The sequence below is a fragment of the Tropicimonas isoalkanivorans genome, from assembly GCF_900112335.1.
Lineage (GTDB): Bacteria > Pseudomonadota > Alphaproteobacteria > Rhodobacterales > Rhodobacteraceae > Tropicimonas > Tropicimonas isoalkanivorans.
Genome location: NZ_FOLG01000009.1, coordinates 55,151 through 168,047 on the forward strand (window position 1 = coordinate 55,151; position 112,897 = coordinate 168,047).

The window sequence follows — 112,897 nt, forward strand, 5'->3', positions numbered from 1 at the left end:
AGGCGTCGGCCTCTATCGTTCCACCTGCGAACTCACCGGCAAGGCGGCGCATCTCCATGGCGCTCGCCGACAGGGTTTGAGCCACATCCGCATAGCCCCACGCGCGGGCGAGGTTGGCGGATTGCTCCAGCGCCGCTGCCGTCTGGTTCGCCTCGTCTCCAAGGCCGGCAAACTGCTTGCGAAGCTCCGAGATGTCCGTCGCGGCCCCATCCACAACGTCGCGGTTGGCGTTGAGGGAATCATACAGGTCATCGCCCAACACGGCCCGCCCCTGCGCCTCGGACGGGAACAGTCGGTCCAGCTTTGCGCGCAAATCGGTGGCCTCGGTTGCGATACCCGCGAAGGCGACGGCCGCTCTCTTGCCGAAGTTCCCGACCGTCACGGAAAGCTCGTTGAACTTGCGGTCGAGTTCGGCGGCACGAGCGATCATCTCGTCATCCATTACCGCGCCGACCTCATGCGCGCGCTTAAGGGTCCGTCTCAAACCCTCGTTGCTCCGGTCCATCAACTCAACGAAGCGTTCGCCGGCACTGCCACCGAACACCTCGTCGGCAATTCTAATCCGCGCGGCCCGGTCCATCTCTGACATGCGGTTAATAATTTCAAGCATCAGTTCGGAGGGATCTTCCAGCCCCCGCTTGAGCCTGTCCGCTCCAAGGCTCAGACGCTTGAACGCCTCCGCCGCCGGACCGCCGCCGGTCACGATGAATTCGTCCGCCCGGAGGTTCAATTCCTTGAATCCGTCGATAAGCTGGTCAACGCCAATCCGGTTTTGCTCGGCGACAAATCTCCATTCCTGAAACGCCTGCGCCGAAAGCCCGGATCGTTCGGCTTCGTCCCCGATCGATGCAATGGACTTGACGGTCGCGGCAACGTCCGTGGAGATCTTCGCCAGCGCCGCGGTCGCCGCCCCTGCGATGAACCCGCCGGCCATGGACTTCCCGACAGCCGAAATGCTGGCATACATGCTCTGCAATTGGCTATTGACGCTTTGCAAACCTCCGGTTGCCGACCGCGACATGCCGTCAAACGAGCGGGCGATACCCTTGTTCGACCTGGCAAATGCCTCTTGAGCCTTCTTGGAGGCCTTCAGGGTCCTGGCCTCAATGAGTGCGAGTTGCTTCAGGTAACGTCGCTCGCTTAGCGAGACTTCAACCTCTAGGTCGTCCATTTTTCGCGTGTCTCCAACTCTGCTGAGCCAACCCGAACCCACACCCCCCTTTTCCCCGAACTAATATTGCGAATGAAGGGGGGCGGCGGGTTAGGTACTATGGCGCCCCATCCCTTTTTATCGGGGGGGGCAACGAGGCTGCGTCTTCCCCGTTGCCCCGGCCGGGCCGCCCATACCCCTTGGAGCACCCGGCCTTCGTGGTCATTATTCCACGATTTCCATCAGGCGCATGGCCTTGGTATCGGTCACGTGGCCAGCGAGGCGGCGGAACATGTAGAGCTTGATCCAGCCCGGCTTGGTGATCTCGTCCCGTACCACGTACAACCCTTGCAGGTCCGCAATGATGTAGGCGCGCTTGATGTCGCCGAACGCAATGGGGGTCTGTCCGTTCACAGTGTCGGGCATCTCCTCCACGATAGCGACAGGGTAGCCAAGCAGTGTAGCAGGCTGCCCCTGCACGAGGCTATCGGTCCACAGGTAGCGCCCGTCAGAGTCCTTCATCTTCCTAATTGTGCCGGCGGTTGCCGAGTTCATCAACCATGTGCCGTTGCGCCGGTAGCTGGCGGCGAGGTCATAGACCATATTCACCAGATTATCCGCCATGGAGATCGCGGGGCCGGACGCAAGCGCCTTGAAGGTGCCGAATGCGCGGGTGTCATCGTCGTCGTAGGCGAACGGCGCGTTCAAAAGCCCGTAGGGTTCTTTCGTGCCGGTACCGTTGATGAACTTCTCGCCTTCGGAGCGGGCAAATTCTTCGATGATGTTCTGCTGCAACCACTGCTCCGAACGCCCGTCGAAAAGGTCGCGGGCCGCCCATTGGGTGATCTCCGCGTAGGCGTAATGCTCGAACATTGTGGGTTCGATCTTCGCCAACTCCGGCGTCTCGGTCTGGTTGCGCGTGTCGATTTCCTCGCCCCATGCGCTTGTGGCGCCTTTGATGTTCACCAAGTGCCGAAACTGGGGGCTGGATACCGTGACCCGCTGCGCCAGGGAGCGCAGAGGGTTGATCTCCACCAACTGGTCCTGAACCCACGAGCCGATTTCCAACGGCAGCGCGTGACGGCCCTCGTTGCCGGGGAGCTGCTCGTTGATGCCCTTCGTCTCCATAGGGGTCCCCTTGGACACGAAGGCGGCGAACTGCTTGAATTCCTCCCGCGGCGCGCTGTGGGCGGTCGGTTGGCCCCCCAAGCGTTCGGTCTTCTTCTGAATCAGGTCCAGGCCCTTGCCGAGGTTCTCCACGTCAGTAGCCCCCTTGTCGGTTTTCTGCTCGATGCCGGCGAGGCGCTCGGAAAGGCCCTCCACGGTCGTTTTCAGTTCGGTGACAACGCCAGCCGCTTGCTTCATTTCGGTAACGGCTGCGCCAAGTTCCGCGGCGTATTCGGTTTCGGTGGTCATGCTCATGCCTCGATGATTGCCCTTGCCGCGGCTCTCAGGCCGCGAAGGTGAGTTGTGATTGAGTTCTCTTGGGATTCCCCCGCCAAGGCCGGCCAACCGCCCCTGGTGACGCGCTCCGCGGCTGTCTTGGACAATCCAAGGCTGCGAAGGGCAGATTTGAGTTCACCCGCGCTGGTGAAGCTCTTTACTTCGGTGACACGAGCAACGGGTGACGCGGGAACGGCCACAAAGCTGATTTCCATCAACTCGACGGATTTCAGGAGCCGCCCGCCCTTGGGGAGCCGCTGGTAGCCGCCGTTCGGTACGCGATAGCCTATAGACAAGCCTGTGACGTCACCGGCTTTAAGGTGCTCGAACGCCTCCCGGCCGCTGGCCGTGCTGAGGTTCAGGCGGCCCTCGACCTCAAGACCGGCGTCTGTCTCCTGCAAGCTCGTCCACTTGCCGACAGGGGCGGACTGGTCGTGCGCCCATAGCATGACGATATGCTCCGGGGCCTTGAGGCTCTTGGTGAAGGCGCCCGGCTGAACTATGTCGCCCTGCCGGTCGGGCTCGCCGTAGAAGGGCGATGCGAGCCCTTTGACGGTTCCCTGTTCCCGCTGCTCGAGGAACTTCACTTCGATGCGTTGATGGAGAAGGTCAGTCATGACACCCCCGATGGATTGCAAAACGCTGGCCAGGCACTCGCCTGTTCCGTTCGACATCCGCCCCGGCAATCGCCGGTAGAGGTGTTCCGCATCCGGGCAGTCGCCCGTGGTGCGGTACCAGAATACCCCATTGCGAGATCGTGTGCAAGTCAGGAAAGGTGCTTTGCATCGCCCCGTTCCATCTGCGCCCGCAGCAGCGGGATTTGTTTGCTGGCGATGTCCAGAACTGTCGCGTCGTCGTGGTGCTCCAGCAACGCCACGAGGCCCAGCGGGAACAGCGCATGCGCCAGCGTCAGGCTATCGGCTCCTGACTGGACGCCTTCGTTGAACAGCCGGAAGACCAGCCCCTGCATGCGGTCGTAGTCTTTCTGGTTCAGCGGAATGGGTCTCTGCTCGTTCATGTCGGTCTCTCCGTTTTTCATCTCTGTTCGGCGGGCGCACTACCGCCACCCGCTACTGTCCCCCGCTTGCAGGAACAGTTCCTTCGCTTCCCGTCTCGTATCCACGCGATGCCCGGTATCGTGGGCCAGCCGCTGTCCCGCAGGCTTTACTCCTGCCCCGCCCCTGGTGAGCGGTCCCCGATCTGTCACCGCGCTTTCTCTGCACGTCACCAGCCGGTGGGTTCCTTGGTCGCGTATCTGACAGGGCCTAGAAGGAGCCGGTTCCCTGTCGGGTCGGGTGAGTACCCCGAGACGTATCCGCCTTTGGCACGGGAAGGCGGCAAACCGTGGCAGGTCTCTTTGATCCATCGCACGTTGGCGAAGGTGACGGCGAAGACCCGCATAAACCGTGGTTCGCGCCCCGCCCGAAAGCGGGGCAGCGGGTCATTCGATCACCTGGAAGTCGTCCTCCCCTGTGTTGGTGAACAGTTCGGAGACCATGCGCTGCATGAGATCCCGCTGCTTCGGTGAGGGGCGCCAGTTGCGGCGCCGGGACTGCGAAGCGATGCTTCTGGCGAAGTCGGCCGGCCAGCCTTTCGAGGCCGTCCTGACGACTGCGGGCCAGTGGAACAGGAGTTCTTCGACGGGACGGGTCATTGGGCGGCCCTCCCGATGTCAGGAAAAGCCACGACGTGAGCCGGCTCGCCAAATGAATAGCCGCTCTTGTTGCAGAAGCGCGTAGCGTCTTCCAAGGCTTCGTCGAAGGTCTCCGCCAGGGAAACGGTGAATGGCTCCGGGTCATAGCCCGTCACGAGCCACAGGCCGTCGCCATTGGGAAGAACCCGAACTGTGTAGCTCATGCCGCGCCCTCCCCGCAGAAGTGGCGCAGCACGCCGTCGAACTCTCGGTCGGTCAGGCTGTCCAGGATCGCCGTTGCAAGGATCGCCCGGTCCTCAGGGTCCAGCCGGTGCCGGAAGACGAACGCCGCGGCTTGGGCGCCGAAGTCGTTACGGAGAGTCAGGGCATAGCCAACGATCCGAGCCGCCGCCTTGTGGGCCGGATCGGCGCACGTGGACATTGCGGAGCGGCGCCGTTTCGGGCTATTGTGGGCGCGAAGCTGGGAGGCTTCATTTGTGATATCGGCCCCGGTTGCGCCCGCCAGCGCACCGGGGTTCTCGTTTGCCGAGTCGGCGCCCGCTACGATCTTTTTACGATCTTCGCGGACTATGTTGCTGGAAGTAAACGGAACCCGAGTCCTCTCCTGGGCACCATCCCATCATGTATCCCATTGGTTTCGGTCCAGCTTTTTCCAAAACGCTTGGAGCCGTTGACCATGTCGAAGGCCAATTCGCCTACGTTCACCTTCGTGCAGATTGGCGTGCACTAGGGTCGTCGTTTGCCGTTGGATTGCAGGTCGCACTATACCTCATCTCGGATCCCAGACACCCTGCGCACCGGGTCATCCCGTATTGCGGATCCTCGGCCAGCATGGCCGCTGTTCAGCTGGACGAATAGCTGTGCCATCTGCGGTCGAGAAACGTCGATCTTTGGGAGATCTCCGCTAACCATCTCGTAGATCACGTCGGGTATGCCACCGAAGTCTGGCGCATCCTACGTCGTCCGGATGTACGCGTGGAGTCGCATCGGTCACTTAATATGCAAAGCAATACCGCCGTGGCCCCTCCGAAGGGCCACGGCGATCTTTCTACGATACCCGCCGGATCAACCCTCGAACTTGCGGTTGCGAGTGGCGAGCAGTTTCAGGCGCAGGCCGTTGAGCTGGATGAACCCTTGCGCGTCGGACTGGTCGTAAGCTCCCATGTCCTCCTCGAAGGTCACCTGCGCCTCAGAGTAAAGCGAGTGCTCCGACCAGCGGGCGACGGTGCGGGCGGAACCCTTGTAGAGCTTGATCCGAACGGTGCCGGTCACGTGTTGCTGGCTGTGGTCGATGGCGGCCTGCAGCATCTCGCGCTCCGGGCTAAACCAGAAGCCGTTGTAGATGAGTTCCGCATAGCGCGGCATCAACTCGTCCTTCAGGTGCATCGCGCCGCGGTCGAGGGTGATCGATTCGATGCCGCGGTGAGCCTCCAGAAGGATGGTGCCGCCGGGGGTTTCGTAGATTCCGCGGGATTTCATACCCACGAACCGGTTTTCCACCAGGTCGAGCCGGCCGACCCCGTGCTTTCCGCCGAGGTCATTCAGGCGGGCCAACAGGGTCGCGGGGCTCATCGGCTCGCCGTCGATCGCCACCGGGTCGCCCTTCTCGAAGGCGATCTCGATGAACTCCGGCGCATCCGGCGCATCCTCCGGGTTCACCGTGCGCTGGTAGACGTAATCGGGCGCCTCTTCGGCGGGATCCTCGAGAACCCGGCCCTCCGACGAGGTATGGAGCAGGTTCGCATCGACCGAGAACGGCGCCTCGCCTCGCTTGTTCTTGGCAATGGGGATCTGGTGCGCCTCGGCGAACTCCAGCAGCCGAGTCCGGCTGCCCAGGTCCCACTTCCGCCAAGGCGCGATCACCGTGATTTCGGGGTTCAGCGCATAGGCCGATAGCTCGAACCGCACTTGGTCGTTACCCTTGCCGGTTGCCCCATGGGAAATGGCGTCCGCCCCAGTTTCGACGGCAATTTCGACCAGACGCTTGGAGATCAGCGGCCGGGCGATGGAGGTGCCCAGCAGATAGAGGCCCTCGTAAAGCGCATTGGCCCGGAACATGGGAAAGACGAAGTCGCGGACGAATTCCTCGCGAAGATCCTCGATGAAGATGTTCTCGGGCTTGATCCCGAGCATCTCCGCCTTCTTCCGCGCGGGGTCCAGCTCCTCCCCCTGGCCGAGGTCGGCGGTGAAAGTGACGACTTCACAGCCGTATTCGACCTGCAGCCACTTCAGGATGATCGAGGTATCGAGACCCCCGGAATAGGCAAGTACCACTTTCTTCGGCTGGGTCATCGGTTGCTCCGTCCTTGGTCGTACGAGGCAGCCGTTTAGACGGGAAGGGCCAGCGCGACAAGGCGGATTAAGCTAGGCGAGGCTCGGCATCTTTGCTAACGCGCGAGCCATGACCAGCTTTGCCGAAAGAGCCCGCGCCGCCGCCGTCGAGATGCGCAGCCTGTTTGCGCCAACCCCGTTGCAGCGCAACGAACACCTCAGCGCGCGGTATGGCGCCGACATCTACCTAAAGCGCGAGGACCTTTCTCCGGTACGGTCCTACAAGCTGCGCGGCGCATTCAATGCCATGCGCAAGGTGATCGCCGCAAAGCCGGACCAGTCGCTCTTCGTCTGTGCCAGTGCCGGGAACCACGCGCAGGGCGTGGCTTATGTCTGCCGCCATTTCGGCGTGAAAGGCGTGGTCTTCATGCCGGTGACGACGCCGCAGCAGAAGATCCATAAAACGCGCACCTTCGGTGGCGACAGCATCGAGATCCGCCTGATTGGCGACTATTTCGACAACACGCTCGCGGAGGCGCAACGCTGGTGCGTCGAAGCAGGCGGGCATTTCCTCGCACCGTTCGACGATGCCGACGTCATCGAAGGTCAGGCGTCGGTGATGGCCGAGGTGCTGGACGAGATCGGACCGCCGGACATGGTGATCCTGCCGGTGGGTGGCGGGGGTCTCGCGGCGGGGGTGACGCGCTATCTGGAGGATGTCGCGCCCATGGTCGGGCTGCGCTTCGTGGAGCCGGCGGGCGGAGCGAGCCTGACAGCGGCGGTAGCGGCGGGCCATCCGGTCACATTGCCCAAGGTCAACACCTTCGTCGACGGGGCGGCAGTGGCTCGCATCGGTGCCCTGCCCTTCGAGTCGCTCTCCGGCGTTGCGCCGGCCGATGTGCTCCTGGCGCCGGAGGACCGGATCTGCACGACGATCCTAGAGATGCTGAACGTGGAGGGCATCGTGCTGGAACCGGCCGGCGCGATGTCGGTGGACGTACTGCCGGACCTCGCCAACCAGGTGCGGGGGCGCCGGGTCGTTTGCGTGACCTCTGGCGGCAATTTCGATTTCGAGCGCCTGCCGGAAGTGAAGGAGCGCGCCCAGCGGTATTCCGGGGTGAAGAAGTACATCATCCTGCGGCTTCCCCAGCGGCCCGGCGCTCTCAGGGATTTTCTCGACTTGCTTGGACCGGAGGACGACATCGCCCGATTCGAGTACATGAAGAAATCGGCACGCAACTTCGGGTCCGTGCTACTGGGGATCGAGACGGCGCAAGCGGCCAATTTCACAGCCCTCTTTGCGCGGCTGGATGCGCACGGTTTCATCTACAACGACATCACGAATAACGAGACGCTGGCCGAATTCGTCATCTAGGCGCGGCGCACCGTGGAGTCCTCGGCCGCAAGCCCGGCCACGCCATCAAGGAACGCCGTCCGCGAGTTTTCATAGTTTTCGAAAATCGGCTGCAGGTCGACCTCCTCCGCCCGGCCCTCCACGGCCAGCCTCTCGCTTTTCAGACACAGCCTTGCGAGGTCTCGAAAACCGAGGTTCGCGGCGCACCCCTTGAGGAAATGAAGATCCTCTTCGTAGAGATCCGGACTCGGCTTCTCTCTCAGCCGTGCGAGCAGCGCTTCGACCTCCTCCAGAAACAGGTCCACCACCGCCTCGAATTCGGACGGGCCGATCTCCGAACGCAATTCCGTCACGCGAGCCCAGTCGATCATGTCGGATCCTTTCCCCAGACTATGGGCGATGACGATCCACCTAACCGGGCACGCTTAAGAAAGCCTTGAGTGGGGAAAGCGATTCAAATACCTCGCTTCATTCGACGTTAATCCAGGTGTGAAAGGGCATGTGGAAACGAGTTTATCGGCCCCAGGGTGTTTCCATTGCCGACTGCCTGCGAGTCCATCAGCGTCATTCCCGAGGGGGGCAGGCTTCTTCCGCGCTGTGTGATGGTCGTGGACGACAGCCGCTTGCAGCGCCGCATCCTGTCCGCCCTGCTCAACCGGTGGGGCTACTGCGTGGAGGAAGCGGAATCCGCACCGCAGGCTCTGGAGAAATGCAGTATCAACCCGCCGGACATCGTCATCAGCGACTGGATGATGCCGCAGATGAACGGCCTGGAATTCTGTCGGGCATTTCGGCGGATGCAGCGGGACACCTACGGGTATTTCATCCTGCTGACCTCGAAGTCGCAGTCGCTTGAAGTCGTTCAGGGGCTGGATGCAGGAGCCGACGATTTTCTGACGAAGCCGGTGAACGGCGACGAATTGCGCGCGCGGCTGAATGCCGGCGAACGCGTTTTGTCGATGGAAAAGGAACTGGTCGATAAGAATGCCCTTCTGACCAGCACTCTTCAGGAGTTGCAGACACTCTACGATTCCCTCGATAGCGACCTGACGGAGGCGCGAAAGCTCCAGCAGTCCCTCGTTCGGGAGCGATTTCGAGATTTCGGAGGCTCGCAGATTTCCCTGCTCCTGCGGCCGAGCGGCCATGTGGGCGGGGATCTCGTCGGGTTTTTCCCGATCAACGCGCACCGGATCGCGGCCTTCGCCATTGACGTTGCCGGCCATGGAGTCGCCTCCGCGCTGATGACCGCGCGCCTTGCCGGGTTCCTCTCAAGCACGTCGCCGGATCAGAATGTGGCGCTCTTCGAAAGCGAGTACGGTATCTATGACGCCCACCCGCCGGAGGAGGTCGCGGCCCAGCTCAACGCGCTCATGCTGACCGAGCTGGAGACGGAAACCTACTTCACACTCCTGCTTGCCGATATCGACCTGGTGAGCGGGGACGTCCGGCTGGTCCAGGCCGGGCACCCCTACCCGGCCGTGCAGCGCGCGGATGGCAGCGTTGAGTTTCTGGGCCGGGGAGGCCATCCCGTCGGGCTGTTCCCGGAAGCGCGGTTCGAGCCGGTTGTGACGCGACTCGCGCCAGGCGACCGCCTTTTCATTTCCTCCGATGGCGTGACGGAGTGCGAGTCTCCCGACGGCAAGATGCTCGACACGGACGGCCTCGTGGATCTGCTGGGCAGAAATCGCAGTCTCCGAGGGCCGGACTTCATGGAATCCCTCGTGTGGGATCTGGCGCGCTTCGGCGGTGAGCAGGAATTCTCGGACGATGTTTCGGCGGTCCTGTTCGAGTTCAATGCGCCGAAATGCAACGTGGACTGACCGCTAGAGCAGCGAGCGCATGAAGCTGCGATCGCCTGCGTTGCCCAGGCTCTCCGCCGCTTCCGCGATGGGCAGCCAGACCGGCATGTGCTCAGGTTCGCTTGGCCATCCAAGCTGGCGGCCCGGGCGGCCAAGGTAGACGGTGCAGAGCTTCTCTGCCCACAGGTCGTAGTCCGGCATGTAGGTGAACCTCCGAAACGCGCCGAGGCGGCGTTGCAGCCGCATCGTCCAACCCGTCTCCTCGTAGACTTCACGATGCAAGGCGGCGACCGGCTGTTCCCCGGGATCGATCCCGCCGCCGGGCAACTGAAGCTCCATGAGCGGCCGCGCCTGATGGGTCAGAAGGACCAACCCACCCCGCCGAAGGATCGCGTAGGCGCCCGGCCTGAGGACGTACCGCCTGCCGCGCTGCACCCGTTCCCCGACCCTCGGGATCATCCGCCGCCCCTTTTCATGATGCGTTGCCGCCCCTACATCGCTGCGGTATGCCAGCGACAGGCGCGCAAGGAAACCCCATGACTCTCGGATCAAGAATCGCGTGGGACGATACCGTCCTGCCCTTCCAACTCGATCGTTCCGACATACGCGGGCGGATCGCCCGGCTCGACTCCGTTCTCGACCGCGTACTGGAACAGCACGACTACCCACCCGCTATCGAGGCACTGGTGGCGGAGATGACGCTGCTGACCGCGCTGATCGGCCAGACGATCAAGCTGCGCTGGAAGCTCTCTCTGCAAGTGCGCGGCGACGGACCGGCGCGGTTGATCGCGACGGATTATTACAGCCCTCCGGAAGAAGGGGCGCCGGCGCGAATCCGGGCCTATGCCAGCTACGACGACAGCCGGCCGCTGGACGGGAACCCATTCGACCTGATCGGCCGCGGATACTTCGCGATCCTGATCGACCAGGGTAAAGGCACGACGCCATACCAGGGGATCACGCCCATCGCGGGCCGGAGCCTGGCGCAGTGTGCTGAAACGTATTTCGCACAGTCCGAACAGCTCCCCACCCGGTTTGCGCTCGGTTTCGGCCATTCCTCGCACCCCGGCCATGGCGGCTGGCGGGGCGGCGGCGTGATGCTTCAGTCCATGCCAAAGGCCTCACCCGGAGCGACACCGGCGCCGGAGGGTGGCGAAAAACGGCTGCTGAGCGCCGAAGATTTCCTGACTGGCGAGGAAGAGGAACACTGGGAACGGGCGAACATCTTGCTCGACACGGTCGAGGACCTGGAACTGGTCGGCCCGCGCGTTCAGCCGACCGATCTGCTGGTGCGACTGTTCCACGAGGAAGGGCCGCGGGTGTTCGACGCCCAACCGGTGGAATTCGGGTGCACCTGTTCGCCGGCCAAGGTGCGGCAGTCGCTGTCAATCTACTCGGCGCGCGACATCTCGCACATGACGACGGAGGACGGCATCGTGACGGCGGACTGCCAGTTCTGCGGGGCGTATTACGAGTTCGACCCGGCGACGCTCGGTTTCGAGGCGGAGGAGGCGCCGGGTGACGACGCGTGACGATCTTCGGGCGCGGCTGAAAGCGGCCATCGCGGCACCGGGGCACCCGTCGTCGGACTACGACCTGAACCCCGACGTGGTGCTGCCCGCAGGCCGGCGCCTCCGGGCGGCGGCGGTGCTGGTTCCGGTGGCGCTGGAGGAACGGGGCGCGCGGCTCTATCTGACCAAGCGCTCGTCGCGGCTCAAGCATCACCCGGGCCAGGTGGCGTTTCCGGGCGGCAAGGTGGACGAGGGCGACGCGAATGCGACCGCGGCCGCTCTACGCGAGGCCCACGAAGAAATCGGATTGCGGCCAGAGAACGTGGAAGTGCTGGGCACCCTTCCGAGCCACGAAACGGTCACCAGCTTTCAGATGACGCCGATCCTGGGCCTTCTGCGGGACGGGTTCGAGCCGGTGCCGGAACCTGGCGAGGTTCAGGAGGTCTTTTCCGTGCCGCTCGATTTGGTCGTCACCCCGTCCCGCTTTTCGGTAGAGCGGCGGCGCTGGCGCGGGAACTGGCGGCGGTATTACACGGTGCCGCACGGACCCTATTACATCTGGGGTGCGACGGCTCGGATCCTGCGGGCGCTGGCAGACAGGATGTCGGGCTGATGCGGATCGCGGCCCCCTGGCTGGAGCTTCCGGCGGTTCAGCAAGTCTGCACATTGCTGGAAGCTGCAGGACATCGGGCGCTCTATGTCGGGGGATGCGTGCGCAACACGCTGCTCGGCTATCCGGTCTCCGACCATGACCTTTCAACTGACGCGCCGCCCGAAGCGGTGATCGCCGTCATGGAAGACGCAGGGCTGAAGGTCATTCCCACAGGCATCGAGCACGGCACGGTGACGGTGTTGGCCGACGGCGAGCCCTTCGAGATCACCACCTTCCGGCATGACATCGAAACCGATGGTCGCCGCGCTGTCGTGCATTTTGCCACGGATGTCGCCGAAGATGCCCGGCGGCGCGATTTTACGATGAATGCGATCTATTGCGACCGGCGGGGGGAGATCGTCGATCCTCTGGACGGCATGCCGGACCTGCGGGCGCGCCGCCTTCGTTTCGTTGGACGCGCATCGGAACGGGTGCAGGAGGACTATCTGCGCATTCTGAGGTTCTTCCGCTTTTCCGCCTGGTATGCCGATCCTGAACAGGGGATGGACCCGGAAGCGCTGGCCGCCTGCGCGGAGCATCTGGACGGGTTGGCGCGGATCTCGGCGGAACGGATCGGAGGCGAGGTGCGCAAGCTGTTGTCGGCCCCCGAGCCGAGCCATGCGGTCTCGGTCATGGAGACGACGGGCGTTCTGGGTGCGATCCTTCCGGGAACCGACGTGACGGCGCTGCCGATCCTCGTGCACCTGGAAGAGCAGCTAAGCCGAGCGCCGGACCCGATCCTGCGCCTTGCCTCACTCGGTGGCGAGAGCGTGGCGGAGCGGCTGCGGCTGAGCAAAACGGAGGCACGCCAGCTCGACTTGCTGGGCGAAGCGGCACGGTCGGGTCAGGGGGCGGCGGAGCTGGGCTATCGCCTTGGCGCGCACGATGGCGTCGCGGCGGTACTGCTCCATTCGGCGCTTCTGGGCGTGGCGCCTGCCCGGACGGCGCTGGACGATCTGCGCCGAGGTGCGAAAGCGGAATGTCCGATTGCTGCGCGGGATCTTATGCCGCGCTTTCGCGGGTCCGAGATCGGTCGGGAGTTGAAGGCGCGAGAGCGGCGCTGGATTGACTCCGGTTTCACGCTCACCCGCGAGGAGTTGTTGGCTTGACGTGCCTTTCCGCGCCCGCGATGGTCCCGCGAGCCGACTCCGAGAGACACGACCATGTCGCCTGACGCCTTCATCACCCTGGTTCCACTCGCCACCGTCGCTGCCTGGACTCCCGGACCCAACAACGCCCTCGTCGCGAGTTCCGGCGCCACCTTCGGCCTGCGCCGGACGTGGCCACACGTGCTCGGCATCGGCCTGGGCTTTCCACTGATGATCTTCCTCGTCGGCTTCTTCTTCGGCGGACTGTTCCAGACCTATCCGATCTTGCGGGAAGGGCTGCGGTGGATCGGAGCGGCCATCCTGCTCTGGCTCGCCTGGAAAATCGCCACGTCCGGCGGCACGAGTTCAGCCGGCGGCACGCCCCGCCCGTTCACTTTCTGGGAGGCGGCAGCCTTTCAGTGGATCAATCCGAAGGGGTGGGCCTTTGCCGTGGCGCTCACCAGCCAGTTCGTCTCGCCCGACGCCCCGTTGCTGTCCGCCCTCGCCGTAAGCTCCGTGTTCCTGATCGTCGGCCTGGGAAGCGCCACGACCTGGGCTGTGCTCGGACAGGCGATCACGCGGTGGGTGAACACAGAGCACCGCCTGCGCTGGTTCAACATGGCGATGGGCGCGATCATTGCGGGCTGTGTCGTGTTGCTCTTTCTGGATTGACGCAAGGTCCTGCCCAGGACGTCAATCGCGCGCCCTTTCGCTTTCCGCTCCCACGGTTTTCCTGTAACAGGAGCGGACTAGGTACAGCCCCGAATGCGCGCCGAGGAAGCCCCGATGTTTCGACATTTCGAGAACATCGTCGACCCTTATACGTCCTATGAGGAGAACGACACGCCGCCGCAGCGGCTGTGGCCCTTTCTGTGGGCCTATGCGCAGCCGTTCCGAAAGTGGTTCGTCGTTGCGGCGCTGCTGTCGATCCTCGTTGCGGCGGTCGAAGTGGGCCTGATCCACTACATGGGCCGCGTTGTCGACATCCTCTCGAACGGCGCGCCGGAGCAGGTCTGGCAGCAACATCGCTGGGAACTGATCGGGATCGCCGCCTTCGTGTTGATCCTCAGGCCGGTCCTGCAGGCGTTGGATGTGCTGATTCTGAACAACGGGCTGATGCCGAACTTCGGAACCCTGATCCGTTGGCGCGCGCACCGGCACGTCCTGCGTCAGTCCGTCGGCTGGTTCGAGAACGATTTCGCCGGCCGCATCGCCAACCGGATCATGCAGACCCCGCCCTCGGCCAACGAGGCGATGTTCCAGGTGTTCGACGCGATCACGTTTTCCCTTGCCTACCTTGCCGGGGCTGCTGTCCTGCTGGCGGAGGCCGACATACGCCTCGTGCTTCCGATGCTGATATGGTTCGTGCTCTATGGCGCACTGCTTCACTGGACGATTTCCCGCGTCGGCCCGGCTTCCAAGGCCGCGTCGGACGCCCGCAGCGAGGTAACGGGCCGGGTGGTGGACAGCTATTCCAACATCCATTCGGTCAAGATGTTCGCACATCACGACCGTGAACTGGACTACGCCAAGGAGGCGATCGAGGAGACGCGGCGCACGTTCCGCAAGGAAATGCGGATCTACAGCGTCATGGACATCGCGCTAACCGCGCTGAACGGGTGGCTGATCGTCGGCGTCGTGGGCTGGGCGGTGGCGCTCTGGATGCAGGGCATGGCCAGTGTGGGCGTGGTGGCGGCAGCAACGGCACTAACGCTTCGGCTCAATGCGATGACCGGCTGGATCATGTGGGCGGTGTCGTCGTTCTTCCGCAACCTCGGGGTGGTCGCGGAAGGGATGGAGACCATTGCCCAACCCATCAGCCTTGTCGATCCGCCGGCCGCGCCGCCGCTTCGGCTGACCGACGGTCGTATCGTATTCGAGAACGTGAGCCACCACTACGGGCGCGGCGCTGGCGGGATCGACAGGCTGTCGATCACCATCCAACCTGGAGAGAAGGTCGGGCTTATCGGCAGGTCCGGGGCGGGAAAGTCCACATTGGTAAAGCTGCTCCTGCGGTTCTACGACGTCGAGGCGGGCCGCATTTTGATTGACGGACAGGACATTCGGAGCGTCAGCCAGGAGAGCCTACGCCGAAACATCGGCATGGTGCAGCAGGACACCGCGCTGCTTCATCGCTCGATCCGGGAGAACATCCTGTATGGGCGGCCGGAGGCGAATGATGCCGAGATGATCGCAGCCGCTGACCGCGCGGCAGCCACGACGTTTATCCGGGATCTTTCCGACCAGGAGGGCAACACGGGCTACGCGGCCCGAGTGGGCGAGCGTGGCGTGAAGCTGTCCGGCGGCCAACGGCAGCGGATCGCCCTGGCGCGAGCCATCCTGAAGGACGCGCCGATCCTGGTGCTGGACGAGGCAACCTCTGCCCTGGATTCGGAGATCGAGGCGGCAATCCAGGACACGCTCTACGGTGTGATGGAAGGCAAGACGGTCATCGCCATCGCGCACCGCCTGTCCACCATCGCGCGGATGGACCGGATCCTGGTGCTCGACGAAGGGCATGTCGTCGAGGAAGGCTCGCATGCGGAGCTTCTGGCGCTCGGCGGGCTCTATGCACGCTTCTGGGAGCGGCAGTCGGGCGGGTTCATCGGCATGGACCCGGGATCGCAGGCCGCCGAATGACCGGATTGATCGATCGCCTTGCAAGTGTGATAGATGCCTTCCGCCCCGCCGACGGCCCACCGCCGTCGCAACTCTGGCCGTTCGGCCGGTGGGCGTTGCGCGGGGCGGAGCCGGCGCTCTTTGCGGCCCTCGTGGTCACCGCGCTGGCGGGAGCGGCGGAAATGATAGCGGCGTGGTTCACCGGGATGGTGATCGACGCCGCTGCGCAGCACGGGCCGGGGGCATTCTGGGGGCCGTATTCGCCGGTGATCGTGGGCGGGCTGGTACTCTTCCTTGTGGTCCGGCCGGTGCTTTTCGCGGCCGACGCGGGTATGACGTCCATCCTGCTGGGGCCGCACCTGTTCCCGCTCGTGCTGAGCCGTCTCAACCGGTACGTTCTGGGCCACTCCCTGCGCTACTTCGAGAACGATTTCGCCGGGCGGATCAGTCAAAAGGCGATGCAGACCGCGCGCTCGCTGACCGAGCTGGTGATCGAGTTTGCCGACGTGGTCGTTTTCGGGCTGTCGATGTTCGTTTCGGCGCTAGTCCTGATGGCCGGGGTGGACGGCCGGCTTCTGTTTATCTTCGTCGTGTGGGGCGCGATCTATGCGACCACCCTGCGCTGGTTCATCCCCCGCGTCCGGCGGCGCGCGGCGGCGCGGGCGGGGGCGCGCACGGTCGTGACCGGGCAGGTCGTCGATACCTTGTCGAACATCGCCACCGTGAAGCTTTTCGCCCACCACGACCACGAGGATAGGGCGACGCTGGAGGCGTTGGAGCGATTCCGCGTCCGGTCCGTCGAGTTCGGGGCGATGACGGCGGGCTTCCGGTTGGCACTCATGACCAATGGCGGGCTGCTGCCGCTCCTGGCGATCCTCGGAAGTCTCTACCTGTTTACCATCGGCGAAGCCTCGCAGGGCGACATCGCCATGACCGCCATGGTCGCCGTCCGCCTGAGCCAGATCACCAACCGGCTGGGTCGGGCGGCGATCTCGATCTTTACCAACATCGGCGAGATCGAGGACGGCATCGGAACGCTGACCCCGGCGCATGAAATCACCGACCATCCACATGCGGCGGGAACGGCGCAGGGCAAGGGCGCGATCCGGTTCGAGAACGTGCGCTTCGCCTATGGCGGGCCGGCGGCGGCGCTGGACGGGTTCGATCTCGACATCCGGCCGGGGGAGAAGGTGGCGCTGGTCGGTGCCTCCGGCGCGGGCAAGTCGACTGTCACCTCGCTGCTGCTCCGGCTCTACGATGTGGAGGACGGGCGGATCCTGCTGGACGGCACGGACATCCGCGACCTGACCCAGACGGCGCTGCGCCAACAGATTGCCACGGTCCGTCAGGAAACGGCGATGTTCAATCGCTCGGCGCGCGACAACATCCGTTACGGTCGGCCGGATGCCGACGACGCGGCGGTGTTCGACGCCGCCCAACGGGCCTCCGCGCACGAGTTCATCCTGGGTCTCAGGGACTATCGCGGGCGGACGGGGTACGACGCCCATCTTGGAGAGCGCGGCGTGAAGCTCTCGGGCGGGCAACGGCAGCGGATCGCTCTGGCGCGCGCCATCCTTAAGGACTCGCCGGTGCTGGTGCTGGACGAAGCGACTTCGGCACTGGATTCGGAGGTCGAGGCGCAGATCCAGGTCGCGCTTGAACATGTGATGGAGGGCAAGACCGTCATCGCCATTGCCCACAGGCTCTCCACCATCGCCCGGATGGACCGGATCGTGGTGCTGGACGGCGGCCGGATCGCCGAGCAGGGCACGCATGAAGAACTGCTGGGGCAGGACGGGCTCTATGCCCGGTACTGGCAACGGCAATCGGGCGGGTTCCTGAACCCGGCAGAGGCGGCCGAATGAGGGACGTCACCATCGAACGGCTGGGGCATCTGGGCGACGGCATCGCGCCCGGCCCGATCTACGCGCCACGGTGCCTGCCCGGAGAAGTCGTGACCGGCACGCCGGAGGGCGACCGGCTCACCGATGTCCGCATCCTCGTGCCCTCGCCGCACCGGGTTGCCCCGCCGTGCCGGCACTACGCGGGCTGTGGGGGCTGCGCGGTGCAGCATGCGGGCGATGCTTTCGTCGCGGGTTGGAAAGAGGGGATCGTGCGGACGGCGCTGGCCGCGCAAGGGCTTGAGACCGAGTTCCGCCCGATGCACGTGTCTCCACCCCGGACGCGCCGACGGGCGGTGTTTGCCGGCCGTCGCACCAAGAAGGGGGTGCTGGTCGGGTTTCACGCCCGGGCGTCCCATACAGTGATTGACGTGCCGGGATGCCAGCTCGTGCTGCCGGCTCTGCTCGACGTCCGCCCTGCCCTGGAGGCGATCACCCGCGCCGGCGCCTCCCGGAAGGGGGAATTGAGCCTGACCGTTACCGCCGCCCCCGAAGGACCGGACGTTGCGGTTTCCGGCGGCAAGCCGTTGGACTTGGTGCTTCGGGCGCAATTGGGAGAAATCGCCGGCACCTATCGCCTGTCGCGCCTGACGTGGGACGGCGAATTGCTGGCGATGGAGGCCGCGCCGACCGTGAAGTTCGACGGCATCGCCGTTTCTCCGCCGCCGGGCGCCTTCCTGCAGGCAACCGAGGACGGGGAACAGGCCCTGCGCGCCGCCGTGACGGAGGCCGTTAAGGACGCTGAGCAGATCGTCGACCTGTTCGCCGGCTGCGGAACCTTCGCCCTTCCGCTGGCCCGCCGCGCGTCGGTGCACGCGGTCGAAGGGTCCCGGGCACTTACCGACGCCCTTACCGCCGGCTGGCGGCAGGCCGGTGGCCTTCGTCCTGTTACGGCAGAAACACGAGACCTTTTCCGCCAACCACTGGGTGACGAAGAACTCGGACGATTCGACGCCATCGTGATCGACCCGCCCCGGGCCGGTGCCGAGGCACAGGTGGAGCAAATCGCGGCATCGGACATATCCTGCGTCGCCGCCGTGTCCTGCAACCCGGCCACATTTGCCCGCGATGCCGCCCGGCTCGTCCGGGGCGGGTTCCGGCTCGACTGGGTGCAGGTCGTGGACCAGTTCCGCTGGTCGCCCCACGTGGAACTTGCGGCCCGTCTTTCGCGCAACCATATGGGCGCCTGAGGCGATCCCAGAGGAGACTTACATGCGCGAGAGGCTGCGCGCCTGGCTCGACCGGCCCGGCACCCGGAACTTCGTGATCGGCGTGATCGTCGTGAACGCCATCCTGCTCGGGTTGGAGACCTATCCCGCGATCATGGACCGCGCGGGCGGGCTCATCGTGGCGCTGGATACCCTGTGTCTCTCCATCTTCGTCCTTGAGATCCTGGCCAAGCTTATCGCCTATCGGTTCGCGTTTTTCCGCAGCGGCTGGAACGTCTTCGATTTCCTTATCGTTGGTATTTCGCTGATCCCCGGTGCACACACGCTCTCCGTCCTGCGGGCGTTGCGGATCTTGCGGGTTCTGCGCGTTATCTCGGTTCTCCCCCGACTGCGCCGCGTCGTGGAGGGATTCATCTCCGCGATACCGGGGATGGGCTCGGTTTTTCTGTTGATGGCGCTCGTTTTCTATATCGGCGCGGTCATGGCGACGAAGCTCTATGGGGCGGATTTTCCGGAGTGGTTCGGCTCGCTCGGCCGCTCAGCGTATTCGCTGTTCCAGATCATGACTCTGGAATCCTGGTCGATGGGAATTGTTCGGCCGGTGATGGAGGTGCATCCGGGCGCCTGGATGTTCTTTGTCCCCTTCATTCTTCTGACGACCTTCGCCGTGGTGAACCTGCTCGTGGGACTGATCGTGAACTCCATGCAGGACGCCCACCACGAGGAGGACACCGCCGAGACCGGCGCCTATCGCGACGAGGTGCTGGCGCGGCTGGAGGGAATCGAACGGCGGTTGGAGGGAATCGCGGTACAGGTTCCGACGGAGGCGTCGGCGCCGGAACGCGAAAAAAGGCGGATGTGAGCGGAAGCGGCGCCATTCACCCGCTTCAAATTCTTGGCGAAGGCGCTATAATCTCGTCCAAAATAATAGATGGGACAAGGCAGGCATGTACGTTCCGAGACGGGCACTCTTGGCTGGTGGCGCGGCACTCGCGCTTTCGGCCTGTTCGAGCAAATTCAGGAAATACGACGGGCCGCAGGTGACGCGGCTCCAGGTGGTGAAGGAGCGCCGCAGGCTCTACCTTTTCAACGGCATGACGCCGCTGAAGGCCTTCGACATCCACCTAGGCAACAACGCCCAGGGGCCAAAACGGTTTCGTGGCGACGGCAGGACGCCGGAAGGTACATACCTGATCGACCGGCGCAATCCGAACAGTTCCTTCCACCTGTCGCTCGGTATCTCCTATCCGAACGAAGAAGACATCGCGTTCGCGCAGGCTCACGGGATGGACCCAGGCGGCGATATCTTCATCCACGGCGGGCGCCGCAAGACGGATCCGCGCGGGAAGGACTGGACGGCCGGCTGCATCGCCGTGAAGGACCGCGAGATGGAAGAGATCTACGCCATGGTCGGCACCGGCACGCCGATCGACCTGTTCGCCTGAGCCTGCGCCATCGGCCGCCGTTTTCAAGCGGCGGCCATCGTCAGGCGCCGGTGATCAGAGTCCACCAGATCTTGCCGTTCCGCTCCTGGAACCACGCAAAGCCAAGGTCACGCGCAGCCGGGTCCATGATGATGGCACGGGCATCCGCCCTGTCCATCCAGGCGCCGAGCGTGTCGATCTCGCTTTCGTAGCTTTCAGCGACGGCTTGGCCGATGAACGTGCCGGGATACCCCGTCCGCGCGACCCGCATCAGCGGTGAAGAGCCGTCCGACCCGAAGTTCCACGGGCGGTTCTGCAGGGACATGTCCTGAGAATGGCTGGAGGCCGCCGCGTTGAGTTGCGGGCTGAGCTTCAACGACGGCAGCCCGGCTGCCGTGCGAAGGCTGTTGATCGAATCGAGCGTGCGGTATTGGATGTCAGCGGTATCGCCCTGCGAAATGCGATACACGCGAACGCCGTCGACGGTACTCGGGGACGGTGCGCAAGCTGACAGAAGAATACCGAGAACGGCAACGAGAGCTATGGAACGGGTCATGTCTGGGGACGCCTGATCGTGAGTCTCTCTCCTCTAGCCGCTCCTTTGCAGCGGTTCAAACATTTCGGCGGCCTGACGCCGCTTTGATTTGCGGGCGGTGTTTCCGCGCAATAAAATACCACGGCCCAGGGTAGGGGCAGGCACCGAGAAGGACATTATGACCGATTCGACCGATTTCAGACTGACCCGGCGCCGCTTCCTGCGCGCCAGTGGTGCGACCGTGCTCGGCGGGCTTGCGGCCCCCGCGCTGGCTCAGAACGGCCCGTTCGATCCGTTGCGTGAGAACGATCCCAACCTCCGTCGCAACATCGCGACCTTCCGCGCCAGATCCTGGCAGCCTTATTTCTCCTCCACCGCGAACGGTGCGATCCTCGTCGATATCGACTCCCGCGCGCTGCATTACTGGTCCGCCGACCAGAGCATCTACCGGGTATATCCGACCAGTGTGCCGATCTCGGAGGACCTGACGCGGCGCGGCCGCACGAGCGTCACCCGCAAGGTGGAAGGCCCCTCATGGGCGCCGACGCCATCCATGAAACGGCGCAATCCGGACTGGCCGGACTTCGTTCCGCCGGGCCCGGACAACCCGCTCGGCACCCATGCGCTGTACCTCGGATGGCAGTACTACCGCATCCATGGAACGCATGACACGCGCAAGATCGGCCGCCCGTCGTCCAACGGTTGCATCGGCCTTTACAACGAACATATCGCTGAGCTTTTTTCGATGGTCAGCCCAGGCGCGCAGGTGTTGCTAATTTGACGACATCGTCGCAGGTGCAGCGAAGCACAATCAGTGAGCAATTGCCAAAGTCGGGCGTCTCTGTAAGGAATTGATTACGAGGTACTACTTTGGGCGTGGGCGTCCTCAATAACCGTGTCCGCGCATTAACTGGAGGTTAACATGAAGAAGCTTGCTCTCGCCGCTGCTCTGTCGCTCGCTGCGACGGCGACCCTTGCTGGTGGCTACGAAGAGCCGGTCATCGAGCCGGTCATCATTGAAGAAGAAACCGGCACGTCCGGTGGTGGCCTGTGGCTGCCGCTTCTGGTCTTCATCGTGATCGGTGCCGCTGCCGCCAGCGCCAGCAACTGATCGCTCGAAGCGTAGAATTTTGGAGAAGGCGGGTCGCAGGGCCCGCCTTTTTCTATTGGACCTGTGCCGCATGAATGCCGACCACGATCGTCCGGCGACTCGGGGCTATTCGATCCAGCCGCGGAGGTTGGTCGCGATGATCTCGGACAAGGCCGCAATATGCGCCGAATCGTCGTTGAGGCAGGGAATGTAGGTGAAGCTTTCGCCGCCGGCCTCCTCGAAGCTCTCCCGGATTTCCTCGTTGATTTCTTCCAGCGTCTCGATGCAATCGGCGGAGAATGCCGGAGCAATCACGGCGATGCGTTTCTTGCCCTCCCGGGCGAGCACCGCAACGTGGTCCACTGTGTAGGGCTTGAGCCACTCCTCGGGGCCGAACTGACTCTGGAAGGTCGTCGTGATGACGTCATCGGAAAAGCCCAGCCGCTCCTTCAACAGGCGCGTCGTCTTTTGGCACTGGCAGTGATAGGGATCGCCCTCCATCAGGTAGCGCTGCGGCAGGCCATGGTAGGAACACACCAGCATGTCGGGCTTCTGCTCCATCCCGTCATAGGCGCGTGAAACCGACTGCGCCAAGGCATCGATGTAGACGGGCTCCGCGAAATACGGCGGCACGATGCGGGCTGTGGGCTGCCATTTCTCTTCCATCAGGGCCCGGAAGAACTGGTCGTTCGCGGTGGCCGAGGTCGCCCCGGCATATTGCGGGTAGAGCGGGAAGAACAGGATACGGCGGCACCCCTGCTCCATCAGCGCTTCGACCTTCGATTTCGTGGACGGGTTGCCGTAGCGCATGCAGAAATCCACCGCCACTTGATCACCGAACCGCGCCTGCATCTGCTCGGCGATCGCCGCAGTCTGGTCCCGAGTGATCGTCATCATCGGGCTTTCGTTCTTTTCCTCGTTCCAGATCGACTTGTAGGCCTCGCCGGAGCTGAATGGACGCTTGGACAGGATGATGAGCTGCAACAGCGGCTGCCACTTCCACTTCGGGTAGTCGATGACCCGCTGGTCAGAGAGAAATTCGCTGAGGTAGCGGCGCATGGACCAGTAGTCCGTGCCGTCCGGGGTGCCGAGGTTGGCCAGAAGCACACCGATCTTTTCGGGCTTTACCGGGGGATGGTCGGCGGGAAGATGGTCGGTCATCGGAAGTTCTGGCTTTCTCTGCGCTGTCTGGAGGCGACGTAAGGGCCTCGTATCATTCTTCAATCGGTTTGTCGCGGCTTGGGGCCCCTTCCTCCACCCCCAACGCATCGGCGAGCCGGGCCGTGGCAGAGCCTGGGCGGAGCGGCAATGGCTGGGAGGCGTCCGGCGCCCAGCCCAACAGGAAGATCAGCTCGAACGTCGCCTCGACACGCGCCCCGTCCGCCGGGAAGTGCATCGCATAGGCCTCCGCTGCGTGCTGGAACAGACGCCGGGAGCCCATGGCACGGTGACGGTCGGCGAGCGCGTTCGTTTCACCCATCGCGCGAAGGTCACGCATCAGGTCGAAGGCCGTTTCATACGTGGCGGTGAGCGGCACGCTGTCCGCCACCGGCAGCGCGAAGCCGGCCCTTTGGAGAAGCGCGCCGATGTCACGGATCTCGCCCATCGGCGCCACGCGCGGCGACAACCCTCCCATGACCTCCATTTCGGCCGTTCCGAGCGCCGACCGCAATTCGGCCAGTGTCTCCCCCCCGAACAGGCAGCCAAGAAACAGGCCGTCGGGTTTCAGCGCGTGGCGGGCCTGCACCATCTGGCCCACGGGATCATCGGCCCAGTGCAGGGCGAGAGCGTGGATAACGAGGTCATGGGCACCCGGTTGAAGGTCCAGGATCTCCTCGTCGGATATCTGCCGGGCCTGCGGCATCAGGTCCGCCCAAAGATCGGGAAAACCTGAGATCACAACAGGCGCCGTAAAGGCCCTGTTAACCACTTCCAGTCTTTCCTGTATCTCGCCGGCGGCCGTCCGGTGAAGAAAATCCGCCATGCCGCCGGGTGTGCGGCGGGCGCGGGTACGGGCGCGGACAAGCGCCGCACGGTCGGTCAGTTGGGGTCGAGTCATGGGTGGGCAGGTTACTTCGCTACAGGCAAATGGGATTGTGCGGACGACGCTGACCGCAGCGCTCCGCACAATCTACCCTCCGCATTGCCTCGCCTGCAACGATGTCGTCGGGACGGAAGACGGGCTTTGCGGGACATGCTGGCGAGACACGTATTTCCTGACAGGGCTGGTCTGCGACGCCTGCGGCGCTCCCTTGCAAGGCGAAGACACCGGGGAGAAGGGGATGTGCGACGACTGTCTATCGATCGCCCGGCCCTGGTCGCGCGGGCGCGCGGCCATGATCTATGCCGGCACCGGGCGGCGGCTGGTCCTCGGGTTCAAGCATGGCGACAGAACGGAGCTCGCCCGTGTCGCCGCGCGGTGGATGGCAACTGCGGGTCGCGACATTCTGGAGCCGGGAATGCTGGCGGTTCCCGTGCCCCTGCACTGGCGGCGGCTGTTTCACAGAAAGTACAATCAGTCCGCCCTCCTGGCCGCCGGCCTGGCGCGGCAGGCGGGCCTCGAGACCTGCCCGGACCTCCTGCGCCGCTCCCGCCACACCGGCACGCAGGAAGGACGCGGGCGGGATCAGCGATTCGAGAACGTTTCCGGTGCGATCGGCGTCCACCCAAAGCGCGCCCACCTTCTGACGGGCCGGAACGTCGTTCTGGTCGACGATGTTCTGACCTCCGGCGCGACGCTCGCGGCCTGCGCGGACGCTTGTCTGGCCCACGGAGCGCGGGATGTGCGGGTCATCGTACTGGCGCGCGTCGTGAAGGACAGATAACCTCCGGCGGAACGTTCCGGAGACATTTATGAAACCTGTCGAGATCTACACAACGCAAACCTGCGGGTTCTGCCGCGCCGCCAAACGCCTGCTCGATGACAAGGGCGTGAGCTACACCGAGATCGATGTTGCGAGAAATCCCCAGCTTCGTCAGGAGATGATGACCAGGGCCAAGGGCGGCTATACGGTGCCGCAGATTTTCATCGGCGGCGAGCATATCGGGGGCTGCAACGAGCTTTACGCGCTCGAGCGGTCGGCGAAACTCGACCCGATCCTCAAGGCCGCATGAGCGGGTCCGGGAAAATGCGCACCGCCCTGCTGCAACTGAATGTGACGGACGATCCGGCGGAAAATCTGCCGGGGACGCTCGAGATGGTGGCCGAGGCGGCGTCCGGCGGGGCCGGCTTCGTACTGACGCCGGAGGTGACGAATTGCCTTTCGTCGAGCCGTGCGTGGCAGGAAAAGGTGCTGAGCACCGAAACCGACGACCCGACGTTGGCCGCGCTGCGGGAAGCAGCGGAGACGCACGGCATCTGGCTGCTGATCGGCTCTCTCGCTCTCACGTCGGAGGATCCTGACGGGCGATTCGCAAATCGCTCGTTCCTCATCGACCCGGCGGGAGACATCGTGGCCCGTTACGACAAGATCCACATGTTCGACGTCGAGGTCTCGGAGACGGAGTCCTACCGCGAATCGGCCGGGTTCCGTCCGGGGCGGGAAGCGATCTGTGCCGAGACACCGTTCGGTTCGATCGGCATGACTGTCTGCTACGACCTCCGTTTCCCCACGCTCTACCGCAAGCTGGCACAGGCCGGGGCGCAGGTTCTCACGATCCCGGCGGCGTTCTCCCCCGTAACCGGAGAGGCGCACTGGCGGCCCCTCCTGCAGGCCCGCGCCATCGAGTGCGGCGCGTATGTGCTGGCCCCGGCCCAATGCGGCACCCACCGGGCCCACGAGGGGAAGGAGCGCAGCACCCACGGCCATTCACTGGCCGTGGCGCCATGGGGGGAAGTGCTGGCCGACGGGGGCGACGCGCCAGGGATCACCTTCGTCGATATCGACATGGCCGACGTGGAGCGCGCCCGCACGCGGGTGCCGTCACTCTGGAACGACCGGGAGTTTGACGGACCCTGATGAGCGCTCAGACCGACAGCCTGGCCGTGGCGCTTTTCAGCGAGATCTTCATGATCGACCAGCTTGCGCACAACCGCCTGACAAAGGCGTTGCCGCGCGGAATGGAGCTGAGCCACTTTTCGGTGCTGAACCACCTGTCGCGTCTGAGCGAGGAACGCACACCGGCGCAGCTTGCGCAAACCTTTCACCTGACCCGGGGCGCAATGACGAACACGCTTGCCAAGCTGGCGCGGGCGGGCCACGTGCACATTCGGCCCGATTGGGACGATGCCCGACGCAAGTTCGTTTCGATCAGCCCTGCCGGGCGCGAGGCCACCGATGCGGCCATTGCCGCGATGACGCCTGTCATCGGCGAAATCGTGAACGGCATCGGCGCGGAGCGCGCGCGGCAGGCCCTTCCGGTCCTGCGGGAATTGCGAGAACGGCTGGGAGAGGGCTGAGGCCGCCGCCGCACCCGATATGCGCTGCTTCATCGCCATACCCCTGCCAGAGCCACTCCGCGATCGGCTGGCCGACATTCAGGACGGCCTGCCCTGCGGGCGGGCCACGCCGCCGGAGAACCTTCATCTGACATTGGCGTTCCTGGGCGAAATCGAGACGGACCAAGCCGTCGCGGTGCACGAGGCGTTGGCAAGCCTGCATGCCGCGCAATTCGAGGTGCAAGTCGCCGGGCTGGACCTCTTCGGTGGCAAGGCCCCCAAGATCCTCGTCGCCGGGGTCCACAGGAGCGAACCGTTGCTTGCGCTGCACGCATCGGTGCGCCGCAAACTGACGCCGGCGCTCACCCTTCCGCGTGAGCGATACCGCCCGCACGTAACCCTCGCCCGCTTCAACCGCCCGCCGGGCCGGGACGAGATCGCGCGGCTCGGCATGTTCCTCCAGGCCAACGCCCTGTTCGAGGCGCCGCCATTCGATGTGGAGGGGTTTTCGCTCTACCAGTCCGAGCTGGGTCACGGACCGGCACGGCACACCGAGCTGGCCTTTTACCCGTTGGCCTGACCCAGATCGGGCTTGGTGGAGGCCGTCACGTAATTGACCGACAGGTCCTTCTTGGAGAGGGACCAACTCCACGTCACCGGGTTGAAGACGAAACCCGTCGCGTCTTCCGGTGTGAGGCTAGCCCGCGAAATCAGGTCCTTCAGCTCGCTCGGCGTGATGAACTTGTTCCAGTCGTGGGTGCCCTTCGGCAGCCAGCGCATGACCCATTCGGCCCCGACGATCGCCATCGCGAAGCTCTTGGCATTGCGGTTGATCGTGGAACAGATCATCAGCCCACCGGGCTTCAGGAGCTGCTGGCAGGCGGTCAGGTAGGCGAGCGGGTCGGCCACGTGCTCGACCACTTCCATGTTCAGGACGACGTCGAACTGTTCCCCGTCTGCGGCCAGCGCTTCGGCGGTGACATGGCGATAGTCGATGTCCAGCCCCGACTGGTCCGCGTGGATCTGGGCGACGGGAATGTTGCGCGGCGCGGCGTCCGCGCCGACGACCTCGGCCCCCAGCCGCGCCATAGGCTCACTCAGCAGTCCGCCCCCGCAGCCGATGTCAAGCAGCCGCAGCCCGGCGAACGGCGCCTCCGCGGCGAGGTCCCGGTCGAACTGCGCGGCGATCTGGCGAGTGATGTAATCCAACCGGGTCGGGTTCAGCATGTGCAGCGGCTTGAAATTGCCGGTCGGGTCCCACCATTCCGCGGCCATCGCCTCGAACTTGGCGATCTCGCTGGGGTCGATGGTGGTCTCGTTCGGTGACATCGGCAACTCCTTCGTCGCGGCTCGTTCATAGGGCGTGGCGCCGCGTTCCGCTCCGCTATATAGCTTCTTTCATGGACCGTCTCGCAGATCACAAAAGCGCACAGGATTTCCTTTACCCGCCGCTGGCCCCCTTTGACCAGCGGATGATGGAGGTCGGTGACGGTCATACGATCTATGTCGAACAATGCGGCAATCCAGAGGGCCTTCCCGTCGTCGTTCTTCATGGGGGGCCAGGCGGCGGATGCAGCCCCGCGATGCGCCGGTTCTTCGACCCCAAGGAATACCGGATCGTACTGTTTGACCAACGCGGGTGCGGCCGGTCGCGCCCACATGCGAGCGTGGAAGCCAACACCACCTGGCACCTGGTGGCCGACATCGAGCGCATCCGCACCACCCTGGGGATCGACCGCTGGGTCGTCTTCGGTGGCAGTTGGGGCGCCACGTTGGCCCTCATCTATGCCCAGACCCATCCGGACCGCGCGGCCTATCTGATCCTTCGCGGAGTCTTCCTGATGACCCGCGCGGAGCTTGACTGGTTCTACGGCGGCGGCGCGGGACGATTCTTCCCCGAGCAGTGGCGCCGCTTCGTCGGGCTTTTGCCGGAGAACGAGCGTGACGACGTGATCGAAGCCTTCGGCCGGCGTCTCTTCGATTCCGAGCGGGCCGTGCAGGTCCGTTTCGCCCGCGCGTGGGCCGCCTGGGAGAACGCTCTGGCCTCCATGGCTCACAGCGGCCACGGCAGTGAGAGCCCACCGGATTACGCGCGCGCCTTCGCCAGGTTGGAGAATCACTACTTCCGCCACCTCGGCTGGCTGGAGCGGGATGGCCGCATCCTAGACGACATGCCGCGTATCTCGCACATCCCCGGCACAGTCGTTCAGGGGCGGTACGACATGATATGCCCCCCGGCCGCAGCCTACAGACTGACCGAGCGGTGGGCGCAGGGCGACCTTCGGATGGTGAGCATGGCCGGCCACGCGCTGACCGAGCCCGGCATTACCCGGGAGCTGATGCGGACCACCGGAGATGTGCTGCGCTCTGCGGGACGGCTGGGGTTCTAGACAGGCCCGCGGCGCGGGCTACCTTGCTGACGGACGCAGCCGAAGGAGCCCGCGATGAGTGACGACAGCCCGCATATCGAAGAGCGCGAGAACGGCCCCCTCGTCGCCAAGGGAATCACGCGAATGTGCCGGACCGACGGCACCGAGCTTGAGGTGAAGCCGTCGATGGCCCTTTGCCGCTGCGGCGGCAGTTCCAACAAGCCCTATTGCGACGGAACCCATGCAAAGAAAGGGTTCGAAAGCAGGAGCGGCACGCCGGAAGGCAAGGATCGCGTCCTGTCCTACGATGGCAGAGAGGTGACCGTCTTCTTCAATCCGCGCATCTGCGGCCATGTATACGAATGCGGCCGCACCGCGCCGGAGGTGTTCGATTCTGAGCAACGGCCTTGGGTCCAGCCGGACAATGGCACGCTTGAGCAGATCGAGGCCGCCGTGCGCGCCTGCCCTTCCGGCGCGCTCCGGATGGCGCGGACGGAGATCCCGGAACACCGCCTGCCCGACCGCGCCCAGATCACGGTGGAGGAGGATGGTCCCTACTGGGTCGAAGGCGTGGCACCCCCCGTGCCGCTCGATGCCGAGGGCGCAACGGCAGCAAAATATGTTCTCTGCCGCTGCGGAATGTCTGGCAACAAGCCCTATTGCGACGGCACCCATCACAACAAAGGGTGGAAGGCCGACGAGTAGGCGGCATTTCCCTTGCAATGCCGGGGTGGGCACCGTATATGCCCACCCAACAGCGGCGCTGTCGAGGCAACTCGAAAGCTCCACCGGGAAAGATCGACGGGCCGCGCGCCCGTTTTTTTGTGCCTGAAAGACCCATGACCGACCTGATCGCCAAGACCAATATGGACCAGCGCCTGGCCGAGATCCTGACCCCTGTCATCGAGGGGATGGGATACGAGTTGGTGCGGATCCGCCTGATGTCCGGCAAGACGAAGACGCTTCAGATCATGGCCGAGAAGCCCGACGGGGGCATCGAGGTCGATGACTGCGCCGAGATCTCCACCGCCGCCTCCGCCGTGCTCGACGTGGAGGACCCGATCGAGGACAACTACACGCTGGAGGTCTCCAGCCCCGGGATCGACCGGCCGCTGACCCGGCTAAAGGATTTCGAGACCTGGGCGGGGTACGAGGCCAAGCTGGAGACGGCTGAGCTGATCGACGGCCGCCGCCGCTTCCGCGGTACGCTTCAGGGCGTCGAGGCTGGAGAGGTTTTGATCGAGATCGACCAGGAGGGCGGGCCGGTGGTGATCGGCCTTCAGTTCGACTGGTTGAGCGACGCAAAGCTGGTGCTGACCGACGAACTGATCCGCGAGGTGCTGAACCAACGCAAGCATGCGGGCGAGATCGACGAGGCCCAGTTCGACGAAGTGCAGACATTCATGGCGTCCGAGGACGGCGCCGACAAGAACTCGTAAAGGGGAAGAACAAGAGATGGCTATCACATCCGCCAACCAGCTCGAACTGCTCCAGACCGCCGAGGCGGTGGCGCGCGAGAAGATGATCGACCCTGGCCTTGTGATCGAGGCGATGGAGGAAAGCCTCGCCCGCGCAGCCAAGTCCCGCTACGGCGCCGAGATGGACATTCGCGTGTCGATCAACCGCAAGACCGGTCGGGCGACGTTCACCCGCGTGCGCACGGTCGTCGCAGACGAGGATCTGGAGAACTACCAGGCGGAGTTCACGGTCGATCAGGCGCGGCAGTATTTCTCCAATCCCAAGCCTGGCCGAGAGGAATACTGGTTGCGCAGCGGTGCGCGCGTAGAGGAATTTGCCGGCGGGCCTGCCGTCGGGGACGAGTTCCACGAGACGGTTCCCCCGGTCGATATGGGCCGGATCGCCGCGCAATCGGCCAAGCAGGTGATCCTGCAGAAGGTGCGCGAAGCCGAACGCGACCGCCAGTTCGAGGAGTTCAAGGACCGCGCCGGGACCATCATCAACGGTGTCGTCAAGCGCGAGGAATACGGCAACGTTATCGTCGATATCGGCCGTGGCGAGGGCATCCTGCGCCGCAACGAGAAGATCGGCCGCGAGAGCTACCGCAACGGCGACCGCATCCGCTGCTACATCAAGGACGTGCGTCGCGAGGCCCGCGGGCCCCAGATCTTCCTCAGCCGCACAGCGCCAGAGTTCATGGCCGAGCTGTTCAAGATGGAAGTGCCGGAGATCTACGACGGCATCATCGAAATCAAGGCCGTCGCTCGCGATCCGGGCAGCCGGGCCAAGATCGCCGTGGTGTCCTATGACGGCTCCATCGACCCGGTGGGCGCCTGTGTCGGTATGCGCGGCTCCCGCGTGCAAGCCGTGGTGAACGAACTTCAGGGCGAGAAGATCGACATCATTCCTTGGAATGAGGACGTGCCGACCTTCCTGGTGAACGCGCTGCAACCGGCGGAAGTCTCCAAGGTCGTTCTCGACGAAGAGGCCGAGCGGATCGAAGTCGTGGTGCCCGACGAGCAACTTTCGCTCGCCATCGGCCGTCGCGGTCAGAACGTGCGGCTGGCCAGCCAGCTCACGGGCCTCGACATCGACATCATGACCGAGGAGGAGGAGAGCCAGCGCCGCCAGAAGGAATTCGAGGAGCGCACGCAGCTCTTCATGGATACGCTGGACCTCGACGAGTTCTTTGCCCAACTTCTGGTGTCGGAGGGCTTCACCAACCTGGAAGAAGTCGCCTACGTGGAGCTCGACGAGCTTCTGGTGATCGACGGGGTGGACGAGGACACGGCCAACGAACTTCAGGCCCGCGCCCGAGACCACATCGACGAGGCCAACCGAAAGGCGCTGGAACGGGCCCGCGAAATGGGTGTCGAGCAGAGTCTGGTTGATTTCGAGGGCCTGACACCCCAAATGATCGAGGCGCTTGCCGAAGACGGCGTGAAGACGCTGGAGGATTTCGCAACCTGTGCCGACTGGGAGTTGGCCGGTGGCTGGACCACGGTGGACGGCGAGCGCGTCAAGGACGACGGTGTGCTCGAGAAGTTCGACGTTTCGCTTGCCGAGGCGCAGGACATGGTGATGACGGCCCGCATTCAACTGGGCTGGGTCGATCCCGCGGAGCTGGAAGCCGAGCAGACCGAAGACGTGGCCGACGAAGCAGAGGAGGCCGGCGCCTGATCGCGGGCGTGGGTGGGACGCGGGCCTTGGGGCGCGGCGGAACGATCGAGACGCGGGACGGAGCCGAGCGGCGATGCATCGCGACCGGCGCCGTCGGGCCGAAGGCCGGGATGATCCGCTTCGTGGTTGGTCCGGCAGACGAGGTCGTGCCGGACCTGGCGGGAAAGCTGCCCGGGCGCGGAATATGGGTCACGGCGGATCGGGATGCGCTCGACCTCGCCATCCGGAAGCGCCTCTTCAGCCGCGGGGCAAAGCGGCAGGTCAGCGTGCCGGAGGGACTGGCGGCGGCTGTCGAAGCGGGGTTGGCCCGGCGGGTGACGGATCTGCTGTCACTGGCCCGGAAGGCGGGGCTGGCGATTGCGGGCTACGAAAAGGTCCGCGCGATGATTCAGGCGGGCGAGGCGGTTGTGTTGCTTCAGGCATCCGACGGTTCGCCCCGGGGAAAGAGCAAATTACGCCTGCCCGAGGGGGAAGGTGTTACTTTCGATTGTCTGACGGCCGATGAAATCGGTTTGTCCTTCGGTCGAGACCATGTAATACACGCGGCGCTGTGTGCCGGCGGACTCACGACTCGTGTCGTGGAGGAAACCACACGGCTATCCGGCCTGCGTGGCGATATCGGGGCAACCGGTCCCGGAAAGGACGATGGAATCGCATGAGCGACAATGACACCAAAAAGACCTTGGGCCTGAAGGGCGGCACACGCTCTGGCTCCGTGAAGCAGAGTTTCAGCCACGGGCGGACGAAGAACGTCGTGGTCGAGACGAAGCGCAAGCGGGTCGTGGTGCCGAAGCCCGGGTCCGCGAAGTCCGGCGGCGGCGGTGCCGCTTCGGCCGATCCGTCGCGCCGTCCGGCCGGGATTTCCGATGCCGAAATGGACCGCCGCCTGAAGGCGCTTCAGGCCGCCAAAGCCCGCGAGGCCGATGAGGCCAAGGAACGGGAAGAGGAAGAAAAGCGTCGCGAAGAAGAACGCGAACGCCGCCGCGCCGAGGTTGAAGCCAAGGAACGCGAGGATCGCGAACGCGAGGAAGCGCTCAAGGCGAAGGCCGAGGAAGACGAGCGCCAGAAGCGCGAGGCCGAGGAATCCGCCAAGCGCGAGCGGGAGGAAAAGGCAGCGCAGAAGGCCGAGGCCTCCAAGCCGACCGCGGCGGCAGCGGCCGAAGAGTCGCCCGCCCCGCAGAAAACCTTCACCAAGCCGGATGCGCCGTCCCGCAAGGGCGACCGCGACGACCGCCAGCGCGACACGCGTGGCAAGGGCCGCGACGACAACCGCCGTTCCGGCAAGCTGACCCTCAACCAGGCTCTCTCTGGCGAGGGTGGAGGCCGGCAGCGGTCGCTTGCCGCGATGAAGCGCAAGCAGGAGCGTGCCCGGCAAAAGGCCATGGGCGGCGGCGAGAACCGCGAGAAGGTCGTGCGCGACGTTCAGGTGCCTGAGACGATCGTGGTCAGCGAACTGGCCAACAGGATGGCCGAACGTGTGGCCGACGTCGTCAAGGCGCTCATGCAGAACGGCATGATGGTTACGCAAAACCAGTCCATCGACGCGGACACGGCGGAGCTGATCGTCGAGGAATTCGGCCACAAGGTCGTCCGTGTGTCGGACGCCGACGTGGAGCAGGTCATCGACACGGTCGAGGACAAGGATGAGGACCTTCAGTCCCGTCCGCCGGTCGTCACCGTCATGGGCCACGTCGACCACGGCAAGACCTCGCTGTTGGACGCCATTCGCCACGCCAAGGTCGTCTCCGGCGAAGCGGGCGGGATTACGCAACACATCGGCGCCTATCAGGTGAAAACCGATGGCGGACAGTTGCTGACGTTCCTCGATACGCCCGGCCACGCGGCCTTTACGTCCATGCGGGCCCGCGGCGCTCAGGTGACGGATATCGTCGTTCTGGTCGTCGCCGCGGATGACGCGGTGATGCCGCAGACGGTCGAGGCGATCAACCATGCCAAGGCCGCCGGCGTGCCGATGATCGTGGCGATCAACAAGGTCGACAAACCCAACGCCGTTCCGGACAAGGTGCGGACCGACCTGCTCCAGCACGAAGTGATCGTGGAGCAGATGTCCGGTGAAGTTCAGGACGTGGAGGTTTCGGCCATCAGCGGCCAGGGCCTGGACGAACTGCTCGACGCGATTGCGCTGCAAGCGGAAATCCTGGAGCTGAAGGCTAACCCCGACCGCGCCGCCGCAGGCGCCGTGATCGAGGCGCAGCTCGATGTGGGCCGCGGCCCGGTCGCGACTGTGCTTGTTCAGAACGGCACGCTGCGTCAGGGCGATATCTTCGTCGTCGGCGAGCAGTGGGGCAAGGTCCGAGCGCTGGTCAACGACCAGGGCGAACGCGTCACCGAAGCCGGTCCGTCAGTTCCTGTAGAGGTGCTCGGCCTGAACGGCACGCCGGAGGCGGGCGACGTTCTTAACGTGGTCGAAACCGAAGCGCAGGCCCGTGAAATCGCGGAATACCGCGAGCAGGCGGCCAAAGAGAAACGCGCCGCCGCTGGCGCCGCGACGTCTCTGGAACAGCTTTTGGCGAAGGCCAAGGAAGACGAAAACGTCAAGGAACTGCCGGTGCTGGTGAAAGCCGACGTGCAGGGCTCTGCCGAGGCAATCGTGCAGGCGCTGGAGAAGGTGGGCAACGACGAGGTGCGGGTGCGCGTATTGCACTCCGCGGTCGGCGCCATCACCGAATCCGATATCGGCCTCGCCGAAGCGAGCGGTGCGCCAGTCATCGGCTTCAACGTCCGTGCGAACGCGCCTGCCCGTGCCGCCGCAAACCAGAAAGGCGTGGAAATCCGCTACTATTCGGTGATCTACGACTTGGTGGACGACGTGAAAGCGGCTGCATCGGGTCTGCTGTCTGCAGAGGTTCGGGAGAACTTCATCGGCTATGCCGAGATCAAGGAGGTCTTCAAGGTCTCCGGCGTCGGCAAGGTGGCGGGCTGCCTCGTCACCGAGGGCATTGCACGCCGCTCGGCCGGGGTGCGCCTGCTGCGGGACGACGTGGTGATCCACGAAGGCACGCTGAAGACGCTGAAGCGCTTCAAGGACGAGGTCAGCGAGGTCCAGTCCGGTCAGGAATGCGGTATGGCGTTCGAGAACTACGACGACATCCGCCAAGGCGACGTGATCGAAATCTTCGAGCGCGAGGAGGTCGAGCGCACGCTCGCCTGACCTCTTCGGACAGTTCGCACATGGAAAAGGGCGGCCTTTACTCGGGCCGCCCTTTTCCATTGTTCGCGCGTTTACGGTATCTGGCGGGTTTGACCCGTCAGGCAGCCTCTTTCTCGTTCACGGGATTACCTTTGAACAGCCGTTCACCGACGCGCACCAGAATGCGGCCGTCGGTCAGGTCCTGGACGAAAATCCCCTGGACTGAGATATGTTTGCTTACGGTGATTGTCCTGAGCATCGAGTGAATCCTCCTCCGCTTTGATTGGTTCCCTCTGCTCAACAGTATTTTCTTTAAATCGATTTTTCACTGTTAAATTTGTCACAGATGGGTGAAAACCGATGAAATATTAGGCATATAGCAAACGTGTCGCAGCGTAATCTACAGCCAGTCCCGTAGATGGGCGACGAGTGGAACGTCGGCGGGCGGCATCGGAAAGTCGCGCAGCCTCTCCGGCCTCACCCACCTGAGCGCCTGCCCCTCCCGCGATTCGGGAGTCCCCTGCCACTTGCGGCACGCGAAGAGCGGCATGAGGAGGTGAAAGTCCTCGTAGACGTGGCTGGCGAAGGTCAGCGGCGCGAGGCAGGAGGCCCAGGTGTCGATTCCCAGTTCCTCCTGAAGCTCCCGGATCAGCGCGGTTTCCGGCGTCTCACCTGGCTCCACCTTTCCGCCGGGAAACTCCCAGAGTCCGGCCATCGACTTGCCGTCGGGTCGTTGCGAGAGGAGGACGCGGCCATCCCTATCGATCAGGGCGACGGCCGACACCAGGACGGACTTCACGAACGATAGTCCGCGTTGATGGAAATGTACCCGTGCGTCAGATCGCAGGTCCAGGCGGTGAAGGCGCCGTGCCCCAGGCCCAGATCGACGCTCAGCACGAGTTCCGGCTGCTTCATGTAGGCCGCACCAGCCGCTTCGGTGTAGCTCTCGGCGACCCATCCGTTCTCGGCGACGAGAATATCGCCGAACCGGATGGTCAGCCGGTCGCGATCAGCCTCCGCACCGGATTTACCAACGGCCATCACGACTCGGCCCCAATTCGGGTCCTCGCCGGCGACGGCCGTCTTGACGAGCGGCGAGTTGGCGATGGACATGGCGATCGTCTTGGCTTGGGTGTCGTCTGCCGCGCCGGTCACCCGGATTTCGAGAAACTTAGAAGCCCCCTCGCCGTCTCGGACGACCTGCTGCGCGAGATCCAGCATGACGCCATGCAACGCGTCGGAAAAGGCGCGGCCCTCGAGGCTGTCGGCATCCTCGACCGTGACACCGCCCTGACCGGTTGCGGCCAGCATCAGCGAATCGGACGTAGAGGTATCGCCATCCACCGTGATGGCGTTGAATGTCACGCCCGTGTGGCCCGCGAGAAGCTTTTGGAGCAAAGGCTGCGGCACGGCAGCGTCGGTGAAGATGTATACCAGCATCGTCGCCATGTCCGGCGCGATCATGCCGGAGCCCTTGGCTATCCCGGCAATGCGGACCGTGCCGGAGGGGGTCTCCAGGACGGCACCGGCGCCCTTGGGGAACGTGTCCGTCGTGCGAATAGCCTGTGCTGCGGACTCCACGGCATCAGCGTCCAGACTGGAAACGAGCGCTTCGACCTTCGCTATGATGCGGTCGTGCGGAAGCCGCTCACCGATCACGCCGGTCGAAGCGGTGAACACACGCGACACGGGCACCCCCGCCGCGGCGGACACCGCATCGCAGATCTCACTGACCGAGCCGTCGCCTGCCTTACCGGTGAAGGCGTTGGAATTGCCGGAGTTGACGAGGATCGCCGCGCCGGCCTCCGGGTCCGCCCCTTCCGCGATCTTCGCCTGACAGTCCAGAACCGGCGCAGAGCGAGTGGCGGACCGGGTAAAGACACCGGCAACCGTGCTGCCCGGCGCGAGCCGGGCCAGCATCACGTCAGTTCGATCGGCGTAGCGGACGCCCGCCTCTGCGGTGGCGAACTCAACACCGGCGATGACCGGCAACTGGGGAAACCGCTCCGGCGCGAGCGGCGAGATGGCAAGCTTTCCGGCCATGGCACCCTCCGGTCGTTGGTATCAGTCGGCCACGAGGTCGAGATTGTTGATGGCCGCCGGATCGAAATCGATCTCAGGCTTCTCGACGTCCACTTCGGCCAGAACTTCGCGGACAGCTTCGTCGACGACCTTGTTCTGAATCTCCGTGGCAAGTTCTCCGCGAACCTCTTCCAGCGGCGGCGCTTCGGCAAGGCGCGTCTCGTTCAGCTTGATGATGTGCCAGCCGAACTGCGTCTGCACCGGGTCGGACACGTCGCCGGGTTCGAGCGTCATCGCGACTTCTTCGAATTCCGGCACCATCATGCCTTCGCTGAACCAGCCGAGGTCGCCCCCGTTGGGTCCGGACGGGCCCGTGGATTTCTCCTTGGCGACTTCCGCGAAATCGGCACCGCCGGCGATCTCTTCCTTGATCGCCTGGGCCTCTTCTTCGGTTTCGACGAGGATATGCGCGGCGTTGTATTCCGTCTTGGGCTCGGCATTGGCAAAACGGGCGTCGTAGGCCTCCTGCAGCGCTTCCTCCGTCACCGCGGCCTGCACCTTCTTGCCCAGGGCCTCACCCGCCAGAAGGCCGGAGGTCTGGTTGTCGATCTGAAGCTGCGTGGCCCGCGTGACCTCGCCGCCCAGCGACTGCGCGAGGGCTGTCTGCTGCACGAGCTGGTCCAGAACGCCTTCGAACAGCACGCTCGGTTCAAGCTGCTGATATTGCGCCGGCAGGGCATTGCGCGCCACGATCATGTGGCCCAACGTGATCTCCTGGCCGCCGACGGTTGCCACGACGGTATCAGCCGTCACCTCCTGCGTTTCCGGCGCGGCGTCCTGCGCCAGCACCGGCACGGCGGCGACGGCGGCAAGGATCAGCCCGGCGGCCCAGGATTTGTTTGTCATACGCATCGTGATTGGCTCCTGTTCAGCCGCGCTCCTCCGCGGCGTTGACACTGTAACGGCGCGCCCTTACATCCCGCGTTGTCCGGGAGGCGGACGGGCTCTTCGTTGGATGCTTGGTAACGATGCGCGGAGGGGCCTACAAGGCATCCTCTCACACGAATGCGTCAAGGCGGAGCACATATGCTGGGTATTGGAACGATCGCGAAAAAGGTCTTCGGCACGCCGAACGACCGAAAGATCAAGGCGACCCGACCCGTCATCGACCAGATCAATGCCCTTGAGCCGGAGTTCGAGAAACTCAGCGACGAGGAACTGATCGGCAAGACCCGGGAGTTTCAGGAACGCGCGCGGGGCGGCGAGGATCTGGACAAGATGCTTCCGGAAGCGTTCGCCAACTGCCGGGAGGCGGCGAAGCGCGCGCTCGGCCTGCGGGCGTTCGACGTGCAGCTCATGGGCGGTGTATTCCTCCACCAGGGCAATATCGCGGAAATGAAGACCGGTGAGGGCAAGACGCTTGTTGCCACCTTCCCGGCGTATCTGAATGCGCTGAGCGGCAAGGGCGTGCACATCGTCACCGTCAACGACTACCTCGCCCGGCGTGACGCGGAGTGGATGGGCAAGGTCTATGCCCAGCTCGGGATGACCACTGGCGTCGTCTACCCGCAGCAGCCCGAAGACGAGAAGCGCGTGGCCTACAAGGCCGACGTGACCTACGCCACGAACAACGAACTGGGCTTCGACTACCTGCGCGACAACATGAGGTCCGAGCTCAAGGACATCAACCAGCGCTACCATAACTTCGCCATCGTGGACGAGGTCGATTCGATTCTGGTCGACGAGGCGCGCACGCCACTCATCATCTCCGGCCCCAGCCAGGACCGCTCCGAGCTCTATCGTACCATCGACCGGATTATCCCCGAGCTTCAGGACGAGCACTACAAGCTCGACGAGAAGACGAAGAACGTCACCTACACCGACGAGGGCAACGAGTTCCTTGAGGAGTGGTTGCGCCGCTATGACATCCTTCCGGAAGGGCAGAACCTCTATGACCCGGAGAGCACGACCATCGTGCACCACGTCAACCAGGGGCTGAAGGCGCACAAGCTGTTCCAGAAGGACAAGGACTATATCGTCCGCAATGGCGAGATCGTCCTGATCGACGAGTTCACCGGGCGTATGATGCACGGGCGCCGGCTGAGCGACGGCCTGCACCAGGCGATCGAGGCCAAGGAAGACTGCGAGATCCAGCCCGAGAACGTGACGCTCGCCAGCGTGACCTTCCAGAACTACTTCCGCCTTTACGACAAGCTTGCCGGGATGACCGGCACGGCGGCGACAGAGGCCGAGGAATTCCAGGAGATCTACGGCCTCGGCGTTGTCGAGGTGCCGACCAACCTGCCGGTGGTGCGGGAGGACGATCACGACCAGGTCTATCGCACCGGGCGCGAGAAATTCGCCGCCGTCATCGAGGCGATCAAGGAAGCCCACGAGAAGGGGCAGCCGGTGCTGGTGGGCACGACCTCCATCGAGAAATCGGAAATTCTGAACCAGATGCTTCAGAAGGAGGGACTCCCTCACAACGTCCTGAACGCCCGCCAGCACGAGCAGGAAGCGCAGATCGTGGCGGACGCCGGCAAGCTGGGCGCGATCACCATCGCCACCAACATGGCCGGTCGCGGGACGGACATCAAACTGGGCGGCAACGTCGAGTTCAAGGTGATGGAGGCCATCGCCGCCAACGGGCACCGCGACCCGGAGGAGATCCGCGCCGAGATCGAAGCCCTTCACAAGGACGAGGAGGAGGCCGTAAAGGCCGCCGGCGGGCTGTTCGTTCTGGCGACCGAACGTCACGAGAGCCGCCGGATCGACAACCAGCTTCGTGGCCGTTCCGGCCGTCAGGGCGACCCTGGCCGGTCCTGCTTCTTCCTGAGCCTCGAGGATGATCTGATGCGCATCTTCGGCTCCGAGCGGCTCGACGCCATGCTCGGCAAGCTGGGCATGAAGGAAGGCGAAGCGATCATCCACCCGTGGGTGAACAAGTCTCTCGAGCGGGCGCAGGCGAAGGTCGAAGGGCGCAACTTCGACATCCGGAAGCAGCTTCTGAAGTTCGACGACGTGATGAACGATCAGCGGAAGGTGATCTTCGGCCAGCGGCGGGAGATCATGGAATCCAAGGATCTGTCCGAGATTGTTCAGGACATGCGCCACCAGGTGATCGACGATCTTGTCGATCAGTACATGCCCAAGAAGAGCTACGCCGACCAGTGGGAGACGGAAAAGCTCTATGCGGCCGCAATCGAGAATCTCGGGATCGATGTGCAGGTGATGGCCTGGGCGGAGGAAGAGGGCGTGGACGATGACGACGTCCGCGAACGCCTTTACAAGGCTTCGGACGAGTTCATGGCGCAGAAGGCGGCGGATTTCGGTGCCGAGAACATGCGCATGATCGAAAAGCAGATCCTGCTTCAGACCATCGACGGCAAGTGGCGCGAGCACCTGCTGACGTTGGAGCACCTGCGGTCCGTTGTCGGCTTCCGAGGCTATGCGCAGCGGGACCCGCTCAACGAGTACAAGAACGAGGCATTCCAGCTCTTCGAGGGTATGCTTGACAGCTTGCGGACCGACGTGAGCAAGAAGCTGTCTCAGGTTCGCCCGCTGAGCCAGGACGAACAGCAGGCCATGATGCAGCAGATGATGGCCCAGCAGAAGGCGGCGGACCAGGCAATCAAGGCGCAGGCCGACGCCGCGCCCGGCGCTACCGTGCCCCCCGCCCCTGCCGAGGTGCAGCCTTCCGAGTCCACCGAAGCGGTGGAGGGATTCGACGAGACCGATCCAACCACCTGGGGCAATCCGGGCCGGAACGATCCCTGCCCGTGCGGCTCCGGCAAGAAGTTCAAACACTGCCACGGGCGCTTCTGACACATCCACAAGATATCGCTGCCGGCGCACCATCTTGGGATGTTCTTAACGGTACCAGGCGACCCATTGATTTGCGGGTCGATCGAAGTGACTGATACAGGACAGGTCTTCGCCACGTCTGTGCCCAACTTCCTACCTAGGTTGTTAACAGACGCTGGAGCGTGGAGGCAGACATGAAGATGAATCGGCGCACGACCATGGCCGGCACGGTGTTCTTTGCGGCACTTGCCACCGGCTACGTGACAATCGACCCCGAAGCGCTGGCTTCGCGGTTCATGATGTCTTCTGCTGACGCCGGAGCGCAGGCCCTGCAGCCAATCCAGGCGGCCTCGGCGGAGACTGTCCCAGTCGCCTATGCCGAGGCGGTTCCTACGATGCCGGCCGAACCGGCAATCGTGACCCTGGAGCTGCCCGCACCTGAGATGTTCGGCGACCGGACACCCGCGGCGGACACCGGCGCAGGATCGGAGGCCGTGGCCGAGACCGATGCCTTCAGCCCCTTCGGCCTGCGGTGCAATACGACACTCAAGGCTGAACCCGGCCCGGCCGCGACCGTGCGGCTGCGGCTTAGCGCGCCGTGTCACGGTGGCGAGGTGGTCACCATCCGGCATGAAGGGCTGCACTTTACTGATGTGACGGGATCGGATGGGATCCTCACCGAGCTGATCCCCGCGCTTGCGAATGATGCGACGTTCGAAATCACGCTGGCCGACGGCACCAAGGTGCAGACCGCGCTGGAGGTTCCGAAGGCGGAATCCTATGAGCGGGTCGCGCTGCAATGGCAGGGAAAGGCCGGGCTGGAGCTTCATGCGTTCGAGTTTGGCGCGGGCTACGGCGACGCCGGACATGTCCATGCGACGGCCCCGTATTCGCCCGAACGCGCTGTGCGCCAGCGGGCCGGGTTCCTGACCCGCCTGGGCAGGGACACGATTCCCGGCGGCTGGGTGAGCGAGATCTATTCCTACCCGTCCGCAGGGGCCCGCGAACGTGGCGCGATCCGAATCTCCATCGAGGCCGAGATCACGGCAGCCAACTGCGGCAAGGCCGTGTCGGCCGAAACGCTTCTGCGCGACGCCGGGAGCCCCTTTGACACCCAGAGCCTGACGCTCTCCATTCCGGGCTGTGACGCGATCGGCCAGTTTCTCGTGCTGTCCGACAGCATGCCCGACCTGGCGTTCGCCGCGAACTGACCCGGCGACCTTCCGTCCGACCCGGGCGGTCGCCATTGAAATCGCGCCGCCGGGCTCGTATCTGGGCGCGTATCCAAGACACGAGGCCCGGCCAATGGCGATCCATCTCCACCAGAATGACCTTCCCGACGGGTTCGACCTTGGACCGCAGGTCGCCATCGACTGCGAGACCATGGGCCTGGACCCGCACCGGGACCGGCTCTGCCTCGTTCAGCTGTCCGGCGGAGACGGAAACGCCCACCTCGTACAGGTGGCGCGTGGGCAGACCGAGGCGCCGAATCTCTCAAGGATGCTGTCCGATCCGGACGTTCTGAAGCTGTTCCACTTCGGCCGCTTCGATATCGCTGCACTTTACAATGCCTTCGGCGCTCTCGCGACGCCGGTCTACTGCACCAAGATCGCCTCCAAGCTGGTGCGGACCTACACGGACCGGCACGGGCTCAAGAACCTGTGTCAGGAGCTGCTGGGGATCGACCTGTCCAAACAGCAACAGTCCAGCGATTGGGGCGCGGCGGAACTGACGCCGTCCCAGAAGGAATACGCGGCCTCTGACGTGCTCTATCTGCACCGCCTGATGGCTGCACTCGATGGTCGCCTGGAACGCGAGGGCCGGACGGACCTGGCGCGTGCCTGTTTCGATTTCCTGCCGACCCGCGCCAAACTCGACCTCGCCGGCTGGCCGGAGATCGACATTTTTGCCCACTGATCTCGTCATGGCCGCGCGCGACAACCTCCATTCTCGAGTCGTCGCCTGGCTCAAGGTCATTCTGCCGCTTGCGGCGCTCGCGCTGCTGTCGACCCTTTTTCTCGTCGCCCGATCCGGCCCCGACGCTAAGCTCCCTTTTTCACAGAAGGACCTTGAGGAGATGGCAAGCGAGCAGCGCGTGGAAGCGCCGGAGTTCGCGGGCCTGACGAAGGAGGGGCGCGCCATGAATATTTCAGCGCGCACCGCCACCCCGCGCGACACTGCGGGCCACGTAGTGGATGCGGTGGGAATCCGCGGTCAACTGGAAACGGGCGATGACAGCTCGATCCAACTCAGCGCCGACGAGGGGACCGTCTATTCCCTTAAGTCCCTCGCCCATCTCCAGGGCAACGTGCGGGTCAATACCTCCACGGGATATACCATCGACGCGGAGGAACTGAACGCCGCGCTGAATCGGACCGACGTGGAAACGCCCGGCCCCGTGACGGCCGAAGGGCCGCTTGGGCGGATCGATGCCGGACGCATGGTCGTGACCCAGATGGGCCAGGAACGAGACGACGTGACTCTGGTTTTCAAGGACGGGGTCAAACTGATATACCTGCCGCAAAATCAGTAAGGTGCTGCATTGTTTCTTCGGTCCCTGCCGTTTGCTACGGCGTTCCTCCTGCTTGCCGGCCCCCTGTTCGCGCAGGGCGCTTCCATCGGCTTCGGCAATTCCGACCACGACAGCTCGCTGCCGGTGGAGATCACCGCCGACCAGCTCGACGTGAACCAGACCGACGGGCGGGCCAAGTTCACCGGGAACGTGGTCGTGGGCCAGGGCGAGATGCGTCTGACCGGCGAGGTGGTCGACGTCGAATACGGGGACGCCGGGACAGGCACGACGGAGATCAAACGGCTTCATGCCACGGGTGGCGTGACGCTGGTGAATGGCTCCGAGGCCGCCGAAGGGCAGGAGGCTGTCTATACCATCGAGTCGGGCGAGGTCGTGATGACGGGCGACGTGCTTCTGACCCAGGGCGACAACGCCATGGCCGGCGAGAAACTGACGGTAAACCTGCAAACCGGCACCGGCGTGATGGAGGGACGCGTGCGCGTGGTGTTCCAGCCGCAGGAGCAGCAGGGAGCGGCGCAATGAGAGCGCGCGAGCGAGGTCTTTCACTGACACCGGGAACATCCGGCTTACAGGTCGTGCAGTTGCGCAAGAGCTATCGCCGCCGCCCAGTGATCCACGACGTCACGATGGAACTGCGCCGCGGTGAGGTCGTGGCGTTGCTCGGGCCGAACGGTTCGGGAAAGACCACGTGCTTTTACTCCATCGCGGGACTGGTGACCCCGGAATCCGGGCTCGTTCAGATAGACGGTCGGGATGTGACGACGCTGCCCATGTATCGGCGTGCACGATACGGCATCGGCTATCTGCCTCAGGAGGTCTCGATCTTCCGGGGAATGTCGGTCGAGGACAACATCATGGCGATTCTCGAGATCGCCGTGCGGGACCGGCACAAACGGCGGGAGCGACTGGAGGATCTGCTGTCCGAGTTCGGCATCGAACACCTGCGCCGCGCCTCTGCCCTGTCACTCTCCGGGGGCGAAAGGCGCCGGGTGGAGATTGCCCGCTGCCTCGCCGCCGAACCCCGCTACCTGCTGCTCGATGAGCCGTTCGCCGGCGTGGACCCGATCTCGGTCGGCGACATTCGGCAGCTCGTGATGGATCTGAAAAACCGGGGCATCGGGGTGCTGGTGACCGATCACAACGTGAGAGAGACGTTGGAAATTGTCGACCGCGCCTACATCCTGCACGACGGAAAGGTCCTGATGAGCGGGTCGGCGGAGGATGTCGTGCGCGACGAGAACGTGCGCCGCGTCTACCTGGGTCAGAACTTCCGAATTAGCTGAACGGAAGGCTGCGTCGCGTTACCACGCGGCAACGAGAGGCCATGGAAAGGGCCTCTTTGATACGGATCAAGGACATTTTGTGCCCTCCTGGGGTGCAATCGAGGGGCCGCATCGTTGCGCTTGATCGCGACGCGGCCGTTGACATCGGGGGTCGAACCGTCGCCAAATAAGAAAAATGCCCCATCATTCCGCCCTGACATTCGCGCTTTCCAAGTCTCGACGCCTCCGGGACGGTCGGCGCCGAGGAAAGCCACGGAGCACGCGCGTTTTCCACTTTTCTTTCGGGTACGCACTCAGCTAGCTGAGCGAACCCTTAACTCCAACCCAGGGAGGCGAAATGCGCTACCAGATCAGTGGTCACCAGATCGACGTCGGAGAATCCCTCACCAACCATGTCAAGACCGAGCTCGCCGACGCCGTAGCCAAGTATGCGGAGCGTCCGACGGACGCTCAGGTGATCTTTTCAAAGCGCGGCCACGAGTATCAGTGCGAGACGGTTGTTCACCTCTCTACGGGACTCAATGCCAAGGCGAGTGGCCGGGCGTCGGAGATCTACACCGCCTTCGATGACTGCTGCGAGAAACTGCAAAAGCAACTCCGCCGTTACAAACGCCGGCTGAAAGATCACTTCAAGGATCGCAAGGAGCCGGTTGAAGTCTTCGGAGCGGCCTCGTATATCCTCGCGGCGTCGGAGCACGACGCGGACGAGCAAGAACCGGAAACGCTGCAACCGATCATAATTGCAGAGATGGAAACCGACATTCCCAGCCTTTCCGTCGGCGAGGCCGTGATGCACATGGAACTAGCCGGAGCGCCGGTTCTCGTATTCCGCCCTGAGGGCAAATCGAGCGTCAACGTGGTCTACCGCCGCGAGGACGGCAACATCGGATGGATCGATCCGTCGGATCTCGGCTGATTCATCCTGATCGCAAGCTGGTGCGAGCGGAGGGACAATGGACCTTGCAAACATCCTGAAACCCGAGGCCGTGAAAGTGATCGCCGACGCGAGCAGCAAGAAACGGCTGTTCCAGCGGTTGGGAGAAGCGGCCGAGTCGGCTTATGGCCTCGATAGCGAGGCTGCGCTGGAGGCGCTACTCGAACGCGAAAGCCTCGGGCCGACAGGCGTGGGCGATGGCATCGCACTTCCGCATGCCCGGCTGAAGGATGCCAGCGAGGTCCGGGGGGTTTTCTTTCGCCTGGAGCGCCCGATCGATTTCGACTCGGTCGACCGCCAGCCCGTGGACCTCGTCTTTGCCCTGTTCGCGCCCGAAAATTCGGGCGTGGACCACCTCAAGGCGCTGGCGCTGATCTCGCGGACGATGCGCGACGCGGCCGTCTGCGGGAAACTCCGCGCCAACGACGACCCGACCACGCTCCATACGGTCCTGACGGCCGGGCAATCCCAAGCGGCCTGAGCGGTGCAGTGAACGGTTGATAACCCGGCGTTCCATCGCTCTTCGAGCCGCAAGACCGCGATTCTGCGGCCCCTCACAGTCGTTTCGCTACCTTCGTCGGAGATGTCGCGAGCCAGTGCGTAGGGCGGCTTTTAAGTCTGCCTGACGGGACACAGGGACTTGTCTGATCTGCGCGCGGAGGTGGAGCCACCCGTGTCGCGGATGATCGGGTTCTTGGCGAGGACTGTCGGCAAGCCAGTTCGATCCCGCCCGCATCCCGGCGAAGAAACGACGTCGTCGAAGCGTGCCGTGGACTATTTAACCACCAGGCGCCGAGGGCTGTCAGGGACTATTGGCGTCGGATCGCGCCCCACGGAAAATTCCCCGGCGAGGTGAATGGCCATGCCCTCGTTTTTCAGTTCTTGCAGGAATCGCCCGAACCCCGTCAGGTCGGTCAACCGTGGCGCTTCGGTCAGTCGTCGGGCGCCCCTTGGGCCGATCTCGTCAAGGATGCATTGCAGGTTGTCCATCGGGGCCTCGATGAACTCGGCGAGGGGCCAGATGCGAATGCGTGCCTTGGCCCAGTCCGCTCCCAGAATCCGCACGTGCTCCTGCTCGATCCGCTGCAAACGGGCGGCCTCCTTTCGGACGGCTTCCGGGGCCTCCTTCTGGCGAAACAGCCGGATCGCCCAGGTTCCCGTGATGACGGAGATCTGGGCATTCCGGTCGCCGGCGATGAAGTCGGTTATGTCTTGGTTGTCGGAAGGGCCGAACATGAAGCATTGGCGCTCGCCCCGCGTGTTCCAGACGAGATTCCTAAGAAACGCACACGGATTGTAATCCCGGATCGCCGCGCTGTCGCTGAGGCCGCCATTGAAGATCGCTTCACCGCCGGCAAATTCAGCGCACCCCGGCCCGTAGAGATGGCCGTGCACCCGATTCCCGGTTGTCTTGCTTAACCACGCCTCGAAGTCGTCGAACAGATCGTCAAACCCTTCGAATACGGAATAGGAGCCGGAGGATTCGCCGTTTTCCCGTTTCTGAAGCGGAAAGCGGCTTTGCATGTAGAGGCCGGGGCGTCCGCGCGTCCGGCGTTCGATCGCCTGGTTGAACAGCCGGTCGATCTTGCCCGGATCGGGCTCGGCGTTCTGCGTAACTCCGGGATCGTTCGACAGAAGGTTCGAATAGAGCCGCTCCGCCAGCGGCCAGATCTTCCGGGCCACAAAGCAATCCGACCGGCGAAGCAGTTGCAAATGATCGTCATAGAAAGTCTGTGACCTGCCCTGATAGTCGAGCTTGGACAACGTGAGCGATCGGCTTTCCACCCGCCAAGCATATTTCCGGACGAGCGTCTGAAAATAGCTCTGGTCGGGGGCCTGCACAGAGCGGAAGAAGTCTTCGTACTCCCTGCGCCGCGGGTCCTGCAATAAGGCCGACAAAGTGGAGCGCGTCAGACACCACCACGGCGAGCCCCGATGGGGCACAAGGCCCTCCGGCACCTGCCGGGTGCGGCCCGAGCGGCGCTGCAGGCGGACGACCCGGTCGAATAGGGAGCCTTGTTTCCTGGAGGAGAGAGGAGAGCGGAAGGTGAAGCGTTCCCGATCAAAGCCGCCCTTGGACCAGTCGACACTCTCGACAGTAGCCGACTCGATAAAGTCGGTGTGCGGGCGGCCGGCGAGATGCGTCTGCAATTCCGCGACCGGGCGCAGAGGCAGGCAGGCACCGGTCGCCAGATACACGTGGCGGACATCCGGGAAGGCGTCGAGCATCATCTCCGCCCCATCCATCGTCGCGGCGACGCTGTCCCAGCTTCCCCATTCGCACCGGCGGCGCGTTTCGACGAACTCCAAGGTCTCAAGGTCCGCCAAGTCCCTGCGGAACGCGTCGTAGCTGCGCTTCGTCACCTCGGCGTCCACGTGGATGACCACGGGGCACCCGCTTTCCGCCCAGTGGCGCGCCACCTGCGCGGCTCGCTCCAGCGCCGCGTCCACCAGCATGACGAACCCTACGGTCATGCCCAGTTCCCCTTGGACATCAGGCCCAGAATCTCCAGTTGCCGCCAGTTGATGTACTTTTCCGACCAACGGGTCCACAGCACCGGGCGATTGCGAAGCTGAGTGTCATTCGCACGGTTTTCGCGCCCCTGCCCGGAATACGCTTTGCGCTGAACGTCTCCCGCCGCCTTTCGTGCCAGCGTGCTGAGAAACTTCGCGTGCAGCAGCGCCCCGGATGTCATTTCCCCGCCCTGGTCGTCGTAGGTCACGTTCAGGGCGCGCGGCAAAAGCATGTGGGTGGATTGCAAGTAAACGTAGTCGCGTCGCCATTTCACGAGCGGGATCTTGTTGAGCGACGGCGCGGCGCCGGGTTTGTCCGGGAAGAAGACCCTGGCTCGCGGGCCGCCCTGAATCCAGAGGTTGTGGAACTCCGGATTGCGGGAGATGAAGTAGTTGCCGTTGTCGAACCAACTGGCAATCTCAAAGGGGTTCTGCCCCTCGCTGTAGGGTTCCGCGTCCACCGGCCCCCTGGGATACATGTCGATCAGCATCGCGGAGAAACTGCGCATGCCGCAGGTTTCAAGCCATCCTGTCAACGCCTGAATCGGGCGGGTATCGCAGTACGGATAAACGAAGAATTCGTCGGCGTCGACCACGAGCGTCCAGTGGCCGTGCCCGTACCTGTGTTGCAGTCGATTCAACCAGTCCACGCCGAACCGTGCGCCCCGGTAGCTCGCTGGTGTGGTCCAGAGTGAGACGTCGGGCTGCTCGGCGAGGTAGTCCCGTGAACCGTCGTCAGACGCGTTGTCGACCATCAGGAAATGGCCGATGCCCTGCGCTCGGTAGTAGTCGAGAAAATAGGGCAGCCGGACCCGTTCATTCCGAAGCGTGGTGAAGGCGAGTACGTCCTGCGGGCGGATTGCCTGCGTACGGTTCGTCACCGGTGTCAGATCTCGCCCCCGGCGCCAGGCACGCAACTGGTATCCATGACGCTTGAGCATGAGCCGATATGTCGAGGTCGCGCTCACCGGGCCGCCCACCCCATCGGGGACGCCGCGAACCTTTGTGCAACGGGGCTATGGCACCCTTTGCGAGCGCCTTGACGGTAGGGAACCGATCGGGATGGGAGCACGGTTTGCCTGTCTGCTCGTCTTGTTATTTGCGAACATCGTAAGCTGTGCGGGAACGTCGGTAAACAGCGACGTTCCAAAGCGCGATCTGGTCTGTTCCAAAATTGCCTTCGATTATTGTGCGAAGCAGACCGCCGAGAAGCGCGCAGCACGGCCATGATCCGTTAACGGCAGGTGTCACGGAGGGGCAGCGACGGTCTGACACGACCACTCTTACCAATAACGGTGACCCAGCGCCGCCCACCACGGCAAGCGGGGGCGAGGCAGGCCTGACCTGCCCGCCCCCCTTTATCGCCCTTACTTCTCGTAGTTGCCCGTCTGATGCCAGCGCCAGGCGTCCTGGATCATCTGTGGCATGGTCGACCGCCGGGGCTGCCAGCCAAGCTCATCCACGGCCCTGCTGCTGCCGGAGACCAGGCGAACGGCATCTCCGGCCCGACGGGCACCATCCTCATAGGGCACCGGTCGGTTGGTGATTTGGCCCGCGGCATCCATCACTTCACGCACTGAGAACCCAGAGCCCGTTCCGAGATTGAAAGCGCGGCTGTCCTTGCCGCTTTCCAGCCACTTGAGCCCGAGCACATGGGCTTCGACGAGGTCCATCACATGCACGTAATCGCGGATGCAGGTGCCGTCCGGCGTGTCGTAGTCCGTGCCGTAGACCGTCAGCTTGTCGCGTTTGCCGTCGACGGCGTCGAGGACGAGCGGGATCAGATGGGTTTCGGGCCGGTGGAACTCCCCGACCTCTGCATCCTCGTCCCCGCCGGCAACGTTGAAGTAGCGGAAGATGACGTTCTTCAGTCCGAAGGCCGTGTCGAAGTTGGCCAGGATGTCCTCTATGGCGCGTTTGGAGGCGCCGTAGGCGTTGATCGGCATCTGGAGCGAGGTCTCGTCCAGAACAACCCCGTCCTGGTCGCCATAAGTCGCGCAGGTCGAGGAGAAGATGAACTTACGACATCCCGCTTCCACCGCCGCCTCACACAGGTTCACGGCCCCGAGGACGTTGGACCGCCAGTACCACCCTGGTTGCTGCATGGATTCGCCGACTTGGCTCAAAGCGGCGAAATGCATGACCGCTTCCGGCCGATGCTTGGCGAAGACTTCCTCGACGCGCGCCTTGTCGAGCAAGTCACCCCGCTCGAGCGGGCCGAACTTTACCGCTTCTTCCCAGCCAGTGGAGATGTTGTCGAACACGACGGGCTCATAGCCTTCTCGTGCAAGCACCTTACAGGCGTGCGAGCCGATAAAGCCCGCACCCCCCGTCACAAGGATCTTGGTCATGTATGGTTCCGGTCCGTCAGTGAGTCCGCAGCCTCACTGGGCGGCATTCTTGAGAGCCGAAAGCTCGTCGAGAAACTCACTAAGTTCATCGCGCAGGTCGGGCCGCGCGAGGCCGAACGAAACCGTCGCCTGAAGGAAGCCCGCCTTGGAGCCGCAGTCGAACCGCTCGCCACGGAAACGATAGCCGTAGACACCGCGACCAGCCTCGATTTCGTCGCCGATGGCGTCCGTGAGCTGGATTTCCCCTCCGGCACCGGTCTTCATCCGGTTCAGGTTCTCCATCACGTCGGGCGTCAGGATATAGCGTCCAATCACGGCGAGGTTCGACGGGGCTTCCTCGGCGCTCGGCTTTTCAACCATGCCGCGGATTTTCACCTTGGCACCGTCTTCAGACTCCACATCAAGGATACCGTAGGCCGAGGCTTTCTGAGCCGGCACTTCCATCGCCGCAACCATGCATCCGCCCGTGTCCTGATAGGCCTCCACCATCTGTTGAAGACAGGGCTTCTCGCCGGCAATGACGTCATCGGGAAGGATGACGGCAAAGGGCTCATCAGCGATCAGCCGGCGGGCACACCACACTGCGTGGCCGAGACCGAGCGCCTTGTGCTGACGGATGTAGGCGATGGCGCCGCTTTCCATGTTGGTGTGCTCAAGCACCTCCAGGAGATCGGTTTTCCCCTTCTTGCGGAGCGACGCTTCCAGCTCGGGGGAGCTGTCAAAGTAATCTTCCAGCGCGCTCTTGCCGCGCGACGTAACAAAAATGAATTCTTCAATGCCGGCTGCCCGCGCCTCGTCGATCGCGTACTGAATGAGCGGGCGGTCGACCAGGGTCATGATCTCCTTCGGGACGGACTTCGTCGCCGGCAGAAACCGCGTTCCCAGGCCTGCTACCGGAAACACCGCCTTAGTGACCTTGCGTTGCATAAACTATTCCCTTTCGTTTCACCTAGCAGCGCAACTTCCTTGCGCCCGATATACCCCACACCCCAGACACCATACAAAAGATAAATCGATCCGAGTGAGTCTGCACTCCCGGACCTTAACATTTACCACTGCGGTGCAGCGTACCTTCCTCGATAATGGTGCGATTTGGCAAAAGTCAGCCCACATTGAGACAATTGCACACGATATGGATCACTCGATGCCCATCTCTGCCATCATTGATTCGATGCGATTAACGTCCTGCGGATTGTTTAGTTCCCAGAAGAGTCGGCCTCGCGCCTCCACCTCAACGCAGAGAACGTAGCGGCCGTTTTCGAGGAACCTGAGCTGCTCCAACCCCTCCAGCCGTTCCAGTGGCCCGTGCGGCCATGATGGGTATTTCGCAAGCGAGGTGGCCCGGTAGGCATAGACCCCGACATGATGAAACACTGGCGTCTCCGCTTCCGGCGCGTAGACCGTCGCGGTGTAGGGCACGACTTCTTTGGAAAAGTAGAGCGCCCGCTTGAACCTGTCGAAAACCGCGGTCGTGCCGCCCACCCGTCCGTCGGCGCGGTCGTCCTTCAGCGTCGCGAGAGCCCGGCCGTCGCACCGCAGAACCGGCGTTGCGATCTCGGCGTCCTGATCGGTGTGCAGCCCCTCGACCAGATCGCTCACAAACCATGTGGGCGTGAGCGGCGCGTCCCCCTGCAGGTTGACAACGATCTCGTATCCGCCACCGATCCGAGCGTGAGCCTCTGCGCAGCGTTCCGTGCCGTTCGCACAGGCCGCAGAGGTCATGACGACCTCCGCACCGAAACTCTCCGCTTCGGTGCGGATTCGACTGTCGTCGGTGGCCACCACCACCCGGTCGACGTTCTCGACGGCCATCGCCGCCTCCCAGCTCCGCTGTATCAGCGTCCGGGAGTGGCCATTTGCGCCCTTGAGCGGCACGAGGGGCTTGCCGGGATACCTGTGAGACGCGTAGCGGGCGGGAATGACGATCAGAACGCTCATGCGGCGGGCTTCAACTCCACGCCCGGTGCAAAGGCGATGAAGAACGGGTTTTCATAGCCCGGCTTGCCGTAGGTGAAGTCCGAATGGTCGTCAAAACGCACCATCCGCCCGCCCGCGCCCCGCAGAACCGCGTCGGCGGCGGCGGTGTCCCATTCCATCGTCCGGCCGAGCCGGGGATAGAGATCCGCCTCGCCCGCCGCGATGAGGCAGAACTTGAGCGATGAGCCGGCCGAGGTCATGTCCTTGACCGCATACTTGGCGATGTACTCGTCCGTCGCCTGGTCGCGGTGCGACTTCGACGCGACGACCATCAGCGCGGCGTTGTCCGGCTGGGTGACGCCGATGGGAGTGACGGGGCCGGGCGCATCCTTGGCAAAGTCGCCCGTTTCCTCGACGGATCGCCCGTCAGCCCCGGTATAGAACAACCGCCCCTTCGCCGGCGCATAGACCACGCCGCGCACCGGCACGCCATTTTCTACGTAGGCGATGTTGACGGTGAAGTCTCCGCGGCGCTTGACGAATTCCTTGGTGCCGTCAAGCGGGTCGACGATCAGAAAGCTCGCCGCACGCTCCGAGTGAGAGGCCGCCTGCTCCTCGGTGACGACCAACACGTCCGGGAAAGCCTCCGCCAGCCCGGCGGAGATCAGTGCGTCCGCGGCCTCGTCGGCCTCCGTCACCGGGCTGTTGTCCGATTTCGCCCGCACGTCGAAGTCGTCGGCATTGTAGATCTCCATGATCCTGTCCCCGGCCTCCAGCGCCAGGCGCCGGATCACTTTGGTCAGGCGGTCATAATCCATACTTGCTCTCCTCGGGACGGCCCAATTCTGTGTGATGTCCTGTCACGCCCTTATCGTCCCGCATCACGGGATCGGCAAGTTTTCCCTGCGAGAAAGTTCGCACAGGTCAGCCTTAGGCGCGTGCCCCACATGAGGTGGCCGATCCGCGCGGCGCATCGGGCTGGGGCGGTTTCATGCTGTTTGCGATCTGTGTGTGGTCTGCCTTGGCTTGGCCTGGGACCCATACCCGCAAAAAAGCCTCCTTAGGTTGGCCGGCGAAACGGTGACGCGCGCGCCGTACCGCCTTGCGCCTGCCGGCCCGTCGTACCAAATGGGCGCATCGTCCGTCCGCAAGGGGTCGCCGCTTGTTCGCGCCGCTCGTTTCTCTCATTCCCATCTATTTGCTGATCCTGCTCGGATACGTTGCCATTCGCAGCGGGCTGATCGATCCTGCCGGCCTGCCCCACATCAGTCGTTTCGCGCTGTATATCTGCATTCCGGTGGTCGTAGCGTCGGCCGTTTCCCGGGTCGGCGGCACCAGCCAGTTCAACCCGCAGTTCATTGCGGGCTACGCCTTGGCCTCCTTCCTGGTGATGCTCGCAGCGGCGCTCGTCTTGCGGCGGCTGTTCGGCATGGGGCCCGGCGCGGCCTGGGTGCTTGGACTGGGCGCCGGGGCGTCCAACAGCATGTTCCTGGGCCTGCCCATTGCGCTGATCCTGATCCCGGATCTGGTGGATACTCTCATCGTACATGTCGTGGTAACGGAGAACATCTTCGGCATCCCCGTCGCTGTAACCATCGCCGACGTGGTCGCGCGGACCCGTCGACTTTCCACCGCGGAGGCGATCCGTGACACGCTGCGGCGAATGGCGGTGAACCCTGCACTTCTCGGGCTGGTTGCTGGCCTGATCTGCGCCGCGAGCGGGCTCCCGCTGCCGGCGCCGCTGGAGACCACCCGCACGCTCATGATCGCGGCCGCTCCGGTGCTCGCGCTCTTTGTCGTGGGCGGAACCGTGGCTGGCGCGCGCATGACGGAGATCGGCGGGCCTGTGTTCCTCGTGGCGTTCGGGAAACTCGTGGTTCATCCGGCAGTCGTTTACGCCGTTCTCATGATCCTTCCCGGCGTTCCGTCCGAACTCGCCGTCGGCGGACTAATATTTGCCTGCGTGCCCATGCTCTCTATCTATACGATCTTCGCCGCACGGCACGGGGCGGAACGTATCGCGGCTTCCGCCATGGGTGTCACGACCCTTGCCGGCGCAATCACCGTCGGCGCCGTGGTTATGCTGCTGCATGGATAATATTCTGAGTTCCTGCCCAGTTGCTCCGGCCCGGCGATTGGGCTTGAGTGGCAGCACGGCTCAAAGGAAAGGTGACGACATGACCCCCTATTCTCTCTCCGGAGCCGCTTGAGCCGATGTCTCGGGTCTGGATCGTCACACTGCTGCGAACCACGCGGGAGAGTTACTGGTTTCTGCCGCTGGTTCTGGTGGTGCTCGCCCACGGGCTGGCCTTCACGATGGTTTGGTTGGATCGGGTCTATCCGGAATTCGGCGTGGATGTCCTGCCGAGGGCGTTGCGGGACACCCAGGCCGCCGGCGCCCGTGCGCTGCTGTCGCTCATGGCCAGTTCAATCATTGGCGTCACCGGGGTGATGTTCTCGCTCACCATGGTCGCGGTCTCCTTTGCCTCCGGCAACTTCGGGCCGCGCCTCGTGTCGAACTTCATGCGCGATCGCGGCAACCAATGGTCGCTCGGCGTGCTGATCGCGACCTTCGCCTATTGCCTGCAGGTGCTGCGCACGGTGAAGGGTCCGGTGGCGGAAGTCTTCGTGCCGCATCTGGCGCTTTTGGTCGCCTTGATCCTGACCCTCATTTCCATCCTCGTGATGATCTACTTCATCCACCACGTGCCGGAGACGATCAACGTGGGGAACATCACGGCAGGCCTTAGCCGCCGGCTGGAAGCGGCCGTCAGGGCGGAGGTCGACGCAGAGCCGTTCGACCGGCCGAAGGAACAGCCGCGCCGCCCGCCCATCGGGCAGCCCACGCTGGACTGGTCCGGTTACATTGCGACAGTGGATCTCGAACGGCTGGACCTGCTGAGCCGTCGGAACGGCTGGCGCTTTCTCTTGCTGTCGCAGCCAGGCGATTTCGTTCCCGCGGGAACACCGGTCATGGAGATCTATCCGGATGACAACAACAGGCCGCCCGACCCCAAGACTCTAAACTCGCTGCGCGCCTGTTTCGGGATCGGGGATGGACGGACGGAAGAACAAAACCCGCTATTCCTGACCGATCAACTGGTCGAGATCGCCGTGCGCGCCCTTTCTCCCGGCGTGAACGACCCCTTCACGGCAATTGACTGCCTTAATCGGATGTATGCGGCGTTGCACGTGTCGTTGACCTACGAGGGCGGGCTGGACGACCGGTTGCTCGGCCCCATGGACCGCAAGCACCTGACTTTCGACGTTCTGATGGAGGCGACATTCGGGAAGTCCCATTTCTATGTCGCACAGGATCCGCTGACGCTGGCACATATGGCAAAGCTACTCTCCCAGCTTCGGCCGTACGCCCGGGACGAACGCGAGGAGCATGTGATCGACGCGATGGCGGAAAGGCTTCGAGAAGCTGCCGATTGATTGCCGAGGCGGGAGCGCATCCTCGGCCGGTCCTGCCTAACGCGCAACGCGCATAGTGAGGTTGATCCGGCCACCATTCGGAAGAAGCGCCGACGATCCTGGCCGAAGCCGGTCGATCCCGTGATAGACCAGCCGCGCCGCGCCGCCCATGACCAGGACGTCGCCGGAGGTGAGCCAGATGGACTCCGTCTTGCCGCCGCGCGTGAGGTTGCCGATCCGAAACAATGCGTCGTCACCGAGCGAGATCGAGACTACCGGCTGCTCGAAGTCCGCTTCGTCCCTGTCCTGGTGCAGCCCCATCCGAGCACCTTCCCCGTAGTAGTTGACGAGGCAGCAGTCGGGGCCCCGATCGGAGCCGGCCACCGCGTTCCAGACGCTCAGCACGCTGGCTGGGATCGGCGGCCAGCCCATGCCCTGCGGATGCGACGGTTCGTAGCGGTAGCCGCGCCTGTCGCTGACCCAGCCAACTTTGCCCGCCGACGTCATCCGCACGGACATCTTTTGCCCTCGCCGCGTTTCGGGCTGAAAGAGCGGCGCCGCGGCCACGACCGCGCGCAGATCCTCAACCATTTGCTCCTGCGTCTCGCGGTCCAGAAAGCCCTGATAAAGTGAGACCCCGCGGATCTCCAGGGTCGCTCGGGGAAGCGGCTCTGCTGGCACTTTCTTCATTGTTTTGCCCTCATATCTGCGGCGCATGGCGGCTTGCAGGGTGAAATCTCCGCTCCTATATACGCCGGGATGCACGGCCGGGCACCGATCCGGCCAAAATCTGGGATAGGGCTGCGGGAGCCTGACAGGGCCCGGGCCCGCAACATCGCCAAGAGAGGTAGTAAGCATATGGCCAAAGTCATCGGTATCGACCTCGGTACGACGAACAGCTGCGTCGCCATCATGGACGGGTCGCAGCCCCGCGTAATCGAGAACGCCGAAGGCGCACGCACGACGCCGTCTGTCGTCGCCTTCACCGAGAACGAACGTCTCGTCGGCCAGCCCGCCAAGCGGCAGGCCGTCACCAACCCCGAAAACACCATCTTCGCCGTGAAGCGCCTGATCGGCCGCAGGGAGGACGACCCCGCGGTGGCGAAAGACCGCAAGATCGTTCCCTTCAACATCGTCGAAGGCGGCAACGGCGACGCGTGGGTCGAGGCCCGTGGCGAGAAATACAGCCCGTCGCAAATTTCCGCCTTCATCCTGCAAAAGATGAAGGAAACAGCCGAGTCGTACCTCGGCGAAGAGGTCAAGCAGGCCGTCATCACCGTTCCCGCCTACTTCAACGACGCTCAGCGTCAGGCCACGAAGGACGCCGGCAAGATTGCCGGTCTCGATGTCCTGCGGATCATCAACGAGCCGACCGCAGCCGCGCTCGCCTATGGCCTCGACAAGGAAGAGACCAAGACGATCGCCGTCTACGACCTTGGCGGCGGCACCTTCGACGTGACCATTCTGGAAATCGACGAGGGCCTCTTCGAGGTGAAGTCGACCAACGGGGACACGTTCCTCGGCGGTGAAGACTTCGACATGCGGATCGTCCAGTACCTGGCCGACGAGTTCAAGAAAGAGCACGGCGTCGACCTGACGAAGGACAAAATGGCCCTGCAACGGCTCAAGGAAGCCGCCGAGAAGGCTAAGATCGAACTGTCCAGCTCGCAACAGACCGAGATCAACCAGCCGTTCATCTCCATGGACCCCAATGGCGGCACGCCGCTGCACATGGTGATGAAGCTGACCCGAGCGAAGCTGGAAAGCCTCGTCGGCGATCTGATCAAGAAGTCGATCAAGCCTTGCCAAGCCGCGCTGAAGGATGCCGGCATTTCCACGTCCGACATCGACGAGGTCGTTCTCGTGGGCGGCATGACGCGCACGCCCAAGGTCGTGGAAGAGGTTACGAAGTTCTTCGGCAAGGAACCCCACAAGGGCGTGAACCCTGACGAGGTGGTTGCCGCCGGCGCCGCCATTCAGGCCGGTGTTCTGCAGGGTGACGTGAAAGACGTCGTTCTGCTGGACGTGACGCCGCTGTCTCTCGGCATCGAGACGCTGGGTGGCGTGTTCACCCGCCTGATCGACCGCAACACGACGATCCCGACGAAAAAGAGCCAGATCTTCTCCACCGCGGAAGACAACCAGAACGCGGTGACGATCCGGGTCTTCCAGGGCGAGCGGGAGATGGCGGCCGACAACAAACTGCTCGGCCAGTTCAACCTCGAGGACATTCCGCCGGCGCCGCGCGGCATGCCGCAGATCGAGGTGACCTTCGACATCGACGCCAACGGCATCGTTTCGGTCAGTGCCAAGGACAAGGGCACCGGCAAGGAGCAGAACATCACCATCCAGGCTTCCGGCGGTCTGAGCGACGACGAGATCGATCAGATGGTCAAGGACGCCGAGGCGAACGCCGAGGCGGACAAGGAGCGCAAGGAACTGGTGGAGACCAAGAACCAGGGCGAGAGCCTGCTCCACTCGACCAAGAAGTCGCTCGAAGAGCACAAGGACAAGGTGGACCCGTCGACCGTCGAGGCGATCGAACTGGCCATGGGTCCGCTCGAAGAAGCGCTCGAAGGGACGGATTCCGCGAAGATCAAGTCCGGCATCCAGAACCTGACCGAGGCGGCCATGAAACTGGGCGAGGCCATCTACAAGGCCGAACAAGAGAAGGCTGGCGAGGCCGCGCCGGACTCCGAGGACGTGCCGCATGGTGTCGACGAGGATATCGTGGACGCCGACTTCGAGGACCTTGGCGACGACAAGCGCTGACCTGGCGACACGCTCCAGGCGGGCCGGTCCGGGAAACCGGGCCGGTCCGTGCGTTGGAGCCAAAAGGATAACCGATGGCAAAACGTGACTATTACGAGGTTCTGGGCATCGCGCGTGGAGCCTCGGAGGCCGAGATCAAGAAGGCTTACCGAAAGAAGGCCCGCGAGCTTCACCCCGACAGCAACTCGCACAAGCCGGACGCCGAAGCCCAGTTCAAGGAAGTCAACGAAGCCTACGACGTCCTGAAGGACGCCGACAAGAAAGCCGCCTATGACCGGTTCGGCCACGCGGCGTTCGAAGGCGGCATGGGTGGCGGCGGTGGCCGCGGCGGGTTCCACCAGTCGGGCGACTTTGCATCGGCCTTCTCGGACGTTTTCGACGACCTCTTCGGCGATTTCATGGGTGGCGCACGCGGGGGTGGCCCGCGCCAACGGGCCGCGCGCGGCTCCGACCTGCGCTTCAACCTCCGTGTGACCCTCGAAGAGGCCTATACCGGCATTCAGAAGACGATCAACGTGCCGACCTCCGTGGCGTGTACCGTCTGTTCCGGGACCGGCGCTGAAGGCGGTGCGGAGCCCGTGTCTTGCCCGACCTGCTCTGGCATGGGTAAGGTGCGAGCCCAGCAGGGCTTCTTCACTGTCGAGCGCACCTGTCCCACCTGCAGCGGGCTCGGCCAGATCATCAAGAACCCCTGCAAGACCTGCCAGGGCAGCGGACGGGTTGAGAAGGAGCGCTCGCTCTCGGTCAACATTCCCGCAGGTGTCGAGACGGGAACCCGCATTCGGCTTGCCGGCGAGGGCGATGCCGGGACGCGGGGCGGCCCGCCGGGCGATCTCTACATCTTCCTGGAGGTTGCAGAACACGACCTTTTCAAGCGCGACGCGCAGAGCCTTTTCTGCCACGTGCCCGTCAGCATCACAGCGGCGGCGTTGGGTGGCGATATCGAGGTGCCGACGATCGACGGAGGCCGTAGCCGGGTCAAGGTGCCCGCTGGCTCCCAGACCGGCAAGCAGATGCGGCTGCGCGGCAAGGGAATGCCGGCTCTTCGCGGCGCGGGCATGGGCGACATGTTCATCGAGCTGATTGTCGAAACGCCGGTGAACCTCTCCGCGCGCCAGAAGGAGTTGCTACGGGAGTTCGAGGAACTGAGTGCGGAGAACAACCCGCGCTCGACCAACTTCTTTTCCCGCGTGAAGAGCTTCTGGGAAGAAATGAAGAGCTGATCCGGGTTCGGAGACGCCCTTGGACGGAGAAAGGCCCGCAGCGCGTACTGCGGGCCTTTCCTTTTCTGATGGTTCGGAGACCCTTTCTATCGAAAAGGTCCCCGTAAGGTATCAGTTCGCGTACCAGGCGATGAAGTAGCCGGCGACGACCGCCGTACCGATCACGCCTGCCACGTTGGGGCCCATGGCGTGCATCAGGAGGAAGTTGGCCGGGTCGGCCCGCTGTCCTTCCACCTGGCTGACGCGCGCGGCCATCGGAACCGCCGAGACACCAGCCGAACCGATCAACGGGTTGATCTTGTTCTTGCTGAAGACGTTCATCGCCTTCGCCATGAGAACCCCGCAAGCCGTCGCGATGCCGAAGGCGATCACGCCGAGGCCGAGGATCTTCATCGTGTCGACGTTCAGGAACCGCTCGCCGGTCATGGTGATCCCGACCGAAGTGCCGAGGAAGATCGTGACGATGTTGATCAGCTCGTTCTGCGCCGCCTTCGTCAGGCGCTCGGTGACAAGGCTTTCCCGCAGGAAGTTGCCGAGCATCAGCATCCCGATCAGCGCCGCGGCTGCGGGCACGAGGAGGATGACAACGATGGTGACGAGCCCCGCGAAGATCAGCTTCTCGAGCCGCGTGACCTTCCGCAAGGACTTCATGCGGATCTTGCGCTCGTGTTCGGTCGTCAGCGCGCGCATGATCGGCGGCTGCAGCATCGGCACCAGGGCCATGTAGCTGTAGGCCGCAACAGCGATCGGCGCGAGAAGGTGCGGCGCGAGCTTGTTGGCCAGGAAGATCGAGGTCGGGCCGTCCGCGCCGCCAATGATCCCGATGGCGCCGGCTTCCATCGGCGAGAAGCCGATGATAGTCGCCCCGAGGAACGTTGCGAAGACGCCGAACTGCGCCGCGGCCCCGAGGAGCAGCGTTCGCGGGTTGGCGATGAGCGGACCGAAGTCCGTCAGCGCTCCGACGCCGAGGAAGATGAGCGGCGGGAAGATCTCATATTCCACGCCCTTGGAGATGTAGTAGTAAAGCCCGCCGGGATGATCCCCCACCGGCGCGTTCACCAGCCCTTCCGTCGGAAGGTTGGCCAGCAACGCCCCGAAGGCGATGGGTATCAGCAGGAGCGGTTCGAATTTCTTATAGACTCCCAAGTAGAACAGCACCGCGATGATCGCCCACATCCCCACCATCTGCATGGTGACATCGGATATGGCCGTCAGTTCCCAGAGCTGCGCCAGTTTGGAGGTCTCCGTTACGGTACCTTCCATGGAAGGAGTCCCCCAATCAGGAAAGTGTTACAAGGACCTGTCCCTCGGTCACAGTCGCGCCGGGGGTGATGTTGACGGAGGCAACGGTGCCATCCCGAGGCGCGCCGACAGAGGTGTTCATCTTCATGGCTTCCAGCACCAACAGGCTGTCGCCGGACTTCACCGCTTGGCCGACGGTGACATCGACGCTCACGACGGTCCCGGCGAGCGGGCTGGGCACGTCCCCCGGGCCAGCGGCGCCGGCAGGGGCCGTGGCAGGCGGCGCGGCCGCCGGTCTGGCAGGCGTGCTGGGTGCGGCAGCAGGGGCCGGGGCGGCTGCGCGTGCCGGAGCCGGCGCCGGGGAGGCGCCACTGCCGCTGTCGAGATCTTCGACGGTTACATCGTAGGCGGTGCCTTCCACGGTGATCCGCAAGCGTTTCATTGCTGATGTCCTCTCACATTATTTGGTGTGCGGGCTGGCCTGAGCCACCCGCGTTGGGCCCCAGTCGGTGCGGACGCGATTGGCCGTAAAGGTCTCAAACCGTCCTTCCAGGGGCCAGTCGCCAATCTCATGGGCCGGCGCAGAGACGCGCGTCACCCGGTATCCGGCGCCCAGCGTATGGGCCACCGCCGCGGCAATCGCCGCGAGGTGGTGGGGCGGAACGCCGGAGGCATCGGTCCCGGCCGCGGCGGCCGGAGCCGCCGTAACCGGGGTCGCGACCGCCTTGACGGAAAGCGCCGCCCGCTCCGCGCGAACGAAGAAGGCACCGATCAGCGCGCACGCGCCCCAGATCGCCGCCAGCACTGTCATCACAACCGCGAAGCCCGTGCCGATCAGTTCCAGATTTTCGAGCATTCCGAAACCTTTCTCTTACAGCGGGATGTTGCCGTGTTTCTTCGGCGGGCGAGTCTCGCGTTTTGACAGCAGCGCCCGCAGCGACAGGGCAATGGCGCCCTTGGTTTCGCGGGGCTGGATGACATCGGAGACAAAGAGCATCCCGGCGGAGAGGTAGGGCGAGGCAAACTCGGCGCGGTACTCGTCGGCGAGTTCCTTGGCCTTGGCCGTCCGGTCCTCCGCATTGGCGAGTTCCTTGCGGTAGAGGATGTTAACCGCCCCTTCCGCACCCATCACCGCGATCTCGGCCGTCGGCCAGGCCAGAACGCGGTCCGCGCCCATATCCTGGCTGCACATGGCGAGGTAAGCGCCGCCATAGGCCTTCCGCATGATCAGCGTGATCTTCGGCACTGTCGCGGAGGCATAGGCGAAGAGCATCTTCGCGCCGTGGCGGATGATGCCGCGCCGTTCCTCATTGACCCCGGGCAGGAAGCCGGGAACGTCAACCAGGGTGACGATCGGAATGTTGAAGACGTTGCAGAACCGCACGAACCGCGCGCCCTTGTCGGAGGCATCGATGTCGAGCGTGCCGGCCTTCACCGTCGGTTGGTTGGAGACGAAACCCACGACCACGCCACCGATGCGGCCGAAGCCCACCACGATGTTCGCAGCGAAATCCGCAGCGACCTCCATGAAGTCCCCGTCGTCGGCAAGCCGTTCGATCACCTTGCGGCAGTCGTAGGGCAGCTTCGGATCTTCGGGCAGGATGTCATCGAGCGCGGGGTCGTCTTCGACGGACAGCTCCGCCTCGATCCGGTGCGGGGGGTCCGACATGTTGTTGGAGGGCAGGAACGACAGAAGGCGGTGGACGATCTCCACGGCGTGCGTGTCGTTCTCGGCGATGAAGTGGATGTTCCCGGAGACGGAGGCGTGTGCCTGGGCCGACCCGATCTCTTCCATCGTCGTCACCTGCCCGGTCACGGCGCGGATGACCTCGGGGCCGCAGATGAACATCTGCGCGTTCTCGCGGGTCATGATGAGGAAGTCGGTCAGCGCCGGGCTGTACGCCGCACCGCCTGCACAGGGGCCTGCGATCACGGAGATCTGCGGCACCACGCCGGAAAGCTGGACGTTCCGATAGAACACCTGACCATAGGCCGACAACGCGCCGACGCCTTCCTGAATGCGCGCCCCGCCGGAGTCGTTGAAGCCGATGACGGGCATCCCGGCTTTCCCCGCGCTGTCGAGCGCGTGGCAGATCTTCTTGGCGTGGATCTCGCCGAGAGACCCGCCGGCGACGCCGAAGTCCTGGCTGAATGCGGCCACCGGGCGGCCGTCGATGAAGCCGGTGCCGGCGATCACGGCGTCCGTGGGAATGGATTTGTTCTCCATCCCGAAATGTCGCGTCTTGTGCTGGGCATGCATTCCAAATTCCTGGAACGATCCCGCAGAGAACAGTGCATCGAGACGCTCACGAGCGGTCATCCGCCCCTTGGCGTGTCGATCCTCCGCTTTCTTTGCACCGCCGCCTTCCAGCGCAACTTTGCGCCTCTTCTCCAACTCGTCAGCGAGAGTTTTGGAAATCGCCATGATAGAACCGCTCTGCTAGGGCCGCGTCCGGACGGACGCGGCATGTTCCGGGGATGGCGGGGCCGGTCCCCACGGATATCCCGAAGCCGCCGGATCGGCGTCGGGGTCTCATCACGCAGGATATGGCACCCTTTGGCACGGAAGGTAATGCGCCCTTCTGTCATCGAAATAAAGTGGTTGGCGCCGCTAATGGCTGAACAAAGCGCGAATGCAACGCGGGAATTCCCCCGCTGCAAGCGCTACCAGATGCCGCATGACACCCGGTTTTGGCCTGTCTGGCGGCGTTTAAGCGGCCGTCGCGCCGCACCGGCCCGGAATGCCCAGTTCTGCCGTGATGCCGTCACCCCTTGCGGCATGCGACGCCCCTGCGGTCGACAACACCGCCGGATTCGCTTAGATCGCGGGCGGCGGCGCCCCTCGCCGGGCGTGAGACCACTCGAACGTCCCACCCGCCGCATCCTGACGGCGTGGCCTTCAGCCCGCCACGGTCTCAGGATGCGCCCCCTTCGAAGCGGCCGCCCCGGCAGGGTTCGCGGTCCCCTGCATCAGAGAGACTGCACATGGCGACTGACATTCTCTGCCTCGGCGAACCCATGCTGGAATTCAACCAGCAGCCCGACGGCAACTACCTGCCCGGCCACGGGGGCGACACCTCCAACGCGGCCTGCGCCGCTGCGCGCCAGGGGGCGTCGGTCGGCTACGTCACGTTGCTGGGGAAGGATGCATTCGGCGACAGTTTCATGCAGCTCTGGCGCGACGAGGGCGTGGACACGTCCACGGTCCGGCAAATTTCCGGGGCCCCGACGGGCATCTACTTCGTCACCCACGGGCCGGAGGGGCACGCGTTCAGCTACTACCGATCCAATTCCGCGGCGAGCACCATGCGGCCGGAGGATCTGCCGGTGGAAGCGCTGAAGGAGACCAAGATCCTCCACGTGTCTGGAATCAGCCAGGCGATCTCCGCCAGCGCGGCCGACACGGTTTTCGAGGCGATCGACATCGTGAAGGGCGCCGGTGGGATGGTCTCCTACGACACCAACCTGCGCCTCAAGCTCTGGCCGCTGGCCCGCGCCCGGGCGGTCATCCATGAGGCGATGACACGCTGCGATATCGCATTGCCGGGGCTCGACGACGCGATCCATCTTACGGGTACCGACGATCCGGAAAAGATCGTCGACTTTTACCTTGGCCTGGGGGCCAAGATGGTCGCGCTCACGCTCGGTGCGAAAGGGACCCTCGTCGGAACGCCGTCCGACCGGCGCATGATCGGCGGGCGAAAGGTGAAACCGGTCGACGCGACAGGCGCGGGGGACACCTATGACGGGTCGTTTCTGTCGCGGATCGCGGCCGGCGACGATCCTTTTGAGGCCGCGCGGTACGCAAACGCGGCCGCTGCACTCTCGACCCAAGGCTACGGGGCCGTCGCGCCCATGCCGCGCAAGGCCGACGTGGAAGCGTTCCTAGCCGACGCCTAAACGGCGTTTTCCAATCTGCGAAATGAAAGCGGGGCCGCACGTGCGGCCCCGTTTCTCATTCTTGACTGCCATGCCCGCCCGATTTGACGCCAGAAGCGGCCATGCCGCTTTCGGACGGTCGCGCGCGCTGGCGGTTAGGGGAGCATCGATCCGGTTTCGATGAACCGTTGGTGCCAAGACAGCGACTCGCTGGGCAGCGAAGGCGTTTGCAGGCCGAACGAATCCCGCTTCGCCCGCTCGTAGTAGTCTCGGAGCATGGGCCGGTAATCCGGGTGCGAGCAGTTTTCGATGATCTTTTCGGCCCGCTTCTTCGGAGAGAGGCCACGCAGGTCCGCAAGGCCCTGCTCGGTGATCAGAACCTGCACGTCCTGGGTGATGTGGTCGACGTGGCTCGCCTGCGGAACGATGGCCGAGATCTTGCCGCCCTTCGCCGTGGACGGCGTGACGAACATCGAGATGAACGCGTTGCGGGCGAAGTCGCCGGAGCCGCCGATCCCGTTCATGATCTTGGAGCCCATCACCAGCGAGGAGTTCACGTTGCCGTAGATGTCGGCTTCGATCATGCCGTTCATCGAGATGCAGCCCAGCCGCCGGATCACTTCCGGGTGGTTCGAGATTTCCGTCGGACGCAGAAGAACCTTGTCACGGTAGAACTCGAGGTTATTGCGGAACCTCTCCGCGCCTTCCGGGCTCAGCGACAGGGCGGTCGCGGACGCGAAGGTCAGCTTGCCGCAGTCGAGCAGGTCCAGCATCCCGTCCTGAAGCACTTCGGTATAGGCTTTCAGGTCGTGAAACGGCGCGTCCTTCAGCCCGTCGAGCACGGCGTTGGCCACGTTGCCCACACCCGATTGCAGCGGAAGCAGCCGGTCGGTCAGCCGCCCCATTTTCATCTCGTGCTCAAGGAAGTCCATCAGGTGGCCGGCGATCGTCCGCGAGGTCTCATCGATCGGCGAGAACGGCGCGTTCCGGTCGGGCAGGAAGGTCTCGATGACGCCGACGACCTTGTGCGGATCGCAGCGGAAGGTCGTCTGCCCAATCTTGCCATCGGCAGAGACAAGCGGAATCGGCACCCGGTTCGGGGGCAGCGCGCCGCCGTAGTAGATGTCGTGCATCCCCTCCAGCCGCTCGTCGTGCCAGCTGTTGACCTCGAGGATCACGCGTTCGGCGCAGTCGATCCAGGTTTTGTTGTTGCCCACCGAGGTGGCCGGGATCAGAGAGCCGTCCTCGCGGATGCCGGTGATCTCGATCACCGCCGTCTTCAGCTTGCCGAAGAACCCTTCCCACACCATCGGGGCGACGTGGCTGAGGTGCATGTCGAGATAGTCGATCTCGCCCTTGTTGATCCGGTCGCGCCCCGCGGGGTCGGAGTTGTAGGGCATCCGGGACACGATGGCGTTCGCCTTGGCGAGTGCGCCGTCCAGTTCCGGCCCGGTGGAGGCGCCGGTCCACAGACCGATCTTCAGGTCCTCGCCAGCATCCTCGATGCGGGACGCCAGGGCCTTCGGAAGCGCTTTCGGGTAGCCTGAGCCGGTGAACCCGCTCATGCCCACGATTTCGCCGTTCTCAATCAACGCCGCGGCGTCTTCCGCGCTCATGACCTTCGCGCGAAGTTGGGCATTCTTGATGCGATCAGACGTCGTCACGATCTTTGTCTCCTGTACATGTCAAACCGACGGCGGAAGCGGATGGCGTCGGCACGGGGCCGATGTCACCCGGTACAGCGGCGACACGTCCTTTCGGGGCGTATCTACGTCTACGTTCGTTGGCCTGCGCCAAAAAAGATGCGGCAGGGAGTGGCGCAATTCCATGATACGTTCAATGTGACGATATAGCCTCGCGGCTCATGACGGGACAGATCCCAAGGAATACCACTTAAACCCCCGTCATATTTGAGGAAAACCCGCCTTGCACGCATAGCATACCCTGCCGTTTTGGACGGGCTCTGTTCCCCTTCGGACACACCGCACAGACGATATGTTACGAAGCAGGCAAATGCTGAAAAACACGCCAGGTTGAGTGTGTGGGGCGTTTCAGGCCAGCCAGACATCGAGGAACATCATGACCACCAGGCCGCACAGCAAGCCCGTCGTGGCGGAATTCGCATGATTGCGTCGGTGCGTCTCGGGAATGATCTCGTGGCTGATGACATAGATCATCGCGCCGGCCGCGAAGGTCAGTGCCCAGGGCAGCACGGGCTGCGCAATGGTGACCGCTGCGGCACCGATCAGCCCGCCGATTGGCTCCACAAGGCCGGTCAGGAAGGCCACGAAGAATGCCATGCGCCGACGGTAGCCTTCCGCAACAAGCGCGAAGGCGACCGCGAGGCCCTCCGGTGCGTTCTGCAGGCCAATGCCAATGGCGAGCGTGGTTCCCTGCGCCACATCACCGCCGCCAAAGCCGACGCCAACGGCAAGGCCCTCCGGAAAGTTGTGGATGGCGATTGCAAGCACAAAAAGCCAGATCCGCCGGAGGGAATCCGTCACCGGACCCTCCTTGCCGAGGACGAAGTGCTGGTGCGGGACATGCTCGTTGATCGCGGCGATGAACCCCGCTCCGATCAGCACCCCCATCACGGCAATAAGCGCAGGCGTGGCACCACCACCGTAGAGTCCTTCGGCCACTTCCAGCGCCGGAATGATCAGCGAGAAGAACGATGCCGCGAGCATCACGCCGGCTGCCGCGCCCAGCAGCGTGTCCTGCAAACGCACCGATATGGTCTTGAAGAAGAAAATCGGCAGGGCTCCGACTCCGGTCATCATGCCTGCCGCGACACTGCCCACAACGCCAAGGACGAACGGATCTGTCATTTTGCGTCGGCCTTCCTGATGGGTTTCTGTGTGGCGCCGCGGGACGGACCAGTCGGTGTAGCCATGGCTTTATCCTTTTCACGCGTCTTCAATTAACATTCCGGTCTAGACGCTCTCCGCCCCGTAGGCAAGCCATAAGGGTCCGTGCCGGACTCTGCTGACTCCCTTTCGGTTGCCGCCGCTACTTAATCGGAAGGCCATCGGCATCGGGCTGGCGGTGCCCGGCGAAATCGAACACGTTTGCCCGGATCTCGGTGCAGCGGTCCAGGTCGACGCGGGCCGGAATACCTTCGTCCCCCGTGCCGGCCGCTCGCGCCAAAACCTCGCCCGTGGGTGCCATGACGACACCGCCGCCGATCAGGTCGCAGCCCTCCTGCCGGCCGGCCTCGGCAACAGCCACCGCCCAAAGGCCGTTCTGGTAGCACCCAGCCCGCACCAACAGTGCATTATTGAAGTACTGCGTCGCGGCTCGTCTCGGACGATCGGACCCATCTGGACCGCCGCGGCGATGAACGTGCGGCTTACGCGGCCTGGCCCGAGATGATCCTGTCGTAAAGGTCTGGGTCCGTCGCGCCCTCCGTGCCGAAGACCAGCACATGGCTCTCCGCGCCAAGGCCGAGTAGCGCCCGCGCCTCGGGGTCGCCCATGGCAGCGGCGAGCCCCGCGAGGCCGGCCACCGCGCTTTCGCCGGCCACGATGGCCGGGTCGCCAGACCGCGGGCGCGCCAAATCGCGCATTTCCCGCAGCGCAGCGGCGTCGGGGAGCGCCATGACGGCATCCGCGTGGTCCTTCAGGATTTCCCAGGCCAGCGCGGAAACCTCTCCGCAGGCGAGACCGGCCATCAGGGTGTCGAGATCGCCCTCGACCGGCGTCGGCCGCCCAGCGCGGAAGCTTTCCAACCAGCAGGCGGAGCGATCAGGGTCCGCCAGCACGATTGTCGGCCGCTCCGCGCCCCAACGGCGTTTGGCCTGCGCCGCCACGGCCGCAGCCATGCCGCCAACGCCGGTTTGCAGAAAGACATGCGTGGGCTTCTGCCGAAGCTGCTCGAAGGCTTCGGCCGCCATCAGCTCGTAGCCCTGCATCACGTCCTTCGGCACCTCCATGTAGCCGGGATAGGAGGTGTCGGAGACGACGAACCAGCCCTCGCGGGTCGCGGTTTCCTGCGCCTCCCGGACACTGTCGTCGTAGTTGCCCTTGCAGCGTCGAACCTCCGCCCCATAGGCCTCGATCGCCGCCTTGCGGCCCTCCGAGACCGTTTCGTGAATGAAGATGACACAGCGCGCGCCGAAGGTCTGCGCGCCCCAGGCGACGGAACGGCCATGATTGCCGTCGGTGGCGCAACAGACAGTAATATTGGAAATGATGTCGGCGTATTCGCCCGTCACCAGTTCCAGCATCGCCAGCGACAGGCCCAGCGATTTCTCGAGCTCCCGCTGCAACAGCCGGGCGACCGCATAGGCGCCGCCGAGGGCCTTGAAACTGCCGAGCCCGAAACGCTCGCTTTCGTCCTTGTAATGGAGCGACGCGATTCCGAGGTCCGCGGCGCGCGCGGGCAGCGACCGCAGGGGGGTCGGCGCATATCCGGGCCAGGATGTGATCGCCGACCGGGCGGCGGCAAAGGCGCCGTCGTTCAGGATCTCGTTCTGGCCGGGCGTCCAGGGCGCCGCGCGGTCCGCCATGGGATTCATCGTGAGGACGAAGTCCTCCGCGGAGCCGGTGGAGCGGGTGATCTCGTCGGTCATCGCCTGTCCTCGTCGTGCCCGCCCCTTCCGTTGAATGGCTCCGGGCGGCGGGCGCCCGGAGCCGTGGCCACCCTTAATAGGCGGCTTTTTCTTCTTCTATCGAGGAGAGAAGCGTGTCCAGCATGGAGGTGCCTTCCTCACCGTATTGCTCCTCGATCAGGGCGCGCACGGCGGGTTGTGCAGCCTCGGCGAACTTTGCCTGCTCCTCCGGCGGGACGACGTTGACCTCCATCTTTTCGGCAAGCTTCGGCAGTCCGTTTTCGGAGGCTTCGATCACCCGGCTCATGCCGCGCCCGGCTTCGGTGGCGACGTCGGAGGCCCAATTGATCAATGTCTGCTGTTCCGGGGTCAGCCCGTCAAAGAACTCCTGATTCATGGTCCAGATGTAGGGCGTGATGACGTGGTTGGTGATCGACAGGTACTTTTGGACCTCGTCGAACTTGGCGAAGGCGATGATCGGCACAGGGTTCATCTGTCCATCTGCCACGCCGGTCTGCAAGGCGGTGTAGACCTCGGCCCATGGAAGCGGCGTCGGTTGGCCGCCGAGCGAGGACACGATGGCTTCATGCGTGGGCAGGGTCATGGTGCGGATGCGCAGGCCTTCCATGTCCGCGACGGAGGTGATCGGCTGCTTGGAGTTGGTGAAGGCGAAGAACCCGCCGGAATCGAGCAGGCCGAGCACTTTCAGGCCCGTTTTCGATTCAAGGTCACCCACGAACTTCTCACCGAACGCGCTGTCCTTGGTGATGACCTTGCTCGCCACGCCGATGTTCGGGAAGGCGAAGGGAATGTCGAAGACGCCAACGAGCGGGTAGTGCTGGGCGATCCCGCCGGCGGAGGAGATCGTGCTTTCCACCAGGCCGCCGCGCACCTGCTCGATGACCTCGTTATCCTTGCCCAGCTGGCCGTTGGGGAACAGTTGAACCTCGATCTCGCCGTTCGAGTTACTCTCCACCAGCGACTTGAAGACGGCCGCCATGGTGCCGGAGTGGCTCTGGAACGGGTCCTCCGGGTTCAGGTGCGCCAGCCGGATGGTGACGTCGGCGGCGAAGGCCGTGGTGGCCAGGCAGGCCGTGGCCAAACCGATCGCTGCGGTTTTCAGAAAGGTCATGTGTCCACTCTCCTGTTGGTTTTTAAAGTGCAATTGGGGGGAGACTTGCGAATTGGGGCACAGGCCCCTCACTGCACCCGGACCGCCCCCGGAACGGACGCAACAGCGCCCCTTCCCGAACCGAGTGCGTACATCCACATTCGGCACCCACGCCCATGCCTAGAGGCCCAGCAAGCGGGGCACAAACAGGGTGAGGTCCGACCAATACGCAATGACGATCAGGATCGAGACCTCCGCCAGGATGAACGGCCAGATCTCGGTCGCGATCCGCTCCACCTTCTCGCCCGTCACCGATGCCAGCACGAAAAGGCACGCCCCCACCGGCGGCGTCATAAGGGAGATGTTCAGCGCGAGGATGATCATGATACCCGCGTGAACCGGGTCCATGCCGATCTTGAGGGTCAGCGGCGCCAGCACCGGGGCCAGGATGATGAGGGTCGCGTTGATGTCCATCACCAGCCCGATCATGAGCAGCAACAGCAGAATCAGGCCGATGATGACCTGCGGGTTGTCCGAGAGCGACAGCATCCCTTCGGCCACCGCCTGCGGAATGCGGTTGAAGGTCATCCACCAGCCGAGGATCGACGCTGAGGCAATGATGAGAAAGATCACGCCGGTGATGCGGGTCGTCCGTACGGCGATCTCGTAAAGGTCCCGCCAGGTGAGCGCGCGATAGATCACCCCCCCGACGAAAAGCGCATAGGCCACCGCGATGGAGGCCGCTTCCGTCGGGGTGGCGAAACCGCCGAGGATCGAGCCCAGGATAAACACCGGCAGGAGCGCCGCCAGAAACCCCTCGCGCAACGCGCCCGCCACGGCGCAGAGGCTCGGACGCCCCTCGCCCTTGGGCAGGTTCTTGGCCCGCGCGGTGAGGGCGATCACGGCCATGCAGATGGCGCAGATGAGCAGCCCCGGCAGGATGCCGGCGGCAAAGAGCCCGGCGATGGAGACGCCCATGATGGAGCCATAGATGATCGCCAGCGTCGAAGGCGGGATGGTCGGCCCGATGATGGAACCGGCTGCGGTGACCGCACAGGCGTAGGGCCGGGTGTAGCCGGCCTTTTGCATCGCCGGGACCAACGTGTTGCCGAAGGCTGCGCTGTCGGCGGTGGCCGACCCGGTGAGCCCGGCGAACATCACCGAGGCCACCATGTTGGAATGCGCCATGCCGCCCCGCATCCAGCCCACCAGCGCGTCCGCCAGCTTGACGAGCCCTTGGGTGATGCCGGAGCGGTTCATGATCTCGCCGGCGAGGATGAAGAAAGGCATGGCGAGAAACGGGAACAGGTCCAGCCCCGCAAAGACACGGTCCGGCGCCATGGTCATGAACTTCGGCCCCATGTCGTAGATGCCGATCATCCCGGCGACGCCAATTGCGAAGCCCACGGGCATACCGAAGGCGAGGAAGCCGAAGAAGGCGAGGGGAACCAGCCAGAGCCCCATCACTCCACCCCCCCGGCGAGCGCCTCGCCGGTGCTTTCGGGCGGGCGGCGGGTGAAGATGTCGTGAATGCCGACGAGCGCAAGCTGGACGCAGGCCAGGAACGCCGCAAGCGGCACCCCGGCGAACGGATACCCTTTCGGAATGGCGTAGATCATGGTGAGCCGGGAGAACCCTTTCTGGGCGAAGCTGAGCCCGAACCAGAACAGCAGGAAGAAGAAGACAAAGGCGATGAGGTCGAAGGCGACGGCGAGGACACGGCGCGCGCGCGGCGGCAGGCGTGAGAAGACAAACTCCACGCCGATATGCTCGCGGTAGGCGATCCCGCTGGAGACAGCCAGAAGGGCCATCCAGATCATCAGGTATCGCGCCAATTCCTCGGTGAATGTCAGCGGAAGCGGAATCACATAGCGGACGAGCACCCCGAGCCAGACGTCGAGCACCAGCAGCACGAGCAGCACCACGCAGGTGATCTCCACGACCTTGTTGACCCTGAGGCTCCAGAGACGCGCTGTTGCAGCAATGTCGTCCATTTCAGCCCCCGCTGTCGTTTCCGCAACAAGAGTGAACGACAGGACCGGTTCTGCAAAGCGTTCTGAATGCGGGACCGTTGGACAGGCGACAATCGGCGAGTGCATGCCGACGCCTTAGGCGATACGCCTATAAATTGATCCCATTGTAAGATACTGATTTCTTGAGTGTATTTCAGCTGCAAATGGTGAGTGGCGCGACAGGAGCCATCCGTGGCGATTTCGTCGAGATTGCACGCACCTCGGCCGGAAGATGAGCCAGCGTTCGCGGGTGGGGCGCGCCGCTGTCAGGAGCGGCGCGCCTTTGGCATCAGGCGAAGGACCAGCGCTCCATCCAGCGCTCGCCGTCCATGTCGAAGTTGGAGGCGAACTCGCCCTGCACAATCTTGTCGTTGGTCGCAAAGACGAAGTTCGCGAACATCGGTAGCACGGTGCCGCCATCCTGCGACACGATCTGCTGCATTTCGTAGTACATCTCGCGCCGCTTGGCCTCGTCCAGTTCGGCGCGTGCCGCGACAAGCAATTCGTCGAAACGCGCGTTCGACCACTTGCTGTCGTTCCAGGCCGCTCCGCTTTCGTAGGCGGTGGTAAAGATTTGGTCAGCCGTGGGGCGACCGCCCCAGTAGACCGCGCAGAAGGGGTGCTTCAGCCAAACATCGGACCAATATCCGTCGTTCGGCACTCGGTTGACGTCGATCTTGATTCCCGCAGCCCCGGCCGCGTTCTGGTAAAGCACAGCCGCATCGACCGCTCCGGGGAAAGCCGCATCGGCAGCCGAGAGCTTCACCGTCAGGCCGTCGAGCCCTGCCTGTTGCAGGTAATACTTCGCCTTGTCGGGGTCATAGGGTGTTTGCTCGTAGTCCGGATTGTGGAACCGATAGCTCGGGCCGATTGGCTGGTCGTTGCCCACGGTGCCGTGGCCAAACAGAATTTTCTCGACAAGCTCCTCGCGGTTGATCGCGTGTTTCAGCGCCAGACGCACGTTGACGTCGTCGAGCGGAGCCGTGTCTGCCCGGGCGGCGAAGCTGTAGTACTGCGGGCCGGCGATGGAGTGAATCTTGACCCCCGCATTGCGGCCGAGAAGGGCGACGGTCTTCAGGTCCAGCTTGTCGATCGCGTCGACCTCGCCCGAGACCAGCGCGGTGGTGCGGGCATTCAGGTCCACGATCGACAGCATCTCGACCGCGTCGAACCAGCCACGCTCTTGATTCCAGTCGTCCTGGAACCGCTCGAACTCCGCGACGACGCCGGGGTCGAAATTTGTCAGCCGGTAGGAGCCGCACCCGTCCCCGGACCGCCAGTCAATGCTGCCGGAGTCGTCGGCGGGGCAGATCGCCATATGATAGTCGGTGAAGACGAAGGGGAAGTCTGCGCTGCCGGTTTCGAGATCGAAGACGACGGTGTCCTCGCCATCCTTCTTGATGTCCACGATTGCGGCAACGAGCGGCTTGGCGACCGAGGTCGAATTCTCGCCGCGGTGATAGTTGACCGACGCAATCACGTCGTCCAGCGTTACTGGTTTGCCGGAATGGAAGGTCATGCCGGGGCGGATCTTGAACCGCCAGGACTTCGCGTCGCTGCTCGCCTCCCAGCTTTCGGCCACATCGGGGTCCAGGCTGCCGTCGGTCGCAACCTTGGTAAGGAAGCCGTGCATTCCGAAAGCCAGCGCCACGGTGAAGCCGTTGGTCCAGGTTGCCGGGTCAAGCGAATCGTTGGTGTTGCCGTGCCCCTTGGCAACGCGGATCGTACCGCCGCGGGTCTGGGCCCGAGCTGGCTTGAGCCCTGCCAAGGTACCGACCGACGCGAGGCCGGCGACGGCTGCGGTGGTACCGATGAATGCCCGGCGTGTGGGGCGCGCCATTGCGAGCGGTCGTTTATGATGTGTCATATGTGTTCCCTGAACTATTATTTGTCCGGAGCCGGGAACGGCGACGGACTATCTTGTTTGCGACACATGGTGTCGCTTCTGAACATAGGGCGGGGAGGCCGTGAAAGAAAACATAGATTGGTCCAAAGCCGTCGCCGGTGCGTAGAACAACGGCTACGCCGTTGGGGCCTGATATCTTAAGGCAGACGGTACGTCGCCCGTCATCGCACTGCCCGGGGGCTGGGCGGATCTGACGAAGCGGTCCGTCGCGGAACCGCACAAATACCCCGCCATGCGCCGTCGTGATGGGTAAGATCGGAGACTATCGGTGAAAAATGCCGGCCCCGTCTGGAAATTCGGACTCGTTCGTGATTGGTTGCCGCATGTCGCTTTTGAGCAATCCGGTCGAGAAGTTTAAGGAAAGACTGGAAGATAATCCGCACAGGATGTCGCAATTAGAACATAAGGCTACAGGGAGCCCACCATGCCCAAGAAAAATCAACTACTGCTAGATCGCCTCTCGGACGCGGCGCGCACGGGGCGGATCTCCCGGCGGGAATTCATGAGCTACTCGATTGCCGCCGGTCTGACCGCAAGCACCGCCACCGGCCTGTGGACGACGCAAGCCGCCGCCCAACCCTCGCGCGGCGGGCACTTCCGCTGGGGTCTGCACGACGGCAACACGGCCGATACCCATGATCCCGGCACCTACGTGACCCGGCAGATGATCTATCTGGCCCACACCCATCGCAGCTATCTGACCATGATCAATGGCGACGGTTCCCTCGGTCCAGACCTTGCAGATAGCTGGGAGGCCAGCGCCGACGCCTCGGAATGGACGTTCAAGCTGACCGAGAACGCCACCTTCCACAGCGGCAAGAAATGCACCGCCGACGACGTGATCGCGTCCCTCAACCATCACCGTGGCGAAAGCTCCACATCCGCCGCGAAGGCGCTGCTGACCGATGTGACGGACATCAAGAAGGATGGGGACTACAACGTCGTCATCACCTTGGCCCGCGGCGTCGCGGACCTGCCGTGGCTGATGACCGATTACCACTTCGCTATCTGCCCCGCCAACGACGACGGCACCATCGACTGGCAATCGGGCGACGGCACCGGCCCGTACAAGATCGAAAACGGCGAGTTCGGCGTACAGTGGAACCTCAGCCGCCACGACGGCTGGCACCGCGAGGGCGCGTATTTCGATACCGTCGACCTGCTGGTCCTGAACGACCCCAACGCCCGGCAGACGGCGCTGGTGACCGGCGACGTGGACAGCGTCTCGCTGATCGAGCTGAAGACCATGGCGCTGCTCCAGCGCGATCCAAACATCCAGATCTTCAACATTCCGTCCGCCGGCGCGATCACCATGCCGATGCATTGCGACACCGCGCCGTTCGACAATCCGGACGTCCGCAATGCGCTGAAACTGGCGATGAACCGTGACGAGATCATTGAGAAGATCACGTTCGAGGCCTCCACCAAGGCGAACGACTTCCACCATTCGCCGGCGCAACCTTACTGGCCCGAGGGGATCGAACAGCGCGAGTACGACCCTGACCAGGCGAAGTCCCTGCTCAAAAAAGCGGGCGCCGAGGGCCTGACGGTCAACCTGAGCACGGCTGACAGCATCTTCACCGGGGCCGTCGACATGTGCGTGCTTTACGCCGAACAGGCCAAAGCCGCCGGAATCAACATCAACGTCGTACGGGAGCCGAACGATGGCTACTACTCCGAGGTATGGTTGAAGAAGCCGTTCTGCATGGTGTCCTGGGGTGCGCGCCCGACGCCGGACGTCATTTACACCCTTGCCTACAAGGAAGGCGCCGCCTGGAACGAGAGCCGCTGGGTCAACGAACGGTTCAACGAACTGCTGTTGCAGGCGAAGTCGGAGCTGGACGAGGTCCTGCGGGCGGAAATGTACCGGGAGATGGCCGAGCTGATGCGGGACGACGGGGGCACCCTGATTCCGTTCTTCAACAACTTCGTCTATGCGGCGCGCTCCACCATTGGTGTGCCGGACCAACTCGCCGCGAGCTGGGAGTGTGACGGCGCCCGCGCGGCGAGCCGTTGGTGGTCCACCAGCTGACGGAAGACCAAAATACACCCCGGCGCCACATCGCGCCGGGGTTCGTCATTACGGGGGCAAACGGCGGCCGATACTCGACTGAGCCATGCCAATACGGCGGCATCACCTACGCAGATGGCACGCCCGCGAAAACAAGAACAATGAACTTCCGGTCTTCGGCCACCGGACTCGAAATGCGGAGGGACGCATGGGGAAATTGAGCCGATTGATACTGAAACGTCTTGGATTGGGGCTCATAACAATCCTGGTCGTGTCAGTTTTGATCTTTTTTGCAGTGGAACTACTGCCTGGCGACATCGCCGAATCCGTGCTCGGACAGGGCGCGACGGAAGAAACCGTAGCGGCAATGCGTGAGCAACTGGGCCTGGGTCGGCCAGCGGTCGTGCGCTACTTCGAATGGCTGGGCGGCGCGGTACAGGGCGACTTCGGCGTCTCTCTCGTTTCAGGCGAACGCGTGAGCGCGGCAATCTCCGACCGCTTCGTAAACACGCTTTTCCTGGCCTCCTACGCGGCCGTCATCGCGGTGCCGATTTCCATCATTCTCGGAGTCTTCACCGCGCTCTACCGCAACACGATCTTCGACCGTGTTGCCAACGTGGCCACGCTCAGCACAATCTCCTCGCCGGAGTTCTTTCTCGGCTACATCCTGATCCTCTTCCTGGCCGTGCGAACCTCCATGTTCCCCGCCATATCCAGCCTGAGCGGCAGCATGAGCTTTGCGGACCTGCTACAGCGTACCTTCCTGCCCATGCTGACGCTGGTTTTGGTCGTCACGGCGCACATGATGCGCATGACGCGCGCGGCGATCATCAACCTGCTTGCCTCGCCCTATATCGAGATGGCCCGCCTGAAAGGCACGCCGCCCTGGAAGGTGATCGTCAAGCACGCCCTGCCGAACGCCTGGGCGCCGATCATCAACGTGGTGGCGCTGAACCTTGCCTACCTCATCACGGGCGTAGTGCTGGTCGAGGTGGTGTTCGTTTATCCAGGGATCGGCCAGTTGCTCGTCGACGCGGTTGCCAAGCGAGACTTCCCGGTGGTGCAGGCCTGCTGCCTGATCTTCGCGGCCACCTTCATCCTGTTGAACCTCGCGGCGGACGTTGGAGCGATCTTGACCAACCCGCGCCTGCGGCATCCGAAGTGAGGGCGGGACAATGGCAATCTTCGTAATCCTCTACTATTCCGCGCTGATCGGGGCCTCGTGCCTCGCGGCCTATTACAACAAACGTTCGGCCTTCCTTCTGCTGTTTTCGCTGACGCTGGTCTCCTTCGTGCTCGGGATCGTCGGTGGCCCGTCGGCACTGCGTACGGTGGCGATCTTCGCGGGGGCACTCGCGCTGGCGGCCGGCACGTCCTATGCGTTCCGCGAGTTTCTCATCCAGATCACCCGCCCGAACACCGCGCGCGAGCTTCGGACGGCGCCGCTGACGGCGTCTTTCGGTATGTTCGTGATCTTCGCCTATACCATCGCGGGAATCTTCGCCCCCTGGATCGCACCGCATGGCGAGGCCGAAGTGATCGGCCAGGCCTTCCAGCCGCCTGATCAATCGATGATCCTCGGCGCCGACCAACTCGGGCGCGACATGTTCAGCCGGATCATCTACGGCGCCCGAAACTCTGTCGGGCTTGCATTGATGGCCACGCTGCTGGCCTTCGCCATGGGAGCCTTCGCCGGGCTCTATGCGGCAGTAAGGGGCGGCATATTCGACCAGATCCTCGGCCGGATTGCCGATGTCATCATGTCGATCCCGTCCCTGATCTTCGCGCTGCTCATGCTGTCGATCTTCGGAACCGGCCTGCATGTCATCGTGATCGTCGTGGCGATCATTTATTCTCCACGCGTCTTCCGCCTGACCCGCGCGGTGGCGGGCAATATCGTGGTGATGGACTACATCGAGGCGGCCAAGCTGCGAGGCGAGGGAAACTGGTACCTGATCCGCAAGGAGATCCTGCCGAATGCGACCGCACCTCTGGTTGCGGAGTTCGGCCTGGAATTCTGCTTCGTGTTCCTGCTGATCGCGGGGTTGAGCTTCCTCGGCCTGGGCATCCAGCCGCCGACGGCCGACTGGGGCTCCATGGTGCGCGAGAATGCGACCCTGATTTCCTTTGGCGACATCACGCCTCTGATCCCGGCGGCGGCGATCGCGCTGCTGACCGTGGCCGTCAACTTCGTCGTCGACTGGATGTTGTTCCGGTCCTCCGGCCTGAAGGAGCAATGACATGAAAAAGCGGTTCACCGACGAGGATGTCCTGCTCAAGATCCGCGATCTGAAGATCGAGGGCTACTCCGACGAAACCTGGGTGCCGATCATCAAGGGGGTCGACCTGACGTTGCATCGTGGCGAGGTCATGGGCCTGATCGGCGAAAGCGGGGCTGGTAAGTCCACCATCGGCGCGGCAGCCATGGGCTATGCCCGGGACGGCACGCGGATCTCGGACGGCTCCATCGAGTTCGACGGTATGGAGCTGACCACGGCGTCGGAGACGGAGCGGCGAGCCCTCAGGGGGTCGCGTATCGCCTATGTGGCGCAGTCCGCCGCGGCCTCCTTCAACCCGTCCCACAAGCTGATCGACCAGCACGCCGAAGCCCCCGTGCACTACCGCATCAAGAAGCGGATGGCGGCGCAGGAAGACGCGATGGAGCTCTACGAGCGGTTGCGCCTGCCCAATCCCCGGGAAATCGGCTTCCGATACCCGCACCAGGTCTCCGGTGGGCAGCTCCAGCGGGCGATGACGGCTATGGCCATGTCCTGCCGGCCGGACCTCATCATTTTCGACGAGCCCACTACGGCGCTTGACGTCACGACCCAGATCGAGGTGCTGGCGGCGATCCGGGACATCGTGGATCAGTTCAACACCGCGGCCATCTACATCACGCACGACTTGGCGGTCGTTGCCCAGATGGCCGACACGATCAAGGTGCTGCTGAAGGGCGAGGAGGTGGAAGAGGCGCCCACCCGTGAAATGTTGGAGAACCCGCAGGAAGAGTACACCAAGAGCCTTTGGGCGGTGCGCAGCTTCCACAGCCCGCAACGACGGCGGCCTGCCGACAACACCCAGCCGGTGATCTCTGTACAGCACGTCGACGCTTCCTATACCGGCGGCGAGAAGGTGTTGGACGACGTCTCCTTCGACATCTACCCCGGCATGACCGTCGCGGTCGTGGGCGAATCCGGGTCCGGCAAGTCCACCACGGCGCGGGTCATCACCGGGCTTCTGCCCCCGTCGTCCGGGCAGGTCTTGTGCAAGGGCGAGCCGTTGCCCCCGCGGTACCAGGACCGAACGAGAGATCAGCTTCGACAAGCGCAGATGATCTACCAGATGGCCGACACGGCGCTGAACCCCAAGGTGCGGATCAGCGAGATCATCGGCCGCCCGGCGCAGTTCTATTCCGGCCTTCGCGGTCCGAAGCTGAAGCAACGGGTCGACGAATTGCTCGACCTGATCGAACTGGACCCGGCGAAGTTCTACAGCCGCTATCCCCCGGAGCTGTCCGGCGGGCAGAAGCAGCGAATTGGCATTGCCCGGGCGCTGGCTGCCGAACCGGAATTTATCATCTGCGACGAAGTCACGAGTGCGCTCGATCAACTCGTCGCAGAGGGGATTCTGAAGCTACTGGACCGTCTGCAGTCCGAACTGGGGCTGGCCTACATGTTTATCACGCACGACCTGGCGACCGTTCGTTCGATTGCCGACGAAGTGGTGGTGATGCAGAACGGCAAGGTCGTGGAAAAGGGGCCCAAGGACGAGATGTTCACGCCCCCGCACCACCCCTACACCGACCTGCTCCTGTCGTCCGTGCCGGAGATGGACCCGGACTGGCTCAGCACCGTCCTCGAGGAGCGAGGAGTGGACAACCTCGGCGAAGCCGCGGACGTGTGAACTGCGTGACAAAGGGGCCTGACACACGTCGTCAGGCCCCTCGCGCTCACGTCACGGGGGCGGAACGTCAAGACCCGGGCCCACCGGCCCCGGTGAAGGATTACAGAATCACGGCCGCGGTCGTCGCCATTGTGCCAACGATGATGGCATACACGACAACCAGCCCCGGAAAATTGCCGGCGCGCATGCGGTATTCGCGGATCAGATCGTCTCGTGTCGGCATGGCGGACTCCCGCAGGTAAAGGGTCGGGTTTTCGTGCTCTCTCCGACCCCAGCTAGTAGAACGGACTTCGTCGAGCAAGAATAGCGTTGACGGCGTCAGCATTTTTTTGCGCCTGTCGGCATTCGTCCGCTGATACCGCCGGGCGCCTTTCCCGCCCACGGTGGCGCCAGACCGGGCACCAGATGCCTTATTTTTAGGCCGTAGACGGAGCGGCGGACCGCTCGCGCCGTCCGCAAGCTTCCCCCACGTCGCTCTCCCGGTAACGGTTTTCATCAGGGAGGAACCGACCTTTGCAATAAGGAACGTTCCGATGAGACTGCTCCTGTCCTTAGTTCTTGCGTGCATCTGTGCCAGTGCTGTGACCGCTCGGGCCGAATCGCACACCATTTTCCTGCTCGATGTTTCCGGAAGCATGGAACTGCCGGTTGCCGACGAAAAGCGGATCGACCGCGCCAAGGCCGCGCTTGTGGCCCCGCTGTCCTCCGGCCGATACCCGGGCGCCGAACTCATCATGTGGAATACCCAGAAATTCTTCGACGACTACGGAGACGGTGCCAAGCTCGCCAGTCAGTTGAGCGCGGCAACGAAGGGCCACAGGGGCTCCTATCTGGGCTCGGCCTTCGAAAGTATCAGCGAGGCAGGCTATCGCTGCGCGCATGTCGTCTTCGTCACCGACGAGTACCCGGACGACCAGGGCGACTTCACCCACGCCATCAACGGCCTGCTCGCGGCAGACCGGCAAAACACGGTGACGATCTACGTGGTGAACCACCCGCTGTCGAACCGCTATGCAAAACGGTTCGCGCAGGTGAGCGACAGCACGTCCTACCGTGTGGTCGACGGCAACCGTGAGAGATCCCTTGATGCCTTTCTAACGGCAAACCCGGCGACGGACGCCTGCGGAACGCTGTCCTGAGGAACGTGTAGATCGGCGTCAGCCGATCATCAGGCGCATCCCGAGGAACACGATGGCCGACAGTGTCGCTGCGGCAGGGACTGTTATGACCCACGCGGCCACAATGGTCAGGAAGTGGGAGCGGCGGACCAGCTTGCGCCGCCGTCGCTCCTCGGGAGCGAGCGGCGGCCTGTCCGGGATCGCCACGCGCGCGCGCCGCAACCGACGCTCGGTGTCCCATTCCCGGAAGAACCCCACGCCGAACACGCCGCCAACAGCAATATGCGTGGAACTGACCGGCAGGCCGAGCCAGCTCGCGACGATGACGGTGATCGCCGCCGACAGCGCCACGCAAAAGGCTCGCATCGGGTTCAGCTTGGTGATCTGGCTGCCGACCATCCGGATCAGTTTCGGGCCGAACAGGAAGAGCCCGAAGGAGATGCCGAAGGCGCCGATGATCATCACCCAGGCCGGGATGTTGATGGCGTCGGTGAAACTGCCCGTCTGGGATGCATGGACGATTGCCGCCAGCGGCCCCACGGCGTTCGCCACGTCGTTCGCACCGTGGGCGAAGCTCAGCAGGGCGGCCGAGACGACGAGCGGGATGCCGAACAGCAGCTTGAGGGACTTGTTCCGGTTTTCCAGGCCCTCGGACTGCCGTCGAATGACCGGGATCATCGTCAGCCACGTCAGCAGGCCAATCGCCCCGCCGATTCCGATCGCCGATCCGAGGGAGATCTTCACGACGTGCTTCAGCCCCTTGAGGGCAAGATAGGCGGCGAACGTGCCCGCCATGATGCCGACGAGGACGGGAACCCACCTGCGGGCCGCGGCGATCTTGTCGGGCTGGTAGATGATGTTGGACTTGATGAACCAGAGGAACCCGGCCGCGACCGCCCCTCCCAGGATCGGAGAGACGACCCAGCTCGCGGCAATCGTTCCCATGGTCGCCCAGTCGACGGCAGACACACCCGCCGCTGCGATGCCCACGCCCATCACGCCCCCGACGACTGAATGGGTGGTGGAGACCGGCGCGCCGATCCACGTGGCAAGGTTGACCCAGAGCGCGGAGGACAGCAAAGCCGCCATCATAGCCCAGACGAAGGTCTGCGCATCCTGCATGGAGGTCGGCGCGATGATCCCCTTGGCGATGGTGGACACAACGTCTCCGCCCGCGAGCAAGGCACCCGCGCTCTCGAAGACCGCCGCGATCAGAATTGCCCCGCCCATCGTCAGGGCGTTCGCCCCCACCGCCGGACCCATGTTGTTGGCGACGTCATTCGCGCCGATATTCAAAGCCATATAGGCGCCGAAGCCCGCCGCGAGGATTACGATGGCAGTGTGCGGCGTTTCGCCGAGGACGAGTGCCGCTGCCAGGCCGGCCAGCACCACGAAGACGGCGGAAATCCCGGGCCCCACCATGGGACGGGCGACATATGCGGTCGCCAGTTCCAGGTGGGAAACGCGGCCCAGGTCTCGGTCCAGCGTCTCCAGATGACGCGCCTCAAGGTCCCTACTGCTCATGGTCGCTCCCAGATCCTAGTGGGTCGCGTGCCTATGTCCGAATTGGTCAACTTTCAACCGCCGATGCTGCGTCACGATTGTAGTTTGAGCAGTATTTGCTTGAGTTCCGGCTCCCCCACCATCTCGGCGGCGGATTTGGGACTGACCCAAACGCGCTTCCGCTGCCGCACTTCCGGATAGGAATCGCTCATCTCCTTCACCCGAACGGGAAAGACGAGGGTCTCCACCGGGATCGCCAGGCCACCGGCGAGCCGCTTGTGGTAAGTATAGGTCCCGCACGGTTCAGTATCGGCATCGCCGCGGCGGACACCCGCCTCCTCCCAGGCCTCCTGCAGCGCGGCCTCGGCCGATCCGAGACCACGGATCGGCCATCCCTTCGGAATGATCCACCGCCCGGTCCCCCGGCTTGAAACCAGAAGAACCTCCGGCCCGGACGCACCCTCCCGCCGACAGAGCGCCGCCACCTGCAGGCCGCTGGGACGCTGCAACATGGGGCGCAGGAAGCGCTGCCATATGATGTGGAGGGGTCTGATCATTGGGTCGTTTAGGTGACTGGTGGGGCAAGGGAAACAGGCCGGCGTCAGTGCCGCCGATCCGCAAACGCGCACCCGATGTGATTTGGGCGCGGCGTCAAACGAACTGGCTATGGTCGTTTGACGCTCAAGGCAACGCAAAAGTTTCGTTGTGAAGCATCAAAGCCGCGCCGATGGCCGTCCCTTCTGGCCCGATCTTGGACAGTTCAATGCTCGGCAGGGTCGTTTCCGGCAACAGTCGCCGTTGCAACGACGCGAGGCATTCCGACTGCCCATAGGGGAACAGCAGGCTCACGCGCCCACCGAGAATGATTGAGGTCGGATTGAGAAGGGTCGTCAGCAACGCCATCCCCTTCCCCAGATATGCTGCCCACTCCTGTACCACTGCAAGCGCAACGGTGTCGCCATTTTGAAGACGGGTCAGGAAATCTCCGAGGCGGTCTGCCTCGCCGCCCTGCTCCCGAAAACGGGCGAGGATGGCGCGACGGGCTGTATAGTTTTCGAAGGCACCGTCGATTCCGGTGATGTTGCAAAAGCCCGTTCCACCAATCGGCATATGGCCGATCTCACCGGCAAATCCCTGGCTCCCTTTCAGGATCTGACCGTCGCTCAGGATGCAGCCGCCAACGCCGTCCTCCATGAGCATCAGGACGGCGTCGCGGAGCGACCTCCCGCCGTGGATTTCCAATGCGGCGGCGGCGAATGCATCCGCGTCGTTCATCAAGGTCATCACCGGCAGGGGCGCCAACCGGTCTGACAGCATGTCTTTCAGGGGCACGTGCTTCCAGCCCAACGGCGGCGCACGCAGGACCTCGCCAGCCAAGTTGACGACGCCCGGCACGGAGACGTTCATTCCCCTGACGACGGAGCGATCAGTCAGCGAAGCAACAAAATCATCCACCATTTCCGCCAGCATCTGCACCATGACCGTTGGCTCCGGGCTCGAGATCTCCACGTGCCTCTCGCGCAGCTCCCGCATCTCGCCGCGGAAATCGAGCGCGCACAACCGGACGCAGCGCGCCCCTAGTTCCGCCCCGAGGAAAACCGCATGGTCGGGGTTCAACCTCAGAAAAATCGCCGGCCGACCGGTCTTGTTGGCACGGTCCGGGTCGGGTTCATTTGTTTCCAGCACGCTGCCCGCCTCAAGCAAAGAGGCAACGATGCTCGACGCGGTGGAGCGGGTCAGGCCGAGGTCGCGCGCCAGGTCGGCCCGGCTCATCGGGCCTTGGTTTGCCAAACGGGCAAGGGCGCGGGCTTCGTTGATCTGCCGGACGGCGGTCGGCGTCGCCATGGTTTTCGCTCTACTCCCCAATGTTTTGCGTGGGTCGCACGCAGATTGACGATGTCGCAAGAATATGTTTGTTTGGCAACCAAACAAACTATGGCCGTGGCCATCTTATGGGAGGGAAGAGTCATGTTTGGTTCCGACAGAGGTCCCATTCTTGTCACCGGTGCCAGTGGCGGGATCGGAGGCGCGACCGTCCGTCATCTCGTTGCCGCGGGCGCGGATGTCATTGCCAGCGGCCGCAACGAGGAGGCGCTCTCCGAATTGGCCGGGGAGACAGGCTGCCGGACGCGTCCCTTCAACCTGGAAAGCGAGGCCTCCATCCGGGATGCCCTCGAGGGGCTCGACCTCTGGGGGGTGGTCAATTGCGGCGGATTCGGCGGGGAGATCGCGACGCCAATGGAGACGGATATCGCCGTCTTCGACCGGGTGATCGCGATCAACACGCGCGGCGCGCTGCTGGTCACCAAATACGCATCGCAAAGCATGATCCGCCTCGGACGGGGCGGCGCCATCGTGAACGTCTCCAGTCAGGCCTCACTGGTCGGCCTGAAGGGGCATATCTCCTATGGCGCGTCCAAAGCAGCGCTGGACAACATCACCCGCGTCTCCGCGCTGGAACTCGGCCCATACAATATACGGGTCAATGCGGTGAATCCGACTGTGGTCATGACGCCGATGTCCGCCTGGTACTGGGGCCGGCCGGAGGTGCAGGGGCCGTTCCTGGAAACCATGCCGCTCGGCCGATGGGCCACCGAGGACGAAATCGCGGCGCCCATCGTCTTTCTGCTCTCGGACGGCGCTTCGATGATCTCGGGCGTCACCCTGCCGATCGACGGCGGCTTCACCGCGGTTTGACGCGGCTAACGATTCAAGAAAGATGAAGACAAGGATATGGACATGTCCAACGAACTCGAAGGCAAGATCGCGGTCGTCACCGGTGCGGCGTCCGGCATCGGGCTGGCCTCAGCCGAGGCGATGATGACGGCCGGGGCCACCGTGGTGATGGTCGACCGTGACGAAAAGGCCCTCTCGGACCTCGCGGAGAAATTCGGCGACACCGCGATCATGCAGGTCACGGATCTGCTGGATGCCGAAAGTTGCGCAGCGCTGATCCCGGAGGTCCTGGAAAAGACGGGCCGTATCGACATTCTCCACTGCAATGCCGGGACCTACATCGGGGGCGATCTGGTGGACACGGACGCCGCGACGATCGATCGGATGCTGAACCTCAACGTGAATGCCGTTATCAAGAACGTCCATGCCGTCATCCCGCACATGATCGCGCAGGGCGGCGGCGATATCGTCGTGACCTCCTCGCTCGCCGGACGGTCCGCGATCAAGCACGAGCCGGTCTACTCCGCCTCGAAGTGGGCAGTTACGTGCTTTACGCAGACGACGCGGCGCCAGGTTAACAAGCACGGCATCCGCGTTGCGCAGGTCTCGCCCGGCCCAGTGATCTCAGCGTTGCTCGCGGACTGGCCCGCCGATCGTCTGGAAGATGCGAAGCAGGCAGGCGCCCTGATCGAGCCGAAGGAGGTGGCGGAGGCCGTGCTGTTCATTCTGAGCCGGCCGCGCAACGTTACGATTCACGATGTGGTCGTGCTGCCGACCAACGTGGACGCCTGAACTGACGAGGCCGGCGCGACGACATACGTCGCGCCGGCCCCCCGTACGAAGTGAATACGCGAACAGACGTATTCAAGCCTGGTACTGCACCTTCATGCTGCCCGCAGGCGCGTGGGTTGCCATGACGTCCGCTATCCCCCTCATGTCGAGCCGGTGGGTCACCACCGTCTGGATCGACGGGCCGATATCGGAGATCACCGCGAGCGCTTCCGGAATGTTGTGGTTCAGGGAATGGGTGCCATAGAGCGTCAGTTCCCGCCGGAAGATCTCGAACGGCGACACCTCCACACGCGCGTCCGGCGAGCAGACGCCAAAGACCAGCGCCGCGCCGCCATTGGCGACATAGCCCGTGAGCGACTGAACCACGGCGGCCACACCCGTGGCATCCGCAGCCAGATCGCAGCTGAGCGACAGCGCGTTCAGCGACGCGCTGCCCACCGGGACTCCGACCAAACCGTGCGCTTCGGCCATTTCGAGGCGGCTTTGGTCGAGGTCCACCATGTTGACCTCCGCCACGCCGCGCGCCTTTAGCGCGAGGCCCATCAGCATTCCGATCGGCCCGGCGCCGAACACGGCCGCGCGCTCGATAATCCGTCCCTTGACCGGCCGGAGCCCGTTGAGCACACAGCCCAAAGGCTCGGCCAGCGCGGCCATCTCGAAGGGCATGTCGCCGATCTGGTGCAGCCGGTCGGCGCGCACGACGCTCAGTTCGCCGAAGCCGCCGTCCGTCGTTACGCCATAAGCGCCGAGGGACTCGCAGAGGTGCGCCCATCCGCGTTGGCACGCCTTGCAGGTGCCGCATTCGAGGTTCGGATCGACCACGACCCGGTCGCCCATGGCAAATCCGGTCACGCCGTCGCCTAGTTCCACGACCTCGCCCGCGTATTCGTGTCCGGGCACGACGGGGTAGGTCCCCGTTCCGTAGTTGCCCTTCTTGACCTCGATATCGGTGTGGCAGATGCCGCTCGCGCGCACCCGCAACAGGACCTCTCCCGGGCCGGGCACGGGATCGGGCAGCTCACCCGTCGTGACCTCGTCCCTCGCGGGAAAAAAGACTGCTTTCATCTTCAGGTTTCTTTCAACTTTCGAGATAGGTGCGCAATGCCGCGTCCGTTCCGTCGGCCCAGATCATCGCGAGCCACTTTTCGAAGGCCGCCGCGAAGCGGGGCTGGTCGGCGAGATCCCCGTAGGTCTGGCGCATTTCGAGCCAGACGCGCGGCCGGTCCTTCGCCTCCTTCGCCTTCGCTTGCAATGCGTCCCAGACCGGATCGTTCGGTTCGATGACCGTGCCGTCCTCACGCGTGCCCTCGCACATCCGCGCCCAGAGCGCCTCGACCAGCGCCAGCCCCTCGACCGGCGTGCCGGCGGCGAGGCCATCCCGAACCACGGGAAGCACGAAACCGGGGTGCCGCGAACTGCCGTCGAAGGCCACCCTGCGGGAGGTGTCGACGATCTCGGGGTTGGAGAAGCGCTGGCGGATGAGTTCCACGTAGGCGTCCGGCGTCATTCCGGGGACCGGATGGACATGCGGAACGATCTCTTGCATCTCCACCTTGTCGAAGAGCGCGCCGATCAATTCGTGCTGCATGCACCCATAGATCGTCTCGACGCTCAGGATCTCGCCCGGATCCGAAATCACCTGGTGGCCACCGTTCAGGATACGGATCTTCATGGTCTCGTAGGCGTGAACGTCATCGGAGAAGGTCGCGCCCGCCTTGTCCCAGTCGGGACGCCCGGCGCAGAAGTTGTCCTCAATCACCCATTGGCGGAAGTTCTCGTGCGTCACCGGCACCGCGTCGTCGATGCCAAAGTCCTTCACGAGGGCCATTTCCTTCGGCCCGGTCGCTGGGACGATGCAATCGACCATCGAGTTCGGGAAGGTGCAGTTCGCCTCGATCCAGTCCGCAAGGTCCGGGTCCTGCAGGCGGGCAAGCGACACCACCGTCTGCTGCAGGATTGCGCCGTTCCCTTGCAGGTTGTCGCAGCACTGGCCCGTGAAGGGACCCACGCCACTGTCACGCCGGCGGCGCAAGGCCGCGACCATCGCGCCGAACGCGGTCTTGGGCGTTTCCGGGTTCGCGACATCATGCTTAATGTCGGGGTGCTGGGCGTCGAACCCGTTGGTCGCCGGGTCGATGTAGTAGCCCCCTTCGGTCACCGTCAGAGCGACGATGCGAATGTCCGGCTCGGACATGCGGGCGATGAGCGGCCCGTTGCCCTCAGCCACCTCGACATAATCGATCATCGAGCCCACCACTTCGGCCGACCGCCCCGACGGATCGAGTTCGATCAGAGTGGTCAGGCAATCCTGCGCCAGCATTTTCTCGCGCATCGTGGAATCGTAAGCCCTCACGCCCGCGCCGACGATGGCCCAGTCCATGCAGAGCCCCTGCTGGAACAGGCGATGAAGGTACCACGACTGGTGCGCGCGGTGGAAATTGCCGAGCCCGATGTGCAGGATGCCAGGGCTGAGCTTCGAGCGGTCATACGTAGGGCGGGCCACATCCTCCGGCAGGTCCGGCAGGGTGGCGTTCGACAGCTTGATGGCCATGGATCTTCCTTTCAGATAGTCTTCAGCATCCCGCCATCGACGTGATAGGCGGACCCGACGCTGTAGGATGCGCGCGGCGAACAGAGGAAAATGCAGAAGTCGGCCAGTTCCTCGACCGTGCCGAAACGCCGTATGTCGGCATGCTCGTCGGCAACTTCCTGCAGGTAGGCTTGCCAGTTTTCACCGCGCAGTTCACGGGCCGTATTCTCCCAATCCGGCGTCCGGATAAGGCCCGGGTTGACCGTGTTCACCCGGATGTTGCGTTTGATCATTTCGGTCGAGAGGCACTTCCCGAACATCAGCAGAGCGGCCTTCGTCGTATTGTAGATCGGTTCGTACCAAAGCGGCTGCACTGCGCAGATCGAGGCATTCATCAGCATTGCGCCGCCGCCCTTCGCGTCCATCTGATCTGCGAGCCCGCGGCTGAGACGGACGGCCGCCATGAGATGCAGATCCCAGTAGGCCTGCCACTTTTCGTCCGGCGCCTCGGCCACGGTCTCGTTGGACCCGGTTCCGGCGTTTGAGACGAAAATGTCCGCGCCGCCCATCTCGGCGGCCGCGTCGATCACGGCACGGCATCCGTCGGCGGTCGCCACATCCGACACCACGGCACGGGTGTTGACGCCGTATTCGTGCGCTATGGCCGTTGCAGCCGCCTCGACGTCCTTCGCCGTACGGGCGGTCACGACGACGTCGGCGCCCTCCCGCGCGAATGCCCTTGCGATGCCGAGACCGATGCCCTTGGAGGCACCGGTCACAACGGCCAGCTTGCCGGCTAGCCCGAGATCCATGGTTGGTCCCTCAACTCATCCAGTTGCCGCCATCCACATTGAGCGTCTGCGCAGTGACGTAGCGCGCATCGTCGGAGGCGAGGAAGACGCAAGGCGCGGCGATATCTTCCGGATCGCCCATCCGCCCCAGCGGCACCGCCTCGCCGACGAGACGTTTCTTCTCGCCCTTGGGCCGGTTCTCGTATTTCGCGAACAGCCCGTCGACGACATCCCACATCGGTGTATCGACGACGCCCGGCGCAATCGCGTTGACGCGAATGTTGTCCTTCGCCAGTTCCAGAGCCATCGACTGCGTGATCGAGATCACCGCCGCCTTCGTCGAGCAGTAGAGCAGGACGTTGGCCTCGCCGCGCCGCCCAGCCTGGGACGAGAAGTTGACGATGCAGCCGCCGCCACGCGTCTTCATCCCCGGAATGACCGCCCGGGTCACGAAGATGGTGCCGCCGACGTTCACGTCATACTGCTTGCGGTAGTCCTCGTGGGTGATCTCCTCGATCGTCGACATGTTGAAGACGCCGGCGTTGTTGACGAGGATATCGATACCCCCGAAGGCCTCCTCCACCTTGCGCACACCCTCCGAGATCGACTCAAGGTCGGTGACGTCCATCGCGACCGCGATGGCGCCCTCGCCCAACGCGCTGGCAGTCTCTTCCGCCTGGTCCGCGAGCATGTCGGCGACGGCGACCCGTGCGCCCTCCGCCGCATATGCCTCGCAGATCGCGCGGCCAATGCCGCGCGCGCCGCCTGTCACCAGGGCGGTCTTGCCTTCCAGCCGTTTCATGGCAGCCTGAGTCCTTCTCGGTCGAAACGATGCAGATGGGCGCTGTCCGGCGTCAGGAAGACCTTGTCGCCGTACTTGAGGTCGACCTCGCCGCCGGCACGAACGGTGAGCGGCTCCTCGAACGCGTCGCATTTCACGTGGAAGAACGTGTCGGACCCAAGATGTTCGGACACACCGACCACACCGGGCCAGTCGCCGGTATCGGTGGACACACGCGTGTGCTCCGGCCGGATTCCGATGGTGGTCGCGTCGCGCTTTTGTGCTTCCGGCCCGCTCACGAAGTTCATCTTCGGGCTGCCGATGAAGCCCGCCACGAAAAGGTTTCGCGGAGTCCGGTAGAGCTCCAGCGGCGAGCCGACCTGTTCGATATTGCCCGCCCGCAGCACCACGATCTTGTCGGCCATGGTCATGGCTTCGACTTGGTCGTGGGTCACGTAGATCATCGTGGTGGTTAGCCGTTTGTGCAGCTCCGAGATCTCCAGCCGCATTCCGACGCGCAGCGCCGCATCGAGGTTCGACAGCGGCTCGTCGAACAGGAAGGCAGCCGGCTCGCGCACGATGGCCCGGCCGATGGCAACCCGCTGGCGCTGACCGCCCGAGAGCTGGCCCGGTTTGCGTTCGAGGTAGTCGGCCAGGTTCAGAACCCGTGCCGCCTCCTCGACCTTCTTGTCCTGGTGCGCCTTGTCCAACCCCGCCATGCGGAGCGGGAAAGCGATGTTCTTGCGAACGGACATGTGCGGGTAGAGCGCATATGACTGGAAGACCATCGCGAGGCCACGTTTGGCGGGCGGGATATCGGTCGCATCCTTCCCGTCGATCAGGATCTCGCCGCCCGACACGTCTTCCAGACCGGCGATCAGGCGGAGCAGCGTGGACTTGCCGCAGCCCGAGGGGCCCACGAAGACGACGAACTCGCCGTCCTTGATTTCGAGGTCGAGCGGCGGAATGACTTCCAGCTCGCCGAAGCTCTTGCTCACCTTGTTGAGAGTGATTTGTCCCACTGGTGTTCCCCCTACTTGACGGCGCCGAAGGTGAGGCCGCGGACGAGTTGTTTCTGGCTGAACCAGCCCATGATCAGGATCGGCGCAATGGCCATGATCGAGGCTGCCGAAAGCTTGGCGTAGAACAGGCCCTCCGGACTGGAATAGCTTGCGATGAAGGCGGTCAGCGGCGCAGCTTGCGCGGCTGTCAGGTTGAGCGTCCAGAATGCTTCGTTCCAGCTCAGAATGATGTTCAGAAGCACCGTGGAAGCCATGCCGGGGATTGCCATGGGCGTGAGCACATAGAGCACTTCCTCGCGCAGGGACGCACCATCCATCCGCGCCGCTTCAAGGATCTCGCCGGGGATTTCCCTGAAGTAGGTGTAGAGCATCCAGATGATGATCGGCAGGTTCATCAGCATCAGCACGATGACCAGGCCGGAGCGTGTGTCGAGGATGCCCAGGTTGCGGAAGATCAGGTAGATCGGGACCAGAACGCCAACGGGTGGCAGCATCTTGGTCGACAGCATCCACATCAGCACGTCCTTGGTGCGCTTGGCAGGGACGAAGGCCATCGCCCAGGCTGCCGGAATGGCAATCAGCAGCCCGAGGAAGGTGGAGCCGAGCGAAATCGTGACCGAGTTCATGAAGTGCTTGAAGTAGTCCGATCTCTCCTGAACGGCGCCGTAGCTTTCCATCGTCCAGCCCGCTGTCAGCACCTGCCAGGGTGAACGCACGGCGTCGATTTCTGACTTGAACGACAGGATCAGGATCCAGAGGACCGGGAAGAACATGATCAGGCCGAGTGTTGCGGCGATGGCCGTGTTCAGCGACTTGCGGCTTGTGTTGACAGCGCGGGCCATGAATTCCTCCTCACGCGTCCAGATTCTTGCCGATCATGCGCATCAGGAAGATGGCCACGATATTGGCAAGGATGATTGCGATGACCCCGCCTGCACTGCCCATGCCCACGTCGAACTGAAGCAGCGACGAGACATAGATCAGGTAGGTCAGGTTGGTGGTCGCGGTGCCGGGGCCGCCGTTGGTGGTCACCAGGATTTCCGCAAAGATCGACAACAGGAAGATCGTCTGGATCAGGACAACCACAGTGATCGCCCGGGCAAGGTGCGGCAACATGATGAACCAGAACCGCGAGATCCAGCTCGCCCCGTCCATCTCGGACGCCTCGAGCTGCTCACTGTCCAGCGACTGCAACGCCGTGAGCAGAATGAGCGTGGCGAATGGTAACCATTGCCAGCTTACGATTCCGATGATCGACAGGAGCGGTATCTCACTGAAGAAGTCGATCGGCTCGAAGCCCATGCCCTTGGCCAGGTGCCCGAAGATACCGTTCACCGGGTTCATGAACATGTTCTTCCAGACCAGCCCCGAGACCGTGGGCATCACGAAAAATGGCGAGATCACCATGATCCGGATGATACCCTGCCCCCACATGGGCTGATCAAGCAGCAAGGCGAAAAGTGTGCCACCGACGACGGTGATGAAAAGGACGCCGCCCACCAGCAGGAGCGTGTTGACCATCGCGGCCTTGAAGCTCGGGTCGGTGACGAACCAATAGTAATTTTCCCATCCGACGAACGGGTTGTCGCCGGGCATGATCAGGTTGTAGCGCAGGAAAGAGAAGTAGAGCGTCATGCTCAGCGGGACGATCATCCATCCCAGAAGCAGGATCACCGAGGGTGCGATCATCAATCGCGCGGCGGCGCGGGAAGCCTTGGTAGCCATGGGGTCCTCCGGTTGTTCCGTTCGACGGACGCGGCGGACGCCCACGAACATAACTCCTGCCAGGGGCCGGCGCGGAGAGCGGATTGAGGAAGATGGGCCGGCCCTTGCCGGCACCGGCCCATCCGGGGGAGGAGACTATTTGATGTAGCCGGCCTTGGTCATTTCGCGCACGGCGAACTGCTGGCTGTTGGCAAGCGCCTGATCAACGCTCTGCTGACCGGCGAGCGCGGCCGACACCTGCTGTCCGACGTAGTTGCCGATACCCTGGAACTCGGGGATCGCGACGAACTGGATGCCAGTGTAGGGCACAGGATCGCGGGTCGGGTTCGACGGGTCTGCCGCCAGGATCGAGGTCTCGACCGTCTTGGCGAACGGAGCAGCCTCAAGATAGGCTTCGTTCTCGTAGGTGGACGTACGCGTGCCCGGAGGTGCGGCCACCCAGCCCTCGGATTCGCCGACCAGTTCGATGTACTCCTTGGATGTCGCCCATGCGACGAAGTCCTTGGCCACATCTACCTTGGTCGAAGACGTCGGGATGCCGAGGGCCCAGGCCCAGAACCAGCCGGTCCCGTTCGAGGTTTCCTGCTTCGGCGCCTGGAAGAAGTCCGTCTTGTCCGCGACGGTGGACTCGTTCGGGTTAAAGATGTAGCCGGCCGCGGAGGTGGCATCGACCCAGGTCGCGCACTTGCCATCGGCAAACAGCGCCCGGTTTTCGTTGTGGCCGTTCGAGGACGCGCCCGGCGGGCCGTAGTTGTTCATCAGATCGACGTAGTAGTTGATCGCGTTGTGCCACTCGGGCGAGTCGATCGTCGGGTTCCACTCCTCGTCGAACCAGCGGCCGCCGAACGCGTTCACCATCGGGCCGACGAACGCCATGTTCTCGCCCCAGCCGGCCTTGCCGCGCTGGCAGGTGCCGTAGATGCCATTGTCCGGGTCGTGAACCTTGGCCACGATTTCACCGAACTGGTCGTAGGTGATCTGCTCGGTCGGCTTCTCGATGCCGGCGGCTTCGAAGAGGTCCGTGCGATAGAAGGTGAAGGAGCTCTCGGCATAGAACGGCACAGCGTACAGCTTGCCATTCGCGGACAGACCATTCCGGACAGGTTCGAAAATGTCTTCGTAGTCGTAGTCATCCCCGAGATCGTCGAGGGCGACGAGCCAATCCTGGGCTCCCCAGATCGGGGCCTCGTAGGCGCCGATGGTAATGACGTCGAACGAGCCGCCTTTCGTCGCGATATCGGTCGTCACGCGCTGACGCAGGACGTTCTCTTCCAGAACAACCCAGTTCAAGGTGTTGCCCGTCGCTTCTTCCCACTTGGGCGACAGTTTCTGCATGATGATCATGTCGGCGTTGTTCACGGTTGCGATCGTGAGTTCTTCCGCCATTGCCGCAGTCGCGGTCACCGATACAAGCGCAGAGACAGCGCAGAGAGCGCTTTTCAGGTTCATTCGGTTTTCCTCCCATTTGTTCTGCTGACGCAGTGCTTAGAGGTAAGCGCCTGAGGGAGCGTGAGTCAACAGAAATTTTACCCCCGTAAATTTTCGCTACGTCACCGCAGAAAATTTACGCAGAGGAGCGCAGGATCAATTTTCCGTCGAAAAGGATCTCCGTTCGGTTGCCCTGGTTCCGCTCTCCGGACTCCACAAGGTCGAACAAGGTGGCCACGCTTTTGTTCACGATGGACATGTAATCCTGCGAGACCGTGGTCAGCGGCGGGGTCGTGAAACGCGACAGGGGGTGGTCGTCGTGGCCTGCCACACGCAGCGCGCAGCCTTGCCCGTGGCCCACCCTCAGCCCCCGCTCGAAGGCCGCCGCGATCAGCCCGATTGCAAGGCGGTCGTTGCTGCACAGGATCGTGGACGATGGAAATCCGCCGGAGGAAAGCATCTCGCCACCGAGCTCGAGACCGATCTGCTCGAACTCCCAACCCGACCCTTCCACGCGAACCACCTGGGGGTCGTAGCCCAACTTTTCCATCGCCATGATATAGGCGTCGCGGCGCTTGTTCGCGTTAGGGTTGACCGGCTGCATTTCCATGAAGCACGGCGGCTCGCCGGTCCGGCAGAGATAGTCCACGATCATTGGAATACTCTGGAAATTATTTGATCCGACGAACGTCTCGCCGACCGGCACGTTACTGTCGAACACCACAGTCGGCACGTTGCGGGCAAAGCGCTCCAGCGCCTTCAGATCGGACGCCCGTCCAAGCGGCGCCAGCAGTGCCCCCGTCGGACGCAAGGACCGCATCGTCGCCAGCGCCTCGTTCTCCAGGTGCTGCTCGCCGTGGGCGCTGAGGATCACGGGCCAGAACCCCGCGTCGATGCAGCGCCGCTCCATCAGCCGGACCATTTCGGCAAAGAACGGGTCCGACAGATAGGGGACCAGAATGCCAATACACTTCGTCGCCTTCCGGTTCTGGTTGATGGCGAAAATGTTGGGCTGGTAGTGGTGTTCTTCGAGCGCGGCCTCGATCCTGTCGCGAGTCGTCTTTCGCACGCTTGCGGGATCGTTGAAGTACTTCGAGACAGTCGGGCGCGATATGCCGATGGCTTCAGCGAACTCTTCCATCGTCCTGATTTCGCGCCCGGACATCCTTCTCCATCCGCTTTTATAACCGCATCGTTCAGAATCCAGCGGACCTGAAGACATACCCGCCGCTAGCAAAAACTTTACGCATGCGATTTTTATTGACAGTATTACCGCACGGTGCCAACCGTCAAGAAGTTGTTGCCCTGCCCAATCGTGCGTCTTCCAAAGGCGGCCCTCAGGTGCGGGCCACGGGCACCGACTGGGAGGATACGATGAACACAGTCGCCGTGATAGGCGAAATCCTCGTCGAGATAATGGCGGATTCCATTGGCGAAGGTTTCACGGAGCCCATGGCGCTGACCGGTCCGTTTCCGTCCGGGGCACCGGCGATCTTCATAGATCAGGTTGCCCGGATGGGCCAGCCCTGCGCAATCGTCTCGACCGTCGGAAATGACGACTTCGGCAGGCTGAACCTCGACCGCCTCGCCGCCGACGGGGTTGATATTTCGGGCGTCGGGATCGACCCGGACCGCCCCACCGGCAGCGCCTTCGTACGATACCGCGCAGATGGCTCCCGCGATTTCGTCTTCAATATCCGGTATAGCGCCTGCGGCGTCCTGCCGGACACCGAGGCCGCGCGCAACGTGCTGGACACAGCCGGGCATCTGCACGTCATGGGCTCGTCGCTCTCCAGTCCGGACCTTGTGGCGCTCAACCTACGCGCGACCAAGGCCGTAAAGGCGCGCGGCGGTACGATTTCCTTCGATCCGAACCTGCGAAAGGAGATTCTGGACGCACCCGGAATGCGCCAGGCCATGGCGGAAATCCTGCGGATGACGGACCTTTTCCTCCCGTCCGGCGAGGAACTGTTCCTGCTGACAGACGCCAAAGAGACCGAGGCCGCCGTGACGGAGCTTCTGGGCCTCGGGATCGGCACAGTCGTGCACAAACTTGGCGCCGAAGGCGTGCATCACTATTCCAACGATTCCAACATGTTCTTCCCGGCCTATTCGGTCGAAGAGGTCGACCCCACCGGAGCCGGCGACTGTTTCGGCGGCGCCTATACCGCGCTTTGGCTGCAAGGCGTCCCGCCTGAGGAGGCACTGCCGCTTGCCGCCGCCGCCGGAGCGATTGCCGTGACGCGGCGCGGGCCGATGGAAGGCACCACGCCGATTGCCGCGCTGCGCGACTTCGCGGCGGCCCACGAAAGGCAGATCAAATGACTCACCCGCTTCTCGAGATTCCCGCCGCCTACCACGCCGGACGGCCCATCGGTATCACCTCTGTCTGTTCCGCCCACCCCGTCGTCATCGAAGCCGCCTTGCGACTTTCGCTGGAGACCGGTCGGCCGGCGCTGATCGAGGCGACCTGCAACCAGGTCAACCAGGACGGCGGGTATACCGGCATGACCCCTGCCGATTTCCGTGCGTTCGTCGAGGATATCGCCGACAGGGTCGGCCTGTCGCGCGAGCGAATCATCCTTGGCGGCGACCACCTTGGACCGAACCCATGGAAGGATCGCCCCGCGGACACAGCCATGGAAAAGGCAGAGGCGATGATCGCCGCCTATGCTGAAGCCGGTTTTACCAAGCTGCATCTCGATTGCTCCATGGGGTGCGCGGGCGAGCCGGTTGCCCTTCCCGATACCACGACCGCCGAACGGGCGGCGCGTCTCGCGGCCCGAGCGGAGGCGCACAAGGGCGCGGTGCCGCCGGTCTATGTCATCGGAACGGAAGTTCCGGTGCCCGGCGGAGCGCTGGAGGAGCTTGAAGAGCTTGCCGTCACGACGCCGGAGGCCGCGGCTCAGACGTACGAGGTCCACCGCGAGGCTTTTGAGGAGGCCCGACTTCAGGACGCCTTTGACCGCGTTATTGCGCTCGTCGTTCAACCGGGCGTGGAGTTCGGACATACGGACGTGATCCACTTCCAGCCTGAGAAAGCGGACGCGCTTTCGGCCAGCCTCGACGCGCTGCCGGGCATCGTTTTCGAGGCCCATTCGACCGATTACCAGACCGGCGAGGGCCTCTCCGCCCTGGTCCAGGACGGTTTCGCCATTCTGAAAGTTGGCCCTTGGCTTACCTTCGCCCTGCGCGAAGCGCTCTACGGGCTCGATGCCGTCGCCGACGTGCTGGACGGAACGCCGCCGAAGGGCGGCCTGATGGCAGCCATGGACGCGGTGATGCGCGCATCCCCCGAGCATTGGTCGAAGTACTACGCCGGTACGGAAACCGATCTCTGGCTGCAGCGTCACTTCAGCTATTCCGACCGCATCCGGTATTACTGGCCGCGCCAGGAGGCCCGGGCCGCCGTGGCGGAGGTAAAAGCTCGTCTCGACGGGAGGGACATTCCCGCGCCAGTTCTACGGCAATACCTGGCCGTCCCGGCCACCGACGATCTCGCGGGGTGGGACGGGCTCCTGGTGAATGCCGTTCAGGAGGTTCTGCGGATCTACGAGGAAGCCTGTACCGGAGGCCGGAACAAGGCCTGACCGGAGACCACTGTCGGACAAAAGACATGAGCACCGAACCCTTCATCGCCATCGGCGGCGAAAACCTGATCGACTACGTGACGCAGGACGGCGATGCCGTCGCGCATCCCGGCGGGTCGCCCGTCAACGTGGCGATGGCACTTGGCCGTCAGGGCGTCCCGGTGCATTACATCTCGCCGATCTCCACTGACCGTTGGGGCGACATGCTGGCCGACAAGCTCGTTGCTTCCAATGTCATCCTGACCGGCGACCGCCTGCCGGAACCCACAACGATGGCGCGGGTCACGATTACCAAGGGCATTCCGAGCTACAGTTTCGAACGCGACGGCACGGCGGAGCGGATGGTCACGACGGACGTTCTCCAAGCGCGACTGACGGAGGACGCCGTCGCGCTGCACACCGGATCGCTGACGCTGACCGACGGGGCCGATGCCGCCGCCTGGGAGGAAATCTGCGCCCGGAGCTACGATTCCGGTCGGCTGGTCTCACTTGATCCAAATGTCCGGCTGTCGGTCATCGCCGATGTCGAAAGCTATCGGGACCGCATCTGGCGGATGCTGCAAAAGGTCCATCTCGTCAAACTGAGCGACGAGGACCTGGCCGCACTTTACCCCGATCTCGGCCAGGACGAGGCGCTGGCCGCGCTTAAAGCACGCTCCTCGGCGCGGCTCATCGTTCTCACCAAGGGTGCCTCCGGGTGCACGGCCATCTGCGGCGATACGCGGCTCGACCTTCCCGCCGCCCGGGTGGAAAAGCTGGTCGATACGGTCGGCGCGGGCGACACCTTTACCGCGACGATTCTGGCAGGCCTCGCAGGGCAGGATGCACTCCGACCCGACGCCCTCGACCGTCTCACCGATGACCGTCTGGAGGCCTTGATGCAGCGCGCCTCCATTGCGGCCGCGCTCAACTGCAGCAGGGCCGGGTGCAATCCGCCCAGCCGCGCGGAACTCGATCTTGCGCTGACATGAAAGGTACGACCTGAGATGGACCTCTATATCGACACTGCGGATGTCTCGGCGTGGCAGGAACTCATGCCCACCGGGCTCTTCCATGGGATCACGACCAACCCGCTACTCGCGCACCGGGCCGGACTCTCCTACCCCGACATCGACTGGCCGACCCTGATGGGGCAAGCGGCGGACCTTGGCGCGAAGGAACTCCATTGCCAGGTCGTCGGCCCGGAAGAGGGCTTCGCCGACTGGGCCGGCGAACGCTATGACCAGGGGCGGCAGGCCGGGCTGCGCGTGGTCATCAAGGTGCCCCTCACCGAGCCCGCTATCCGTGTCGTCCCCGAAATCAAGGCCCTCGACGGTCCGATCCTGATGACAGCCTGCTACAGCGCCAAACAGATGTTCGTGGCCTCCGCCCTGGGCGCGGACTACATCGCGCCCTATTTCGGCCGGATGCTTGAGATGGGTCTGCCGGCCTACGAAGCGCTGGCTCAAATGCTGGCCATCGGCGAGCTTGCGGGGGGCAAGACGCGCATACTGGTTGCCTCGCTCCGAGACACGCGGCAAATGGCGCTGCTCGCCGAACAGGGCCACGACTGCTTCACCATCGCGCCCAACATCGCCCGCGACCTGATGAATGACCGCAACACGATCGCGGCGGCGGCGGAGTTCGAGGAGGCCGCCAGGGCGTAGGCCGACTGATCCTGCACCCTGACCCGTTTCAACACGGCAGGGTGCAGTCTAACGCGCTGAAATTGCCTCCGTTTTAAGGCGCTCGTAATAGGACAACGCCGCTGTCATCACACCGCGGAGGTGCTCCGGCACCTCCGGCAGAGGCCCCTCCTTGCCGGCGAAGCCCGTGCTCTGCCACACCGCGCCGTACCAGTGCGGGGCCCATACCCCATCACAGGCCCGCCCGCCGGCCGGCCAGGACACCATCGCAGGGTCGAACTCTAGGCCAATCTCGTCGCAAAGGGCGCGGAGCATCCCTTCCGGGTTTTCCCGGATATCGTGGCTGTCGATCACCACGCCACCGAACTTCGCGTGCAACTCCGCCTGCTGCCAGAAGCCGATGTCGTCCAGCGTCGGGTTCTCACGCTTCTCGCCGTAGCTCGCGATCACCCGCGCCGGGTGACGGATGAGAAATACGTTCACCACATCCTCCATCCAGTCGGTCGGCACGCCGGGCAGCATGTGCTGCGCCATGTGCTTCTGGTAGAAATGCGGCTTGCCGTCGGGAATTGGGCCGGTCAGCTGGGCGACCACATCCTCCGGATCCTGTGGCTGCGCCGCGAGGATCTCCGCCCGCATCGGGTGCTCCAGCCCCGTCGCCGCGAGGTAGGCTGCGTAGAACGGCTCATCCACCGCGGCGAAATCGTCCCGATTGGCGAAGGCATACATCATCGCCGTGGAAAGGTTCCGCGGCCCGGACCACATCGCAAGTCTCACGCGCTGCACTCCTCAGCGATCAGGTTCTTGTAAAGCCCACGAATACGCTCCGTGACCGGCCCCAGTTCGCCGGAGCCGATCCGCCGCCCGTCGATCTCGCCGACCGGGGTTTGCGCGCCGAATGTGCCAGTCAGGAACGCCTCGTCGGCGCCATAGGTATCGACGAGGGAATAGTTCCGCTCGTAGACGGGTATTCCGTCCGCCCGGCACAGATCGATCACCTTGCGCCGCGTGATTCCGTTCATGCAGTAATCGCCGGTCGAGGTCCAAACCTCTCCCTTGCGCACGATGAAGAAGTTGCAGGCGTTGGTCGTGTTGACGAACCCGTGCACGTCCAGCATCAGCGCCTCGTCCGCGCCCGCCTTTTCCGCCGCAATGCAGGCGAGGATACAGTTGAGCTTGGAATGTGAGTTGAGCTTCGGGTCCTGGCTCATGGGCAGGCCCCGAATGTGCGGCACCGTGGCCAGCCGGATCGGCCGCGGGAGCGACGGGCGGGAGTGCTCCATGATGATGGCCACAGTCGGACCCTGGGTGGACAGCGAGGGGTGCTGGAACGGGCGGGTCTTGAGTCCCCGCGTCACCATCAGCCGGGCGTGGGCATCGGTTTCCATGCCGTTCGCCTGCCGCGTCGCCTCCAGCGCGGCGATCACACCTGCCCTGTCGAGTCCGATCTCGAGGTCCACCGCGAGGGCCGCTTCGAACAGGCGATCCAGATGGTCGTCAAGAAAGGCCCAGACCCCATCGTAAAGCCGCAGCCCCTCCCAGATGCCGTCGCCGAGCATGAAGCCGCTGTCGTAGACCGACACCTTCGCCTCCGCCTTCGGCACGATCTCCCCATTCAGGTAGATCAGAATGCTGTCGTTGCGGTCGTCTTCCGCCGCCTGGTGGGTCGATATGTGGGTGTCGGTCTGTGTCATGCGGCGGACCGTAGGTGCAGCGAACGGGAAGGGGAAGGCTGAAACTTCCGTCACCCCTGCGTGATGTCACGCGCCGGTGAGTTGCAGGTGACCACGAGCGTTCGGCACTCTGCCCAAAAAAGGAGGCCTGCCATGACCCTTGCCGCTGATTCGGTCAAGCCGATCGTTCTGGCCATCGCCATTGCGGTCGGAGTTTTTACCCACTGCGGACGGGCGGACGCCGCGGAAACCCGCACCGCCATATTCGCCGGCGGCTGCTTCTGGTGCGTCGAGGCCGATTTCGAAAAGGTCGATGGCGTGGGAGATGTCGTCTCCGGTTATACCGGCGGAACGGTCGCCGATCCGACCTACAAGCAGGTGTCGCGCGGTGGAACCGGGCACTACGAGGCCGCAATGATCCCGTACGACCCGGACCGGGTCTCCTACCGGGAGCTCGTGGATCTCTTCTTCCGCTCCGTCGATCCGACGGATGCGGGCGGCCAATTCTGTGATCGAGGCGAAAGCTACCGTACAGCGATCTTCGCCACGCCGGAGCAAGCGACCGTCGCGAAGGAGGCACTGGCTGCGGCGCAGACGGATCTTGGGCAGGAGATCGTCACGCCTGTGCTGCCAGCCCAGCCGTTTTACCCAGCCGAAGCCTACCATCAGGATTATTACAAATCGGGCGACCTGATCCTCACCCGCTTCGGTCCGCGTTCGAAAGCGAAAGCCTACAAACTCTACCGCGATGCCTGTGGCCGGGATCAGAGAGTGAAGGCCTTGTGGGGTTCATCCGCACCGTTCGTTGGCGGATGACTTCCGTCTGCCCCACACGAGATAGGGCTTCCGACCCAGAGCGACCGCCGCGCGCCTTGCGCGCGGCCAGGCCCAACGGGCGGCGTTGCATCTTCGATGCGGCGACGGCGGGCGGGAGGGCTACGCCAGTGGTTTGAGGTCGGCCAGAAAGCCGTGAACCTCTTCCCGGGCAGGAATCGCTTCGGCCGTCCCTTCCCGAGTGACCTTTAGTGCCGCTGCGCCGACAGCCATTTCCAGGCATTCGGCCACCGGCAACCCGAGGTCCAACCCGGCGCAGAAATACCCAATGAAGGTGTCGCCTGCCCCCGTTGTGTCGACGGGCACCACCTTGGGCGCGGGAACGGTCAGCGTTTCGCCGGAGTCGAGATCGTGCCAGGTCGCCCCATGCGCACCGTGGGTCACCAGAAGCTGCGGCACCGGCAGATTGGTGATCTCGCACCCCAGCGCCTCGGCGACCTGTTCCGCTTCCACCTGATTCAGCACCAGCAGGTCAACCAACGGCAACACCCTGCGCACCGCGTCCACGTCGAAGGGCGCGGCGGAATAGACCACCTTCAGCCCCCGATCGCGGGCCCGCTTGGCGGCGTATTCCTGCCCGTTCGTCTCGTTTTGCATCATGAGGATATCGCCGCTCCGGGCCCGGGCGAGCGCCGCCTTGATGTCGCCGTTCTCCAGCATCCGGTTGGTGCCCGCAAAGATCACGATCTGGTTCTCGCCGCCCGGCTCCACGAAAATCAGCGCGTGCCCGGTGGGAGCCGCCAGGTTGATCGCGACATGCGTCGTGTCCACACCCGCCGACTTCATGAGTTCGACCGCCCAGACGCTCTCGCCGCCGACGCCCCCGATGTGGCACACCTCGGCTCCCCCGCGTGCCGCCGCGACGGACTGGTTCGCCCCCTTGCCGCCCAGCCCGCTCTTGCAGTCGGTCGCGGCAAGGGTCTCGCCCTCGACCGGGAAGCGCGGCACCTTGTAGAACCAGTCCGCGTTGATGGACCCGAGGTTGTAGATCGTCATGACATCACCCGATCTTGCAGGCCGCAATCGCGGCCATGTGAAGAATCTCGTTCACCGTCGCCCCTGTGTGACAGATCTGGATCTGCGCATCGACCCCGGCGAGGATGGGTCCGATCACCGTGGCACCCGCCATCTCCTGCATCAGCTTGGTTGAGATCGAGGCCGAATGGCGGGCCGGCATGACAAGCACGTTGGCAGGTTTCGTCAGGCGGCAGAACGGGTACGCCGCCATCTGGGTCATGTTCAGAGCGACGTCGATCGTCATTTCGCCGTCGTACTCGAAATCGACGCCACGCCGGTCCAGTGCATTCGGCGCGGTGTGCATCTTCATCGCCCGTTCCGACCGCGGATACCCAAAGGTCGAGAAGCTGCAGAACGCCACCCGCGGCTCGATGCCGAGACTCCGCGCAACCCGCGCCGCCGCGATCGCGATATCGGCCAGTTCCTCCTCCTCCGGCCATTCGTGCACCAGCGTGTCGGCGATCAGCACAACGCGACCCTTGTGCAGGATCGCGGTCACGCCGACGGCGCCATCCTCCGCCGAGGCCGGGAACACCCGGTTGATCTGGTGCATGACGTGGCCCGACTTCCGCGTGACCCCCGTCACGAGTCCATCGCCATGCCCGTGCGCAAGCATCAGCGCGGCGAAGACATGCCGGTCGCCGGAAGCCATGCGGATGATGTCCTGCCGGTCGAAGCCTTCGCGTTGCAAGCGTTTGTAGAGAAACGCCGTGTAGGCCTCCAGGTGCCGGCTGTGGGCCGGGTCGATGACCGTTAGTTCGCGCACCGCGTCCTGCAATCCCGCCGCGGTAAGCTGGTTTTTCACCTCGTCGCCACGGCCCACCACCAGCGCCTTGCCGAATCCCTGACGCTGGTAAGCGACCGCAGCGCGAAGCACGCCGACGTCGTTGCCCTCTGCAAAGATCATCCGGGCCTGCGCTGCCTTCGCCCGCGTCGAGATCGACGACAGGATCGAGGCTGTCGGGTCCATCCGTTCCCGAAGCCGCTGTTCGTAGCCATCCATGTCCACGATCGGCCGGCGCGCAACGCCGGTCTCCATGCCGGCGCGCGCCACCGCCGGGGGAATGGTGTAGATCAGCCGGGGATCGAATGGGGTTGGGATAATGTAGTCGCGGCCGAAACTCAGCTTTCGGCTATAGGCCATCGCGACCTCGTCCGGCACGTCTTCGCGCGCCAGTTCCGCAAGCGCCTGGGCACAGGCGATTTTCATCTCGTCGTTGATCGCACGCGCCTGTACGTCAAGCGCTCCGCGAAACAAATATGGAAAACCAAGGACATTGTTGACCTGGTTGGGATAATCAGACCGCCCCGTCGCGACGATGGCATCGCCGCGCACCTCGTGCGCCTCTTCGGGTGTGATTTCCGGATCGGGGTTGGCCATGGCAAAGATCACCGGGTCATCGGCCATGCTGGCGATCATTTCCGGCGTCACCGCGCCCTTGGCGGAGACGCCCAGAAACACATCTGCCCCGCGCATCGCGTCATCCAGCGTCCGGGCGTCGGTGTCCACCGCATGTGCCGATTTCCACTGGTTCATGCCGGTCTTGCGGTCGCGATAGATCACGCCCTTGGTATCGCAAACGATGCAGTTCTCGTGCTTGGCACCCATCGCCTTGATCAGTTCGATACAGGCGATTCCGGCGGCCCCCGCGCCGTTGAGCACGATCTTGCAGTCTTCGATCTTCTTGCCGGTCAATTGCAGCGCGTTGATGAGACCCGCGGCGCAGATCACCGCCGTGCCGTGCTGGTCGTCATGGAACACCGGGATGTCCATCACTTCCTTCAGCGCCTGCTCGATGATGAAGCATTCGGGCGCCTTGATATCCTCCAGGTTGATCCCGCCGAATGCCGGCCCCATCAGCTTTACCGCGTTGATGAACTCCTGCGCGTCCTGTGTGTCGATCTCGATATCGATGGAGTTCACGTCGGCGAACCGTTTGAACAGAACGGCCTTGCCTTCCATCACCGGCTTGGAGGCCAGCGCGCCGAGGTTGCCGAGCCCGAGGATCGCTGAACCGTTGGAGATCACCGCAACTGTGTTGCCCTTTGCGGTATAGTCGTATGCGCAGGCGGGGTTCTCCGCGATGGCCTCTACGGGCACGGCCACCCCGGGCGAATAGGCGAGGCTCAGGTCGCGTTGGGTCGTCATCGGTTTCGTCGCGACGACTTCGAATTTCCCGGGCTGCGGCTCGTGGTGATACAGCAGCGCCTCTTCGTCCGTGATTTTGTTCTTTGTCATTCGAAGGCTCCCCGGGTTCTCCATGCAAAGGCTGGAATATCTTGGCTGGCAAGGGAATACCAACTGCCTTTTGACGCGGGCAAGTTGAGTTTCACCCACACTGATACGCCTTCAAAGCGCCGGCAGCCTCGCCTATGGTCGCGGGAAACCGAGCAGGGAGCAGGCCGTGACCGTCACGCCAATGATGGCGCAGTATCTGGAGATCAAGCAAGCCCATCCCGAGGCGCTGCTGTTCTACCGGATGGGCGATTTCTACGAGATGTTTTTCGACGACGCCGCGGCCGCGGCCGAAGCGCTGGATATTGCCCTGACCAAGCGCGGCAAGCACGAGGGGGCGGACATCCCGATGTGCGGCGTGCCGGTTCATGCCGCCGAAGGGTACCTTCTGACCCTGATCCGGAAGGGATTTCGCGTCGCCGTGTGCGAACAGATGGAAGACCCCGCCGAGGCCAAGAAACGCGGGTCGAAATCCGTCGTCCGGCGCGAGGTCGTGCGCCTCGTCACCCCCGGCACGCTCACCGAGGACAGCTTGCTGGAGGCACGGCGGAACAACTTCCTCTGCGCCTTCGCCCGGGTCCGCGACCGCGCGGCGTTGGCCACGGCAGACATCTCGACCGGCGAACTGCGTGTCGGCCCCTGCCCGCTGGTGAAGCTCGGCCCCGAACTGGCCCGCCTCGCCCCGCGCGAAGTGCTCGTGGCCGAGACCGACGAAGGGGCCCTGCGGGACCTGGTGGACGAAGCCGGCGCGGCGCTGACGCCGCTGGCGCGCCAGAGTTTCGACAGCACGGGCGCGGAGAAGCGCCTTCGGGACGCGTTCGGTGTCGCCGAGCTCGACGGATTCGGGGCATTCGAGCGGGAGGAGCTGAGCGCGCTTGGCGCAATCGTGTCCTACCTCGACCTGACACAGAAGGGGAAACTGCCGCTGCTCCGGCCACCGCAGCGGGACTCCGGCGGCGAGGTGATGCAGATCGACGCCGCGACCCGGCGAAACCTGGAGTTGACCGCCAGCTTGTCCGGCGGGCGCGATGGCTCGCTGCTTGGCGCGATCGACCGCACCGTCACCGCCGCCGGCGGCCGCCTGCTTGCGCGGCGGATCGCCAGCCCGTCGTGCAATCTGGGGCGAATTCAGGAACGGCTGGATGCGGTCCAGTTCTTTGTCGAGGATACAGGCAGATGCGACACCCTGCGGGGCTTGCTCCGCAAGGCGCCGGACATGGACCGCGCCCTCTCGCGCCTCGCGCTGGAGCGCGGTGGACCGCGGGACCTTGCCGCCATCCGGGCCGGCCTGACGCAGGCAGGGCAAATTGCCGATAGACTGGGAACGGTGACGGGCGCCGAGATCCTTGCCCCGCTGGTGGCAGACCTTGCCGGCCTGGAGACACTCGTCGACCGGCTCGACGACGCGCTCGTGGCAGAGCCGCCGTTGATGGTGCGCGATGGCGGCTTCATCGCGTCGGGCTTCGATGCAGACCTGGATGACGCCCGAACCCTGCGCGACGAAGGCCGCGGCGTAATCGCCTCGCTGCAGGCGCGCTATGCGGAGCAGGCCAAGGTCCAGTCGCTGAAAGTCAAACATAACAACGTGTTGGGCTACTTCATCGAAACGACCGCCACCCGTGCGGACAAGATGCGCTCCGCCCCGCTGAGCGAGACCTTCATCCACCGCCAGACCACCGCCAATGCCGTTCGGTTCACGACAGTCGAGTTGTCGGACCTGGAAACCCGCATTCTCAACGCGGGCAACCACGCTCTGGAAATTGAGAGACGCCAGTTCGAGGCCCTGCGTGCCGAAGTTCTGGAGGCCGCCGGCGCCATTGGGCTGGCTGCACAGGCGTTGGCGGAACTCGATGTCTCCACCGCGCTGGCAGATCTCGCCCGCAGTGAGGACTGGTGCCGCCCGACGGTCGATGAGAGCCGGGATTTTCAGATCGAGGAGGGCCGGCACCCGGTCGTGGAACGGGCGCTGAAACGCGACGGCCGCGCCTTCGTCGCCAACGATTGCGCGTTGACGGCCGAGGGCGACAAGGCACACGTGCGCCTGCTGACCGGCCCCAACATGGCGGGCAAGTCGACCTACCTGCGCCAGAATGCCCTCATCGCCTTGCTGGCCCAGTCCGGGAGCTATGTGCCCGCCCGCGCTGCCACGATCGGCATGGTGTCCAGTCTGTTCAGCCGGGTCGGTGCCGCCGACGACCTGGCGCGCGGACGTTCGACCTTCATGGTGGAGATGGTGGAGACGGCCACGATCCTGAATCAGGCCGATCCACAGAGCCTTGTGATCCTGGACGAGATCGGTCGGGGAACGGCCACCTATGACGGCCTGTCCATCGCCTGGGCGACGCTGGAACACCTCCACGGGGTCAACCGCTGCCGGGCGCTGTTCGCAACGCATTACCACGAGCTGACCACACTGGCCGCCACGCTCGATGGCGTCGAGAATGCGACCGTCAGGGTCAAGGAATGGGAGGGAGAGGTGATCTTCCTCCACGAGGTCCGCGATGGCGCCGCCGACAGATCCTACGGCGTGCAGGTCGCGCGCCTCGCCGGCCTTCCGGCCTCGGTTGTGGACCGGGCGCGCGTCGTGTTGGATCGGCTCGAACAGGGCGATCGGGAGGGCGGACGGCGGCAACTGGCGCTCATCGACGATCTGCCGCTGTTTTCCGCGGTGCCGGCAAGCCCGGCCCCTGCCCCCGCGCAATCGCCGTCCGCGCTCGTCGAAAAACTCGCCGGGATCCTTCCCGACGAGTTGTCACCGCGCGAGGCGCTGGATTTGCTCTACGATCTGAAAAACCTCGCGCAGACGGGCGAGTAACACACGCCCGTCAGGACGCGGGGGTCGAAGACACCCCGACGTGCGCCGGGCGCAACAGGCGGTCATGCAACAGGAAGCCCTCGGCCATCACCTGAATGATGTCGCCTGCGACGGTGGCCGGCACAGGGGCCTCGAACATTGCCTGATGAATCTGCGGGTCGAACTTCTCACCAATTTCCGGCTTGATGCGCTTTATGCCGTGCTTCTCGAACACGTTTAGCAGTTCCCGCATCGTCAGCTCGATCCCTTCGATCAGGGCGGCCGCCGTTTCCTTCTGCTCTTCGCCAACCGACTCCAGAGCCCGGTTCAGGTTGTCGTAGACCGGCAGCATGTCCCGCGCGAGCTTTGATCCGCCATAATTCTCAGCTTCCCGCCGGTCGCGTTCACCGCGCTTGCGGGCGTTCTCCGCATCGGCCAAGGCGCGCATGAACCGGTCACGGAATTGATCACGCTCCGCCCGCAGGGTTGCCAGCTCGTCTTCATCGGCCAAGGGATCGGACATGAAGTCCTCGGCATCCTCGGCCAGACCTTCCAACGCCAGCTCGTCCAGCGTCCGTTCGGTTTGATCGTCTTTCTTCGCTTCCGCCATCGCACCCTCTAACTTCGGTCCGAAATCATCCTGCCCACCAGCTGTGCGGTATAATCCACAATGGGCACGATACGTCCGTAATTCAGTCTCGTGGGTCCGATCACGCCAACCGCTCCCACGATCTTTCGATCCGCGTTCATATAGGGAGAAACCACCAAAGAGGAACCCGAAAGTGAGAAAAGCTTGTTTTCCGAGCCGATAAAAATCCGCACACCTTCGCCCTGCTCGGTAAGCTCGAGAAACTCCGCAATGTCCCGCTTTCGTTCCAGATCGTCGAAGAGCGTGCGGATGCGATCCAGGTCGTCCGCCTCCGCGCCCGCCTCCAGCAGGTTCGCCCGCCCCCGCACGATCAGGCGCTCGGTGGACTCCCCTTCGTCGGCCCAGATCGCCATGCCATTTTCCACCAGGTCGCGGGCGAGGCTGTCGATCTCCTGCCGCCGCGTCTTGATCTCGCGCTCCATGGCGCGCCGCAACTCGCGGACCGTCCGGCCATCCGCCAAGGCATTGAGAAAATTGGCTGCCTCCCGCATCGACGACGGGGTTTGCCCCGGTGGCGGCGTAAAGACCCGGTTTTCCACCTGCCCATCTGCAAACACCAGTACAACCAGCGCCCTGTCGGGACCAAGCTGGACGAACTCCACATGACGGATCGGCGCTTCGTGTTTCGGCGCCAGAACCAGGCTCGCGACCTGGGTCGCCCCGGAGAGCGCCGCGCCGACGCGGCCCATCAGGGTGCCGATGTCGGGATCATTGCCGCCCAAGGTCGCATCGAGGTGTTCGCGGTCCTCGGCGGACAGGTCCCGCACCTCCAGAAGCCCGTCGACGAACATCCGCAGACCCTGCTGCGTGGGAACGCGCCCTGCCGACACGTGCGGAGAGTCCAAAAGACCAAGATATTCAAGGTCTTGCATTACGTTTCGAATGGTCGCCGCAGAGACCTTCTCCGACATCATCCGCGTCAGCGTGCGCGAGCCCACCGGGTCGCCGGTCATCAGGTACCCTTCGACCACGCGGCGAAACACTTCGCGCGAGCGATCGTTCAGTTGTTCCAGTTTCCGGGCGCCGTCGTTCATGCCTGTCTCCACCGCGGCGGACAATGCGGTCTACGGTACTGGATTTAGGGACGGAACCCTGCTCCGGTCAATCGGGGTTGCATCACCTCGGCTTGAAAGCCTAGAGGGAGTCACCCGAACATGTGGAGAATGTCCATGCGCCCATCCGGCCGCGAAACCAACCAAATGCGCCCAATCACGATCGAAACTGGCGTGACGCGCCACGCCGAAGGCTCCTGCCTTATCCGTTGTGGCGATACCCACGTGCTGTGTACCGCAAGCCTTGACGAGCGTGTGCCGCCGTTTCTGCGCAATTCGGGGCTGGGCTGGGTGACGGCTGAGTACGGGATGTTGCCGCGGGCCACCCACACCCGCATGAACCGCGAGGCGAAGCGGGGACAATCCGGTAGAACTCAGGAAATTCAACGGCTTATAGGACGCGCTCTGAGGGCCGGCGTGGACCGGGTCGCGCTTGGCGAGCGGCAGATCGTGGTCGACTGCGATGTGGTTCAGGCCGACGGCGGTACACGGTGCGCGGCCATCACCGGCGGCTGGGTGGCGCTCCGGCTGGCGGTCAACAAACTGATGAAGGCGGGCGACGTGATCAGCGATCCGCTGACGGATCACGTCGCGGCGGTGTCCTGCGGCGTCTATGCCGGGCAGCCGGTGGTAGACCTCGACTATCGCGAAGACAGCGACGCGGGCACGGATGCCAATTTCGTGATGACCGGCGCCGGCCGTCTGATCGAAGTGCAAGCCTCGGCGGAAGGCGCAACATTCGGGCGGGACGAACTGACGACCCTGATGGATCTCGCCGAAGCTGGGATTGCCGAACTGGTCGCGGCGCAAAAGGCGGCCGTGGAGGGCTGAATGCGGAAATTCGAGGGGGAACGGCTCGTCATCGCGTCCCACAACGCTGGCAAGGTTCGGGAAATTGGCGAGCTGCTCGCCCCTTTCGGTGTGGCAGTCATCTCCGTTGGCGAGTTGGACCTGCCGGAGCCGGAAGAAACCGAGGACACCTTCGTCGGGAATGCCCGGATCAAGGCCCACGCCGCGGCGCAAGCTTCCGGCCTGCCCGCCCTGTCCGACGACAGTGGGCTGAGCGTCGATGCGCTCGGCGGCGCGCCGGGCGTGTACTCCGCCTACTGGGCGGAAACGCCGCAAGGGCGCGATTTCGACATGGCCATGGAAAAGGTGTGGACCGAATGCGAGAAGCTGGATGCGCCCGAGCCGCGTACCGCCCGCTTCCATTGCGTTCTCTGCCTCGCCTGGCCCGACGGTCATGATGAAGTGTTCGACGGCATCGTCGAGGGCCGCCTGGTCTGGCCGAAGCGGGGCTCGAAGGGCTTCGGCTTCGACCCGATGTTCGAGCCCTTGGGCGAAACCGTGACCTTTGGCGAGATGGACCCGGAGCGGAAGCACTCGATGAGCCACCGGGCCGATGCCTTCGCCAAGTTCGTGGCGGGCTGTTTTGCCGACGGATGATGTGGACCGGGTCGGCTTCGGACTCTACGTCCACTGGCCCTTCTGCCTGTCCAAATGCCCCTACTGCGATTTCAATTCCCATGTCGCGGAGCGGATCGACCAGAAACGCTGGGCAGCGGCCCTCTGCCGGGAGGTCGAACACGCCGGGCGGCTAACCGGAAGGCGGCGGCTCGACACCGTCTTCTTCGGGGGCGGAACCCCGGGCCTGATGGCGCCCGAGACTGTGGCCGACATTCTGGACACCGTTCGCGCAACCTGGCCCATCTCCAACGATTGGGAAGTGACGCTCGAGGCGAACCCGACCTCTGTCGAAGCTGGCCGCTTTGCCGCCTATCGGCAGGCCGGCGTAAACCGGGTCTCGCTCGGCGTTCAATCCCTGAACGACGCCGATCTGCGCCGGCTCGGGCGGTTGCACACGGTGGCGGAGGCACGCGCCGCCTTTGACATCGCCCGTTCGGCGTTCGACCGGGTATCGTTCGACCTGATCTACGCGCGGCAGGACCAGTCGCTCGACGCCTGGCAGCGCGAATTGGATGAAGCATTGGCGATGGCGATCGACCATCTGTCTCTCTATCAACTGACAATCGAACCAGGCACCGCCTTCGGCGCCCGCGCGGCTGCCGGACGGCTGCGGGGGCTACCGGACGAGGATTTGTCGGCAGATATGTACGACCTGACGCTGGAAACATGCGCACGCGTGGGCTTGGTACCCTACGAGGTCTCGAACTTTGCTCGTCCTGGCGCTGAGAGCAAACACAATATGTTGTATTGGTCTGCCGGGCAATACGCAGGTGTTGGCCCAGGTGCCCATGGTCGCGTGATTTTGGATGGGCGTCGCCACGCTACCGTTTGCCCGTCGGCTCCCGGTGCCTGGATACGGGATGCTGAAGCGGACGGTCCTGCATTCGAGAGCGTCGAGCCGCTTTCCGGTCAAGAGCAGGCCGAAGAATACCTAATGATGGGCCTGCGGGTTCTCCGGGGGATCTCTCTGTCGCGGCTTATGGACATGGGTCCGGATGACGGGCTGGCAGACCGACTGGAACAGGCCGCAGCCGACGGGCTCCTGGAGACCGATGGCGATCGCATCCGCACCACACCGCGTGGGCGGAGCCTGCTGAATGCGGTGCTGCGAGACTTGCTTTTGGGATAGCGGTCAACCGCTCCCACAATTTAGAGAGTTGTATCCAGCGGACTCGACGTGAGCACCTGGCACAGGGCGTCGAGCTGATCCAGCGTCCGGTATTGGATGGTAAGGCGGCCGGACCCGTCGATATCGAGATGTTCGATAGAGACCTTCATGCCCAGATTGGCCGAAATGTCCTGCTCCAAAGCCCTCGTATCGGCATCCTTCTCCGGTTTCCCGCCCGCGTTTCGCGCGGTCCCGGTCTTGGCGGGTTGAGCCGCCTTGCGAACAAGCGCCTCGGTCTCCCGGACCGACAGTCCGCCGCCGACAACCTGGCGCGCCAGTTCGGCTGGGTTGCTCGATGTGATGAGGGCCCGCGCATGCCCCGCCGAGAGTTTACCTTCCCGCAGTAG

The 112,897-nt window shown here is 63.9% G+C and carries 110 protein-coding genes (2 of these 110 cut by a window edge); 53 read left to right on the top strand and 57 right to left on the bottom strand.

Features of this window, described 5'->3' with window-relative positions; all coding sequences use genetic code 11:
* The 8 genes from BM075_RS14625 to BM075_RS14660 all read right to left on the bottom strand — a co-directional run.
* A protein-coding gene (locus BM075_RS14625; protein WP_093361443.1) for a hypothetical protein crosses the window boundary here: on the bottom strand, nt 1-1,171 show its 5' portion. 1,136 nt of this gene lie to the left of the window's left edge; only the first 1,171 of its 2,307 coding nucleotides appear in the window; its start codon is at nt 1,169-1,171; its stop codon lies beyond the left edge, outside the window.
* 204 nt (nt 1,172-1,375) lie between these two features.
* Nucleotides 1,376-2,566 carry a phage major capsid protein gene (locus BM075_RS14630; RefSeq protein ID WP_177208362.1) on the bottom strand — a complete coding sequence of 397 codons (1,191 nt, stop codon included), beginning with the start codon at nt 2,564-2,566 and terminating at the stop codon, nt 1,376-1,378.
* A 2-nt stretch (nt 2,567-2,568) separates the two neighbouring features.
* Nucleotides 2,569-3,210 (bottom strand): HK97 family phage prohead protease, encoded by a 642-nt coding sequence (locus BM075_RS14635; protein WP_177208363.1) that lies wholly within the window; start codon nt 3,208-3,210, stop codon nt 2,569-2,571.
* A 149-nt stretch (nt 3,211-3,359) separates the two neighbouring features.
* Complete coding sequence (locus BM075_RS14640) at nt 3,360-3,611, bottom strand: hypothetical protein (RefSeq protein ID WP_093361446.1); 252 nt, start codon at nt 3,609-3,611, stop codon at nt 3,360-3,362.
* Nucleotides 3,612-4,034: 423 nt separating this feature from the next.
* The gene (locus BM075_RS14645; RefSeq protein WP_093361447.1) at nt 4,035-4,247 is read right to left on the bottom strand and encodes a hypothetical protein; all 213 of its coding nucleotides are present in this window, start codon (nt 4,245-4,247) and stop codon (nt 4,035-4,037) included.
* A complete protein-coding gene (locus BM075_RS14650; RefSeq protein WP_093361448.1) occupies nt 4,244-4,450 on the bottom strand; it encodes a hypothetical protein in 207 nt (68 codons plus the stop codon). The genes BM075_RS14645 and BM075_RS14650 overlap by 4 nt, the downstream gene beginning before the upstream one ends.
* Nucleotides 4,447-4,668: a hypothetical protein gene (locus tag BM075_RS14655; protein ID WP_093361449.1), complete on the bottom strand. Its 222-nt coding sequence runs from the start codon at nt 4,666-4,668 to the stop codon at nt 4,447-4,449. Before BM075_RS14655 ends, BM075_RS14650 begins: the two co-directional genes overlap by 4 nt.
* A 644-nt stretch (nt 4,669-5,312) precedes the next feature.
* Nucleotides 5,313-6,539 carry an argininosuccinate synthase gene (locus tag BM075_RS14660; protein WP_093361450.1) on the bottom strand — a complete coding sequence of 409 codons (1,227 nt, stop codon included), beginning with the start codon at nt 6,537-6,539 and terminating at the stop codon, nt 5,313-5,315.
* A 109-nt stretch (nt 6,540-6,648) separates the two neighbouring features.
* Here BM075_RS14660 and ilvA point away from each other — a divergent pair, with 109 nt between their 5' ends.
* On the top strand, nt 6,649-7,893 hold the full coding sequence (gene ilvA, locus BM075_RS14665; protein ID WP_093361451.1) for a threonine ammonia-lyase IlvA: 1,245 nt from the start codon (nt 6,649-6,651) through the stop codon (nt 7,891-7,893).
* Here the strand turns inward: ilvA and BM075_RS14670 are convergent.
* The gene (locus BM075_RS14670) at nt 7,890-8,243 is read right to left on the bottom strand and encodes an Hpt domain-containing protein (RefSeq protein ID WP_093361452.1); all 354 of its coding nucleotides are present in this window, start codon (nt 8,241-8,243) and stop codon (nt 7,890-7,892) included. The genes ilvA and BM075_RS14670 overlap by 4 nt on opposite strands.
* A 156-nt stretch (nt 8,244-8,399) precedes the next feature.
* On the opposite strand from BM075_RS14670, the gene BM075_RS14675 reads away from it, so the two are divergent.
* Nucleotides 8,400-9,692 carry a PP2C family protein-serine/threonine phosphatase gene (locus BM075_RS14675; RefSeq protein ID WP_425445197.1) on the top strand — a complete coding sequence of 431 codons (1,293 nt, stop codon included), beginning with the start codon at nt 8,400-8,402 and terminating at the stop codon, nt 9,690-9,692.
* Nucleotides 9,693-9,695: 3 nt separating this feature from the next.
* On the opposite strand, the gene BM075_RS14680 is transcribed toward BM075_RS14675, so the two are convergent.
* Nucleotides 9,696-10,130 (bottom strand): NUDIX domain-containing protein, encoded by a 435-nt coding sequence (locus BM075_RS14680; protein ID WP_093361453.1) that lies wholly within the window; start codon nt 10,128-10,130, stop codon nt 9,696-9,698.
* 77 nt (nt 10,131-10,207) lie between these two features.
* Here BM075_RS14680 and hslO point away from each other — a divergent pair, with 77 nt between their 5' ends.
* From hslO to BM075_RS14725, 9 genes are all read left to right on the top strand, one after another.
* Nucleotides 10,208-11,203: an Hsp33 family molecular chaperone HslO gene (gene hslO, locus BM075_RS14685; RefSeq protein ID WP_093361454.1), complete on the top strand. Its 996-nt coding sequence runs from the start codon at nt 10,208-10,210 to the stop codon at nt 11,201-11,203.
* Entirely contained in the window at nt 11,190-11,795 is a 606-nt protein-coding gene (locus BM075_RS14690) for a CoA pyrophosphatase (protein ID WP_093361455.1), read from the top strand. The genes hslO and BM075_RS14690 overlap by 14 nt, the downstream gene beginning before the upstream one ends.
* Nucleotides 11,795-12,943 (top strand): CCA tRNA nucleotidyltransferase, encoded by a 1,149-nt coding sequence (locus BM075_RS14695; RefSeq protein WP_093361456.1) that lies wholly within the window; start codon nt 11,795-11,797, stop codon nt 12,941-12,943. Before BM075_RS14690 ends, BM075_RS14695 begins: the two co-directional genes overlap by 1 nt.
* Nucleotides 12,944-12,997: 54 nt before the next feature.
* A complete protein-coding gene (locus BM075_RS14700; RefSeq protein WP_093361457.1) occupies nt 12,998-13,594 on the top strand; it encodes a LysE family translocator in 597 nt (198 codons plus the stop codon).
* A 114-nt stretch (nt 13,595-13,708) separates the two neighbouring features.
* Nucleotides 13,709-15,562, top strand: coding sequence for an ABC transporter ATP-binding protein (locus BM075_RS14705; RefSeq protein WP_093361458.1), 1,854 nt, complete (start codon nt 13,709-13,711; stop codon nt 15,560-15,562).
* Nucleotides 15,559-17,406 carry an ABC transporter ATP-binding protein gene (locus tag BM075_RS14710; protein ID WP_093361459.1) on the top strand — a complete coding sequence of 616 codons (1,848 nt, stop codon included), beginning with the start codon at nt 15,559-15,561 and terminating at the stop codon, nt 17,404-17,406. The genes BM075_RS14705 and BM075_RS14710 overlap by 4 nt, the downstream gene beginning before the upstream one ends.
* Complete coding sequence (locus tag BM075_RS14715; protein ID WP_093361460.1) at nt 17,403-18,632, top strand: class I SAM-dependent RNA methyltransferase; 1,230 nt, start codon at nt 17,403-17,405, stop codon at nt 18,630-18,632. Before BM075_RS14710 ends, BM075_RS14715 begins: the two co-directional genes overlap by 4 nt.
* Before the next feature lie 22 nt (nt 18,633-18,654).
* Nucleotides 18,655-19,473, top strand: a complete 819-nt coding sequence (locus BM075_RS14720; RefSeq protein WP_093361461.1) for an ion transporter — start codon at nt 18,655-18,657, stop codon at nt 19,471-19,473.
* Nucleotides 19,474-19,558: 85 nt separating this feature from the next.
* Complete coding sequence (locus BM075_RS14725; RefSeq protein WP_093361462.1) at nt 19,559-20,056, top strand: L,D-transpeptidase family protein; 498 nt, start codon at nt 19,559-19,561, stop codon at nt 20,054-20,056.
* Between the two features lie 40 nt (nt 20,057-20,096).
* Here BM075_RS14725 and dalA read toward each other — a convergent pair whose 3' ends face one another.
* A complete protein-coding gene (gene dalA / locus BM075_RS14730; protein ID WP_093361463.1) occupies nt 20,097-20,591 on the bottom strand; it encodes a divisome-associated lipoprotein DalA in 495 nt (164 codons plus the stop codon).
* A gap of 157 nt (nt 20,592-20,748) precedes the next feature.
* Here dalA and BM075_RS14735 point away from each other — a divergent pair, with 157 nt between their 5' ends.
* Complete coding sequence (locus BM075_RS14735) at nt 20,749-21,351, top strand: L,D-transpeptidase (protein ID WP_093361464.1); 603 nt, start codon at nt 20,749-20,751, stop codon at nt 21,349-21,351.
* A gap of 141 nt (nt 21,352-21,492) precedes the next feature.
* Nucleotides 21,493-21,681 carry a hypothetical protein gene (locus BM075_RS14740; RefSeq protein WP_093361465.1) on the top strand — a complete coding sequence of 63 codons (189 nt, stop codon included), beginning with the start codon at nt 21,493-21,495 and terminating at the stop codon, nt 21,679-21,681.
* A 105-nt stretch (nt 21,682-21,786) separates the two neighbouring features.
* Here BM075_RS14740 and hemH read toward each other — a convergent pair whose 3' ends face one another.
* Together hemH and BM075_RS14750 are read right to left on the bottom strand one after the other, a co-directional pair.
* Nucleotides 21,787-22,821 (bottom strand): ferrochelatase, encoded by a 1,035-nt coding sequence (gene hemH, locus BM075_RS14745; RefSeq protein WP_093361466.1) that lies wholly within the window; start codon nt 22,819-22,821, stop codon nt 21,787-21,789.
* A gap of 52 nt (nt 22,822-22,873) precedes the next feature.
* On the bottom strand, nt 22,874-23,719 hold the full coding sequence (locus BM075_RS14750) for a methyltransferase domain-containing protein (protein ID WP_093361467.1): 846 nt from the start codon (nt 23,717-23,719) through the stop codon (nt 22,874-22,876).
* On the opposite strand from BM075_RS14750, the gene BM075_RS14755 reads away from it, so the two are divergent.
* From BM075_RS14755 to thpR, 5 genes are read left to right on the top strand one after another with little or no spacing between them, the layout of a single operon-like run.
* Nucleotides 23,718-24,485, top strand: a complete 768-nt coding sequence (locus BM075_RS14755; protein ID WP_093361468.1) for a ComF family protein — start codon at nt 23,718-23,720, stop codon at nt 24,483-24,485. The two genes, BM075_RS14750 and BM075_RS14755, sit on opposite strands and share 2 nt — an antisense overlap.
* Nucleotides 24,486-24,513: 28 nt before the next feature.
* Nucleotides 24,514-24,774 carry a glutaredoxin 3 gene (grxC, locus tag BM075_RS14760; protein WP_093361469.1) on the top strand — a complete coding sequence of 87 codons (261 nt, stop codon included), beginning with the start codon at nt 24,514-24,516 and terminating at the stop codon, nt 24,772-24,774.
* Between the two features lie 14 nt (nt 24,775-24,788).
* Complete coding sequence (locus BM075_RS14765; RefSeq protein ID WP_093361577.1) at nt 24,789-25,619, top strand: carbon-nitrogen hydrolase family protein; 831 nt, start codon at nt 24,789-24,791, stop codon at nt 25,617-25,619.
* On the top strand, nt 25,619-26,059 hold the full coding sequence (locus BM075_RS14770) for a MarR family winged helix-turn-helix transcriptional regulator (RefSeq protein WP_093361470.1): 441 nt from the start codon (nt 25,619-25,621) through the stop codon (nt 26,057-26,059). The genes BM075_RS14765 and BM075_RS14770 overlap by 1 nt, the downstream gene beginning before the upstream one ends.
* Nucleotides 26,060-26,078: 19 nt before the next feature.
* Nucleotides 26,079-26,618, top strand: coding sequence for an RNA 2',3'-cyclic phosphodiesterase (thpR, locus tag BM075_RS14775; protein ID WP_093361471.1), 540 nt, complete (start codon nt 26,079-26,081; stop codon nt 26,616-26,618).
* On the opposite strand, the gene ubiG is transcribed toward thpR, so the two are convergent.
* Nucleotides 26,603-27,367: a bifunctional 2-polyprenyl-6-hydroxyphenol methylase/3-demethylubiquinol 3-O-methyltransferase UbiG gene (gene ubiG / locus BM075_RS14780; RefSeq protein ID WP_093361472.1), complete on the bottom strand. Its 765-nt coding sequence runs from the start codon at nt 27,365-27,367 to the stop codon at nt 26,603-26,605. The genes thpR and ubiG overlap by 16 nt on opposite strands.
* Nucleotides 27,368-27,438: 71 nt before the next feature.
* Between ubiG and pip the strand changes: the two genes are divergently transcribed.
* From pip to infB, 6 genes are all read left to right on the top strand, one after another.
* Nucleotides 27,439-28,428, top strand: coding sequence for a prolyl aminopeptidase (gene pip / locus BM075_RS14785; protein WP_093361473.1), 990 nt, complete (start codon nt 27,439-27,441; stop codon nt 28,426-28,428).
* 54 nt (nt 28,429-28,482) lie between these two features.
* Nucleotides 28,483-29,112 carry a CDGSH iron-sulfur domain-containing protein gene (locus tag BM075_RS14790; RefSeq protein WP_093361474.1) on the top strand — a complete coding sequence of 210 codons (630 nt, stop codon included), beginning with the start codon at nt 28,483-28,485 and terminating at the stop codon, nt 29,110-29,112.
* Nucleotides 29,113-29,246: 134 nt separating this feature from the next.
* Complete coding sequence (rimP, locus tag BM075_RS14795) at nt 29,247-29,846, top strand: ribosome maturation factor RimP (RefSeq protein ID WP_093361475.1); 600 nt, start codon at nt 29,247-29,249, stop codon at nt 29,844-29,846.
* 16 nt (nt 29,847-29,862) lie between these two features.
* Complete coding sequence (nusA, locus tag BM075_RS14800) at nt 29,863-31,545, top strand: transcription termination factor NusA (RefSeq protein WP_093361476.1); 1,683 nt, start codon at nt 29,863-29,865, stop codon at nt 31,543-31,545.
* Between the two features lie 26 nt (nt 31,546-31,571).
* The gene (locus BM075_RS14805; protein ID WP_093361477.1) at nt 31,572-32,204 is read left to right on the top strand and encodes an RNA-binding protein; all 633 of its coding nucleotides are present in this window, start codon (nt 31,572-31,574) and stop codon (nt 32,202-32,204) included.
* Nucleotides 32,201-34,717 (top strand): translation initiation factor IF-2, encoded by a 2,517-nt coding sequence (gene infB, locus BM075_RS14810; RefSeq protein WP_093361478.1) that lies wholly within the window; start codon nt 32,201-32,203, stop codon nt 34,715-34,717. Before BM075_RS14805 ends, infB begins: the two co-directional genes overlap by 4 nt.
* 97 nt (nt 34,718-34,814) lie before the next feature.
* On the opposite strand, the gene BM075_RS24455 is transcribed toward infB, so the two are convergent.
* From BM075_RS24455 to BM075_RS14825, 4 genes are all read right to left on the bottom strand, one after another.
* Nucleotides 34,815-34,955 (bottom strand): hypothetical protein, encoded by a 141-nt coding sequence (locus tag BM075_RS24455; protein WP_177208364.1) that lies wholly within the window; start codon nt 34,953-34,955, stop codon nt 34,815-34,817.
* Between the two features lie 141 nt (nt 34,956-35,096).
* Complete coding sequence (locus tag BM075_RS14815; RefSeq protein WP_093361479.1) at nt 35,097-35,495, bottom strand: (deoxy)nucleoside triphosphate pyrophosphohydrolase; 399 nt, start codon at nt 35,493-35,495, stop codon at nt 35,097-35,099.
* Nucleotides 35,492-36,739: a bifunctional glutamate N-acetyltransferase/amino-acid acetyltransferase ArgJ gene (gene argJ / locus BM075_RS14820; protein ID WP_093361480.1), complete on the bottom strand. Its 1,248-nt coding sequence runs from the start codon at nt 36,737-36,739 to the stop codon at nt 35,492-35,494. Before argJ ends, BM075_RS14815 begins: the two co-directional genes overlap by 4 nt.
* A 21-nt stretch (nt 36,740-36,760) precedes the next feature.
* Nucleotides 36,761-37,630 (bottom strand): peptidylprolyl isomerase, encoded by an 870-nt coding sequence (locus BM075_RS14825; protein WP_093361481.1) that lies wholly within the window; start codon nt 37,628-37,630, stop codon nt 36,761-36,763.
* A gap of 174 nt (nt 37,631-37,804) precedes the next feature.
* Here BM075_RS14825 and secA point away from each other — a divergent pair, with 174 nt between their 5' ends.
* The 8 genes from secA (at nt 37,805) to BM075_RS14865 (ending at nt 45,753) form a co-directional block, all read left to right on the top strand.
* Entirely contained in the window at nt 37,805-40,543 is a 2,739-nt protein-coding gene (secA, locus tag BM075_RS14830) for a preprotein translocase subunit SecA (protein WP_093361482.1), read from the top strand.
* 173 nt (nt 40,544-40,716) lie between these two features.
* Nucleotides 40,717-41,733 (top strand): hypothetical protein, encoded by a 1,017-nt coding sequence (locus BM075_RS14835; RefSeq protein ID WP_093361483.1) that lies wholly within the window; start codon nt 40,717-40,719, stop codon nt 41,731-41,733.
* A gap of 94 nt (nt 41,734-41,827) precedes the next feature.
* Nucleotides 41,828-42,439, top strand: a complete 612-nt coding sequence (locus BM075_RS14840) for a ribonuclease D (protein WP_093361484.1) — start codon at nt 41,828-41,830, stop codon at nt 42,437-42,439.
* Nucleotides 42,429-43,055: an LPS export ABC transporter periplasmic protein LptC gene (lptC, locus tag BM075_RS14845; RefSeq protein WP_177208365.1), complete on the top strand. Its 627-nt coding sequence runs from the start codon at nt 42,429-42,431 to the stop codon at nt 43,053-43,055. Before BM075_RS14840 ends, lptC begins: the two co-directional genes overlap by 11 nt.
* A gap of 9 nt (nt 43,056-43,064) precedes the next feature.
* A complete protein-coding gene (locus BM075_RS14850) occupies nt 43,065-43,577 on the top strand; it encodes an LptA/OstA family protein (RefSeq protein WP_245758860.1) in 513 nt (170 codons plus the stop codon).
* Nucleotides 43,574-44,338 carry an LPS export ABC transporter ATP-binding protein gene (lptB, locus tag BM075_RS14855; protein ID WP_093361486.1) on the top strand — a complete coding sequence of 255 codons (765 nt, stop codon included), beginning with the start codon at nt 43,574-43,576 and terminating at the stop codon, nt 44,336-44,338. The genes BM075_RS14850 and lptB overlap by 4 nt, the downstream gene beginning before the upstream one ends.
* A 337-nt stretch (nt 44,339-44,675) precedes the next feature.
* Nucleotides 44,676-45,254 carry a ribosome hibernation-promoting factor, HPF/YfiA family gene (hpf, locus tag BM075_RS14860; RefSeq protein WP_093361487.1) on the top strand — a complete coding sequence of 193 codons (579 nt, stop codon included), beginning with the start codon at nt 44,676-44,678 and terminating at the stop codon, nt 45,252-45,254.
* Nucleotides 45,255-45,291: 37 nt separating this feature from the next.
* Entirely contained in the window at nt 45,292-45,753 is a 462-nt protein-coding gene (locus tag BM075_RS14865) for a PTS sugar transporter subunit IIA (protein ID WP_093361488.1), read from the top strand.
* A gap of 293 nt (nt 45,754-46,046) precedes the next feature.
* Here the strand turns inward: BM075_RS14865 and BM075_RS14870 are convergent, their stop codons facing one another.
* From BM075_RS14870 to cysQ, 6 genes are all read right to left on the bottom strand, one after another.
* Nucleotides 46,047-47,747: a DUF5927 domain-containing protein gene (locus BM075_RS14870; RefSeq protein WP_093361489.1), complete on the bottom strand. Its 1,701-nt coding sequence runs from the start codon at nt 47,745-47,747 to the stop codon at nt 46,047-46,049.
* Entirely contained in the window at nt 47,744-48,727 is a 984-nt protein-coding gene (locus BM075_RS14875; RefSeq protein WP_093361490.1) for a glycosyltransferase family 2 protein, read from the bottom strand. Before BM075_RS14875 ends, BM075_RS14870 begins: the two co-directional genes overlap by 4 nt.
* A 426-nt stretch (nt 48,728-49,153) precedes the next feature.
* Entirely contained in the window at nt 49,154-50,137 is a 984-nt protein-coding gene (galE, locus tag BM075_RS14880) for a UDP-glucose 4-epimerase GalE (RefSeq protein ID WP_093361491.1), read from the bottom strand.
* A gap of 33 nt (nt 50,138-50,170) precedes the next feature.
* Nucleotides 50,171-51,064, bottom strand: coding sequence for a UTP--glucose-1-phosphate uridylyltransferase GalU (galU, locus tag BM075_RS14885; protein WP_093361492.1), 894 nt, complete (start codon nt 51,062-51,064; stop codon nt 50,171-50,173).
* Nucleotides 51,065-51,274: 210 nt separating this feature from the next.
* Nucleotides 51,275-52,075 (bottom strand): 3-deoxy-manno-octulosonate cytidylyltransferase, encoded by an 801-nt coding sequence (locus BM075_RS14890; RefSeq protein ID WP_093361493.1) that lies wholly within the window; start codon nt 52,073-52,075, stop codon nt 51,275-51,277.
* Complete coding sequence (gene cysQ / locus BM075_RS14895) at nt 52,072-52,872, bottom strand: 3'(2'),5'-bisphosphate nucleotidase CysQ (RefSeq protein WP_093361494.1); 801 nt, start codon at nt 52,870-52,872, stop codon at nt 52,072-52,074. Before cysQ ends, BM075_RS14890 begins: the two co-directional genes overlap by 4 nt.
* A gap of 344 nt (nt 52,873-53,216) precedes the next feature.
* Here cysQ and BM075_RS14900 point away from each other — a divergent pair, with 344 nt between their 5' ends.
* Both BM075_RS14900 and BM075_RS14905 read left to right on the top strand, forming a co-directional pair.
* Entirely contained in the window at nt 53,217-54,152 is a 936-nt protein-coding gene (locus tag BM075_RS14900) for an AEC family transporter (protein WP_177208366.1), read from the top strand.
* A gap of 116 nt (nt 54,153-54,268) precedes the next feature.
* Nucleotides 54,269-55,492, top strand: a complete 1,224-nt coding sequence (locus BM075_RS14905) for a DUF2254 domain-containing protein (RefSeq protein ID WP_093361496.1) — start codon at nt 54,269-54,271, stop codon at nt 55,490-55,492.
* Nucleotides 55,493-55,528: 36 nt separating this feature from the next.
* On the opposite strand, the gene BM075_RS14910 is transcribed toward BM075_RS14905, so the two are convergent.
* Entirely contained in the window at nt 55,529-56,161 is a 633-nt protein-coding gene (locus BM075_RS14910; protein WP_143089883.1) for an alpha-ketoglutarate-dependent dioxygenase AlkB family protein, read from the bottom strand.
* Between the two features lie 168 nt (nt 56,162-56,329).
* Between BM075_RS14910 and dnaK the strand changes: the two genes are divergently transcribed.
* Both dnaK and dnaJ read left to right on the top strand, forming a co-directional pair.
* Nucleotides 56,330-58,243 (top strand): molecular chaperone DnaK, encoded by a 1,914-nt coding sequence (gene dnaK, locus BM075_RS14915; protein ID WP_093361498.1) that lies wholly within the window; start codon nt 56,330-56,332, stop codon nt 58,241-58,243.
* A gap of 74 nt (nt 58,244-58,317) precedes the next feature.
* Nucleotides 58,318-59,466, top strand: a complete 1,149-nt coding sequence (gene dnaJ, locus BM075_RS14920) for a molecular chaperone DnaJ (RefSeq protein ID WP_093361499.1) — start codon at nt 58,318-58,320, stop codon at nt 59,464-59,466.
* 111 nt (nt 59,467-59,577) lie between these two features.
* On the opposite strand, the gene BM075_RS14925 is transcribed toward dnaJ, so the two are convergent.
* The 4 genes from BM075_RS14925 to BM075_RS14940 are packed head-to-tail and all read right to left on the bottom strand — an operon-like array spanning nt 59,578 to nt 63,133.
* Entirely contained in the window at nt 59,578-60,729 is a 1,152-nt protein-coding gene (locus tag BM075_RS14925) for a sodium ion-translocating decarboxylase subunit beta (RefSeq protein WP_093361500.1), read from the bottom strand.
* Nucleotides 60,730-60,745: 16 nt separating this feature from the next.
* Nucleotides 60,746-61,150: a biotin/lipoyl-containing protein gene (locus tag BM075_RS14930; RefSeq protein ID WP_093361501.1), complete on the bottom strand. Its 405-nt coding sequence runs from the start codon at nt 61,148-61,150 to the stop codon at nt 60,746-60,748.
* An 18-nt stretch (nt 61,151-61,168) separates the two neighbouring features.
* Nucleotides 61,169-61,564, bottom strand: coding sequence for an OadG family transporter subunit (locus BM075_RS14935; RefSeq protein ID WP_093361502.1), 396 nt, complete (start codon nt 61,562-61,564; stop codon nt 61,169-61,171).
* 15 nt (nt 61,565-61,579) lie between these two features.
* A complete protein-coding gene (locus tag BM075_RS14940; RefSeq protein WP_093361503.1) occupies nt 61,580-63,133 on the bottom strand; it encodes an acyl-CoA carboxylase subunit beta in 1,554 nt (517 codons plus the stop codon).
* Between the two features lie 560 nt (nt 63,134-63,693).
* Between BM075_RS14940 and BM075_RS14945 the strand changes: the two genes are divergently transcribed.
* The gene (locus tag BM075_RS14945; protein WP_093361504.1) at nt 63,694-64,608 is read left to right on the top strand and encodes a sugar kinase; all 915 of its coding nucleotides are present in this window, start codon (nt 63,694-63,696) and stop codon (nt 64,606-64,608) included.
* A gap of 134 nt (nt 64,609-64,742) precedes the next feature.
* On the opposite strand, the gene scpC is transcribed toward BM075_RS14945, so the two are convergent.
* The 8 genes from scpC to BM075_RS14985 form a co-directional block, all read right to left on the bottom strand.
* The gene (scpC, locus tag BM075_RS14950; protein ID WP_218152861.1) at nt 64,743-66,251 is read right to left on the bottom strand and encodes a succinyl-CoA:acetate CoA-transferase ScpC; all 1,509 of its coding nucleotides are present in this window, start codon (nt 66,249-66,251) and stop codon (nt 64,743-64,745) included.
* Between the two features lie 387 nt (nt 66,252-66,638).
* The gene (locus BM075_RS14955; protein ID WP_093361505.1) at nt 66,639-67,415 is read right to left on the bottom strand and encodes a ZIP family metal transporter; all 777 of its coding nucleotides are present in this window, start codon (nt 67,413-67,415) and stop codon (nt 66,639-66,641) included.
* A gap of 181 nt (nt 67,416-67,596) precedes the next feature.
* Complete coding sequence (locus tag BM075_RS25115; protein ID WP_143089884.1) at nt 67,597-68,013, bottom strand: nitrilase-related carbon-nitrogen hydrolase; 417 nt, start codon at nt 68,011-68,013, stop codon at nt 67,597-67,599.
* Nucleotides 67,937-69,157: a diaminopropionate ammonia-lyase gene (locus BM075_RS14965; protein ID WP_093361506.1), complete on the bottom strand. Its 1,221-nt coding sequence runs from the start codon at nt 69,155-69,157 to the stop codon at nt 67,937-67,939. Before BM075_RS14965 ends, BM075_RS25115 begins: the two co-directional genes overlap by 77 nt.
* Before the next feature lie 73 nt (nt 69,158-69,230).
* Complete coding sequence (locus tag BM075_RS14970; protein WP_093361507.1) at nt 69,231-70,268, bottom strand: TRAP transporter substrate-binding protein; 1,038 nt, start codon at nt 70,266-70,268, stop codon at nt 69,231-69,233.
* A gap of 159 nt (nt 70,269-70,427) precedes the next feature.
* Nucleotides 70,428-71,711, bottom strand: coding sequence for a TRAP transporter large permease (locus BM075_RS14975; protein ID WP_093361508.1), 1,284 nt, complete (start codon nt 71,709-71,711; stop codon nt 70,428-70,430).
* Nucleotides 71,711-72,241 (bottom strand): TRAP transporter small permease, encoded by a 531-nt coding sequence (locus BM075_RS14980; RefSeq protein WP_093361509.1) that lies wholly within the window; start codon nt 72,239-72,241, stop codon nt 71,711-71,713. The genes BM075_RS14975 and BM075_RS14980 overlap by 1 nt, the downstream gene beginning before the upstream one ends.
* Nucleotides 72,242-72,548: 307 nt before the next feature.
* Nucleotides 72,549-74,126 (bottom strand): ABC transporter substrate-binding protein, encoded by a 1,578-nt coding sequence (locus BM075_RS14985; RefSeq protein WP_245758861.1) that lies wholly within the window; start codon nt 74,124-74,126, stop codon nt 72,549-72,551.
* Nucleotides 74,127-74,589: 463 nt separating this feature from the next.
* Between BM075_RS14985 and BM075_RS14990 the strand changes: the two genes are divergently transcribed.
* The 4 genes from BM075_RS14990 (at nt 74,590) to BM075_RS15005 (ending at nt 80,079) form a co-directional block, all read left to right on the top strand.
* Entirely contained in the window at nt 74,590-76,197 is a 1,608-nt protein-coding gene (locus BM075_RS14990) for an ABC transporter substrate-binding protein (protein ID WP_093361511.1), read from the top strand.
* Between the two features lie 187 nt (nt 76,198-76,384).
* On the top strand, nt 76,385-77,341 hold the full coding sequence (locus BM075_RS14995; RefSeq protein WP_093361512.1) for an ABC transporter permease: 957 nt from the start codon (nt 76,385-76,387) through the stop codon (nt 77,339-77,341).
* A gap of 10 nt (nt 77,342-77,351) precedes the next feature.
* The gene (locus tag BM075_RS15000) at nt 77,352-78,416 is read left to right on the top strand and encodes an ABC transporter permease (RefSeq protein WP_093361513.1); all 1,065 of its coding nucleotides are present in this window, start codon (nt 77,352-77,354) and stop codon (nt 78,414-78,416) included.
* Nucleotide 78,417: 1 nt separating this feature from the next.
* Entirely contained in the window at nt 78,418-80,079 is a 1,662-nt protein-coding gene (locus tag BM075_RS15005) for an ABC transporter ATP-binding protein (protein ID WP_093361514.1), read from the top strand.
* A 100-nt stretch (nt 80,080-80,179) separates the two neighbouring features.
* Here the strand turns inward: BM075_RS15005 and BM075_RS25030 are convergent, their stop codons facing one another.
* A complete protein-coding gene (locus tag BM075_RS25030; protein WP_281244955.1) occupies nt 80,180-80,302 on the bottom strand; it encodes a hypothetical protein in 123 nt (40 codons plus the stop codon).
* A 310-nt stretch (nt 80,303-80,612) separates the two neighbouring features.
* Between BM075_RS25030 and BM075_RS15010 the strand changes: the two genes are divergently transcribed.
* Nucleotides 80,613-81,218 (top strand): vWA domain-containing protein, encoded by a 606-nt coding sequence (locus tag BM075_RS15010; protein ID WP_093361515.1) that lies wholly within the window; start codon nt 80,613-80,615, stop codon nt 81,216-81,218.
* 18 nt (nt 81,219-81,236) lie between these two features.
* Here BM075_RS15010 and BM075_RS15015 read toward each other — a convergent pair whose 3' ends face one another.
* The 3 genes from BM075_RS15015 to BM075_RS15025 all read right to left on the bottom strand — a co-directional run bounded on the left by BM075_RS15015 (nt 81,237) and on the right by BM075_RS15025 (nt 84,545).
* Complete coding sequence (locus BM075_RS15015) at nt 81,237-82,721, bottom strand: inorganic phosphate transporter (protein ID WP_093361516.1); 1,485 nt, start codon at nt 82,719-82,721, stop codon at nt 81,237-81,239.
* A 71-nt stretch (nt 82,722-82,792) separates the two neighbouring features.
* Nucleotides 82,793-83,257, bottom strand: a complete 465-nt coding sequence (locus BM075_RS15020) for an NUDIX hydrolase (RefSeq protein WP_093361517.1) — start codon at nt 83,255-83,257, stop codon at nt 82,793-82,795.
* A 124-nt stretch (nt 83,258-83,381) separates the two neighbouring features.
* The gene (locus BM075_RS15025) at nt 83,382-84,545 is read right to left on the bottom strand and encodes an ROK family transcriptional regulator (protein WP_093361518.1); all 1,164 of its coding nucleotides are present in this window, start codon (nt 84,543-84,545) and stop codon (nt 83,382-83,384) included.
* Nucleotides 84,546-84,668: 123 nt separating this feature from the next.
* On the opposite strand from BM075_RS15025, the gene BM075_RS15030 reads away from it, so the two are divergent.
* Entirely contained in the window at nt 84,669-85,397 is a 729-nt protein-coding gene (locus BM075_RS15030) for an SDR family oxidoreductase (protein WP_093361519.1), read from the top strand.
* Nucleotides 85,398-85,439: 42 nt separating this feature from the next.
* Nucleotides 85,440-86,168, top strand: coding sequence for an SDR family oxidoreductase (locus BM075_RS15035; RefSeq protein ID WP_093361580.1), 729 nt, complete (start codon nt 85,440-85,442; stop codon nt 86,166-86,168).
* A gap of 72 nt (nt 86,169-86,240) precedes the next feature.
* Here the strand turns inward: BM075_RS15035 and BM075_RS15040 are convergent, their stop codons facing one another.
* The 9 genes from BM075_RS15040 to BM075_RS15080 all read right to left on the bottom strand — a co-directional run bounded on the left by BM075_RS15040 (nt 86,241) and on the right by BM075_RS15080 (nt 95,610).
* Nucleotides 86,241-87,233, bottom strand: a complete 993-nt coding sequence (locus BM075_RS15040) for an alcohol dehydrogenase catalytic domain-containing protein (protein ID WP_093361520.1) — start codon at nt 87,231-87,233, stop codon at nt 86,241-86,243.
* Between the two features lie 13 nt (nt 87,234-87,246).
* Nucleotides 87,247-88,719: a mannitol dehydrogenase family protein gene (locus BM075_RS15045; RefSeq protein ID WP_093361521.1), complete on the bottom strand. Its 1,473-nt coding sequence runs from the start codon at nt 88,717-88,719 to the stop codon at nt 87,247-87,249.
* 11 nt (nt 88,720-88,730) lie between these two features.
* Nucleotides 88,731-89,510 carry an SDR family NAD(P)-dependent oxidoreductase gene (locus tag BM075_RS15050; RefSeq protein ID WP_093361522.1) on the bottom strand — a complete coding sequence of 260 codons (780 nt, stop codon included), beginning with the start codon at nt 89,508-89,510 and terminating at the stop codon, nt 88,731-88,733.
* A 10-nt stretch (nt 89,511-89,520) separates the two neighbouring features.
* Nucleotides 89,521-90,291 (bottom strand): L-iditol 2-dehydrogenase, encoded by a 771-nt coding sequence (locus BM075_RS15055; RefSeq protein ID WP_093361523.1) that lies wholly within the window; start codon nt 90,289-90,291, stop codon nt 89,521-89,523.
* Nucleotides 90,288-91,292 carry an ABC transporter ATP-binding protein gene (locus tag BM075_RS15060; RefSeq protein WP_093361524.1) on the bottom strand — a complete coding sequence of 335 codons (1,005 nt, stop codon included), beginning with the start codon at nt 91,290-91,292 and terminating at the stop codon, nt 90,288-90,290. The genes BM075_RS15055 and BM075_RS15060 overlap by 4 nt, the downstream gene beginning before the upstream one ends.
* Nucleotides 91,293-91,303: 11 nt before the next feature.
* Complete coding sequence (locus tag BM075_RS15065; protein WP_093361525.1) at nt 91,304-92,134, bottom strand: carbohydrate ABC transporter permease; 831 nt, start codon at nt 92,132-92,134, stop codon at nt 91,304-91,306.
* Nucleotides 92,135-92,144: 10 nt separating this feature from the next.
* Nucleotides 92,145-93,017 (bottom strand): carbohydrate ABC transporter permease, encoded by an 873-nt coding sequence (locus tag BM075_RS15070; RefSeq protein WP_093361581.1) that lies wholly within the window; start codon nt 93,015-93,017, stop codon nt 92,145-92,147.
* A gap of 135 nt (nt 93,018-93,152) precedes the next feature.
* A complete protein-coding gene (locus BM075_RS15075) occupies nt 93,153-94,466 on the bottom strand; it encodes an ABC transporter substrate-binding protein (protein WP_093361526.1) in 1,314 nt (437 codons plus the stop codon).
* 115 nt (nt 94,467-94,581) lie between these two features.
* Nucleotides 94,582-95,610, bottom strand: a complete 1,029-nt coding sequence (locus tag BM075_RS15080; RefSeq protein ID WP_093361527.1) for a LacI family DNA-binding transcriptional regulator — start codon at nt 95,608-95,610, stop codon at nt 94,582-94,584.
* A gap of 209 nt (nt 95,611-95,819) precedes the next feature.
* Between BM075_RS15080 and BM075_RS15085 the strand changes: the two genes are divergently transcribed.
* From BM075_RS15085 to BM075_RS15100, 4 genes are read left to right on the top strand one after another with little or no spacing between them, the layout of a single operon-like run.
* Entirely contained in the window at nt 95,820-96,770 is a 951-nt protein-coding gene (locus tag BM075_RS15085) for a tagatose kinase (RefSeq protein ID WP_093361528.1), read from the top strand.
* On the top strand, nt 96,767-98,035 hold the full coding sequence (locus BM075_RS15090; protein ID WP_093361529.1) for a D-tagatose-bisphosphate aldolase, class II, non-catalytic subunit: 1,269 nt from the start codon (nt 96,767-96,769) through the stop codon (nt 98,033-98,035). The genes BM075_RS15085 and BM075_RS15090 overlap by 4 nt, the downstream gene beginning before the upstream one ends.
* Before the next feature lie 26 nt (nt 98,036-98,061).
* Nucleotides 98,062-99,006 (top strand): carbohydrate kinase family protein, encoded by a 945-nt coding sequence (locus BM075_RS15095; protein WP_093361530.1) that lies wholly within the window; start codon nt 98,062-98,064, stop codon nt 99,004-99,006.
* 15 nt (nt 99,007-99,021) lie between these two features.
* Nucleotides 99,022-99,681, top strand: a complete 660-nt coding sequence (locus BM075_RS15100) for a transaldolase family protein (protein ID WP_093361531.1) — start codon at nt 99,022-99,024, stop codon at nt 99,679-99,681.
* A gap of 48 nt (nt 99,682-99,729) precedes the next feature.
* On the opposite strand, the gene BM075_RS15105 is transcribed toward BM075_RS15100, so the two are convergent.
* Together BM075_RS15105 and BM075_RS15110 are read right to left on the bottom strand one after the other, a co-directional pair.
* On the bottom strand, nt 99,730-100,437 hold the full coding sequence (locus BM075_RS15105; protein WP_093361532.1) for a sulfotransferase-like domain-containing protein: 708 nt from the start codon (nt 100,435-100,437) through the stop codon (nt 99,730-99,732).
* Nucleotides 100,434-101,354, bottom strand: coding sequence for a D-amino acid aminotransferase (locus tag BM075_RS15110; RefSeq protein ID WP_093361533.1), 921 nt, complete (start codon nt 101,352-101,354; stop codon nt 100,434-100,436). Before BM075_RS15110 ends, BM075_RS15105 begins: the two co-directional genes overlap by 4 nt.
* 132 nt (nt 101,355-101,486) lie before the next feature.
* On the opposite strand from BM075_RS15110, the gene msrA reads away from it, so the two are divergent.
* On the top strand, nt 101,487-102,149 hold the full coding sequence (gene msrA / locus BM075_RS15115; RefSeq protein ID WP_093361534.1) for a peptide-methionine (S)-S-oxide reductase MsrA: 663 nt from the start codon (nt 101,487-101,489) through the stop codon (nt 102,147-102,149).
* A 120-nt stretch (nt 102,150-102,269) separates the two neighbouring features.
* Here the strand turns inward: msrA and BM075_RS15120 are convergent, their stop codons facing one another.
* Complete coding sequence (locus BM075_RS15120; RefSeq protein ID WP_093361535.1) at nt 102,270-103,163, bottom strand: ribokinase; 894 nt, start codon at nt 103,161-103,163, stop codon at nt 102,270-102,272.
* Between the two features lie 4 nt (nt 103,164-103,167).
* On the bottom strand, nt 103,168-105,423 hold the full coding sequence (locus BM075_RS15125; RefSeq protein ID WP_093361536.1) for an NADP-dependent malic enzyme: 2,256 nt from the start codon (nt 105,421-105,423) through the stop codon (nt 103,168-103,170).
* A gap of 181 nt (nt 105,424-105,604) precedes the next feature.
* Between BM075_RS15125 and mutS the strand changes: the two genes are divergently transcribed.
* Nucleotides 105,605-108,235, top strand: coding sequence for a DNA mismatch repair protein MutS (gene mutS, locus BM075_RS15130; protein ID WP_093361537.1), 2,631 nt, complete (start codon nt 105,605-105,607; stop codon nt 108,233-108,235).
* Between the two features lie 10 nt (nt 108,236-108,245).
* Here mutS and BM075_RS15135 read toward each other — a convergent pair whose 3' ends face one another.
* The gene (locus BM075_RS15135) at nt 108,246-108,824 is read right to left on the bottom strand and encodes a nucleotide exchange factor GrpE (protein ID WP_177208368.1); all 579 of its coding nucleotides are present in this window, start codon (nt 108,822-108,824) and stop codon (nt 108,246-108,248) included.
* A gap of 8 nt (nt 108,825-108,832) precedes the next feature.
* Nucleotides 108,833-109,897 carry a heat-inducible transcriptional repressor HrcA gene (gene hrcA / locus BM075_RS15140; protein WP_093361538.1) on the bottom strand — a complete coding sequence of 355 codons (1,065 nt, stop codon included), beginning with the start codon at nt 109,895-109,897 and terminating at the stop codon, nt 108,833-108,835.
* Between the two features lie 135 nt (nt 109,898-110,032).
* On the opposite strand from hrcA, the gene rph reads away from it, so the two are divergent.
* From rph to hemW, 3 genes are read left to right on the top strand one after another with little or no spacing between them, the layout of a single operon-like run.
* The gene (gene rph / locus BM075_RS15145; RefSeq protein ID WP_093361539.1) at nt 110,033-110,746 is read left to right on the top strand and encodes a ribonuclease PH; all 714 of its coding nucleotides are present in this window, start codon (nt 110,033-110,035) and stop codon (nt 110,744-110,746) included.
* Nucleotides 110,747-111,361, top strand: a complete 615-nt coding sequence (rdgB, locus tag BM075_RS15150) for an RdgB/HAM1 family non-canonical purine NTP pyrophosphatase (protein ID WP_093361540.1) — start codon at nt 110,747-110,749, stop codon at nt 111,359-111,361.
* Nucleotides 111,318-112,511: a radical SAM family heme chaperone HemW gene (hemW, locus tag BM075_RS15155; RefSeq protein ID WP_093361541.1), complete on the top strand. Its 1,194-nt coding sequence runs from the start codon at nt 111,318-111,320 to the stop codon at nt 112,509-112,511. Before rdgB ends, hemW begins: the two co-directional genes overlap by 44 nt.
* A gap of 20 nt (nt 112,512-112,531) precedes the next feature.
* Here hemW and BM075_RS15160 read toward each other — a convergent pair whose 3' ends face one another.
* A protein-coding gene (locus BM075_RS15160; RefSeq protein ID WP_093361542.1) for a ParB/RepB/Spo0J family partition protein crosses the window boundary here: on the bottom strand, nt 112,532-112,897 show its 3' portion. It continues 558 nt past the right edge of the window; 366 of the gene's 924 nt are visible here — the last part of the coding sequence; its start codon lies beyond the right edge, outside the window; its stop codon occupies nt 112,532-112,534.

Coding starts and splice junctions, on each gene's coding strand:
- BM075_RS14670 (WP_093361452.1), bottom strand. CDS start 8,243: ATGATCGACTGGGCTCGCGTGACGGAATTGCGTTCGGAGATCGGCCCG.
- infB (WP_093361478.1), top strand. CDS start 32,201: ATGAGCGACAATGACACCAAAAAGACCTTGGGCCTGAAGGGCGGCACA.
- argJ (WP_093361480.1), bottom strand. CDS start 36,739: ATGGCCGGAAAGCTTGCCATCTCGCCGCTCGCGCCGGAGCGGTTTCCC.
- BM075_RS15010 (WP_093361515.1), top strand. CDS start 80,613: ATGAGACTGCTCCTGTCCTTAGTTCTTGCGTGCATCTGTGCCAGTGCT.
- BM075_RS14705 (WP_093361458.1), top strand. CDS start 13,709: ATGTTTCGACATTTCGAGAACATCGTCGACCCTTATACGTCCTATGAG.
- pip (WP_093361473.1), top strand. CDS start 27,439: ATGGACCGTCTCGCAGATCACAAAAGCGCACAGGATTTCCTTTACCCG.
- BM075_RS15120 (WP_093361535.1), bottom strand. CDS start 103,163: ATGACGATCTACAACCTCGGGTCCATCAACGCGGACTGGTTCTACAAG.
- hemW (WP_093361541.1), top strand. CDS start 111,318: ATGCCTTCGCCAAGTTCGTGGCGGGCTGTTTTGCCGACGGATGATGTG.
- BM075_RS14925 (WP_093361500.1), bottom strand. CDS start 60,729: ATGGAAGGTACCGTAACGGAGACCTCCAAACTGGCGCAGCTCTGGGAA.
- BM075_RS14910 (WP_143089883.1), bottom strand. CDS start 56,161: ATGAAGAAAGTGCCAGCAGAGCCGCTTCCCCGAGCGACCCTGGAGATC.
- BM075_RS14765 (WP_093361577.1), top strand. CDS start 24,789: ATGCGCACCGCCCTGCTGCAACTGAATGTGACGGACGATCCGGCGGAA.
- ubiG (WP_093361472.1), bottom strand. CDS start 27,367: ATGTCACCGAACGAGACCACCATCGACCCCAGCGAGATCGCCAAGTTC.
- BM075_RS14645 (WP_093361447.1), bottom strand. CDS start 4,247: ATGACCCGTCCCGTCGAAGAACTCCTGTTCCACTGGCCCGCAGTCGTC.
- BM075_RS15015 (WP_093361516.1), bottom strand. CDS start 82,721: ATGAGCAGTAGGGACCTTGAGGCGCGTCATCTGGAGACGCTGGACCGA.
- mutS (WP_093361537.1), top strand. CDS start 105,605: ATGATGGCGCAGTATCTGGAGATCAAGCAAGCCCATCCCGAGGCGCTG.
- BM075_RS14865 (WP_093361488.1), top strand. CDS start 45,292: ATGGACCTTGCAAACATCCTGAAACCCGAGGCCGTGAAAGTGATCGCC.
- BM075_RS15070 (WP_093361581.1), bottom strand. CDS start 93,017: ATGGCTACCAAGGCTTCCCGCGCCGCCGCGCGATTGATGATCGCACCC.
- BM075_RS14975 (WP_093361508.1), bottom strand. CDS start 71,711: ATGGGGCTCTGGCTGGTTCCCCTCGCCTTCTTCGGCTTCCTCGCCTTC.
- hrcA (WP_093361538.1), bottom strand. CDS start 109,897: ATGAACGACGGCGCCCGGAAACTGGAACAACTGAACGATCGCTCGCGC.
- BM075_RS14660 (WP_093361450.1), bottom strand. CDS start 6,539: ATGACCCAGCCGAAGAAAGTGGTACTTGCCTATTCCGGGGGTCTCGAT.
- BM075_RS14720 (WP_093361461.1), top strand. CDS start 18,655: ATGCGCGAGAGGCTGCGCGCCTGGCTCGACCGGCCCGGCACCCGGAAC.
- BM075_RS14870 (WP_093361489.1), bottom strand. CDS start 47,747: ATGACCGTAGGGTTCGTCATGCTGGTGGACGCGGCGCTGGAGCGAGCC.
- BM075_RS14790 (WP_093361474.1), top strand. CDS start 28,483: ATGAGTGACGACAGCCCGCATATCGAAGAGCGCGAGAACGGCCCCCTC.
- galE (WP_093361491.1), bottom strand. CDS start 50,137: ATGACCAAGATCCTTGTGACGGGGGGTGCGGGCTTTATCGGCTCGCAC.
- BM075_RS14945 (WP_093361504.1), top strand. CDS start 63,694: ATGGCGACTGACATTCTCTGCCTCGGCGAACCCATGCTGGAATTCAAC.
- BM075_RS15125 (WP_093361536.1), bottom strand. CDS start 105,423: ATGACAAAGAACAAAATCACGGACGAAGAGGCGCTGCTGTATCACCAC.
- BM075_RS15085 (WP_093361528.1), top strand. CDS start 95,820: ATGAACACAGTCGCCGTGATAGGCGAAATCCTCGTCGAGATAATGGCG.
- hemH (WP_093361466.1), bottom strand. CDS start 22,821: ATGACCGACCATCTTCCCGCCGACCATCCCCCGGTAAAGCCCGAAAAG.
- BM075_RS15055 (WP_093361523.1), bottom strand. CDS start 90,291: ATGAAACGGCTGGAAGGCAAGACCGCCCTGGTGACAGGCGGCGCGCGC.
- BM075_RS14770 (WP_093361470.1), top strand. CDS start 25,619: ATGAGCGCTCAGACCGACAGCCTGGCCGTGGCGCTTTTCAGCGAGATC.
- BM075_RS14935 (WP_093361502.1), bottom strand. CDS start 61,564: ATGCTCGAAAATCTGGAACTGATCGGCACGGGCTTCGCGGTTGTGATG.
- BM075_RS14750 (WP_093361467.1), bottom strand. CDS start 23,719: ATGACTCGACCCCAACTGACCGACCGTGCGGCGCTTGTCCGCGCCCGT.
- BM075_RS15135 (WP_177208368.1), bottom strand. CDS start 108,824: ATGGCGGAAGCGAAGAAAGACGATCAAACCGAACGGACGCTGGACGAG.
- dnaK (WP_093361498.1), top strand. CDS start 56,330: ATGGCCAAAGTCATCGGTATCGACCTCGGTACGACGAACAGCTGCGTC.
- BM075_RS14640 (WP_093361446.1), bottom strand. CDS start 3,611: ATGAACGAGCAGAGACCCATTCCGCTGAACCAGAAAGACTACGACCGC.
- BM075_RS14700 (WP_093361457.1), top strand. CDS start 12,998: ATGTCGCCTGACGCCTTCATCACCCTGGTTCCACTCGCCACCGTCGCT.
- BM075_RS15000 (WP_093361513.1), top strand. CDS start 77,352: ATGGCAATCTTCGTAATCCTCTACTATTCCGCGCTGATCGGGGCCTCG.
- BM075_RS14725 (WP_093361462.1), top strand. CDS start 19,559: ATGTACGTTCCGAGACGGGCACTCTTGGCTGGTGGCGCGGCACTCGCG.
- BM075_RS15090 (WP_093361529.1), top strand. CDS start 96,767: ATGACTCACCCGCTTCTCGAGATTCCCGCCGCCTACCACGCCGGACGG.
- cysQ (WP_093361494.1), bottom strand. CDS start 52,872: ATGGATTATGACCGCCTGACCAAAGTGATCCGGCGCCTGGCGCTGGAG.
- thpR (WP_093361471.1), top strand. CDS start 26,079: ATGCGCTGCTTCATCGCCATACCCCTGCCAGAGCCACTCCGCGATCGG.
- BM075_RS14650 (WP_093361448.1), bottom strand. CDS start 4,450: ATGAGCTACACAGTTCGGGTTCTTCCCAATGGCGACGGCCTGTGGCTC.
- BM075_RS14930 (WP_093361501.1), bottom strand. CDS start 61,150: ATGAAACGCTTGCGGATCACCGTGGAAGGCACCGCCTACGATGTAACC.
- msrA (WP_093361534.1), top strand. CDS start 101,487: ATGACCCTTGCCGCTGATTCGGTCAAGCCGATCGTTCTGGCCATCGCC.
- BM075_RS14905 (WP_093361496.1), top strand. CDS start 54,269: ATGTCTCGGGTCTGGATCGTCACACTGCTGCGAACCACGCGGGAGAGT.
- BM075_RS15095 (WP_093361530.1), top strand. CDS start 98,062: ATGAGCACCGAACCCTTCATCGCCATCGGCGGCGAAAACCTGATCGAC.
- BM075_RS14875 (WP_093361490.1), bottom strand. CDS start 48,727: ATGCTCAAGCGTCATGGATACCAGTTGCGTGCCTGGCGCCGGGGGCGA.
- BM075_RS15040 (WP_093361520.1), bottom strand. CDS start 87,233: ATGAAAGCAGTCTTTTTTCCCGCGAGGGACGAGGTCACGACGGGTGAG.
- BM075_RS14655 (WP_093361449.1), bottom strand. CDS start 4,668: ATGTCCACGTGCGCCGATCCGGCCCACAAGGCGGCGGCTCGGATCGTT.
- nusA (WP_093361476.1), top strand. CDS start 29,863: ATGGCTATCACATCCGCCAACCAGCTCGAACTGCTCCAGACCGCCGAG.
- BM075_RS14970 (WP_093361507.1), bottom strand. CDS start 70,268: ATGACCTTTCTGAAAACCGCAGCGATCGGTTTGGCCACGGCCTGCCTG.
- BM075_RS14710 (WP_093361459.1), top strand. CDS start 15,559: ATGACCGGATTGATCGATCGCCTTGCAAGTGTGATAGATGCCTTCCGC.
- BM075_RS14635 (WP_177208363.1), bottom strand. CDS start 3,210: ATGACTGACCTTCTCCATCAACGCATCGAAGTGAAGTTCCTCGAGCAG.
- BM075_RS14890 (WP_093361493.1), bottom strand. CDS start 52,075: ATGAGCGTTCTGATCGTCATTCCCGCCCGCTACGCGTCTCACAGGTAT.
- BM075_RS15005 (WP_093361514.1), top strand. CDS start 78,418: ATGAAAAAGCGGTTCACCGACGAGGATGTCCTGCTCAAGATCCGCGAT.
- BM075_RS14985 (WP_245758861.1), bottom strand. CDS start 74,126: ATGACACATCATAAACGACCGCTCGCAATGGCGCGCCCCACACGCCGG.
- BM075_RS14835 (WP_093361483.1), top strand. CDS start 40,717: ATGAAGATGAATCGGCGCACGACCATGGCCGGCACGGTGTTCTTTGCG.
- rph (WP_093361539.1), top strand. CDS start 110,033: ATGCGCCCATCCGGCCGCGAAACCAACCAAATGCGCCCAATCACGATC.
- BM075_RS14695 (WP_093361456.1), top strand. CDS start 11,795: ATGCGGATCGCGGCCCCCTGGCTGGAGCTTCCGGCGGTTCAGCAAGTC.
- BM075_RS14840 (WP_093361484.1), top strand. CDS start 41,828: ATGGCGATCCATCTCCACCAGAATGACCTTCCCGACGGGTTCGACCTT.
- BM075_RS15050 (WP_093361522.1), bottom strand. CDS start 89,510: ATGGATCTCGGGCTAGCCGGCAAGCTGGCCGTTGTGACCGGTGCCTCC.
- rdgB (WP_093361540.1), top strand. CDS start 110,747: ATGCGGAAATTCGAGGGGGAACGGCTCGTCATCGCGTCCCACAACGCT.
- BM075_RS14980 (WP_093361509.1), bottom strand. CDS start 72,241: ATGGACGACATTGCTGCAACAGCGCGTCTCTGGAGCCTCAGGGTCAAC.
- hpf (WP_093361487.1), top strand. CDS start 44,676: ATGCGCTACCAGATCAGTGGTCACCAGATCGACGTCGGAGAATCCCTC.
- BM075_RS15020 (WP_093361517.1), bottom strand. CDS start 83,257: ATGATCAGACCCCTCCACATCATATGGCAGCGCTTCCTGCGCCCCATG.
- BM075_RS14955 (WP_093361505.1), bottom strand. CDS start 67,415: ATGACAGATCCGTTCGTCCTTGGCGTTGTGGGCAGTGTCGCGGCAGGC.
- galU (WP_093361492.1), bottom strand. CDS start 51,064: ATGCAACGCAAGGTCACTAAGGCGGTGTTTCCGGTAGCAGGCCTGGGA.
- BM075_RS14995 (WP_093361512.1), top strand. CDS start 76,385: ATGGGGAAATTGAGCCGATTGATACTGAAACGTCTTGGATTGGGGCTC.
- BM075_RS14940 (WP_093361503.1), bottom strand. CDS start 63,133: ATGGCGATTTCCAAAACTCTCGCTGACGAGTTGGAGAAGAGGCGCAAA.
- BM075_RS25115 (WP_143089884.1), bottom strand. CDS start 68,013: ATGTGCTGGTCTTCGGCACGGAGGGCGCGACGGACCCAGACCTTTACG.
- BM075_RS14965 (WP_093361506.1), bottom strand. CDS start 69,157: ATGACCGACGAGATCACCCGCTCCACCGGCTCCGCGGAGGACTTCGTC.
- grxC (WP_093361469.1), top strand. CDS start 24,514: ATGAAACCTGTCGAGATCTACACAACGCAAACCTGCGGGTTCTGCCGC.
- lptB (WP_093361486.1), top strand. CDS start 43,574: ATGAGAGCGCGCGAGCGAGGTCTTTCACTGACACCGGGAACATCCGGC.
- BM075_RS15045 (WP_093361521.1), bottom strand. CDS start 88,719: ATGGCCATCAAGCTGTCGAACGCCACCCTGCCGGACCTGCCGGAGGAT.
- dnaJ (WP_093361499.1), top strand. CDS start 58,318: ATGGCAAAACGTGACTATTACGAGGTTCTGGGCATCGCGCGTGGAGCC.
- dalA (WP_093361463.1), bottom strand. CDS start 20,591: ATGACCCGTTCCATAGCTCTCGTTGCCGTTCTCGGTATTCTTCTGTCA.
- BM075_RS15110 (WP_093361533.1), bottom strand. CDS start 101,354: ATGACACAGACCGACACCCACATATCGACCCACCAGGCGGCGGAAGAC.
- BM075_RS15065 (WP_093361525.1), bottom strand. CDS start 92,134: ATGGCCCGCGCTGTCAACACAAGCCGCAAGTCGCTGAACACGGCCATC.
- BM075_RS15025 (WP_093361518.1), bottom strand. CDS start 84,545: ATGGCGACGCCGACCGCCGTCCGGCAGATCAACGAAGCCCGCGCCCTT.
- BM075_RS14740 (WP_093361465.1), top strand. CDS start 21,493: ATGAAGAAGCTTGCTCTCGCCGCTGCTCTGTCGCTCGCTGCGACGGCG.
- BM075_RS14755 (WP_093361468.1), top strand. CDS start 23,718: ATGGGTGGGCAGGTTACTTCGCTACAGGCAAATGGGATTGTGCGGACG.
- BM075_RS14715 (WP_093361460.1), top strand. CDS start 17,403: ATGAGGGACGTCACCATCGAACGGCTGGGGCATCTGGGCGACGGCATC.
- BM075_RS15100 (WP_093361531.1), top strand. CDS start 99,022: ATGGACCTCTATATCGACACTGCGGATGTCTCGGCGTGGCAGGAACTC.
- BM075_RS14990 (WP_093361511.1), top strand. CDS start 74,590: ATGCCCAAGAAAAATCAACTACTGCTAGATCGCCTCTCGGACGCGGCG.
- BM075_RS14630 (WP_177208362.1), bottom strand. CDS start 2,566: ATGACCACCGAAACCGAATACGCCGCGGAACTTGGCGCAGCCGTTACC.
- BM075_RS25030 (WP_281244955.1), bottom strand. CDS start 80,302: ATGCCGACACGAGACGATCTGATCCGCGAATACCGCATGCGCGCCGGC.
- secA (WP_093361482.1), top strand. CDS start 37,805: ATGCTGGGTATTGGAACGATCGCGAAAAAGGTCTTCGGCACGCCGAAC.
- BM075_RS15080 (WP_093361527.1), bottom strand. CDS start 95,610: ATGTCCGGGCGCGAAATCAGGACGATGGAAGAGTTCGCTGAAGCCATC.
- BM075_RS15030 (WP_093361519.1), top strand. CDS start 84,669: ATGTTTGGTTCCGACAGAGGTCCCATTCTTGTCACCGGTGCCAGTGGC.
- BM075_RS14680 (WP_093361453.1), bottom strand. CDS start 10,130: ATGATCCCGAGGGTCGGGGAACGGGTGCAGCGCGGCAGGCGGTACGTC.
- ilvA (WP_093361451.1), top strand. CDS start 6,649: ATGACCAGCTTTGCCGAAAGAGCCCGCGCCGCCGCCGTCGAGATGCGC.
- hslO (WP_093361454.1), top strand. CDS start 10,208: ATGACTCTCGGATCAAGAATCGCGTGGGACGATACCGTCCTGCCCTTC.
- rimP (WP_093361475.1), top strand. CDS start 29,247: ATGACCGACCTGATCGCCAAGACCAATATGGACCAGCGCCTGGCCGAG.
- BM075_RS14735 (WP_093361464.1), top strand. CDS start 20,749: ATGACCGATTCGACCGATTTCAGACTGACCCGGCGCCGCTTCCTGCGC.
- BM075_RS15035 (WP_093361580.1), top strand. CDS start 85,440: ATGTCCAACGAACTCGAAGGCAAGATCGCGGTCGTCACCGGTGCGGCG.
- BM075_RS15075 (WP_093361526.1), bottom strand. CDS start 94,466: ATGAACCTGAAAAGCGCTCTCTGCGCTGTCTCTGCGCTTGTATCGGTG.
- BM075_RS24455 (WP_177208364.1), bottom strand. CDS start 34,955: ATGCTCAGGACAATCACCGTAAGCAAACATATCTCAGTCCAGGGGATT.
- BM075_RS14825 (WP_093361481.1), bottom strand. CDS start 37,630: ATGCGTATGACAAACAAATCCTGGGCCGCCGGGCTGATCCTTGCCGCC.